Source organism: Vibrio sp. Isolate34 (assembly GCF_022397915.1).
Lineage (GTDB): Bacteria > Pseudomonadota > Gammaproteobacteria > Enterobacterales > Vibrionaceae > Vibrio.
This window is the reverse complement of record NZ_JAKEUO010000014.1, coordinates 57,672-152,808: the sequence shown is the minus strand read 5'-3', so window position 1 is coordinate 152,808 and position 95,137 is coordinate 57,672. Positions and strand designations below refer to the sequence as shown.

The window sequence follows — 95,137 nt, the reverse complement described above, 5'->3', positions numbered from 1 at the left end:
GAGCGCGCAATTAAACCGCTGGTCATTGGCAGGAAGAACTGGCTCTTCTCGACCAATCCTAACGGGGCTGAAGCGAGTGCGATGCTTTATAGTATCGTCGAAACTGCAAAAGCCAACGGCCTTATCCTCTACGACTACATGGTCAAGTGCATGAAAGAGCTGGCGAAAGCAGAGCCAGATATCGATGCGCTCCTACCTTGGAATTTCAAACATTAGTAATATCGCCCCGTGGGTTCATGGGGCGGATACGTTGTGTCTAATTGTATAGATATGTGGAAAAAAGATGACAAATAATTGCGTGTTTTAATCGTTTCCTATTCATTAATATTATTCTGTTTCGAAACCCAGTGAAAGGGAATGCATTGGTTGCTATAGGATATGGAAAAACAATAAATATTATTCTTAGATAGGCAGTTAAATACAATGTTAAGAAAAACAACAATCACAACAACTCTCCTGATGCTAGCTTCTGCAGTACACGCAAACCCATATATCGGAGCGTCTGTTGGTCAAGCCAATTTTGATAGTACGAACCTTTCTGTAGATTCAACACGCGGTTCTACCAAGATGCCATTAAAGTTAGATGATGATTCTAGTTTAGCGGGCAAAATCTACGGTGGGTATCAGTTCAACCGTTATATTGCTTTGGAAGGTTCAATTGGAGGTTATGATGCCCTAGACGGTGGTTCAGTGACTGTTGGTGACATGAAGTTTGCTGCGATTCAACCTAAAGTCATTTTACCAGTTAATGACCGCTTTAATCTTTTTGCTAAAGCAGGAGTAGCTTATTTTAATGCAGAATTTAAAGTAAGTAACTCCTTTTTGGGTGCAACCGGCCATTCAACATTCTCTGATACAACAGTGACGGGGATGTATGGTTTGGGGGCTGATTTTTCGTTGACAGAGAACCTTCGAATTGAAGCTACATGGGACTACATGAAACCTGATCTAGAAGTGGCTAAGCTGCTTGGATCTTCAGTTTCTGTTGACGCTGAGATTAGTGTTTTCTCTCTTGGGATGAATTACCACTTCTAACCTCTAACCTCTAACCTCTAGAATCTAGGGAGCTAGTAATATGTAGCTCCCTTTGCTATGTTTCAGCTGACAGAACTAGCAGTGGAATTGTTGTGAATGATGTAAACCTTAGACACTTAGATCAGTTACTTAAGCATTTTGATATTCGCTTATCCCATTCAATAGGCTTAGGTGAATTAGAGGTTGCGCTATGCACCTCTAAACGTAATGTATCAATTGTAATGAAAAAGCTGTCCGAACAAGGTTGGATAGAATGGCTCCCCGCAGTAGGTAGAAGTAATTCTAGCAAACTTACGATTAAAAAATCGTTGCAACAAGCAATTACCGAACTATTAATTAGCGAACTAAATAAAGGAAGTTTTAAACTAGTATCCCGTCTTGTCGACCTATACGGTTCGACAGCTGTCCGAGCTCTTACTTTAGCGACCGAACACCTTAATCAGACCAATGAATTAAGTAATGCTGTATTGATAGCTTCCTATCCGTGGGTAAACACTATTGATCCAATTAAGACATTTCGCCATGCAGAACTGCACATAGCAAAAAGCGTATATGATGTATTATTAGTTCAGAGTCCAGATGGTGATATAATGCCTTCCTTAGCTCATGATTGGGTTATGGAAGATACAAGGATGACTCTATGGCTACGTCCCGGCGTCTACCGGCATGATGGTGAGATTTTGCAAGTTGAAGATGTAGTTTGGAGTATTAGACGTTTAATTGAGGGCAATGGCCCTATAAAAGAGTTATGGCAATGCGTCGAACGCGTAGATGCAGTTGGCCCCAATTGTTTAGTTATTACTCTCAAGTACGCTAACAAGTTTTTTCCCTATATGTTAGCTATGTCTAACGCATCTATTGTTTGTCGAGATATACAAAACTTCGACGGTCAATACAGTTATCATATTGGTACTGGGCCGTTCAAGATTGAACGCTGGTGCCAAGACAGTATTCAACTTCGGGCACATAAAGATTACTTCTCTACTCGAGCTTTGCTAGAACGAATTACGTTGTCTCATGCTAACGAAGATATGCAAAACATGATCAGCTATAATTGCCCGTCGGACCAAGTTGAAATTCAGAGTATTAGTGCCCTATTTTACCTAACTTATCGAGAAAGATTAGGTTCGGGCATATCCCGTGAGACGTGGTGTGAGTTAGCCGGTTATATCCATCAGCAAAAACAGCTATATGACCCTATTAATGCGGTCGAAAGCTTGGCATTTGAGCCTTGTAAAGCTCAGCTAGAGATAATCGCTTGCCCAAGTTTGAGAGGGAAGATCGTCTTAGCTGAGCCCAGGTGGACCATTCCATACTTAATTCGTAATTCTCAATGGTTGCATGATGTTATCCGTTCAACAGGGCTCGAGTTGGAAGTTATGATCGTCGATAACATTAGTCATCCTCATTTAGTGTCTGAACTAGCGGATATTCTCCTTATTGAAGATGTAATAGAGGCTCCAATCGATTACGGAACTTACGAATGGTTAAGTGTGTCAACGGGATTACGGTTTAGTTTTGACCGTTTTAAAATGGATGAGCATCTATCTAAGGTAAAGCGAGCGATAAGTTTAGACTCACCGAAGAGTGAACTTATAAAAATAGAAAAGAATTTACGTTTAAGTTATACCTATTTGCCATTATTTTCTGGTTATGAGGAAATGTCCAGAACTCAACAAGTCCGAGGATTCCAAGTGAGAAATACAGGCTATAGCGATTTTTATCGACTTTGGATCGATCAGTGAGGTTAAAACTCTTTGCTTGAAGGTGCGCAACCTAAATGCTGCAGTAACACATAAATACTTTCTTGATCGAGTGCGACACGACGAAATAGATCCGCAAACGTTGGGTCGCCACCAAAGCACGTCTGGATGTAGTGATTAATTTCATTACTGTCGTAGCCTTCGACGTACAAGGTTCTAACCCATTGATACTCAACAGCCTTCAAATTGTTCAGTGTGGATTCGCTAAGAGTAGGGCGTGTGACGCTCAAGTGTGGCTCCGAAAACTTAAAATACATCTATTATTATTGATGGTATTTAATCAGAGCAAAATGACGACTTTATGACAGTCAAAGTAAATCAGTGAACCAGCGTCGAATCATTCCAGCCTTTGGCTGAGTATCACGCTCTAGAACCTGTAATGAGTGCTTCGCCGTTAATTGAGAACGTTAGATAAACAAATGCCAAGCGGCCGCTTGGCATTGAAATAGTGGGTATTGAAAGAACTTTGTTGCAAGGAAGGATTAGTGATTGACCTTATTTAAGGTACTTTACGTGCGCTTCCATCTCTTCGCCGATTTGTTTTCGCATGTTCATTAGGCGGATAGCGGAATCTCTCAATTCGATGTCTTCTGGTGTTTCTGGCACCCATTCAGGCACCTTAGTCGGGTTACCGTTTTCATCAACTGCCACCATAATCACGATACAGTGAGTGGTTAGACGGTTATTCAACTCTTTAGGGTCGCTCGCTTGTACATCGATCGCAATGTGCATAGAAGACGAACCGGTATAGATGACTTTCGCACTTACCTCTACTAGGTTGCCTACATGGATTGGGGCAACAAATCGAATACCACCAGCGTAAGCCGTAATGCAATATTTGCCACTCCACCCAGCAGAACAAGCATAGGCAGCTAAATCGATCCACTTCATTGCTGCGCCACCATGAACTTTACCACCAAAGTTCACATCCCCGGGTTCAGCTAAAAAACGCAGAGTAACGTCTCGTTTACCATCTTGTCGGCTATTGTTACTGCTCATCTATCTTCCTTCATTATTATTGTGCTGCATAACATGCTTGTTACTTGCTAATAACAATATACATAAGATGATAGAAATTAAAGCGGATAATCTCACGGTTAAGACTATTTTTTTCAAACGGATGACGAACCGATGAACATTGATGGTTATTGAGTTTCAAGGTGAGAGATAAACACGGAAAGACAATCGAGAGTACGCCAAAAGAAAGGGGTGATTGCAAAAAAAACACCTAGCGCAATGCTAGGTGTTTCTAAGCCTTTAGGTACTCATGTCGGTACCTTTTATTGTTTGCCAACTAACCGTTGCTTGTTTGGTTTAGTTAAAGTGACTTTATCGTAATTACCACTAAAGTGGTAGCTAAAACTATTTATTCTTCAGCTCACTTTTACTCTTTTATGAAGTATAGATCCTTCGCGTAGATATTTCCTTTCGGATTATTGTTAGGGAAGCCTTTGAGTGTATTTCGCACTAATCGAGTGTGATTATAGTGATATAAAGGCATAACTGCTGCTGATTCGTTAAGTAGTGACTCAGCCTGCTGGTATAAAGCAAAGCGATTAGCCTGATCTTCCGTTTTGCTCGCTTTCTGTAACAGCTCATCAAAATCAGTGTTACAGAAACCACTCTCGTTAGCTGTGTGGCCACATGTGAAGGCTTCTAGTAGCGCTGAGGGCTCTGGGTAGTCACCAAATGCCCATGAGCGAGCAAGCTGATAATCTCCTGCTCCTTTAGCTGCGACATACGCCTTCCACTCCATATTCTCTAGTTCTACCTTCACGCCAAGTGGTTTCCACATAGATGCAATTGCGATGGCAATTTTTTTGTGGTTTTCGCTGGTGTTATAGGTGAGTGTGAATGTAAGTGGGTTCTCTTTGTTGTATCCAGCTTCTTCGAGTAGCTGTTTGGCCTTTGCTTGGCGTTGTGAGCTATCAAGCGCTTCGAATAAAGACTTAGGCGCCGTGTAGTTGGGGATATTATTTGGTGTCACGCTGTAAGCTTGAGGTTCGCCTTGGCCTGTTACTTTATCGACCAATATGTCTCGGTCGACTGCCATACTCAGTGCTTGTCGAACTCTGACATCATCAAACGGAGCTTGGCGAGTATTGAACGAATAAACATACGATCCTAATAACGCTTGCGCTTTAATCTGTTCAGGGCTCTCTTTGACAAGCTTTTGGTAATACTCAAGCTGAACGCGGTTCGTCATATCAATCTCACCAGACTGATAACGAATCAGCTCTGCGTTTTGAGAGGATAAACCTAGGTAGGTCACCTTATTGATGACGGTTGAAGCGTTGTCCCAGTAATTTGAGTTTCTGGTGACTTCGACATATTCATTGGGTACCCACTTGCTGAGTGTGTAAGCGCCGTTGGTCGCGATATTTTCGGCGCGAGTCCATTGGTCTCCCTTCTCTTCAACCAACTTAGAAGGCAGAGGGAAGAAGGTCTTGATACTCATTAAACTCATGAAATAGGGCGTAGGCTTTGAAAGCGAGATCTCTACCGTGCGATCGTCTAGTGCTTGAATACCAAGCTCTGATGGATCTTTATCCCCTGCAAGAATCTCGCTGGCGTTCACGATATTTGCCGTCGAGAACACAAATCCGGTGTTGTTGCCCGTTTTCGGAGACACGGCACGCTGCCAACCAAACACAAAGTCTGATGCGGTGACTGGTTCACCATTCGACCACTTAAGACCGTTTTTCAAAACGAACGTTACCGTCTTACCGCCGTTGCTGAACGTCCAACTTTCAGCTTGTCCTGGAATAATCTGTCCATCACTGTTCTCGATCACGAAGCCTTCAAACATGTCATTGACGATGATGTCTCCTGGCATGCCTGAATTGACGAAACTTGGGTCGAGAGTATTGGGTTCTGCGCCATTACCACGAACAAAATGTTGCTCTTCAGCTAACAGAGCATCAGCTGTGATAGAGGCAGCGAAGCTTGATGCAGACGTTAGAGCCAGCAGTGACGATATGATCACAGGCAGAGTTGATTGGGTCATTGTAATTCCTTTTACAACTTAAACAGTACTCGATGCATTAAACATGAGTCGGTCGTTTAATGCAACAACAGTAAGTGCGTATTAAAGGAATTTGAAAGTGTTGTGAACAAAATAAAAATGCCTGCGATAAAGCAGGCACTGTGGTGAAAGGTTGATTAGCGAATTATTGGTCGTCTAATTAATTTACTCTAATCTAACCCAAGCTAAGTTTAGTTAGCTTGCTGAGGCAGGGGCGCTTCAAGCCTTGGTTTTCGTTTAATTTGAGCAAGAATAACGCCTGAAATCACCATCACACCACCAATGATATGGAACTGGTTAATCTCTTCACCTAGCCAGGTTGCAGCCAATACAATCGCAACAACAGGCAGCAAGTTCATGAACATCGCACTGGAATCGGCACCAATGGTATCAATCGCTTTTACCCACATCCAAGGCGCCAGAATAGAAGCCGCAACCGCTGCGTACGCAATCAAAGGAATTGCTTGTTGCGAAGGAATCAGTTGGTCGCTGGTCAGCCAAAGTGGTGCCAACATTGCGACTGCGAACATCCCCTGCACATAGATCACCACCCAGTTACTGATTGGCATTTTCCAACGTTTCAACAGCACACAGTAAGAGGCGTAAACAAATGCCGCGATTAGCATGTAACCATCGCCTTGAGTCAGTTCTTGATGAATAAAGAACAACGGGTCACCTTTACCAAGCATTAGGGCTAATCCAGACAGAGACAACACACCGCCGACAATACTTAGGCTAGAAATCGACTTGTTGAGCAGTGGAACGCTCAGGAATACGCTGATCAACGGCACTAATGAAGTGATCAATGCCATGTTAGAAGCTGTTGTAGTTAGGCCCGCGTAGTAACCCAATGATTGGTTTAGCACCATGCCCAAAAAGCCAAGGAATGCCAATTTCGACAAGTTAGGTTTAATGATTGGCCATTGTTTGATAACCGAGCGGATACAGAAAGGCGTTAGGATTAACATTGCAATGAACCAACGGTAAAAACTCATCGCGCTCGGTTCGATAGTGCTTGCGGCCAGCTTATTGACGATCGCATTAGCACCCCAGATACAGACTGTGAAAAATGGTAAAAGATAATGCATGTGGTTTCCGTCGCAAATGAGTTGATGCGGCTAGTTTGACAGGTCGTTATATTTACAGATATCTTTAAAAAGACATCAGGCGCGATAGGAAGACAAGATTGAAAAAACACTCAAGAAACCTTCACCCATCCTTATCAATCGACAAGGCACCATCCAACGTATTTATGAATTTCGAAGCGTTCTTATCGAATACCGAAACTCGTGTGCATAGCCACCCTTGGGGGCAGGTTCAATTGATCAGCGGTGGGATTCTTGAAATGGAGGCTGAAGGAACACGCTTTCTCGCACCGCCACATCTAGCGATTTGGGTACCCGCCGGGGTCATGCACTGCAGTTATAACCGTAAACCATTGGACTACTGTTCGCTGAATATTGCACGTGAGTTAACTCAACACCTGCCTGAGAAAACCAGCCTTATTAAAATCACTCCGATTGTTTCTTCGGTCATTGATGACTTTCGTCAGCGTGACATCAATGTTGCACAAAGCGAGCAAGATCAAAGGCTTGTACAGGTTCTGTTGGACCAATTGGCAGAACGTCAAGTCGAGCATCACTTCTTACCTTCAACCGATAACAAGTACCTTGCGCCTATTCTGGCTGCGATAGAAGAGAACCCAACTGACGATATCTCGCTAAAGGATTGGGCAGAGAAAGTGCACGCAACCGAGCGTACTTTGTCGCGTCATTGCCAAAGTGAATTAGGGATGAGCTTTACGGAGTGGCGACTGCGAGTGCGTTACTTGTACTCAATGGATCTGCTAAGAAACGGACAGTCGGTTAAAGAGGTCGCCCTCACACTCGGCTACAACCAAGCGAGTCCCTTCATTAGTATGTTCAAGAAATATTCCGGCCAAACACCAGAGCAATATAAGAACCGATTGTTATGATTTGATTGATCGTTTGTGTCGACTTGCTTTATTGCAATTGCACGATTAAGAGTGAATTCGAAAGAACTCGAGTTAGGTTGATTACTGCTATCTAACACAGGCATAAAGGACGGTGAGTCAGGTTAGACTCACCGTTGATTTTATCTATTTATTGGCATTATTTGTTTGTATTACTGAGTTGTTAGACTTGAATAGTTTACAGATCAAGACAAAAAATAGAGGCGCGAAGTAGATTACCAATAAAGTCGCTCCTACCATTCCCCCTAGTACAGACGTACCAATCGCGTTACGAGCATTAGCACCAGCTCCCGTACTAAGTACCAATGGCAACACGCCGAGTCCAAATGCCAGTGATGTCATGATTATCGGGCGTAGACGCATCTCACAGGCTTGTACTGTCGCATCAACAATGTTGACGCCTTTTTCATAAAGCTCTTTAGCAAATTCAACAATCAAAATTGCGTTCTTCGCGGTTAAACCTATGGTGGTTAATACACCTACTTGGAAATAAACATCGTTCTCCAACCCTCGCAACATGATCGCAGCTAATGCGCCGAGTATTCCTAGGGGAACGAAAAGGATAATTGCGATTGGGATGCTCCAGCTTTCATATAAAGCAGCTAAACAAAGGAAAACCATCAACAACGAAACTGCATACAGAATTGGCGCTTGGTTGCCTGCTTCGATCTCTTGGTAGGACATACCCGTCCAGCTCACCTGTACATCATTGGAAATCTCTGCAGCCAATCTATCGATTTCGGCCATCGCTTCACCGGTACTGTAACCAGAGGCTGCTTTACCGACGATTTCTACCGCCGAGTTACCGTTATAACGTGCTAGTTGTGGAGAACCTTTACACCAGTGGTACGTGCTGAAAGCTGAGATTGGCACCATTTCTCCTTGGTCATTACGTACAAACCATAAGTTGAGGTCTTCCGGTGTCATGCGATATTCAGCATCAGCTTGAATGTAAACCTTCTTAGCTCGACCACGGTCAATAAAGTCGTTTACGTATGAAGATGCCCAAGCAATTGACAGCGATTGGTTGATGTCATCAATTTCTAAACCGAGCACCTTGGCTTTTTCATAGTCGACATTAAGGAACAACTGAGCGGTGTCCTCAAGGCCATTTGGTCGTGTTTTTTGCAACAATGGGCTTTGAGCAGTGGCTGCCAGTAACTGGTTTCTGAACTCAATCAGTTTGTCATGGCCAACAGCCCCCACGTCTTCTAGGTAGAAGTTAAAACCCGTTGAAGTACCAAGTTCTCGAATTGCTGGGCTACTAAAAGCAAAGATCTGTGCATGTTTGTAATTTGAAAACTCACCTATTACACAGCTGATGATGGAATCAACATCGGTTCCGGGTTCAGTCCTTTCTGACCAGTCTTTCATGCCAATAAATGCCACAACAACAGATAACACGATTGCTGAAACAATCGTCAAAGAGAATTGTTGGTAGATAACGCCCGTTGACCCTGACATGAAAGCCATAGGAATAAATACAACCGACAACACCATCGTAATACCGATTAAGGCACTGGTAATTTGTCCCATTGATTTTTTGGTTGCCTCAAGAGGAGACAGGTTCTCTTCATGCATCAAACGCTCAACGTTTTCCACCACAACGATAGCATCATCAACTAACAGGCCAATAGCTAATACCAAACCAAACATGGTTAAAGTATTTATCGAGAATTCAAGCATTGCCATGACACCAAAAGTACCAAGAAGCACGACGGGCACGGCTATGGTTGGAATCAAGGTTGCTCGTAAGTTTTGCAAAAACAGCAACATGACGAGAAAGACAAGTCCAACCGCTTCGAAAAGGGTTTTGACCACTTCACTGATGGATAAACGGATAAACGGGTAAACGGATAAACGGATAAACAAGTTATTATCCGTGGATTTCACCAGTTCTAATCCACCCGGAAAGCCTTTAGAAAGCTGTGCAAGTTTTTCATCAACGGCATTTTGTGTGTCTAACGAGTTTGCACCTGTTGCAAGTGTGATTGCGATACCTGAAGCTTCGTTACCCATATAGGCGGGGATAACCGAAGAGTCTTCACTGGCTAACTCTACGCGCGCAACATCTTTGAGCGTAATTTGAGAGCCGTCACTGTCGACTTTGATTAAGATATTCTCAAACTCTTCAACGCTGGTTAATAGGCTTTGTGCTGTGATAGTGGCATTAATTAATTGAGAATCAACGGCTGGCGTTCCACCTAATTGCCCAACGGTAACTTGGCTATTTTGAACCGATATTGCATTAGAAACATCAACAGGTGTGAGGCTGTAGCTGTTTAATTTTGCAGGGTCTAACCAGATACGCATCGCATAAGATTGGCCGAAAATAGTCACTTCGCCCACACCGTTCACACGGCTTAGGATGTCCTTAATGTTTGAGTTAGCGTAATCTTGAATATCTCCCGCACTCATGCTGCCGTCAGGAGAATATAAGTTGGTTACCGACATAAAACCTGACGTACTCTTGGTGACAGAAGTACCTTGATTTTGTACCGCTGTCGGCAGGCGATTACTCACTTGCTGTAAGCTGTTCTGCACCTGTACCTGAGCGATATCGGGGTCGGTATCTGCACTAAGCGTCAAGGTAACACTCGCACTACCAGAAGAGTCACCGCTAGATAGCCCTTCTTTAACTACCCAACCGTTGCCAACTTCATTACTGAGAACCACGGATTTTTTATTCTTATCCAGTAACGCGCAACAACACGCTTCACTGCGTCCTTTAATTTCAACTTGGCTTGCCATTGCCTCTAACGCTATTTTGGGACTCAAAGACGATGAAGACCGCCGTATCTGGGTGATTATGGATGAGATGCCGAGTCTGCATAAACTGCCTGAGCTTGACACCATCCCCTCCCTTCGCGATTCGCGACTACGGAAGAGGTATCCATACCGAAAATTAAGATGATGAAAGGGAAAATACCAGAAACTACCTATGACAGACAATTACGAGGGGAAAAGAACGTACACGTTCTGAAGGGAGGCCTCTTGGTCTATTTCCTGATAAGACGCTTAACAGAGGCATTCAAAGGATGCTCTTGTGAAACAGCGAATAGATGCATGAAGCCTTAGCAACATGAGCCCGGCAGATGCTCGACCTGATGTATTCAAATAATATTGCCTATTGTTGGTATATTGATTTCTTCTTGTGCTGTAGAAAGCGCGTCCACCTGAAGGATGTCAACCCTGCTTTCTATTCTGCTATTATGATAGCAAATAACACAAAAAAAAGTTAAATTTGTCATTATAGTAGCAAATAAATGCAATTACTGCGATGGACTTCGTTGTCATTCGTGTTAATGAAGCAATAATTACAAGGAATTAATAATTGCTACAGTTATAGCAATAAAATCAAATTTTTTGGTATAATAGATATCATAGTAGCAACTTGCGAAAAATGTATGTTATCTCTTTATACCGCTTATGATTTGCAGATGGAACTCAAAGAGTTTATCAAGTCCGCTCGAAAAAAAGATAAGCTTAGTGTTCAGAAAATGGCCGATCTCTCTGGCGTGCCTTACGCGACGATCCGAAAGTTTGAGTCATCTGGCAACATCTCATTGCGTCAATTCCTCATGCTTTATGAGACAGTCGGTGACTTGAAAAAAGTGAAAGAGCTGACAAAGTCGTCTGAGCCTGAATTTAAATCAATAGAGGATGTGCTTCGACATGCTTAAGTCAGCCCTAACCGTAAAACGAACGCTTAGCACCGGTGAAAAGATACTTGTCGGCAAGCTCGTTGAAAATAGTAAGCAAAGCTTCTTTCAATGTCTGGATTATCTTCAAAGAAAGCGATTATGGGTATGGCTGAGGAAATATTTGAAACAACACGCTCGTTCAATCAGGACGCCAAACATCTAGGCTTATCACCTAATCTAATCAAGGAGATTGATAAGGGCATGGTAGAAAAATTTAAGGCGCTGAAAGTGTAGGATGAATAAAATTCGCCCTGGCTTTGCCGGAGATTTTAGGGTTTTACAGTGGCTAAGGTTACTCGAGTTCACTCTGTAATATAAAGTTCGTAACAAAGTTTTGCTCCATTTCCCCCCCTTACGCTATAACGAATAACTCAGTATGCTATAAATAATCTAATCTCATTTTGAATGGAAAGGCGTACTATGAGCAAAAAACGGTTGTCTGAAAAAGAACTGCTGGAGGGGATGACACCCCTTACTGCGCATCGTGATGATCTAGCCGAGGTAACATTGGATGAGTTGGGCCTTGAAATCTCTGAAAGTGATTACAAGGCCGCGTTAAAGTGAATTGAATCACTGTTTGATGTGGCCGAACCTAACACTCCTGAAGGTGAAGAGCTAGAAAGGCTAGCGGCAATGGTTGAAGAGTATGAGGAAAAGCACTTCCCCATTTAATAACTGCAACGCACTTCTGCCCCGAACCTTCACGGGGCGAACACCTTTAAACCAATCACACTTTAAACCAATCATCTGAAACACGTTTTTGCCCCAAAGTTTGTTTAGACCGAGGAACACACATTTAATCTAAACCTCATTTGACTTACTTGTTCTAATCATTGTCCTGCATTGTCTAGTGCGATCACCTATCCCAGTCGTCGGATTTATTTACGATAATATCGACAATTTCTGCAAGTTCTTCACCTTTTGCCGTCAAGCCATAATATACAGTTACAGGAACGGTTTCTTCTTGTCTCCTCCAAACAAAACCTTCTCCTGTTAGCAGTTTTAACCGTTCACTAAGTACTTTGCTAGACACCAGAGCAAGTTGCTTCTGTATTTGCCCAAAGCGCATTTCGTCATGTTGACCAAGTAACCAAACAATATGCGCAGTCCACTTTGTAGAGATCAACGTTAAGTATCGATCCGCACTACAATAACCTTCGGGTTGTTTACCTTGCTGGCTCATACTCACTCCCTTCATTCTTATCGAAAACTCAAAACCTAGTATATTTTAATGGTTACCAATAGGTATCTAGTTACCTTTGGGTACCTAGTATATTTTAGTAACCAACTTCGATAGTATCACACTATCACTGCAGAACATTCAAACTAAGGGCATATTATGAAAGCAGCATGGTTGGTTGCATTAAGCACTCTCTCTTTTTTCTCTTACGGATCGATAGACTACAAAAAGCCGCAAACGCCTAGCGAGTTACACCAGCTGTTTGCAGAGTATTTTTCAAATAAAGATACGACTGGGCTCGCTACATTATTCCACGAAGATGCCGTATTCGTGTTAGATGCTGAAGGTAACCTCGCAAGAGGCAAAGACGCCATCGCGCAAACCTTGAAGGGCTATATGCAAGGTGACGTAGAAATGGTCACACATGGTGTGTCCATTCACATCAATGGTGACACCGCACTTATTCGTTCTGACTGGGAAATCCCTAATGTGCAAACAGGAATGGCATTAGAGGTGATGAAATACTCGGATGGTGGTTGGCTTTATGTTATCGACAACCCCAATGGCTTTTAAAGATCAACTACCTGGTCAAAATACTAAAAATTATCTAAGGAAACAGAACATGAGAGCTCTACAAGTATCAGAATTTGGCAGCCCAGAAGTACTAACCGTCAACCAAGTTGAAAAACCGCAAATAAGTGATGGTCAGCTACTAATTAAAGTCGCTTATAGTGGCATAAACTTAGCCGATACGTACATTCGTAAAGGTGCCTTCCCTGGGTTACCCACCCCTCCTTTTACCTTAGGGATGGAAGGGTCAGGCATTATAGAAGAAATGGGGGCTAACGTCAGTGGTTATAAGAAGGGGCAGCTTGTGGCATTTTCAGCCAGTCAATCCTACGCTGAGTACGTTGTTGTCGACACTAACAGCTCTTTAGAGTGGGAAATAGCGGTCCCAGTATCACTCTCGCCTCTGGCAGCAAGCAGTATCAGTATGTCGGCAAGAACGGCAATTCTTTTGACTCAACGTTTGAACAACTCTGCGCAAAAAGTTCTCGTTCATGCAGGAGCAGGAAGCGTAGGAAGCGTTTTAGTTCAACTTCTTAAAGCTCAAAACCATGAAGTCATTGCTTTAGTTGGCTCTGATCAAAAGAAAGAGTATGTACGTTCATTGGGAGCAGATCGTGTTCTAAACTATAAACACGAAGATGTCCAAAGCATTATAGAAAGCGAATATCCAGATGGATTAGACGCTGTTTTCAATGCTACCGGCGGTAATTCTATTGCAAGAGATATCGACCTTCTAGCAATTAATGGGCATTTGATTTGGTTTGGCTTCGCTGAAAGCAACCAAGCTCCCGATATAGAGGCTGCATTACAAAATGCCTTTATGAAATCGATTAAGCTCGAATTATTCAATGGTGGAACACATAGCCAACAAGACAATATCTCCGCGATAAAATCAATCGAGAACTTGATCTTAGACGGTAAAATTGAAATATCATCTCACCATATCTATTCGCTCGAAGAAGGCGTAAATGCTCATCGAGATTTAGAAAGTGGTAATACGGTAGGAAAGTTAACTCTTCAAATTTAAGAAACTGTACTGAACTATGCATGACTTTAGTCGCTAAGGTAATTTGGTCAGCTACATATAGGCTGGCCACATGATAGCAATACGAGAAGTAATCAGAAAAATCAGAGGGCTTTATTGTTCGTAACTCGGAATTGTCCAAATCCGTACTGACGGGGTAGATTGCCGTAACGCAGATCTGCCCAAAACGTTTTAGTTACAATCACTAGTGATTATATCGAATCTTATTATTGAGCTAACTAATCTAATTGATTGATTGTAAAACGTTGGTGGTTGCTGAAAGCAAATATGTCGTCCTTGTTATTCATTGACAATACGAGATCCTATTTCAATCATCATATCTTTTATCCAGTTATAGAAAGGGTCGTCACTAAGCCCGATAGACCAGCACATAGAAATAGGGATGGGCTTTAACATTGGCAATGGGATGCTGTTGTAGTAATTTTTGTCATCGATGCTTTCAATAAACTTGCTAGGCCCAACCAGATAAGCATCCGTTGATTTGACGGTTTCCAGAGCTAACCAAAGTGTTGCTTCGTCAAGCAGTACAGGACTCTCACCGATCAGCTCATCATATATATTCTGATATCGATGCGATCCTCGAATTTTGACAATCGGGAAACTTGAAAGAGACAGCTCTAGTTGGTCGGCATTAGAAAAAATAGCATGCTCACGTCTCGCAATCAGTGAATTCGACACCTCCCCGATGTCATGGGTCTCAAACCCAGAAAGACCTTCTGGCAACGATCCTAACGCAAAGTTAATCTCGCCCAATGTCAACTTCTTTATATTCTCATAACTCCAACTCTTGCAGGTCACCGTCACATTGGGTGCATGCGTTGATACTTCTTTGATGACTTGATCCATCCAATGAGGGCTTGCGTAATCTGAAAGCATGATAGTGACATTCTGTGTCACCTTGCTTAAATCAAGCGCCTCTGAATCGACTAAATTTTTGAACTGATTACATAGCAGCTCGATTTTGGGATATAACTGAATCGCTTTTTGCGTTAGCACCAATTGATTCCCAACTCTCACCAAAAGAGGATCATCAAACATCTCTCGAAGCTTTGATAGCTGCTTACTAACAGCAGGTTGAGTAATAAACAACAGCTCTGAACTTTTAGAAATATGCTTTTGCTCTAATAGAACAAGCAGTGTTTTTAGTAAGTTGAGATCAAGCGCTCTAATCTTTGAAAACTCACTATTCCTCATGGTTATACCCTTCATAAATACCCATCACTTCAAATTCTAAGCCCAGATGCTATTCTTTTCAAAAGAAATCAATTAGAAATGGTCATTGGAGCAAAATATGATGAAAAAAAGCGTGTTAGCTACCGTTTTAGCCGGTGTACTGCCTTCTCTATCGGCAACAGCAACAGAACAACCCAATGTGGTCATTATGATGGTCGACAATTTAGGTTTTGGAGAGCTTCAGTCGTATGGCAGTACACGAGGTGTCGCGACCCCAAACTTAGATAAATTGGCAGAACAAGGCATCAGGCTTACAAATTTTAATGTTGAGCCTCAATGCACTCCTACCCGTTCGGCATTTATGACCGGTAGACGTCCCCTGAGAACAGCAACAACAGAGGTTGTTTGGGGTATGGATTACGGCATGGTGAATTGGGAGGTTACCATGGCCAATAAGTTTAAGGAGCAGGGTTACAACACCGCCATGTATGGCAAGTGGCACCTTGGTGATACTGAAGGGCGAACACCATTAGATCAAGGGTTCGATGATTTCTTTGGGGTGCTGAATACTTCAGACGAATCACTCTATTCATCACAACTCCACTTTGAAAACGAAGATGGGTACGTTCCAAAGATCCAAGACACAGTCAATGGAAAGACAAAAGATGTCATGGACTTTAATCTTGATACTCGCCGTACTATTGATGAACAAGTCACTCAACGAGCGATTACGCACATCAGTCAACAATTAGAAGAAGGCAGCCCTTTCTTTACGTTCGTGTCGTTTACTCAGCCGCACCTGCCTACGATTCCTCACCCAGATTTTGCTGGAGTGACAGGTAAAGGAGATTACGCCGATGTTTTACATGAGATTGATTATCGCGCAGGGCAAATTATCGACACCATTGATAAAGCCGATGCAAGAAAAGACACATTGATTATCTTTATGTCAGACAACGGACCAGAGTGGCACTACCCTCACCACGGGATCTCGGCACCATGGCGAGGAAGTTACTTCACTGCGCTCGAAGGTTCAATCCGTGTGCCATTTATCGCCTCTATGCCTGAGACAATCAAAGAAAACCGTGTCAGTAATGAAATTGTGCATGTGGTTGATGTGATGCCATCAATTGGTGAGCTTGTCGGCTATGAAATGCCATCAGATCGTCATATCGATGGGATTAACCAATGGGCTCATCTGAAAGGTGAGATGGAGCAATCTAATCGTGATGGTTTTTATATCAGTAATGGGCAAATAGTTCAGGCTTACAAATGGAACGATTGGAAACTGCATTTCTACGATCAAGATATTATGCCAGAATCACCTGTTAAACGTCAGATCCCAGCCGTCTATGATCTGTCTAGCGATCCTCAAGAAATGTATGACATGCGCGCTGATGGTGTTCGTATTTTCCCTACGGTAGTTAAACGAAACGTCGCGATTCAACGAAACCTTGCGGTAAGTTGTGACACCATTCCTTTCCCTGCACCTATAGGGTACAAACCGGACTGTGAAGGCGTTGATTTCACTCAGCATATACCGGACGGTTTCAGAAACGCTGAAAAGTAACAACCATTTGCACGACTGTCATTAACGTTAGGCAGGTAGGACATAAAATCCTACCTGCACAATCTGAGGAATAAATGTGGAAGTATCTAAGTCTGTTCATATTATGAGTAAACCAACGGGTTCTGTGTGTAACCTAGATTGTGACTATTGCTTTTATCTTGAGAAAGAAAAGCTATACCCCGAGCGTAATACTAACTGGAAAATGTCGGATGAAACGTTAGAAGTTTATATTGAGCAACACATATTAGCTCAACATACTGACCATGTGACTTTTGCTTGGCAAGGCGGCGAACCTTTGATGATGGGGATTGAGTTCTACAAAAAAGCAGTCCAATTGCAAAACAAATATGCGAAAGGGAAATCCATAGAGAATACGCTGCAAACTAACGGCCTATTACTCAATAATGAATGGTGTCAGTTTTTCAAAACAAACCACTTTTTGATTGGTATTTCAATTGATGGACCAGAGCATCTTCACAACAAATACCGCACGAGTCGCTCTGGCAAAGGTTCCTACCGTAAGGTAGTACAAGCCATCGACTTATTGCGTGCACATCACGTTCAGTTCAACACTTTAACGGTCATTGGCAGCCACAATGTTGACCATGCATTGGAGGTCTATCAACATTTAAAAGCTTTGGGTAGCGAAGTGCATCAATATATTCCCTTGGTCGAAAGAGTAGCAGCTAAGCCAACGTTTGAGGGTTTATATTTAGTTGACCCAGAGCATGATAGCGCGGCTAAGTTGACGGAATGGAGTGTACCGTCTTTAAAGTTTGGACAGTTCCTCGCGACCATCTTTGACTATTGGGTGAAGCATGATGTTGGTCGGATCTTCGTGCCATATTTCGATAACACACTCGCAGGTAGGGCGGGTGAACAAGGCAATATGTGCACAATGGCTCCACGATGTGGAAGTGCATTTGCCATGGAGGCAAATGGAGACATCTATAATTGCGACCACTATGTTTATCCTGAGTATAAATTAGGGAACATTCATTCAAAAACGATTAATGAAATGAACTTTAGTACCCAGAACTACGAGTTTGGTATCAAGAAGAAAGATCTCAGCGAAAAGTGTAAAAAGTGCCCGTATGTAAAACTTTGCAATGGAGGTTGCCCAAAGCAACGCTTTATTCCTAGAGCTGATGATTTCTCTGACAACTATCTTTGCGAAGGCTATGAACATTTTTTCCGCCGTAGTGAAGCAAAGATGAAAACAATGTGTGACTTATGGTTTGCTGGGCGATCTCCAGCAGAAGTAATGACGCATTAGATAGGCTTTGTTGCGTAATTCGATGGAACTAAATCTAGAAGCTACGATCTGATCGGCTACACCCATCAATCGTCGTAGCCTCATGCCTAAACCTCGTTACAAAACAACTAACTGGAAACAGTACAACAAAGCCGGACTGCGGTTAAAGTAGAAGATAACCTTCAGCCCAAATTGCCTAGCTCCTCAGAAAAGTGAAGTTCAAGATGCGGGTTAATCTGTACTAGTAAGGAACCTATATGTGGGAATTGATAAAAGCTATATTTTCAGCTGCCGTAAACACAAAGGTGGGCAGGATTCTTTGTTTGATCGTGTTGAGCATGAACTAAAACTAAAAAAGCAGGTGGAGGATAATTTAAATACACTTTTTCTTGAGCAACTCCAACAGTTGGAAAAGCAACTAAACCTAATATTTGGTACCAAAGGGAAGGTTGAAGCTATTGTAAAAGGACAAACACTTCGAGTAAATCCAATTTATGTCAGCGAATGGCTTGATAGCTTTGATCGATTCCATGAAGAAAATGAACTAATGTTCGGTGTTAATTTTCTGTTTGGGCATGAACAACTATTTGAAATAGTGGAGGCTAAACTTATTCATGGGCAAGTATTATTTAAATTAATAGATAAAAGTGATACTTATTGCCCTGCAATAAACACGGATGACGGTTATCATTCTGCATTAGACGCATCTGAGAATATAAAGTTATTTGTGATGAATAAAGTAGGACTAAGTTGCAAGGAATAAAGCATGATATCAATGTGGGTTCAGTTGCCCTGATTGAGCATAACACCCGTTGTGCGTAGGTGATCGATTTAACGTAACGGGCAACATAAACCAATCTTTTTGCTAGTACGATTTTACTCATCGTATTAGCTCTTCACAACTAGCTTTACCATACCTTTAGTTATCCATGAATTGCTAATTTAGGGAAGTCACTGGCAAACTTTTGTCCAAAAACGTTACACATCAATCTTTATCTGGCGACATTTTCGACACACAATCGCCTTTTTCTCCTAAACCGGAAGTAAGATGATCTTGCCATCTAACCTTGTGGTTTTAGACTCAATAAGATCAATCGCGGTTTGGACCTCATCTAGCGGAATACAACGGTCGACATCGAGTTGTATGTCATTCGCGATAAAATGCTCTAACATGGAATCGAACTTGTCGCGACGAATGTCTTTACCCTCTGCTTCTTCCCAATAGCGCAGGAAGAAGGTACTGAAATCGATAGCTTGTTTTTTTGCGTATTCGAAGAAGCGTGGCTCGTAAAAATCCAGAGAAAGCGTTCCATAGTTGATAAACCGGCCTTGGTTACCCAGAGTATGAACAAGCTCCGTTCCCGGAGAACCGCCAATCGCATCGAAGGCCACTGTTGGTTGAGGCAAACCGAGTCGCTGAATTTGTGCAACCAAATCACTGTTGGCATCCAGCACATAACATGAAGTCGTTTGAGTGCGCTCAGGTTGTGACGTCACGGCAATGATTTGAAACCCAAGTGATTCCGACAACTGAGAGAAAATCTTGCCAATGGCTGAACTGCCAGCATTGATGATCAACACATCTTCTTTGGTCAACTTCGCCACTTCTGTCGTCAGTACCCACGCGGTGAGCGCATTAATATATAACTGACAGGCGTAGCCATTATCTAGGTGCTGAGGAATGTGAAAGAGGTTGTCTGGTGACACATCGACATAGCTTTGCCATGTGCCGCTTGTTGCTACAAGCACTCGCTGGTTTAGAGGAAACTCAGAATGACCAGACTCCACAACCCTTCCGACCGCTTCAAACCCCGGAACTCTCGGCGGCTGGTGGCTGTGTTTGTATTGCCCAACACCGTAAATCGACAGTAGGTCACTAGGGTTGATATTGGTCGCTTCAACTTGTATTCGCACCTTATCTTTATCAAGCGCGCCTAAAGTGACATGTTCTAGTTTGAGAGACTCTTTCGGCTGCCCGAAACGGAACTGGCTAATTCGGGTATTTTGCTTAGTGTCGGTCATGGTTCGGGCACCTTTGTGGTTATGAGTACTGCATCGACTTTAAGTGTAGCGTGTTCATAAACAATCTTGGATCAGCAATATTGCTTAGCATTGCTGGCGTTGGTAAGCAGTCGTCATCAACGTAGTCGACATAGTCTGCCGCTGAGTCAAAGATCAAAATATCCAATGCTAAACGATCCAACCCGTATCGACCTCGGTGGATCATATCCGCAGAAAAGACTAACAAGTCGCCCGCTTCTAACGGTATCTGTTTACCGCCAGAGATGGCATCGCTGCTTACCTTTCCATTTACTTCTTGGCGAACGTTGTATTCTTCTTCGTTGTCCCAACGTTTGTGTGTTCCGGGGATAAGCTCCATTCCGGGCTCCTCAAATATTGGTACGCGGAGGTGTAATACTTGGGTTTCCATGATGACTTTCATCTGATCATCAATGTCATAGTCGTATTGACAGTCGCGATGCCAGAAATCTTTTTGTTGCGGGTTCACAGGGTTGAAGAACAGCTGTGTGTTCATGAATGCAGGCTTGTTAGGTATGACCGCATCGACCACTTCCATGACTTTTTTTGAGCTGATGAAGTCAAACAGTACGGTTCTATCGTTGGCGGGTAGATACTCGCTGCCTGTAATCAAAGATGAGTTAAATGCCTCTTCTTGATAGAACTCTTCGTTGTCTGCTTTCCATGACTCATGAAATTTCAGCACGACTTCTCTAAGCGATGCTATCTGAGCTTCATCGAAATAATTTCTGATAACAAAGTAACCATGCTCGTCGTATTGGCTACTTAATTGTTGGCTGTTTTCTACCACTGACTACCTTCGTTCATTCTGTACCGCGTAATAACCACGGATTTCTTGAGCGCATAATGCCAGACAGGTGCTATTCAACCAAGTAACTAATGAGAAGTGGTTAGGCGTAAGAGTGAAAAATAGAGAGTATCAACCTAGTTTTACATGCTCATCGAGTTTACATGTTTGCTTGATAAGCTTTTATGCCATATTAAACGGCGTTCGCTTGGCTTTGACTGGTAGGTGTGTATTTGCTTAAGTGCGATGTTGATCGAGCATAATGTGATGCAAATGGTGAATGTAAGGTATCTTTGTATTACTTAGGTAATTATCATTACTCTGTGGTTCATTTGAACATAGGAAATAGAGCTAGTCATGGATGGTTATTCGCTCGATATGAGAACACTTAATTTTATTATTATTTTGTTCTCTTTTATTTATTGTATTGGTTTACTGTTATTCCAGTTCACTCAGCAGTCTATTAAAGGGCTGTCAATGTTCTCAATTTCAATATTTGTTATTGGGACAGGCCCGCTACTGTTGAGCCTAAGAGGAGAGGCTCCAGACTGGATCAGTGTCATTGGTGCCAATATGGTCATCGTACTTGGCTTTCATTTGACCTTGTATAGTTTGTGCATGTTTCGAGAATATTCCCTAAAATGCACTTATCTCAGCGGTCTATTGATACTGGCTCTTTTGCCCAGCTTCATTTACTTTACTTACTATGTGCCATCTATCAAGGCTCGCATTATCATCATCAGTGTGTATTTGGCTTTTGTGACTCTGTGCACCGCGTTTGCAGTATTGAAGGGACAACGTGATGATTTGACTTTAGCCACTCGGATGATGGCCTTGTCATTTGCGGTTTATAGTGGCTTCATGGCTTTTCGAGTCAGCGTGGCGTTCTTCTCTGCTGAACTGAATGATTTTATGGCAGCCGGTCTGATTCATCAGGCCGTCTTCTTGTTCAGTATTGTTCTTATTGTGTCTATGAGTTTCACAATGCTGTGGATGATCAATGCTAGGCTACATAGTTCGATTCATGACCTTTCTTATAGAGATCATTTAACGACACTGGGGAATCGCAGAGCACTCGATGAAATGGTTCCTGTTATGATGAAGCAGGTTTCTACTAACCCAGTGAGTGCCATCATGATGGATATTGATAACTTTAAATCGATCAATGATCAACACGGACATATTGTAGGTGATCTTGTCATTAAGTCTTCGGCCGAAATGATTCAAAGTGTGATTAAAACTTCTCCTGCATCCAGTGCATTTCGTTTTGGTGGTGATGAAATTATGATCTTATTACCTAATGTTGATTTCCACCACGCACAATTAATTGCTAGCGATTTACGCCTATCGATTTCAAAGATCACAGCAGTACAAGGAAATGATTTATCCCTCACGTCTAGTTTTGGTGTCGCTCAGCTTCATCAACACGAGAGTTGGGATGAATTCATAGGTCGAACAGACAAGGCGTTGTACCAAGCGAAAAAGAATGGTCGAAACAGGATTTCAGTTTGTCCTAGTCATATTAACGAACCGTTAAGCGTTTGATGTCGTTTAATCAAGACAATTGAACCTTGCTTGGCTTGTGAGGTATTCAAACTACTGCCACATCACCAATACTGCTGCGTAGAAACAAGAGCAGCGCGATGGGATTTTTATAAACAGAGCCTCTTCATTAATCTTCTATTAGGTATTAGAGCGCTCTTCAGAAGATCGGCTGTTTCTTGTTTTTGAAATAGAACAGCGCGCTAATCAAAACGAACAATAAAGCGAAGTAATAGCAAAACGAAGATAGCGATGCTAGGAAAGCAAGGTTCTGTTCTATTTCTTGCTCGGTGTAATTATTTGAGACTAATTTGTAGTAGTAAGCATACAAAATACCGATCAGCCCGTATCCGAGATTAAACATCAAACCTTTGAAACTAAGAACCGTGGCTCGGTTGTGTGACTCGGTCTTTTTGTTCAGGTGATAACTGATGAAAATGTTCATCGTCATGATAATAAAAATAAGCACCAGCGCAGGAACTACCCCATAGATTGGCCAACCTAAACTGATCCAATGATAGATTGCGATACTTGCTAAGCCCATGACAATAATAAAGGTTTTTGGCTCGATACTTTCTGCCAACCTGCGGCTTTGCCCCGCTAAAATGATTTTTAGCAAACTGATTCCCGCGCCAATAAAACCAAAATAGATAATAGGAATATCGATCGCGAGATAGTATTGGCTGTTCATGGTTAAGAACATGCGTGAAGTGTGTTCGAACAGGCTGTAATAGAGCAAGATGAAGAGCACGTAAGGCGTGGCAAGTACCCACTTACCGGTATCAGCCGTTAACTTGAGGCTGGCGATAGTCGTTGCTAACTTGCTTTGATCGCTTGGCATCACCTTCTTCTCTTCACGCATATTTACTGCGGCATAAATAGCGAGCAAGGCGACCAATAGCGTGGCAAATACAGGAATACGCATCAGGTCTTTGGTGCTTTCTGGCTCTGCTAATCCAAGAGCATGAAAGATGTTCGCCATGAAATTCACATCGTACATCGCAGCACCGATCAAGGTGACAAAGATACCAACGCTTGAGGCGATACGGAGTTGTATTTGTAACACTCGCGGCCACAACTCTTCATTGCCTTGTTCTTTTAAGGTGTCGTAAGCCAGTGCCTCGTCAGCACCACTTGCCAATGCCATTGCTAGCCCGCTGAGTATCCGGTTGACCAAAAATACCATGAACACCAAGTTAGCGTCTCCGGTTGGCACGAGTGCGATCATCGCGATCTCAATGAACATGACAATCGAAGACAGTACAACAAGCTTTTTGCGACCTAAGGTATCGGCGAACGCCCCTGATGGAACTTCTGCAAGCACGATGGTCGCCGCCCAAACTACGTTGAGCATGGCAAACTGAGAAAGGGTTAAGCCGTAATCTAAATAGAGTAGGGTGAAGATAGGGTAGTAAAAACGCGCAAAGTAGCTGCTTCTGAACATCAAGAAGTAGCGGACATTGGGAATTTTCAGGATTTCTTTGAGCGTCATGATAATTTCAGTACTTTAAATAACACATTATTATGTATAAACCTTTTTGCCTTATAAACCATGGAATTGTTGTCATAATCCCAAATTATCTGATTTAGAGAATCTTCGAGCTATCTATTCCTCATCGGTTACAGATTCACTCCTCTTCATATCATTATCTCATCCATTCATTTTGTTGTACTCGTTTCAACTTGTAAGACGGATTTTGGTTCAAGATCGAACTTCTACAACCTCGCTCTCGCATTTACATCTTATTGTATGATTTAATTATTGATAATAACGATACGCAATGAATCCAATGTAATTGAGGAAGCGAGCATGATCTTAGAGTCATTCAGTCTGGAAGGGAAAGTAGCGATAGTGACGGGCTGTAATACAGGACTTGGGCAAGGTATTGCATTAGGCCTAGCAGAAGCAGGTTGTAAAGTTGTCGGTGTTAACCGTACAGAGCCTGAAGAGACGATTGAGAAAATGAATGCAGCAGGCCATACGTTCCTAAACGTTCGTGCTGACCTTCTCGACCAAGCGTGCATTCCAGGGATTATAGAGCGCACTTTGGCTGAGTTTGGCCAAGTCGACATCCTCGTGAACAATGCCGGAATTATTCGCCGCCAAGATGCTATTGAGTTCTCAGAGCAAGATTGGGATGACGTAATGAACGTGAACACCAAGACCGTGTTCTTTATGTCTCAGGCCGTTGCAAAGCAGTTTAAGGCTCAAGGTACTGGCGGAAAGATCATTAACATTGCATCGATGCTTTCATTCCAAGGTGGCATTCGAGTTCCTTCCTATACGGCTTCAAAAAGTGCTGTGATGGGAGTGACACGTGCGATGGCGAACGAATGGGCGCGAGACAATATCAATGTGAATGCGATAGCACCCGGTTATATGGAAACTAACAATACTCAAGCTCTGCGTGAAGATGCCGTGCGCAATCAAGCGATCCTTGAGCGTATTCCGGCTGAACGTTGGGGCAAACCGCAAGACATCGCAGGTCCTTGTGTGTTCTTAGCATCATCAGCATCGGACTACATTAACGGCTACACAATTGCTGTTGATGGTGGTTGGTTAGCGCGCTAATTGGTTTTTTATTCTAAATTTTGAGTTTGCAGCAATCTTGCAGGAGAAGATAAATGAAAATCGCTTTAATGATGGAAAACAGTCAGGCAGGTAAAAATGCCATGGTTGCAGCTGAGCTAGAGTCAGTGGCTGGTGGCATTGGTCACGATGTTTTCAACTTAGGTATGACAGACGAGAATGATCACCACTTAACGTATATCCATCTCGGTATCATGGCGAGCATTCTGATCAACTCAAAGGCTGTGGACTTTGTTGTGACAGGTTGCGGTACAGGTCAAGGGGCTTTGATGTCACTGAACCTGCATCCGGGTGTGGTTTGTGGTTACTGCCTAGAGCCATCAGATGCGTTCTTGTTTAACCAAATCAACAACGGCAATGCTATTGCTCTTGCTTTTGCTAAAGGCTTTGGCTGGGCTGGTGAGCTGAATATCCGTTACATATTCGAAAAGGCTTTCACTGGTGAGCGTGGCCAAGGTTACCCATTGGAGCGTGCCGAACCACAACAGCGTAACGCAGCGATTTTGAATGAAGTGAAAGCGGCGGTGGTAAAAGACAACTTTATTGATTCGCTAAGAGCAATCGACCAAGATCTCCTGAAAACAGCGGTTGGCAGTGAGCGTTTCCAACAATGCTTCTTTGATCATTGCCAAAACCCAGACATTGCAGACTATGTTCGTTCACTTTTAGACTAATTCTATTAAGAGCCTATTTGCCTGCTAGATGAAGGTAGAAGATAAAAAAGAGGAGCCCTGAGGCTCCTCTTTTGTTTTGCTCTGTGAGCCTGATTAGTTACTTTTGGCGTGAACAGGTCATATATGACTCGCTCTAGGCGATCTAGTTCACACGCTTAAAGTTAGGCAGCAATGTCTCTGGCTGCTGCGCGACAAATGCTTTACTTGGTGAGTATGCACGGAAGTAAACAAACCAGTTTTCGTCTTCTCGAGTTTGCACCCAGTTAGCTTCATTCACACCTGCTGGCTTAGTTGGTGAGAAGTGGAAGGTGTAATTGCCTTGTGCGTCTTTGACCGTACCTTCGATGTTTGAACCTACATCGGAACGCTCAATGTCGTTGTTAATGATGGCGCGGTTCTCAACGTTATAAACAGTGATTGTCCAGAACAAATCAGCGAAGTTTACATCACCATCCAGAGTCAGAGTGTAGTGGTTGCTGTTATTAAGCCCCTTAACACTATCATCACGGTAGTTGTCTAGATAGATCTGACCCCAACCGCCATTCTCAAAACCGTGCATCGCTACGTCATTAGTTACAGCTTCATAAAACCATGCTGCGCGGCCATCGAGATCCATACCCTAGTAACGGTCTTGGTTCGGTGTTGAAGCCGTTGCAACTTCCCAAAAGTTGCCTTCTTTACCGTAAGCTGCGTGTGGCAAGCGTTCTGTTTTGTTGAAGTCGATGTTTTTAACCATCGCTTCTCCCATCACGACAGCTTGCTCTAAAATCTCACGCTGTTGAGCAGATGGGGAAAATGCTATGTCTTTCTCAATACCCAGTGGGCGTAGCATGTCGTGCATCATACGATCACGCACTGCTACAGGTTCTGCTTGAATAGCTTCATTCAACGTATTCCAAAATGCCATGCCTCTTGGGTGTTTGGCGTCTTCACCACATTCAGGGAAGTTGACGCCTTTATCACTCAGTGGCTTACCGTTGAGGTCTGTAATTTTTAAAGCATCTAAGTCTTTCATACGTTGTTTGTCTGAATCTGCCATTAAACGAACGCCGAAGAAAACATAGTTGGTATCAGACTCAAAAACTTTAGCGCCTTTTGGCTGGTTAGTCGGTGTTTCTGCTCCTTTGGCTTTTACCACGTAGACGCCCGGTTCGGTCATCTGAGAAATTCCCACATAGTGTACACTGCACCGCGCAGTTCATCTGTGGGAATTTCTATAACAACAGGCTCTTTTTCTACGTTAAACCAAGTAATCGCGTAAGGCGTAGAGGTGTTGTAAGTTAGACCTCCTAGCTTAGATTCATGAGATTCAACATAAGTAATTTGACCGTCCTCTGCACCCATGTCGGCATAAGCTTGTTTCCATGCGTAGTTTGAAACCAAAGGCACCGACCAAATGTAAGCTTGTGACGCACGTTGATAGTCCATCAGTTCGAACAGCTTCGCTGAACTTTCTTATGTTGGAATACCATGAAGAAAGTCGGTTTCGAAGGTGAAGTCTCCCGCACGTGTTTGAAGGGTTTCTGTTGGGTTATCGTTTCCAGCTATCGCTGTTGCTGAAAACAAAGCCGTTACAGAAACGAGCATCGCTGTCGATCGAAGTGGTCAGGTGAAAGTACCGGCTATCGCTTTAGATAAAATGTTCATGTTGTGTCCTCAAAAATTCGAAACTTTTTTATTCGAAACTTGGTTTTTTAATTTGAAACTGTTCTTAGAAATTGAAACCGTTCGTTAGAAATGCTCAATTAAAACGGCTTTGCTAAAATTGATTGGTTAGAACTGATTTGTTAAAACTGATAGTTAAATTCGATGCGGTGATCACCGTCTTCAATACTGGTGTTTTCAGTCCAGTTTGCGAAATAACGAACGTTGGCTCTTGGAGTGATCTGATAGCTTGCTGCAAATTCATGCGCGAGTACTGAGTCACTGCCCTCAAAGCCAAAATCTTTGAACGTTGAAGACCCCGACATTGTGCCTAAATACATTGGGTTATAGTTCAGCCAAACCTTGTCAGTGAGTTGCATCTTGGCGTACATACCTGCGACGTAGAAAGTACCGTGCATGTTGTAGCGGTCGCGAAGTTGATCGGCATCGAGATCGCCACCAGTGCCTTCAACCAACTCTTCACCTGCTGCGATACCGACACCAGCGAGCGGGTAGAAATTAAACATGCCCATTTGTGGTAAAGCTTGAATAAAGCTGTAAGACGCGTTGCCTTGGTTGTTATCGAAATCCCAAGACATATCAACTTGCGAGCCTCTGCCATTAGTTAGGTCTACACCGAAGTTTCTAAAGCGGAAGGAATCAATACTGTCGTCTGCACCTCGACCGCTCCAACCAATCGCCTCACCAGCGATACCTTTGATTTCGAACACATTCATGCCCATGGTGGTATCACTGCCAGTGTCGTAGGTTTGTCCGACTTTTAGGTTTAAGCCCTTGTCGGTGTAGCCGAAGCCTACTTGTGTGTAGACCGCTAATGGGTCTGACATATCTTGAACTTCTGTTTCTTCAGCGATAGCACCGCTAGCTAACAAAAGAGGGGTTAGAGAAAGGATCGAACGTTGTAATAACATAGCTGCCTCATAGAGTTATCTCTCTACATCCGTGTACTTCGTGAAGGTGGGATAACTATACAAAGTGGACTTTGTTAAGTTAATTCATATAAACTTAACCATTCGTTAAGCAATGATTTATGGTGTCCCGTGAAACTGAACAATGTCGATCTGAACTTATTGAAAGTGTTTGTGGTGGTGTATCAGGAGAAGAGCTTGAGAAAAGCGGCTGAGAAGTTGTTTGTCTCGACACCAGCGGTTAGTCAAAGCATCAAGAAGCTTAAGGAATCCTTAGGTGAAGAATTGTTTGTGCTGTCTCATCAGCAGTTTTTACCGACGCCTTATTCGGACGATCTTTATCAGCGCGTTTTCCCGCTATTGGACGGATTGGTTACGGCGATAGAAGAAGGAAAACAGTTTAATCCCGCGGACCTCAGTGAAGATTTTAAGATTGAGGCGAATCCTCATGTTCTGCCTTGGTTGACTCCGGCTCTGTTTCATCAGCTATCAGTAGAAAGTCCACTTTCAAGATTGATCAGCCATACGAGTTCCCAAAACTCTTTAGAAAGGCTTAAGAGTGACGAGATTGATTTTGTCATTCATTTCGAAGCTAAGAATTTGCCTGCTGAGATCATTGCCGTCCCTATCGTGAACTTAAAGTTTGTATTGGCAGTAAGAGAAGATCATCCTTTCAAGGCATCCATCGCTACGATTGATGATTTGTTGTCGTTTCCATTTGCTCACGTTGACCTCGCTTATTTCGATCAAAACAAACATTCACGGTTGGAAGAGGAAGTGTTGAGCCAAGGTAAGACAATTAACATGGCACTGCGAACGACTTCTATTGTCGGGTTAATCGAAACGATCAAGCATTCCAATAATATCGCCCCTTGCATGCCTCCGGTGATTGAACAACACAAAGGGGTATTACGCTCAATCGTGATTGAGGGACTGGAAGAGGGAACCGAGGAGATGGAGGTATTCGCTTATCTTCATAAGAAAAACCAGCACTCAGCCAAATACAAATGGCTGTTGGATTTGATTGAAACGGCAATGGCAGAGGCTAATCATCAGTAAGGCTAGCTTTGTTTTACACTTTCAGAGCTGCAGTAACTAACCTCTGAATACCTCTTCGATACACGATTCTAAACAGCGCATTTTCGGTTGATTGCGATGTTTACGCCCTATAGTCATGCCAATATCGCCATTTGGCATGTTGGGCATGTGAGGAAACTGCACAAAGGAAAATTCATCTGAAAGCGAATTGGCCAGTAGTTTTGAGCATGGGAATAACACGTCGCTCTGCTTCACTATAGACAATAAACTGTGTAAGTACGTCGAACGTATTTTGACCTCAGTATTGATACCGACATCGGCTAACACGTTCGGTGCTAAGGCAATATTGTCGTTCCAATCACTGACGACCAAGCTCGCTATTTGCAAAGGTTCTTGCTGGTCACTTTTCAATAATGTGTTGGCGAGTGGGTGGCCTGTGCGGCATACCAATACAAAATCATCACTTGCGAGTCGCTACTCGCTTTCTGCTTGCTTAGAAGCGTTGGATGTTTTGCCTTGCTTCAACCAGTTATCGAGTACATGTTGAAGCGCATCCAATGACGTTGGCTTTTCTAGGCGACCATCCATTAACTGATTGATCATGTCTAACTCACGTTGCCCTGATTCACCAGAAAGCGCGATGATTGGCGTATTAGGTGAGCGTGCCTTGATGATCTGGCTTGCGTCAAAGCCGTTCATGACTGGCATTTGTACATCCATGAGAATCAAATCAACTTGATGAGTTCTAAACAGTTCAACCGCATTCTCACCGTTCTTGGCTTGTAAGCTGTTTACGCCGAGCCTGCTCAAATACATCTGAACAAGTGTGCGTTGTACCTCTTTGTCGTCCACGATCAGCACGGTTGGTGCAATGTGGTTTGATGCTGGTGGATTTGTTGGTTGCGTCTTTTCTGGCTCAGTTTTGGGTGCAGTTGTAGGTGCTGGTTCAGAAGCGTTATCAGCACTTGGTGTTGAGTTCTCTGGTTGCGACTCTGCTTCGGCTTGATCTTCCGTCGGTTGATTGTGTTTCCAATCGTTGAAGTAAGGCGTACGCAGGTCATCCGCTTTTGGCGCATTTGGCACAACAGGAAAGTACAGGTGGAATTCTGTAAACTCACCAAGCTTGGATTTGCACTCGACTCTGCCACCAAATGAACGCATCACACGTTGGCAATAACCTAAACCTAAGCCGCTACCGCCACTCTTTTGGTAAGAGAAAAAGTCATCGAAGATCTTATGGGCGATGGTCTCATCAATCCCTGGGCCCGTATCTCTGAAAACGAGCACGTTCTCGTAAGAGCCAGTTTTGGTGCTGATTTCGATTTGGCTGTCTGGATACGAATCAAAGTAATAGATGGCGTTACGAATCAGGTTAAAGATAACGAAGTTAAACAAGGTCTCGTTCAGCTTTGCCACAAAATCAGCGTGTTGTGGTAAGCGAATTCGTTCAATGATCTTTTCGTTCTCAAAACCATAATGACTGACCGCTTGATCCACGGCCTTATGGATTGAGGTCATAGTGACAGGCCCATGCTCAGGTGAGCTGTCACTGACCTCACGCAAAATGATATCAATCAACTGTCTACCACGTTGGATCGCAGCTTGTCCGTTCTCGATATCAAGTAGGATCTGTTTCGCTGGCGCTTGGTTATCGATGTGCTGCTTTAGTACTTCGAAATGCAGTTGCACTTGAGCAAGTGGGTTACGCATCTCATGGGCGATGGAGTTCGCCAGAGCACGACTTTGGCGTATGCGTCTATCCGCTTCGATGGTACTTTGCACGCGAGTTAACAGGGTTTGTAGTGCAGAGATCTCTTCGTTAGAGAACATCTGATCGTTACTCTTGTGTGATGACACCAACAAGTGCGTGACCGATTTTCCCTGACCAAACAGAGGCATCACTAAGGCGGTGTTGTTTGAACTCATCTTCTCATAGAGTGCCTTGATCGAACGTTTTGCTGGCGCAGTGTAATCGAGCTCTTCAGACAGTTCGTCGAACACTAAAACAGACTTGTTGGTCGACAGGTAGTCTTCGTAGAAAGTCTCGTTGTAGTTGCTGTTAACAAGGCGCAGTTTGTCTTCTGGGATTTGAAGTAGGCTACCCAAACGACGCATTGCATCATCAATTGATAGCTTGAAATCTTCTTCTAAAGCAAGGATTTGCTGTACTGGCGTTTTCTTGTTCCCGTAGACAAAGAAGGAGGCATAACGGCTCACTCGTTTGTAGAGTACATGCCAAGTAATGCCGATCAGCGCGCAGATTGGAATTGCGATTAGCCATTGATTATCTTCGGTCAGCGGGATGAATATCGCGCCAAACGGTATCACTAAAATCGCACACACCAACAGGGCGTTTAGGCTCATGTACGCGAGGTATTTCACGCTGTAGAAACGAGAAGTCAGCAGAGCATATCCAACGAACAACATCTCACTAATAGATAAGGCTGGTGGTAGCCAAGTCAGTGAGAAATCACGCAAGAAGTAAGTCATACCTAGGTGGATCGTGGCTGTAGACAGCATGAACACCAAGATACCTGCAATCATGTAGCTGGTTTTGGTCAGAGTGAGCTTGCTGCTGTTGGCGCGCATTGCCACTAGGTTGCCTAGTGTCAGTACTACAAAGCTGATCATGCCGATGAAGAAGTACGAAGTGTGCGGACCAAATTCAATTACAAACTGACTTGGACCAACAATGATAACGTCTTCAACGGTTAAGCCTGGGCTTAAATTAATAAACAAGGAGTAGACGGTTAGGGTGACGAAAATCGCTTGTTGCCATAGGTGCACCTTACCGTTGCGTTGTTCGGCGGCCAGCTGACACGAGAAGTAATACGCGAAAGCAAACGCAAAGAAAGAGGCGAGGTTGGCAAATTTGGCTGCAAACACAGCTGCTGACGGCCCTAGCTCTGGCAACAAGTCAGTATGGAAGTAAGCATTACTGCTTATCCACGCAACAATACAGACCGAATAGGCGATGTAGGGAACGTGGTGTGTACCTGCGATCGCTTCGCTCTTTAGTTTCAGACGGTAGCAATAGTAGAGTAACCACATCACGACCACAGCAACCGTCGCAAGAAGCGTTATCGCTTTGGCGTGGATGATGGCTTCTAAGCCGAAATCAAACATGTTCGTCCTTATTTACCGAGCTTGGCTGTTGCAGATAATCTGGTTGTTGAACAGAGTTTAATTTTTCTTCTGAGCTAAGCTTTCTGCTGTTACGCACGGCGCGTTTGTAGCCTTTAAAATCGGTGTCATTAAATACGTTGACCATCAATTCGAAATTCCAAAAGCCACGGTAAATCGTGGTGCCGTCATCGTTCAATTCGCAATATCCCGAATGGAAATACGCTTTTGGGTCAATAGCTTGATAAAACTGAAGCATGAAAGGTTGTTCAATGATGGTGAAGCCAATTTTGTAGCCAACTTGATGTAAGACGCTCATCAGCTCTTTTTGAGCGAGATAGAGGAAGTAGAGTTTTTGTTGGGTATTTCCACTGACGGTTAAGCGCAGAACTTCACATATGGCTCGAGTTTCGGATAGTTGTAACTGAAACTGATTATCGAATTTTGGCAGAGAATCACATTTTGACAATATCGGTGGCGTGAATAGCTGTAACCCTGAAAGTGAATCGTAACCATGATTTGGTAAGCAGTATTGCCAGTGATCATTGCTGAACGGCGGGGCGTAGCTCAGCCAGGTTTCGTTTTTTGACCAATCTTGAATCAATGCGGAAGAGACTAATGTCGGGAAGGCTTCATCGTCTGGGTGTTTGAGCAGAATAAAGTGCTTACCCGTCTGTGACAGGTGTAATAAAGGCAGCATCTCAAACCATTTTTCACCCTTGATGAAAACCTCAAGATTGCTTAAAGCGATGGCATCACTGATAGGCATGCCTTGTGGGTGACTGGGGGTTTGTACCACAAGTTGATCATCTTCTATCTGATCAATGATTGCGCTGTAGTAAGCGCTGTCTTTAATCGGCAGGTCGATACCAGAGGGTGAACTATTATCGAGCGGCGACTTTGCCTTAATAGCAGCAATTTCGCATTCGCACCAAAAGTCTAGCCAATGCATGTAACACTGACCTGCCGCTTCCTCTAGCAATGCCATCTCGGTCGATAAGCTACTTGGATAGCGTTGAATGAGATCGCGATAGTCCATCAATTCAAATAAAACGGAGAGGCTTTTGTGTTGATGTTCTGGGAAGAACGATTCCAATAGTCGTCTACGGTAGTCTGTGACGGTTTGGAAAAGCGCAGTGCGATCTTGTGGCTGATAAGTGTTGATCACGAGCTCGATCAGCGCGTGTTGTTTCTTTTCGATAGCCTGACTGCTAGCCAACAGTGAGACTAAAGACGACGTTAATTCCATGGTGTTAACCTAGCCTAGGTTTATATAATTATTTTTATTGGATTTGCACTCATTAACCAGACACGAATTGTTATTAAGTTATTTGATATAAAGTTACCTTGTTGAGATTGAGTAACTCTAATTGTGTCTATAGTTTTTAAAAACAAGTTGCATAATCGAACGCAAGTTTACTACTTGCGCACCCCCTTAACAACAGAACATTTACTAGTTTATAAGTTGCTAAATTAGAATATTCTCAATCACTTAGAGCCTAACCTTGCTCCGATTCTGACCTGTATCAATTGAGCATAATCCTTTGGATTTATAAATTAACGTAAAATATCTATTTTTTGAACCAAGCTCATAAATCATACGCAACTGAATTCACCTTGTTAGTCGTAAGGAATATAACGGCGAGCCAAAATATATAATTAACTAATGAGTTTTGTATGTCTCATAGCCGTTTATTTCCACGTCATCGTTTGGCTCTCGCTTGCATGCTAGCCAGTGTTTCCAGTTTCTCCTTTGCTCAAAGTCAGTGTGAGGTGCTTGATCTTCAGCAGGCGTCTGACCTTGCTCTCGCTGTCTCATCAGCAGACAACAGTTGCTATGGCGCTTGGTTCTCTGCTCAAGAGAGTTCGTTAAACAATATCTATAGCGAAGCGAGCCTAAGCCGTATTCAAATAGCACTTAACCTAGAAATTGCCCGTTACCGAGGTGATGCTGAACAAGCTCGTAAACTTGAAAACCTTGGTGAATTTGTCCGCGCCGCTTATTACGTTCGCTATAACGCGCGAGCGCAGGATTTCTCCGAGGCGTTAAGCCAGCGCTTCGCTCAATCTATTAATGCTTTTCTTGCGAACCCTAATGCACTCGATCAAGGGCGCGAGCAAGTTGGAGCAATGAAAAGCCTGACGTTGATGGTTGATAATGTTAAGCAACTTCCACTGACCATGGATGCGCAACTTGCGGCATTGAATCACTTTAACCGTGAAACAGCGCAGGATTCACAATGGGTCGATGGTCTTAATAATCTGTTCCGAGCAATGGCAGGGCATGCCGCTCGAGATGATTTCTACGATTACATGGCAAACCACACCCAACATATCGAAACGCTGGCGGCTTTTGCTCGTGATAACACGTGGGCGTTGGATACGGATGCAAGCTTTCTGGTTTATAACGCCGTGCGTGAAACAGGCCGTTTGTTAGCCAGCCCGGATAAAGCGATCAAGGACAAAGCGATACGGGTTATGCAGCAAGTGATGGCGCAAAACCCACTGGGCAGCGAGCACGATAAGCTATGGCTAGCGGCCGTTGAAATGATGAGTTACTTCGCACCAGAAGGTTTGAATGGGTTAGACCTAGAGCAAGCGAAACGCGACTTGGCAACGCGTGTACTTCCTCATCGTTATGAGTGCCAAGGACCTGCGATTATTCGCTCTCAAGACCTAACGGAGTCACAAGCGATGGAGGCTTGTGATGTGTTGGCTGCCAAAGAGGCCGACTTCCATCAAGTCGCGAATACGGGTCAAAAACCTGTCGCTGATGATAACAACGAGCGAGTTGAAGTCGCGGTGTTTGGTAGCAAAGGCAGTTACATAGATTATTCATCGTTCTTGTTTGGCAATACCACAGACAATGGCGGTCAGTATTTAGAGGGTAATCCTGCAGAAGTCGGTAACGTCGCTCGCTTTGTGGCTTATCGCTACGCCAATGGTGATGATCTTTCTATTCTCAATTTAGAGCATGAATACACTCACTATCTCGATGCTCGCTTTAACCAATATGGCTCATTCAACGACAACCTAGCACATGGCTATGTAGTGTGGTGGTTAGAGGGCTTTGCCGAATTTATGCATTACAAGCAAGGTTACGATGCAGCGATTGGTTTGATTAGCAGCGGGAAGATGAGTCTGTCGGATGTGCTTGCGACCACTTACTCCCATGACTCCAATCGTATATATCGTTGGGGGTACTTGGCGGTACGCTTCATGCTGGAAGAGCATCCTCAAGAGGTGCAAGGTTTACTGGCATTGTCTCGTACTGGTCAATTCTCCGAATGGGCACAACAAGTAAAAGTGCTAGGACAGCAATACAATGGTGAGTTTGAGCGTTGGTTAGACTCGGTTTCAAGTGAACCAATAGAGCCTATTGATCCCACAGAGCCGGCTGAACCCACTGAACCTACGCAACCAACAGACCAAGCCATAGTGCTTGCAGCGAACCAAAGTGTGTTGTTGAGTGGCGAGGCGTATAGCGAGCAGTTGTTCTATGTTGATATCCCGGAGAACACGACGCATTTTGAAGTGTCTATTGACGGGCAAACTCAAGGTGATGCTGACCTCTACATGAGCTACAACAAACCAGCGCATTACTACGACTTTGAATTCAGCCAATACGGTAATGGCAGCAATGAAGTGGTGACGTTTGAAAAAGAACCTTCGGGTTACATCAAGTCGGGTCGTTACTACATGAGTGTTGCGGGGCGTACCGATTTTAATGAGGTGTCGCTAACGGCATCGGTAGTCACAGAAACGCCAACGCCTCCGACTCAACAACAAGATGATTTAACTCCTGTGGTATTGGAATCCGGTCAGGCTCAAGTGCTTACCGTGCACCAACGACGTTATGCCGCTGTCTATGTACCAGAAGGCGTACAAGAGGTGCGAGTATGGCTCAACGATAAGAGCGACAATGCGGAAAACGAACAGTCGAATGCGGGTAACGTTGATCTGTTCGCCAGCCATTCATACTGGCCAACAGCAGGGCAGCATGACTACGCGTCTGATTACCGTGGAAGCAATGAGTACCTGCAAATTCCTGTAACAGAAGAAGGCTATATACACTTCTTACTGAGTGCAGAGCAGCAAGGGGGTGATGTCGAGATGTTGGTGTATTTTCACTAATAAAGGGCATTAATTCAATGGCGCTAAAATGCCACTAACAAAAAGGTCTCCTAGATTAGGAGTCCTTTTTTATTCTGAATAGTGCTTACGTAATGAACCTGATTAACTGGTCAGTTCCGGCTCTGTTAGCTCTTGTACACAAGCTCGGCTGATGTCTTCATCAATGTAAGCCATCCCCAGCTTGTTCAAGTAATCCATACGATCAGCAGTGCGAAGCTCAATGTCAGGGCCTGCGATGTTGTTCTCTTGATAAACCTTAGCCATGTGAGCCATGAATTGCTCGCCCACACTCATCATTAACAGGCTCATCGCACCCACATCAGGTCTTACTTTGGCACGCTGTTTTTCAGACAGGTTTACCTCTAACACGACAGGTTGTTCTTCCCCTTCGAAACGAACACTGCGCTCACGAACGGTTTGTTGCGCCCAGTAATACGCCAGCTCTTTACTCTGAGTCAGGAACACAGGTTCAACCGACTCGGTGTAGTTATTGCCAATCGTTGCCATGGTTTTTGAAGCGGCTTCGTTGAGTGCTTTGTCTCCAGAACGTTTCAGTCCTTGGCCTTTAATTGAAGCGAGTAAGGCTGAAGACGTACCGTGATACCAAGTATCACCCGTTGCGAAGCCATTTTCTGATAGCAGCGTTTTTGCATCTTGTAGGTGTTTAGGTATTGAAGTCATAGGCACTCTCAATCAAAAGAAATATCAACAAACAGGAATCTCAACAATATGAATACAGTTAGCTTAAACAGATGTTGCTTAGCTGACCGTGGTGTAGAACACAAATCTTAGACTTTGAGATAAAGCCGGCAGTACAAGCTTTATCTCAAAGCCTTCCCCCGGATCTTACCGAAGTAAGAGAGAAGGGCGGGGGAGGCTTTAGCGTTAGCGACTAATCAAAAGCGTTAGCGATTAATCAAATTGGTTAGACGTATTCGCTTCGCCCGCTGCTTTCAGTGCATTTTCACCAGCGAAGTACTCTTTGTGGTCATCACCGATGTCTGAACCAGACATGTTTTGGTGTTTAACACATGCGATGCCTTGGCGGATCTCTTTACGTTGAACATTTGCAACGTAACCCAACATGCCTTGGTCGCCGAAGTACTCTTTCGCAAGGTTGTCGGTAGACAGCGCTGCAGTGTGGTAAGTCGGTAGCGTAATCAAGTGGTGGAAGATACCCGCTTCACGAGATGCGTCCGCTTGGAATGTACGAATCTTCTCGTCAGCACTTGCAGACAGTTCAGTTTCGTCGTATTCCGCGCTCATTAGGTTTGCACGGTCGTAAGCTGATACATCCTTACCTTCAGCAACCAATGCATCGTAAGCTTGCTGACGGAAGTTTAGCGTCCAGTTGAATGATGGAGAGTTGTTGTAAACAAGTTTCGCATTAGGGTGTACTTCACGTACGCCATCCATCATCTCTTTGATTTGACCGATGTGTGGTTTCTCAGTCTCAATCCAAAGAAGGTCAGCACCCGCGTTGATTGCTTCAATACAGTCGAATACACAACGGTCTTCACCAGTACCTTGGCGGAATTGGTATAAACCTGAAGGTAGACGCTTAGGTCGAACTAGCTTGCCGTCACGGTTAAAGCAAACGTCGCCTTCTGCCATATCTACAACATCGATCTCTTCAACATCTAGGTATGAGTTGTAGATATCACCTTGGTCGCCCGGCTCTTTCACTACTGCGATTTCTTTTGTTAGGCCAGCACCTTGAGAATCGGTACGAGCAACAATAACGCCGTTGTCGATGCCTAGTTCAAGGAAAGCGTAACGAAGTGCACGAAGTTTTGCGTGGAAGTCAGCGTGTGGAACCGTTACTTTGCCGTCTTGGTGACCACATTGCTTCTCATCGGCAACTTGGTTTTCAATTTGTAGACAACATGCGCCCGCTTCAATCATCTGTTTAGCCATTAGGTAAGTCGCTTCCGCGTTACCGAAACCTGCATCGATATCTGCAATGATTGGCACCACGTGTGTTACGTGATTGTCGATTTTGTCTTGGATAAGGTCTTGTTGGTTAACGTCGCCCGCTTCACGTGCAGCGTCTAGTTCACGGAATAAACCACCCAGTTCACGTGCATCAGCTTGGCGCAGGAATGTGTATAGTTCTTCTACTAGGCCTGCAACCGATGTTTTCTCATGCATTGATTGGTCTGGAAGTGGACCAAAGTCTGAGCGAAGTGCAGCAACCATCCAACCTGAAAGGTATAGGTAGCGTCGGTCTGTTTTACCATCAAAGTGCTTCTTAATAGAAATCAGTTTTTGTTGACCGATAAAACCATGCCAGCAGCCTAAAGACTGAGTGTATTGAGAGCTGTCTTTATCGTAAGCCTCCATATCCGCACGCATGATATCTGCCGTGTATTGCGCGATATCTAGACCTGTTTTGAATTTGTTTTGAGCTCGCATACGAGCAGCAGATTCAGCATTGATTGCATCCCATGGAGCACCTGCAGCGCTTTTTGCAACTTCTATCATTTCGATATCTTGTGTAATTTGCGACATAACTATTCCTTAGTTTCACGTGGGGTATGGTTGCCAAATTGGCTTGGATTAAAACTTTGCTATGGACAAAGAATAACCACGCATGTGATAATTTTGTTAATTTATAGTTATTATATTCGGTATTTTTCTTATGAATATTGCTCGTGTAGACCTTAATTTACTTGTGTATTTAGACATGTTGCTACGTGAAAGAAACGTTACACGAGCGGCAAATCAATTAGGAATAACTCAACCAGCCATGAGTAATGGACTGCGCCGACTGCGTGATCTGTTTGAAGATCCACTATTGGTGAGAACCAGTGAAGGGATGGTGCCGACCGAGCGCGCGCAAAAGTTGCAACCACTGATCCGCAACATCTTGGCTAATGTCGAAAAGACACTACAACCGACCACAGAGTTCAATGCAGAAGACAGTGAACGCGTGTTTCGTATCATGGCGAGTGACTATGCTGAGTCGACTATTATTCAACCGCTATTGAAAAAACTGAGCGAGATAGCACCGAAAATACGACTGGATATAATGACGCCAAGTGATGTGAGCTATCAGGATGTAGAGCAAGGCACTGTGGACATTATCATCAACCGTTTTGATGACATTCCACAATCCTTTCACCAGATGAGCCTTTGGCATGACGGGTTCTCTTGCCTATTCAGCTGTGATAATCCAATAGCCGATAACTTTGATATTTTGTCTTATTTAAAGGCGCAACATATCTGGGTAAGTAAGACGGGGATGGGAACCGGAGTCGGGATCAACCCAAGTGAAGCGCAAAAGCTCGGTTGGATAGATGAAGCGTTAATGCGTATTGGTAAAACCCGAAATATCACGGTGTTTACCCGACATTACTTGTCTGCGATTCTCTTTGCTCAGCAGAAAAACCTTATCCTTACGATTCCAACCAAAGCCGCGCAATTGCAGCGCAACAACCCTAACTTGTTAATCAAACCGGCCCCATTTGCGATTGAACCCTTCGAGGTAAAGATGGCGTGGAGTCCATTGTTACAAACCAATCCAGACCACCAGTGGATGCGTCGCTTGATCAAAAGTGTCGCCAATGAAATCGAAAGTGGTGTGACGGGATAACACAGTTTTTGTGGTATTTCTTTTGTGAATATCCAATATAAACGGCATAAATTAGCTAAATTTTTGTCAGTTACGTAAATTTATTTAGTAGTCAGCGGTTAATTTGAGAGAGATTTTATGAGCAGTCGTATTCAACAGGGAAGCTTGAGCATTGATAGCACCCTCTACCAATTAATTAATGAGCAGGTCATTCCTGGAACAGGCATTGTCGCAGAGAACTTTTGGCAATCTTTCGCAGCCATCCTTAAAGATCTGGCACCAAAGAACCGTGCTTTGCTTATCAAGCGTGAAGATCTTCAACATCAAATCGATGTGTGGCACCAAGAGCGTGCTGGTCAAACGCTTGATCCGGTTGAGTACAAGCAATTCCTACAACAGATTGGTTACCTTGTACCAGAAGGTGACGATTTCGAAGTCACCACAGCAAGCGTAGAACCAGAGATCGCAACTCAAGCAGGGCCGCAACTTGTAGTGCCTATTATGAACGCGCGATTTGCACTTAACGCAGCAAACGCGCGCTGGGGCAGTTTATACGATGCGCTTTACGGTACCGATGTCATCAGTGAAAGTGATGGTGCAGAAAAGGGTGGCAGCTTTAACCCTGTACGTGGCGCTAAAGTAGTGAGCTACGCTCGAGGTTTCCTTGATGACGCAGCACCTCTCAACGGTGTTTCCCATAAAGATGTGACCAAATACAGCATCAGCAACGTCAGCATTGGCAATACACTAACAGCGACCTTAGACAACGGCGAAGAAGTCACTCTAATCGATCGCAACCAGTTTATTGGTTATCAAGGAGACGCAAGCGCACCTTCTTGTATCCTGCTTAAACACAATAATCTCCATATTGAAATTCAAATCGACCCGAGCGCGCCAATTGGCAGCGTTGATGTGGCTGGTATTAAAGATGTGCTGGTGGAGTCGGCTCTCACTACCATTATGGATTGCGAAGATTCGGTAGCAGCGGTTGATGGTGAAGACAAAGCACTGGCTTACCGTAACTGGTTAGGCTTGATGAAAGGTGACTTACAAGAGTCGCTAGAGAAAAATGGCAAGACCATCGTTCGTAACCTCAACCCAGACCGTCAATACACCAGCGTGACGGGAGGCGAGATCTCGCTGAAAGGCCGCAGCATGTTGTTTATCCGCAATGTGGGCCATCTAATGACCAACCCTGCGATTATTGATGCTGACGGTAATGAAGTGCCTGAAGGTATTATGGATGGCATGATCACTTCACTAATCGCGATGCACGATTTAAAGGGTAATAGCCCGTACCAAAACTCGACCGCGAACAGCATTAATATTGTTAAACCTAAGATGCATGGCCCTGAAGAAGTGGCTTTCACCAATGAGTTGTTCGGTCGCATTGAAGATGCATTAGGTTTAGACCGCTTCACCATCAAAGTCGGCATCATGGACGAAGAGCGTCGTACCTCTGTGAACTTGAAAGAGTGTATTCGCGCAGCCAAAGACCGTGTCGTGTTCATCAACACAGGTTTCCTAGACCGAACGGGTGATGAGATTCACACCAGTATGGAAGCGGGTCCTTTTGCGCCTAAAACACAGCTGAAAACCATGACTTGGATTGGCGCATATGAAGATCAAAACGTTGATCTTGGCTTAGCTTGTGGCCTGCAAGGTAAAGCCCAGATTGGTAAAGGTATGTGGCCAGAACCAGATAACATGGCCAAGATGATGGACGCGAAAATCGGACACCCACAAGCGGGTGCGAATACCGCTTGGGTTCCTTCTCCAACTGCGGCGACTCTGCATGCCTTGCACTATCACAAAGTGAGTGTTCCTAGCCGTCAGAAAGAGCTTCGTGAGCGTGTGAGAGCCAATGTTGACGATATTCTTACTATCCCGTTGCTAGGCAATCAAAAGCTGAATGCTCAAGATATCCAAAATGAATTGGACAACAATACGCAAGGTATTCTTGGGTACGTAGTTCGTTGGATTGACCAAGGTGTAGGTTGTTCGAAGGTGCCTGATATTAACGATGTAGGATTAATGGAAGACCGTGCAACGCTGCGCATATCAAGCCAACACATCGCTAACTGGTTACGTCACGGTATTTGCGAGGAAGCTCAGGTAATGAAAACCATGAAGCGTATGGCTGCAGTGGTTGATGAGCAAAATGCTGGGGATCCAAGCTACCAAAACATGGCGCCTGATTTTGAAAATAGCATTGCGTTTTCAGCAGCGTGTCAGTTGGTATTTGAAGGCTGTGCTCAGCCGAGTGGTTATACCGAGCCAGTGTTACACGCGATGCGTCTAAAGTTGAAAGCGCAGAGTGCTTAAGTCGGAAAGTGCTAAATCGCAGATAAGCGAAAGCACAAAAAGCCTAACTCACTGAAATAGCGAAGTGATCTAATAATAAAAACAGAGAAAGAAAAATACTAAAAAAAAGAAACCCCCTTTAACCGAGCCCAAGGTGCCGCGCTTTATAGCGCGGCTTTTTTTTAGCTTTTGGTTACATGTCAGATCTGAGAGCAGGATTGGAAAGCAGCTAGCTTATCTCCGACTAAAACCGAATTAGTACCAAGCTCAGTTATTTCCAAAGCTTACTTCCCATCAAAGCTTAGTTGCCACCGAAACATAGATACTTAATATCCATGTACTCATCGATACCTTCTTTAGCGCCTTCACGTCCAATACCTGACTGTTTCACGCCACCGAAAGGTGCAACCTCAGTTGAGATCATGCCGTCGTTAATACCAACCATACCGTACTCAAGTGCTTCTGCTACCTTCCACACTCGGTGGATATTCTGGCTGTAGAAGTAAGACGCTAAACCATAAATGGTGTCGTTCGCCATTTCGATCAGCTCTTCATCGCTGTCGAACTTCATAACAGGAGCGACAGGGCCAAAGATCTCTTGTTGAACGATGTCCATATCGTGCTTCACGTCTTTAAGAATGACAGGTTGAATGAACAAGCCCGCAAGCTCTTGAGTTGGAGTGGCAGGCTGCGCGCCTTGTTCAATGGCGCGGTCAATCAAACCTTGGATGTTCTGTTTTGCTCTTTCACTGATCACAGGGCCAATGTTGACGCCCGCGTCTAAGCCGTTGCCAATTTTAAGTTGCTGTACCGCTTGGTCGAATTTAGCCACAAACTCATCGTGCACCTTGCTGTGAATATAGAATCGGTTAGCACAAACACAGGTTTGGCCTGCATTGCGGAATTTCGAAGCCATTGCGCCTTGAACCGCAGCATCGATATCGGCATCGTCAAATACGATAAACGGAGCATTACCGCCAAGCTCCATCGAGGTACGTTTGATGCCTTTTGCCGCTTGAGCCATCAAGATACTGCCGACGCGAGTAGAACCAGTAAAAGAGATCTTCTTGATTAATGGATGTGATGTGAATAGCTCACCAATCTGTTCTGGGCTGTCACCCAGCACGACTTGAAGCAGGTCTTTAGGAACACCCGCTTGGTAAGCCAGTTCAACAACAGCAAACGCAGAAAGTGGCGTTTCGTCAGAAGGCTTCACAATAAAACTACACCCAGCCGCTAGAGCAGGCGCGGCCTTACGGGTGATCATCGCAATTGGGAAGTTCCACGGTGTGATGGCACATGCGACGCCAATGGGCTGCTTGATTGTCACTAAACGCTTATCCCCAGCGGTACTTGGAATCGAGTCACCATAAGTGCGCTTTGCTTCTTCGGCGAACCATTCAATAAAGCTTGCACCATAAACCACTTCGCCTGCAGCTTCTGCCAATGGCTTGCCTTGTTCTATCGTCATTAAGTGAGCAAGGTCATCCTTGTTTTCAAGGATCAGTTGATGCCAAGCCTTCAGTATCGCAGCGCGAGATTTAGCCGGAATTTTCGCCCACTCTTTTTGCGCAATATGAGCTCGCTCGATAGCACTGTCCAATTCCGCCTCAGATGAGATAGGTGCATGTCCAATAAGCTCACCCGTTGCTGGATTGGTCACGGCAACCGCGTTATTCGCTTCTGTCACCATAAAAGAGAGTAAGCGCTGGTTATTAATTTCTAGCATGTGATTCCTTCTTGATGATTACTTAACACGTGTTGGTGCTGTGCGGGTTGGTGAGTGTTCAAATTACTTCGACCAAGTCTTCATTGATCGAAGCTTAATAGTTATTTCTCAATAATACAGTGTTTATAGTGTTCAGACTGAAACGCTTACTCATTTTTATGGAATGACTACCACTGCGCTGCTCGTTGAATGTGATTGAGTAGGTTATTACACAAATTCAAACAAGACGTAAATGCGAGTATTTGATGATCGTAAGTCTTTTTAAATTAATAGCTTACGACTCATTTAACCCCTAAAAATAGGAGTGTGTAAAAAAGCAATTTAGTAAAATTCACACTGTGAAATTTTTGTTGTGAAATTGTGACAAAAATACAAGTAGTATGAAAAACATGGAAACCACACAGTAAAGAACAATTTTTAAAAGGGTCAATTGGGATGTTTGACCTTAATGAAATTCAAAGCCGTACGAGGGATAGACTATGAATATGCTGACACTAGACAAAACAGAACTTCACAGAAACCATTCAACTTTTATTGCTGAAGCTGTCTTTGCCGTCGAAATGGTGAAAGCAGACAAGCAACTCGAAAAGCAGAAAATGGCGAAACAGTTGCTTGATACTCTATTCCCTCTCGAGTCGGGTTCTCACGAAGATGTAGTGAGCTACGAGATTGACTACCGACACGTTCAGGTTTACTTCAAAAACGGTGAACACACAGGTCTGAAACGCGCTAAACACTTTGTGGCTTACACGGGTGATAAGTCTAAACCTGCTTCAATTCTGTTCCGTGATGAGAGCGGAACACACGTTGAAGTGACAATCGGCGCTCGTAAAGGCACGGGTCACTTGGAATTGGTTGATATTGAAGATATTCAACTAGAGACGTGTACCACGTTTGGTCAAACTGAGGCTAGCCGTTCTTCGGGAATCCGTCACTGGGTGAGCTTAGTAAAAGGCGATGAAAGCGGCCGCCCGAATGCATCGAGTGAAGACAAAGAGTTCACAGCGAAAAATGGCGAAGACTACAACTTAGGTTTTTGCTTCGCGATCTAATGCTCTCTATAGCGATTTAACATCTTAGCGCTGCGATACGTGGCGCTAAAATCGCACTATCGATTTCTCTTTTACCTTTGGTAATTTCCCCGCCCCTATAGCGGGGCTTTTTTGTTAGAGCTATAAGTAAATTAAGCGGTTCTTAAAATTATCTCACAAAAGTTTTTAAAAACTCACGCTAACAGTCTGGTAGGTTTAAGTATTTGTAATTTAATGTTTTTTATGTTGTATCAAGTTCGTTTTTTATAGGCTTAATGACCATAAATGACAGGGCGCTGAGTGACTATTGAGCAAAAACTCAGTCAAAATGCTTCGTGCTGTGCTATAATGCGCGTCCTGGGATTGAGCCAGTAAGTCCATTTATCACCTTGCTCGGTGGTTTTTATCACGTTTTATTTTTGTGAAATGGCGAGCCAATCAAGTAGTAGTTGGATATGGAGAGCGTCCTTATATTCGTTGAACCGGATATGCGAACATCATAATTTATGAGTTTTAAATCAAAAAAATACAGTATCGATTCTACTGACTATCAAGTTGGTCAAGACAACGTCAGTAAATGGGGCATGGATGTCCATAACACCGTCTTCGTAGCCTCAGTTGGCTTATCTCTTCTTTTCATCATCACTCTTCTTGCTCTTCCTCCTGCAGATGCTAAAGCTGCAATTGATTCTATTAAGGGTGCTGTTCTATCAAAGTTTGACTTCCTGTTTATGTGGGGAGCCAACATCATGTTAGTTTTTGCCGTTATTCTTGCATTCTCACCTCTAGGCAAAGTTCGCTTAGGTGGTGAAGACGCGACAGCGGACTATTCAATGGCATCTTGGATTGCGATGTTATTCGCAGCAGGTATGGGTATTGGACTTATCTTCTGGGGTGTTGCAGAGCCAACTGCGTTCTTCACTAACTGGTTCGGAACGCCTCTAGACGCTGAACCTTTTACAGCAGCGGGTCGTGAATTAGCACTGGGTGCAACCGTATTCCACTGGGGTTTTCATGCATGGGCTATCTATGGCATGACGGCACTTTGCCTAGCGTACTTTGTTTACAATAAAGGTCTGCCGCTATCTATGCGCTCTGTGTTCTACCCAATTTTGGGTGAGCGAGTATGGGGCAAAACCGGTGATGTTATCGACGTACTAACTGTATTAGTTACTCTGTTCGGTCTTGCGACTTCATTGGGCTTAGGTGGCACACAAGCAGCAAGTGGTATCAGCCACGTGTTCGGTTTGGACAACAACATCTTCCTACAGCAATCGATCATTGTTCTGATCATGGGCTTGGCGATCATCTCTGTTCTGCGTGGCATGGACGGCGGTGTTAAGTTCCTAAGTAACCTGAACATGGTTATTGCGTTCGTATTCCTTGGTCTTATCGCAGTATTGAACTTCACAACTGTGCTTGATTCGATGGCAACGGCTGTAACTGGCTATGTGAAAAATATCGTCGCGTTGAGCCAAAGTGCGGGTCGTGAAGACACAACATGGCTGCACGGTTGGACAGTGTTCTACTGGGCATGGTGGGTAGCGTATGCACCATTCTTCGGTATGTTCGTAGCGCGTATTTCTAAAGGCCGTACGGTTCGTGAGTTCCTACTTTGCGTACTGATCATTCCAACGTTAGTTACTTCAGCTTGGATGTCTATCTTCGGTGGCGTAGCTATCGAACAAGTGATTAATCAGGTGGGGCAACTTGGCCTTGACCAAGGCATCACAGATGTATCTCTAAGCTTGTTCTACATGTTAGATGCTTACGAGTTTGGTAGCATTCTGTCTGTTATCGCAGTCGCGCTGATCATCGTATTCTTCGTTACAACGCTAGACTCAGGTTCTATCGTTATCGATGGCATGACGGCGGGTGGTAAACTTGAAGTGCCAGTGAAACAGAAAGTGGTTTGGGCGGTTATTTCAGGTGCTATCGCAATGGTGATGCTATGGATTGGTGGTACTCAATCGATCCAAGCACTGCAATCTATTACGATTATTGCAGCACTGCCGTTTACGATTATTCTTCTGCTTGGCTGTGTAAGCTTGCTGAAAGGCCTACTGACTGAAGTCGGTAAAGGGCAAGAAACGGTTACTCCAGCAACTAAGTAAATTGCGAACTGAGTAAGTTTCTAGATAGGGACTTACTCTAATCATCAGATTCAAAGCTCCCTTGCACCGCGTGTAAGGGAGCTTTTTTATGCCGTAGAAGAAATAAGTGAAAGAGAAACAAAAAAGAGCCACAAGTGAGTAGTCACTTGTGGCTCTTTTAGTTCTTGCTATTAGATACTGATTATTAGCGGGTTTGCGCTTACGCGTTCAATTCGTGCTGAATAACGTAATCTAAAGCACCAACAACAGCAGCGACTTGAGCATCGTTACACTCTTCGTCTGTGACTTTATCGCTGTCTGGGTAAACCTCAGTGGTCGTGCCGTACTTACAATCCGTTACACCGCCACATAAGCCAAGCTTCTTCATTGGGTAGTTGATCACGCCGTGTTGAGTGACGTCTGAACCAATGATCTTGCCTTCGTCATCTGCTGGCGCAATGTGAGTTACTTTTTCAACTGAAGCGATGACCGCTGCTTGGAATTCAGGTTGAGGGTTTTCAGTGTCACCCACCGTGTAGAAACCGTCTGGGATCATGCCTTCGATGTACTCAATACCATCACGTGCGGCGAGGGCAGGGCGGAATTCAGTTTCATCAGAATCAGTTGTCTCATGAAGATCAACGTGAACCAATACTTCTGGCAGAGACGCAACTAATGCACGTAGGTTTGCTGACTCTTCAGCTGGCGTGCCCTCATAGAAAGAGCGGTTTGGATCAACAGCATTTGGGTTCCAGCGGTTGATCACTTCGTAGCCCCAAGGGCTCACACAAGGTGCAACAACAATGTTGAAGTGCGCTGTGTACTTCTCTGCTTGAGTTGCAGCGAATTTGATTGCACCATGTACACCACTGGTTTCGTAACCGTGAACACCACCTGTTACAAGAATCGTTGGCTTTGATGCGTCCCAGTTTTTGCTTTTGATAGCGAAGAGTGGGAAGCGAGCTTCGTCGTAGCTCAGTGCACCGTATTGCTCGATGTCAAAGCGGTCTTCCAGTGCTTTGATCTTTGGCACGACTTCTTGTTGATATTCACGCTTAACCGTTCTTTGAGCAAACCATGCTTGACGCTCTGCTTCTTGCCATTTTTTTCCGGGCTCACCAATAGGGTAGGTGTAGGTACTTTCCATTGTTTTATCTCTGTGGGGTACGTTGTGATGAAGTGAGAATAATCAGCAGAATGCCATCGTGCAACTCTTATTGAACCTGTGTATGGAATGGGGTGCCTGGTATTTATAACAAGCTAAGCTAAGGCGTCTTACGACGATTAATATAAGGTAAAGATCGGGATATACGCCAAATTAAGCTCATGAAAAAAGCCAGTAACTTGTGCTACTGGCAAAGCAATATCGTTAACTGATATCAAGATATATATGAGCGGCATTGAAACGAAAGGCTTTGTTGATCGAGCCCCCTTTATTTCACCGCCGAAGCGCCTATTTTACAGTCCAAGCAATCGTCTCGCCGCCACGGATTGGCACAACGATGTCTGAGCCAAATGGCATGGTTTCAGCAACGTTCCACTCTTCTTTAACAAGAGTGATGGTGTCCGTGTTACGTGGAATACCGTAGAAGTCAGGGCCGTTGTGGCTTGCAAACGCTTCTAGGTTCTCAATCTTACCTTCTAAGTCGAATACTTCTGCGTACAGTTCAACGGCAGCGTGCGCTGTATAAGAACCCGCACAGCCACATGCTGACTCTTTTGCACCTTTTGCGTGTGGTGCCGAGTCTGTACCCAAGAAGAACTTCTTGCTGCCGCTTGTAGCAGCTTCGATAAGTGCTAATTGGTGAGTGTTGCGCTTCAGGATAGGAAGGCAGTAGAAGTGTGGCTTAATGCCGCCAACCAACATGTGGTTGCGGTTGTAAAGCAGGTGGTGAGCGGTGATGGTTGCCGCTACGTTGTCGTTGGCGTTCTTCACGAAGTTTGCAGAATCAGCAGTTGTGATGTGCTCTAGAACAATCTTCAGATTAGGGAAGTCGTTCACAATCGGCGCTAGCACTGTGTCTAGGAATTGCTTCTCACGGTCAAAGATATCAACATCGTGAGTGGTTACTTCACCATGAACCAGTAGCAACATATCCACTTCTTGCATTGCTTCTAACACGTGGTAAATCTTTTGAGCCGAAGTTACACCTGAATCCGAGTTAGTCGTCGCACCTGCTGGGTAAAGCTTTGCAGCGACTACTGCACCAGACTCTTTCGCTTTGCGAATTTCGTCAGGTGTTGTGTTGTCTGTCAGGTAAAGTGCCATTAGAGGCTGGAACTGCTCGCTTGGCTGCTCTGCCATGATGCGTTCACGGTAAGCAAGAGCCATTTCGGTATCGGTTACCGGTGGGATGGTATTTGGCATGATTAACGCTCGACCATTGTAGCGGCTGATATCGCGCACTGTATCTTTTAATACTTCGCCATCGCGTAGATGAACGTGCCAGTCGTCAGGACGAGTAATCGTAAGTTGTGTCATTGAAGGCTCCCACCATTTGAAGTGTTATGTAGTTGGAGCCTAAACTCGGCGAAATCTGTGAAAGCAATCGCTTACGTTTAGGCGACAGGATGATAGTGGAAAAGCACTTTCATTTCATCCTATTTTTAACTCTTCAGGGTTAGGAGCTTGTTTTTCTTCGTATTTTATTCGGTATTTAATTTTGAGGACGAGCTATCGAGTCGCCACCCAAAGCCCGTGGATCATTCCTGGCACCCAGAAGAAGAAGGTCAGGATGATGTTAATCAGCAGATCTTTACCTGCACCACGAGCGAAGAACACACCAACAGGCGGAAGCAGTACACATAAAATGATAATGACGAGTTTGTTCATGATAAATCCTTCTTATTCAATGAAAGTTCAATGCAGTAATTGTGTTCAAAGTATAGAGCGTATGGAGAGTGTTACTGCATTGCTGCCTTAATGTATCAAGGTAGAAAGCAAAACATCTCAAGATATTAGCTTAGTATCAAGTGTTTAATGCCTGCCAGTTTATCTATTTATAACCATTTGTTAGCATTGGGACAAACAATAAAACATTGGAATCGTTATGTCGCAGTCACCTTTAGATCAAGCTCCTTCGTTATCTCAAATCAATGTGTTTCCGGTTAAATCAGTGGGCGGGATTGCACTCTCTTCTGCTTGGGTCGAAAAACAAGGCCTTACCTTCGACAGACGTTTTATGTTGGCATTGGCTGACGGTTCAATGGTTACGGCACGTAAGTACCCGAAGATGGTCAAGGTATCTTCAAGCTTGCAACCAGACGGTTTGATTTTCACTTATGAAGGCAAAGAGCCGCTGCGACTAAAATACGCGAACTTCAAGATGCAAGAAGCGCCAGCAACGGTTTGGAAAGACAGCTTCACCGCTTATACCACCAATGATGAAGCCGATGATTGGTTCAGCGATGTGTTGGGTGTTCGCGTTGAGTTGCTGTTCACTGGTGAACAATCGAATCGTGTTCGTGAAAAGCTCGGGCAGAATGTAAGTTTCGCTGATGGCTATCCAATGTTAGTGATCAGCCAAGCATCACTTGATGAGCTGAATCGTCGTAGTCCTGAAGTCCATTCGATGGATCAGTTCCGCACCAATTTTGTTGTTTCTAATACAGAAGCCTTTGCTGAAGATGGTTGGAAGCGCATCCGAATCGGCGAGGTTGAATTCGAAGCGGTGAAACCTTGTGAGCGCTGTATTTTGACGACAGTTGATGTTGATCGTGGCGAATTTAGAGCAACAAAAGAGCCGCTTAATACCTTCTCGACTTTCAGAGCCAATGAGCGCGGTGGCGTGTTCTTTGGTCAAAACCTAGTGGCAAAAAATGAAGGTTTAATCAAAGCTGGTGATGTGGTTGAGGTACTCGAAACCAAAGAGAAAGAGCACTACGAAGACACATGGGTGGAGTCGCTGCACTTAACTTGTGTTGAACGTGAAGAGATCGCTCGCGACTTTACAACGTTTTGGCTAGAGCCTGCGAAAGAGAACCACTCACTACCAAGTTATCAACCGGGGCAACATCTACCGATTGAAATGGTGATTGATGGTGAGAAGGTTTCTCGTCGTTATACCTTATCTTCAAGCCCTTCTCGCGCGGGTCGTTTAGCGATATCAGTGAAGCGTGTCGATGATGGCCAAATCTCTAATTGGTTAAATGATCACTTTCAAGTGGGTGATACCTTAGTCGCTCAAAATCCAGATGGGGCATTCTATTTGGAAGATAACCCAACACATCCATTACTGCTGTTGTCAGCGGGAAGCGGCATCACACCAATGTTGTCGATGCTTCGTTACTTAGCCGACCACGGTCAAATTGATGATGTGGTGTTCTATCATCAATGCAGCAGCGAAGAAGATATCCCTTATCAAGCTGAGATTGATAAGATCGCTAGCGAACATGCTGGTCTAAGTGTGATTTATTCACTAAGCCAACCGACCAAAGAGTGGGATGGTCTGTCTGGACGTTTAAGCGTGTCTCATATCGCTAAAATTGATGAGTTACACAAGCGTCAAGCGTTCGTGTGCGGCCCTGACGGCTTTATGGATAATGCCAAGAAATTGCTGATTCAAATGGGGCTGAATCCTCAGCATTACCATCAAGAAGCATTTGGTGTTGTTCAGTCTACTGAAGAGGCGGTGAAACAACTGCAGTTGAGCGTCAACGGCTACCTGTTCGAAGGTAACAACCAATCCACCTTGTTAGAGCAAGCTGAATCGGCGGGCGTGTCTATTTCATCTAGTTGTCGTGCAGGCTTCTGCGGTGCTTGTAAAGTGACCCTTGAGTCTGGGCAAGTTCACCAACCGGATGTACCAGCGCTGCAAGAGCATGAACGCAACATGGGACAGATACTGGCGTGTTGCAGTGTGCCTCAAACCGATATCGAAGTCGTAGACTAACTCGTTAGGCTGGAAAGAAAAGCGCACTTAATAGAAAAGGCCGGAAGTTCACTGAAATGAACTTCCGGCCTTTTTGATTCCAAGACTAATTCAAATAATTAATCGTAGATCGTTGGGATCGGTTGACGCTTGTGTTGTGTGGCTTTGTAGATACCCACTAAGCGGTCAGACACGTCTTGAGGGACTTCTTTACCTTCAAGGAAATCATCGATTTGGTCGTAAGAAAGGTTCAATGCTGCTTCGTCGGCTTTCTGTGGATCAAGCTCTTCTAGGTCGGCAGTAGGCACTTTCTTAACCAATAGCTCTGGCGCACCTAGCGTTGCTGCAAGTTCACGAACTTGACGCTTGTTCAGGCCAAACAAAGGCGCTAAATCACAGGCACCGTCACCGTGTTTGGTGTAGAAGCCAGTGATGTTTTCTGCTGAGTGGTCAGTACCAATCACAAGACCGCCAACGTAACCCGCAATTTCGTATTGTGCGATCATGCGAGCACGAGCTTTCACATTACCTTTCACAAAGTCGATTTTTGCTGAGTCTGTTGGTAGTAAACCTGTACCTTCAAGTGCAACGTGAGATGCAGCATGAAGCCCATCAACACCCGCTTTGATGTTTACAGAAACAGATTGAGAAGGCTGGATGAAAGAGAGAGCAAGTTGTGCTTCATCTTCATCTTTTTGCTCACCGTAAGGTAGGCGAACCGCAATGAACTGGTAGTCGTTGCTGCCAGAGTTTTCATTCAGGCTATCAACGGCCATCTGTGCCAAGCGGCCACAGGTCGTTGAGTCTACACCGCCACTGATGCCTAGGATCAGAGACTTGCAGCCTGACTGCTGAAGTTTCGTTTTAATAAAGTCCACACGACGAGTCACTTCGAAGTGAGGGTCAATTGAAGGTAGTACGCGCATTTCGTCACGAATTAACTGTTCCATTCGTATTCCTTTCCTGCAAGCAAATTAAAAATCTAGTGTTATCATACCTAAATCATCCGATTTAAAAACCTCTTTGCACAAGCTTAGAAAGAGAAGGCAGTAATAAATAATGGAAAAAATAGCCATTTTCGGTAGTGCGTTTAATCCACCGAGCCTAGGGCATAAAAGTGTGATTGATTCGTTGGCTCACTTTGACAAAATTCTACTCGTCCCAAGTATTGCCCATTCTTGGGGAAAAGAGATGCTAGACTTTGATACGAGATGTCAGTTAGTTAACGCATTTATCAGTGATCTTTCATTGGATCAAGTTGAGCTTTCTTTGATCGAAAAGAGCTTATTTACACCCGGCGAAAGCGTGACGACTTATGCTGTACTTAGTGAACTGCAAAAGTTACATCGTGACGCTGAACTGACGTTTGTGATTGGGCCGGACAACTTCTTCAAGTTCTCGTCTTTTTATAAGTCCGATGAGATTACTGAACGATGGTCTGTAATGGCTTGCCCAGAAAAAGTGAAAATCCGCAGCACTGACATACGTAATGCACTGATAAGTGGAAGCGATGTTGCAAAATTGAGTACTAAGTCAGTTACAAAGATGTTGCAAGATAGTGGACTGTATCAGATAATGTGAGTTCACTAATCAAGAGGTCAGAGGACTATGCTAAAGAGCGCGATACCAGCGACGTTGATCATGGCAGCATGCAGTATGCCTGCTTATGCTGAATGTGATTTTTTTAGCTTAGATTCGATCATGCTGACTTCTGATGACGACAACTGTTTGGATTTTTCTTCGAGCATTGAATCTTTCGGCCAACGTATGATGGAAATCAGTGGGCTGAGCGATGAAGAAGCGCAGAGTACACCTGATTATTGGTCTGACTGGGTACTTCAAAGTAAAGACGCACCGCTACTGACACAAAGCATAGAATCAAACTATGTAGGTTTGGGGGTGTGGTTTCCTGAAGATCTGGAAGATGAACAGTATGATATGTCTACAGAGGAGTGGCTGCTAAACCATGGCTTACAACTCAGCATTGGTTTTGGTGAGAAGGTCGAAGGGCAACCTCGTATGCGATTTGACTACCGTTGGCACGACTCGCGTGATGCTGACCTAATGATGCAAGTTGAATTGCCTTTCTAAGCGAAGAAGCTGAAGATTTGCTCTGAACCTTGAACAGACGTGAAGAATTAAAAAAGCCGCAAAATGAAGTTTTTGCGGCTTTTTAGTATCTGGACTGTGTTTTGAGAGTTCTCAGTCTCTTGGCGCTTATAGGTCGTCACCAAAAACAAGCATGCACAGTTGTTCAAACTCTTCTTCTTTTCCTGAGAACAAATCATCGATTACAGCAGCTCGCTTCTGACCTGACTGCATTCGCTTTTTCGCTTCACGCATGACCATCACCAAGGTGTGCTCTTGTGGTAGGTTAGAATCATCAATATTCCATTGATTGAATCGCTGAGACAGGGCACTTTCACAAAGCAGTGGCTTAAACGACAGCACTTCTTGCTTCAATACAGACAGCATATCTTTACAGGCTTGCTCGGTATTGTTGGCACTTGAAGTACGAGACTTAGTCAGTTCTAGCTTTTCGAGTAGTGCCAAAGATAGGTTAGTTTGCGTGATGTAACCCGCTTGTCTCGGGAATGAATCCGTCAAACGCACAGAAAAATCGACACGGTTAATCTGAGTGTTTGGAAAGTAGGTCAGTGATGTTAAGCAGTCGTATGGGATCCAGACGCTTTGCCCTGGTTCAACGGCGTACTCTTGTTTACCCAGCTTTATCAAAACCAAGCCACTTTGAACCGATACAAGGCTATGTTTAAGTACTTTCTTGCGTGGTGTGATCACCAAGTGTGAAAAGTAAGCCGATGTATATTCAATAGCGAAGTTCATAGATAGTACCTTAATTTTGGGGCGTCAAGATTACCGTTAATCTCAAAGAATGCCAACAATAACAGGGGATTTTCAATGTTTCTGGTCTGACCTTGTCAAAAGTATGGGCTCTGTAGCTGCGAGAAGTCAAAACAACGCGTAGAATGAGCCAGCTTTTTATTATATGAATTAAAAAATGACCTCTCCAACCGATCCATATGTTGATATTCGTCCTTACGGCGATGATGAAATTCCAGCGGCACTAAACCGCCTTATTAATGATGAAGAATTTATCAGTGCGATACTGCACTACCGTTTTTCAAACCATGCGTCTTGGTTCAAAGCATTAATGAGTCCAATTTTACGTGTGTACTTAAAAATGAAGTGGAGCAAGCTGACTAGCGTTGAATCCATTCAGATTGAAGTGAAAAAGTACTTACGTGACACGCTTGCTAAGACCACAAACGGTGTGACTTACACAGGTGTAGAGTCACTGGATGTAAATCAAGCTTACCTGTTTGTATCAAACCATCGTGACATTGCTATGGATCCGGCGTTAGTCAATTACGCTCTGCATCAAAATAATCATCAGACTTGTCGCATCGCGATTGGTGATAACCTGTTGAAGAAGCCATGTGCGACTGAATTGATGCGTTTGAACAAGAGTTTCATCGTTAAGCGTTCTTTAAAAGGTCCGCGTGAAATGATGAAAGCGCTGGGCCAACTCTCTTCTTACATTAAGCACTCTCTAGAGACAGGTAACTCTATCTGGATCGCTCAAAAAGAAGGCCGTGCTAAAGACGGTAACGATTTTACAGAGCCAGCTATCTTGAAGATGTTCCACGTTGAAGGGCGTAAGCAGAAGATCGCTTTCCCTGAGTATGTGAAATCATTGAAGATCGTACCGGTCGCTATTTCTTATGAAAACGATCCGTGTGATACGGCTAAAGCCATCGAGCTTTTTGAAAAAGACGTTAACGGCAGCTACGAAAAAGGTGAGTTTGAAGATATCGAAAGTATCATTCAGGGCATCATTGGTAATAAAGGTCGCGTGCACGTTGGTTTTGGTCAGGTTATCGACCAAGATTTTGATACGCCAGAAGCATTGGCCGAAGAGATCGATCGTCAGATCCACGAAAACTACAAACTGTTCCCAGTGAACCTACTGGCAGCAGACAAAGAAGACGAGTCGATTACCGCTGCGGTTAAGCAAGAGTTTGAAGAGAAGCTATCGAGCTTACCTAAAGGTGCGCGTCAGTATCTGATTGATAGCTATGCGAACCCAGTGAAGAACATTGGTTAGCGAACACCTTTCTTAATAAGCACCAGTTGGTTTATTGATTGAATTGAAAAGGAGCCTCGGGCTCCTTTTTTGTTTTTGCTGCTTTATCTCTGCTTTATCTTTGCGTTAAAGAGCCAGAACTGTCGGATGAGTTAGCGAGCGACTGCGCCACCCAACTCTAAATTGGTTGGCCATGTGGTCACGGTGTTTCCACCAAGGTAAATATTACCTCTGACTGTCATGGTGTCTGGAAATGCAGTAATTGCTGAGCCGCCAATATATAAGTCACCGTCAATCACGATTCCGTTGGGTAGCTCTGTTAAAGGTGTGCGGATCACGCTTAAGTCACCTTTCACTCGAAAGCCGTTTGGTAGCCTTTGCAGGGGGGTGTCGGTGAGGTTGATAAATCCGCCCACTCGCACACCTCTTGGCCAGCTAGTGATTTGGCTTCCAATCAAATCGGCATAGCCTTTTATCTTAACCCCAGTCGGAACTCTTGCGAGTTGGCTGTTAGAGGCTTTTAGGCTGCCGTTAATTTCTAAGCCTTTAGGTAGACGTTTGATCGCCGTATTTTCGATATTGAGATTGCCATCGACCACTAAGCCCGTTGGAAGCGAAGTATAAGGCTTATTACGTAGATATAAGTTTCCGTAATTATCGAGATGGTTCAATATTTGATAGTGATCGAGTGGTTCAGCACTGACATTTGTTATGGTTAAGGAACCAATAATAAGTGAAATTATTCTGAGCATAACGGGCTTCTTATTACGATAGACGTTAACACTATAATGGAAAAATTATTCTCGCATAGTGTTTTACCCATTTGGCAGTAGGTGAAAGAGGAATTAAGCGATAATGGCAGGTAAATCAATGATTAGACTAAACACCCAAATAATTGGGGTCTTTCTGGTTGCAGCTTCAATGTTTGGCTCTATACCTGTAAGTGCGAACAAAGTAATTTCAACACCCGCTAAGGCAGCAGTGTTGGTGACTCAAGGCGGGCCACAGCAACGAGTTTGTTATTACGATGATAAGGCTTATAGCATTGGTGCAGTGTTGGAGGTTGGTGGTGTCGTGATTCGGTGCGCTGCAGAAAACGATTTTGAGCAAAATGGTTCATTGGCTTGGATTGAAATAAAAAAAGACGAGTAAATCTACTCGTCTTTTAATAAGAATATAAATGCTTATATTAACGCGCTAGAGAGCGAGTCTTAAGTTCAAAAATAATCTTTTCAGCGCTGACTTCAAATTTAAAGCGAGCATGCAATTCCGTGCTTTCCTCTGTCATCTCTGACGCTTCAAATTCAACGTTGCTAGACACTTGTTTAGCAAGCTCAACGTACTTAGCAAACTCAGTTTCAATGACTGCTTTAGAGTTACCGTAAACCGTTACTTCAGCAACATCGTCGCCTTCTTTGATGATGAACCCGATTTCGCCTGCACAGCCGCAAGCCTCACATACATCGTTGTTACCCATATCTTGGCTCATAAATAATCCTCTTACAAAGTCTGAGGTTATTCTAACGAGCAATTTGAACTGTATCTACAAAAATTAAAATCTTTGAACTAATTTATACTGGTATGCTATGTTGTTTGTTGAAGGGGTTAAATGAATTTGTACATTTGCGTCGCCAAATATGTATGTGATCTATCTCATGTTTTGTTGATAAGCAGTGTCATTAATTTGTTAGAATATCATTCAGTTAGTTGCGTCATAACAGATTTTATAAGACTATCTATTGCTTGATAGGTATTTATACAATGAATTTATTGTTGGGTGTTTGATATTCTAAGTTGTTATTTTCGATTAACCACTTAGAGAGGTAAGGTGACTTTCGAAGAATAATTAGACAAAGTGCCCAAAGAGGCAGCACTGTAAACTTGTTCGTACAAAGTATTTGTTGGTATTTAATGGAAATACTTGCGAAAAAATACCTTGCTCAGATAATGCTGATAACGATTTTCATTCTGACTTCATTCTGACTTCATTTGATTGAGTTAGATGGATTTACAAAGAGAAGAGCCTGAATATGCCAAAGCGTAGTAAAGAAGATACAGAAATCACAATCCAGAAAATCATGGATGCCGTTGTAGACCAGTTACTAAGATTGGGTTACGACAAGATGTCATACACGACATTGAGTCAGCAAACGGGTGTTTCTCGTACAGGTATAAGTCATCACTTTCCAAAGAAAACGGATTTTACTGCTGCTCTAGACGGTCGTATTTTCAAGATGTTTATGGAACACATTGACTTCGAAAATGGCCTTGATGCATTTTCAGCTAGCTGGGTTGCTGCACTTGAAGACGCTGAGTTCCTAGCAATCTTACGTTTACTTTTCCATCATATCGTTACTGCTGAAAGCGCACATGAGTTCGCGGCAAACGGTATTGATCGTCTATACAAACTGACTGAAACTCAGTTTGGTGATACTAGCGGTAAAGAACTAGAGTGGTTGATTGGTAAATCATTGATTCGTATGAGCCAATAATCAACACACAATGAAAGAAGCTCCTGAGGGGGCTTTTTTTGTGTCTGTCGTTTCCTTCTCCTGCTCTTTTTATCTCGTTCTCAAGCCTTTTTCCTGCACTATTTATGATCACTTACTTACTGTGATTGGTATTACTTTCGTGTTGAAGGTACTTATTTCCTTTCTTTTTAGATGCTTACGTTCACGTCTCACATTTCCATCCCATTGCTAAAAGTTAAGTAACACTAACTATGTTTATTTCTAGAGCCTCAAACGCTCGGAGTGAGACGTTTTGGGGTTCACTGTCATGGTTGCTAGTAAAATTAAGTTTAAGGCGTGAGAGGGGCTATGAGCCATAAAAAAGCCTCGAGAAAATCGAGGCTTATAATGACTTAATTGTTATTAGGAACGAATGCTCAAAACGAGCAGGTTTTAAATCGAGACTATTGGGCTGGGTGTACTTGAGGGAAGCTCATGGTTGGGTGCTTTTCTACAATACTTTTATAGCCGTACACATCCTCGATCATAGAAGGTTCAAGTGCTTCCCAAGGGCTGCCATCGCAAACCAAATTACCGTCTTTTAATACTACCAGTCGGTCAGAATACTGAGCGGCTAGGTTTAGGTCGTGCAAAACCACGATAACGGCAGCATTGTGGTTGTCGGCTAGTTCTCTCGCAATTTTTAAAGTGTTGTGCTGGTGGGCGAGATCCAGTGCAGATGTCGGTTCATCGAGCATTAATATGCATTGATCACCAGAGTGGTGAAGCTGAGTTAACACTCGAGCCAAGTGAACACGCTGTTTTTCACCGCCAGATAGGGAAGGGTAGAGCCTTTCACTCAGGTGAGTGACATCAGCAACATCCATTTTTTGACTAGCGATGCTCGTGAGCTGTTTGTTTGATTCTTGCAGAGGAATACCACCAAGCTCAACAACTTCATGTGCCAGAAAAGGGAAGGTCAACGTACTGTGTTGAGGAAGCATCGCCAAGTGTTTCGCCAACTTCTGCGAAGGCCACTTGTCTTTGGTGTGTCCAAAGTATTGGATATCACCCGTGCTCGATATCTCCTGACATAAGGCTTTAAGTAACGTGCTTTTTCCTGCGCCGTTTGGCCCAAGCAGTGTAGTTACCTTTCCTGCTTCTATCTCAATAGAAACGCCATCTAAAATCACTTTGCTGCCGAACTTCACTTCGATGTCGGTTGCTTTTAACGCTGCAGGAAACATTAAAGGATTCTCCCTTTCTGTTGGAATAATAGATACAAGAAGAATGGAGCGCCGATGATTGCGGTGACAATACCGACTGGCAACTCAGCTGGCGCCAGTGCCACGCGAGAGAACATGTCTGCAGCCGTTAATAGTAATGCGCCTAGAACCGCTGACAGGGGAAGCAGCACTCGATGATCTGGGCCCGCTAACATGCGACCTAAATGAGGGATCACAAGCCCGATAAAGCCAATCATGCCGGACAGGCTCACAGTGATACCAACGCCCGCAGCTGTTAGTAGAATCAGCTTTCGTTTTAGCTTTTGTACAGGTATGCCAAGGTGTTGCGCCTCTGATTCACCCAGTAATAGAGCATTCAAAGACATCGCTTGGCGGTAAAACACGACAAACAGACCAACGAGCGTAACTGCAGCAAGCAAAATACCCGACCACTTCGCTCCTGCCAGTGAACCCATCGACCACAGTGAAAGGTCACGCAGCATTTGGTCATCAGCTATGAAGTTTAAGAAGCCAATACCTGCGCCTGATAGCGCACTGATCGCCACACCTGCCAGCAACATGATGGTTACTGATGTGCCGAATTTGCCAGTACCCAGTTTGTAAACCAGCAGCGTGGTTAAGGCGCCGCCCAAAAAGGCAAACACAGGTACCGCTGCAAAGTTCATGAAGGCAGGATATTGAAGTGAAAGCTCAGAGAAAAGAACGATAGCCAGTGCAGCACCTAATGCTGCGCCCGCAGACACACCGATGATGCCAGGTTCGGCAAGTGGGTTTCGAAACAAACCCTGCATCACAGCGCCACAAAGCGCGAGGATTGCACCAATCAGCATGCACAAGATGGTTCTAGGTAAACGAATTTCTTGGATGACTAAGTTGATGTGAGGTGCTAAGTCATTGTTTGGTTGAATTAAGCTCGTAGCGCTGTCCGCTAAGCTAATGTTCATTGGCCCAACAGTGATTGAGTACAGCGCGACAAAGGTTAGGGTTGCACCTAGACCTAACATCGACGTTTTCAGTGGGACGGATCGTAACAACATAAAGGGCCTCAATATCTATCGCTAACTTCGACCTTCTTCACCAACAGCGTGAGTCAGTTGGTGAAGGGAAGCGAACTAGCGATAGCAGAAATAGGATGGTCGAGTTATAGCGGGTAGATTAGTTATAGCGGATAGATAAGTGCGTTTAGACGCTTTGCTTCAGAGAGGCTTTCTAGGCCAAGCCCGCCAACCAAAGCACTACCATTTACGGTAATGATTTGCTTGTTTATACCTGCAGGTGTTGCCGCTAACATAGGTAGTGATTTAAGGATGGCATCCGCGCCGCCCATTTTTTGATAGCTACGACCGCTTACTAAAATGACATCAGGTTGCATCTCAACGAGTGATTCCATTGAAAGTGGCTTGTAAGACGTTAGGCTCTGAGCTGCAGGGTTGATACCGCCAGCTAACTCGATGATTGCGTTTGGTGATGTTTCACCGCCAGCAACGTTCGCAGGGCGACCTTCATGCAGCAACAGGAACAGAACTTTCTTCGCTTCGTTGCTTGGTACTTGGTTCGCTTTCAGTGCGGCAATCTTTTGATTCACTTCAGCTTTTACTTGCTGTGAGTGGTTTTCGGTATGGGTGATCTTTGCGATTTGGTCGATACGCTTCAATAACCCTTCAACGTTTGCTTCAGTGTTCACAATCTCGACATCGACGCCTGCCGACTTTAATTGAGAGATCGCGTTGTCTGGTCCCATTTCATCAGAGCCAATCAATGTGGTTGGTTCTAGGGCAAGCAAACCTTCAGCAGACAGGTTTCTATGGTAGCCAATCTTTGGCAGGTTTTCAGATTGAGGGAAGCGACTGGTTACATCAATACCCACCAATTGTTCTTCTGCGCCAAGCGCCAAAACTAATTCTGTAACGGCACTACCTGCACTGATGATGCGGGGTTGTTCAACGTCGTTTGCCATCGCGGCTGGTGCTGTCAACGCCAAGCTCATAGCGGCAATTGAAAGGAGATGTGTGTTGGTCTTTAATTTATTGAGCACGTTTAAGTTGTTCATAATAAGTTCTTTTTATTTTCTTTTTGTATCGCGAAGATACTCAGTGAGCAGTCCGTTCGCATTGTGAGTTCGAATCGATAGAGAGGTTTAGTTCTGGCTTTTTAGTCTCACCAATCAATAGCTAAACCTTCTGAAAATTGAGTGTTGTTCTAGCCATCGTCAGTGAGCAATTGAGTCGCTGGTATTCCGTTCTCTTGAAGGAATGAAAGCAACTTCACTAGGTTCTCCACGTTGGCAGCTTTATCTGCGCCAATGATGATCGGCTTTTTATCCGCAGAACCTGTCTCTTCTAACAAGGCTATCTTGAAATTTTCCCAGTCGATGTACTCTTGGCCGTTAATCGCCCAGTAGGGTTCGTGGTCTAAAATATTGACGCTAATCGAATCTTTGTGGACTTCAGAAACGTTTTTGACATCCGAGCTTGGCAGCTCAACTTCTAGCGATTCCAGCTTTACCGATGCAGTAAGCAATAGGAAAACCATCACGATAAAAATGATGTCGAGCAGCGGCGTTAAATCTGGCGCTAAACTTTGTGTTTGAGATGAGTGAGGCGTTTTAATCATGCTTGACTCACATCACCAACAGCGACTTTGTTGACTGATGAGCCTTTAGTCTCGTCAGAGTGATTGGTTTGAATCGACATACCTTCTAGCCACACATTCACATAGTTCAGAGTATGTTCTAACTGAGCCAGTACTCGGTCGGCCCATAGCCCAAGTAGTTGAGCGCCTGAGATCGCAGGAAGCGCAATCATCAAGCCAGCTGCTGTGGTTCTCATTGCCAAGCCTAATCCGTCGGCTAGATCGTTCGGTGTAATACTGCCGGTTGTAGCCGCAACCCCTTTGAACATCTCAATAAGTCCAAGTACCGTACCAAGTAGGCCAATGAGCGGGCTAATTACGCCGATTAAACCAAGCAGTCTCAATCCTGCATGAAGCTGGTGGCGTTTTTCTTGTAGCCAGATCCCAGCTGCATCTTCACGTAGTCCTTTCGAAAAAGAGTGATGAGCCAGCAACATCGACACGGCCTTGTACAGTAGCGGTCGTTTACCTGAAATAGATTGTGCTAATGCTTCGATCTCTTTGCTGTTGGTTGGTGAGATTTGGTTGAGCTCACGACGAATGGCGCGTTTGCCTACACCAATGCTTAACATCACTTGGAAAACACGTTCAGCAATGATCATTGCTGTTAATGCAGAACAGATGAGAAGAGGCCAAGTCATTAAGCCAAGTTGATCTTGTAAGTAACTGATTTGTTGCATGATTAATCCAACCTAAAACGAACAGGTATTTGTACTCGGTGAGCAATCGCTCGACCATTGACAGTATGAGGTGAGAATTTCCATTGTTTAATGGCGTCTAAAGCGGCGTTGTCGAGCATTAGTGCGCCTGATGAATTTACTAATGCTTGTTTAATTTGTTTGCCCTCAGCGTCTAACCAGACTTCATAAGTTGCGACACCTTCAACGCCACGACGTCTAGCTTGGCGTGGGTAATTTGGTGGTGTGGGGCGTGAAGAAAAAGAGGGCTTAGTAACCAATACGGGCTCTTGGTTTGATACGCCTTGGTTTACTGCCTGAGGTTGATTGGCTGACTCGTCCATATTCTTATCGACTTTCTTGTCGGCCAGCTTTTCTGGTTTAGTGACTGGTTGCGGTGCTAGTTCAGGGCGTTCTTTCTTCACGACCTTTTTCTCAGTTACCGGTTTCTTTTGAACCGGCTTCTTCTCGACTTTCTTTTCAACAACCTTTTTCTCTACTTTCTTAGGTTGAGGCTTATTGGTGATCGCTTTTTTCTTTGGTGTCGGTTTGGCTTGTTTTGGCTCAACGGCCTTCGGCTCGACAGGTTTAGGCTCGGCTTGTGAAACCGCCTCATCAATTGGTTTTGGTTCAACGGGTTCTGTAACCGTTTTTTGCTGAGCTTGAGAAGGCGTGCTCTTAGGTGTGAAGTTGATCGATACCGTGTTCGATTGGCTACCTGCAGGCATCGCGAATACTTTGGATTCTTGAGCGACAAACAATAGCGCTGCATGAATCACTAACGATGCACCGCCTGCAATAACATATCTAGGAACGTTCACTTTCAATCCTTTACCAAATCTAAAATCTGTACCGGATTATTGCTCATAATCTAAATAAGATCAATTATCAATTGCATTATCATTTGCGTCTATTTATGATTCTTTCAGTTTTAGCGAATAGTCTTCCAGACTTTGCTATGTAAGTGTTTAGAGAGATTATATGAGTCTTGATATTTATAAATTTGACGAATCAATTCTGGGTGTTTCTAGCCCAGATCCGCTTCGTTTTGCGTTTGCGAAAAAGCATTCTGCACATGCCGGAGGAAGTTCAATTCCGGTCGACCCGAGCAAGAAGTTGGAGCTCTTTGATGAACTGATGCTAAGCGAAGGGAAGAAACAGGATAAGCGTTGCTTATATATCCATATTCCTTTCTGTCGTGTGCGTTGTACGTTCTGTAACTTTTTCCAAAACGCCGCGAGCCGTAAATTAGTCGATGAGTATTTCGATGCATTGATGGTTGAGTTAAAGCAAAAAGCCAAAACCCCTTGGGCTCAGTCTGGATTATTTCATGCCGTCTACATTGGTGGTGGAACACCTACTGATTTGTCTCTTCAACAAGTCGAGCAGTTAGGCAAGGCTATTCGCCAATATTTCCCACTGGCAAATGATGTGGAAATGACCTTAGAAGGGCGTATTAATCGCTTTGGCGACCAAATGTTTGATAGCGCGCTTGAGGGTGGTTTCAATCGCTTCTCATTTGGCATTCAAAGTTTCAACACTCAAGTTCGACGCAGCGCCAAGCGCTTAGATGACCGAGAAGTTGTGTTGGAACGTATCAGTGCTCTGAGCCGCACCGAGCAAGCGCCCATCGTTCTGGATTTGCTTTATGGATTGCCATACCAGTCTATGGAAGTGTTCCAACAAGATTTAGAAGACTACATGTCTACTGGTGCACACGGTATTGACCTCTACCAACTGATTGTTGGGGGGAATGCACCTATGCTTAATCTCGTTGAGAAAGGAAAAATTCCACCACCAGCGAATACGCCAGATAAAGCGAGCATGTATTTGGCGGGTGTCGAGTTCATGGCAAAAAATAAGGTCAAGCAACTGAGCGTGAATCACTGGACTCGAGATAACAGAGAACGCAGCATTTACAACAACTTAGCGAAAACCTATGCCGAAGTTCTGCCGATTGGTTGTGGTGCTGGTGGCAACATTGGTGGTCATGGTGTGATGCAACATCGAACTTTAGACAGCTACATGGAGTCTATAAAGCAAGGTCAATTGCCAATAGCTATGATGACGAAGCAAAGCTCACTCGAGCCAACCTTCTCTTCATTGAAGGCGGGTTTTGATTCTGGTGTTGTTAGAAGAAGTACGTTACCGACCTTTATGGGACAAGACACGTTCGATTATCTGAAGCCTCTGTTTTCGCATTGGGAAAATAATGGTCTAGTTGAGCTTTCGGAAGATTATCTGACCCTCACTATTGCCGGCAGCTTCTGGGCTGTAAGCCTGGCTCAGAGTGTGATTCAAGTGCTTAACGCTGAATATCAGGCTATGTACCCAGCACCGAAAGCATCAGGTTCAGGCGTTCACCCGCATGCAAGTTTGAAGCACGCTTAATATCGAATTTTTAGTTTATAACTTACGTAAATTACTCGTTTATACGGACACATATTCAATGACAGATACAACATTAGAAATGACAGAAACTCTAGAACAACGTGTCGCACGCATTCTAGAAGAAGAACCTAAACTGCTTCCTACTGCGATTGCTGAGAAGCTAGGCGTTTCAGAAGTTGAAGTAGTCGCTGCTTTTCCAAACGACATGGCGGTGATGTTAGATGGCAGCCGTGCCCAAGAGATCCTAGAAGGCTTAGTTGGTTGGGGCCCAGTGACCACAATTATGCATTCATTCGGCTCAATCTTCGAAGTAAAAGCGCCGTTCCCTAAAGGTAAAGTCGCTCGTGGTTACTACAACCTAATGGGCAAAGAGGGCGAGCTTCATGGCCATCTGAAACTAGACAACATCAAACACGTTGGTTTGGTGAGCAAGGCTTTCATGGGTCGTGAAAGTCATTACTTCGGCTTCTTCAGTGAAACGGGCGAGAACATTTTCAAGATCTACCTAGGCCGCAACGAAAAGCGTGAGCTTATTGCCGACCAAGTAGAACGCTTCAAAGCGCTAAAAGCACAAGCTTAAACAGAATCAGCAGTAATAGTTAATAAGACATCAATGCTCGAGGATCGTTTAGTTCGCTAATGATCGCTCAACCTCGAGCAAAAATAATAAATCAGAGAAAGTGAATAAAGGAATTACCCATGGAACAGCAAGTAAAACAAGAACGTCTACAAGGTCGCCTAGGTCCAGAAATTAAAGAATTTCGCCAAGAGCGCCGTACCCTTCAACTTGCAACGGTTGATGAAGAAGGTCGCCCAAACGTAAGTTACGCACCTTTCGTTCAGAACCAAGAAGGTTACTTTGTTCTAATTTCTGATATTGCTCGTCATGCTCGTAACTTGAAAGCAAACCCTCAAGTGTCTTTGATGATGATTGAAGACGAAGAGAGCTCGAAGCAGCTTTACGCACGTAAGCGTCTAACATTTGATGCGCAAGCGAGCGTTGTAGAACGTGAAACGGAGCTTTGGACTCAAGTGATCGGCCAGATGCAAGAGCGCTTCGGCGAGATCATCGATGGTTTGAGCCAGCTTCAAGATTTCTCTCTGTTCAACCTTAAAGCAGAGAACGGCCTGTTCGTTAAAGGCTTTGGTCAGGCATACCAAGTATCGGGTGACGACCTAGTAGATTTCGTTCACCTGCAAGAAGGCCACAAAAAAGTATCTAACGAGTAATCTCGTTTAACTGGTTATTTAAGAAGCCCTCCAATGTGAGGGTTTTTTTAGTTCCCGCTAATCCGCGATGAACCTTTTTTTACGTCTAAAAGTCGTTGTAAACACACTAACGTTGATGTGAGAAAAATCAGACTAAATCAAAGAGTTTGGTATATTGGCGTCTGATTAATATTTATGTGTAAGGATCGCTACGTGAAACCAGTAAGTCGAGATTGGGACGAGTTCTGTTACCCGTTTATTTATGAAGACAGTCCTATCTGTGATTTTGAGATTCTGTCGGACGAGCTTTGCTGCCGAGTTGGATTGGTGCTGTCATTGGAATTGGAACCACAAGTTCGCGAGATCCTACAACGCCTGCAGCCGAACATCTACCATTTGAATGGTTCCGTGCGTGGGAAGTTAGCGATCACTGAATCGGAACTGGTCGAGCTTAAGCAAGATTACCACCGTATCCGTGAGCAGCTAGAAGGTGGCTTCAAAGGGTTTGTATTACCTGGTGGAAATCGAGTATCGAGCGAGCTTCACTTGTGTCGTTGTCAGGCTAAGAAAGTGGTGCGAGCTTTGGTAAGCATTGAGCACTATGAAAGTAAAAAATCACCCGACCCGATTCTTTTCAAATACGCTAACTTAGTCGCGAACACACTGTATGCCTTGGCGTCTTTCACTAATCATGTCAATGAGGTCGAGGAAGTGGAATTCGTGAGTAAGAGCTATTCGATGCCCAAAAAGAAAGGCTAGCTATGAGCTCTATTTTGGTTAAGAGATGAAAAACTAAGAATTGAAGAAGCTAAACCCTTGAACTTGATGTTGGTTTAGCTTCGTGAATAGCCCTAAGCAGCTGTAGAGGCGTTGTTTAAGACTTTTGCGCCGCGCAGCATGGCTTCGATTAACTCACCCGCATTGAACTTCTCAAGCGCTTCATGGGCACCTACCTGATTCGCACGATCAACACAGATCTCACTCGATAGTGAGGTATGCAAAATACAGTAAGCATGACTCAATGCACTGTCGTTTTGTACTTCAAACGCAAGTTCGTAGCCATCCAGTCCCGGCATTTCAATGTCACTTACAAGAAGGTCAATCGCTTTGCCTGCGCTAGCTTGGCGTCGCATTAGGTCGATTGCATCCAAACCGTTATTACAGATGCTATAAGGAATGTTGATGCTGTCTAGGGCATCAGATAACTGCTTACGCGCAATCAGAGAGTCATCCACCAATAGGATGTTCAGCGCTTTGAGTCGCTCCCTTTCTACATCGGTCAGCATTGGAATATGCGCATTCTCATAATCTGGGTAGATCTTAGAGAGCAGTAGTTCGACATCGAGCATTTGGACGATACGATCTTCAAAGCGAGTAATGCCTGTCACAAATACATTGCGACCGACACTCGCTGGTGGCGATTCAATACTCTTCCAATCACATTCAATGATTTTGTCGATTGAGCGAACCAAGAATGCCACGACCGTTCTTAAACAATCGGTCACGATGAGTACACAATCATTGTATTCAGCGGGAGTGATCGGGCGAAAGCCAATCGCGGCAGACATATCAATCACAGGAACCGTAAGATCGCGAATGGTCACGGTGCCAATCACATGGTGGTGAGAGTAGGGGATTTGGGTCATCGGTTGAAAAGGAACGATTTCCCTGACTTTAAGCGTGCCAATCGCAAAACTTTGAGTGAGGGACAATTTGAACATCAACATTCCCTGTGACTGACTCGCTTTACTGATCGGTTTGGCCATAATTGGCTCCTATTTACTACACGCTTAATTTATAAAGAATAATTTAAAGGGAAATAGCAGTCGCGGCAAGTAACTCTACTGTTTTTAGGGGCTTTAAGACGGTTGTTTTCGGTTATAGAGTGAAGAATGGTGTTTCTTGGGTTAAAATCACGCTAAATACTCGCTGTCGATGGTTAGTCGACAAGCAGACAGCAACAAACTGAGAATTATCATGGCAAGAACAGCAGCAGCGCTTCATATTCTGGTGAAGCATAAAGAACTAGCAGAAGACATCATGACGCAGCTTAAAAAGGGCGCTAAATTTCAAACGCTAGCGAAGAAACATTCAACCTGTCCATCTGGTAAAAAGGGCGGCGACCTAGGCGAGTTCAAGAAAGGTCAAATGGTGCCTCAGTTTGATAAGGTTTGTTTCTCTGGCGAGACGCTTGTACCACATCTTGTAAAAACTAAATTCGGTTGGCACGTAGTTAAGGTTCTTTACAGAACCTAGTGTAAGATATGTGTTAGATGGAATAAAAGGAGCGTATATACGCTCCTTTTTTGTGACTTTTGGGTGCATTTAAAAGCACAATGGCTGAGTGTTCATCCCAGACGTTATGCGATAATTAGTGCTACGCCCTCAACTATCCACCGTGAGTAATTGGTAGGAGGAGGAGGGTTTTTAATGAGTAACTCATATAATAAATGCCATTCTTGAGGAAATTTATGCAGCTTTGCCTTTTAGCCTTTGCCTTTTCTAAAAAGCTGTAAACGAGTTTGGTAGGAGAACAACATGGAGAGTTCAGCTATTTTAAGCAACCCAGCGACAGATGTCATATTGCATGCCTTTGACTGGTGCTACGCTGACGTAATGAAGAACGCCCCACTGATTCAAGAGTTGGGTTATAAATCTGTTTTAGTTTCACCGGCAATGAAATCGTTACGTGGCCCCAAAGGCTGCGACCGAGATTCTGGTACTCAATGGTGGCAACGCTATCAGCCACAAGACTATCGCGTGATCGATAATCAGTTGGGTGACACGCAAGATTTTAAAGCGATGGTCGACACGTTAAAGCAACATGGGCTTCGTACCTATGTGGATGTGGTGTTCAACCACATGGCAAACGAGTCTGGCATTCGCAGTGACTTAACGTATCCGAACCTCCAAGATATGGCGTCTTACCAAAAAGAGGCTGACTATTACGAATCGATCCGCTTGTTTGGTGATCTTTCTAAGCCTCTATTTAATGAAAACGACTTTGTAGAAGCGTTTGGTATCAAAAACTGGAAAGACACTTGGGAAGTGCAGAACGGACGTATTACTGGCGGAGCCAGCGACCCTGGTTTGCCAACATTGTTAGACAACGACAATGTGGTTGCGCAGCAGCGAGCGTACCTAAAAGCTCTGAAAGCGATTGGTGTGAAAGGTTTCCGCATTGATGCTGCAAAACACATGACACTGTCACACCTGCGTAAGGTGTGGACTGATGATATCTGTGAAGAAATGCACATCTTTGGCGAGATCATTACCGATGGCGGCGCGACGGAAGAAGAGTATGAGCTGTTCCTTGAGCCGTATCTGAAACACACGCGTTTAGGTGCGTACGATTTCCCTCTGTTCAATACCATCTTCAAAGCCTTTGAAGAGCAGGGCAGTTTTAAGTCTCTGATCAACCCTTACTGTTTTGGTCAGGCTCTATCGAACATGAGAGCTATCACTTTTGCCGTGACCCATGATATTCCAAACAACGAGGTGTTTTTGGAGCATGTGATGGATGAAGTGGACGAGCGATTGGCTCATGCCTTCATCCTTGGTCGAGATGGCGGTGTACCACTGGTTTACAGTGAATTAAGCACGAGCGGCATTTTGGATCAGAATGGCCAACCTCGCTGGCTTAACGACTGGCAAGCGCCTTACATGAAAAGCATGATTCAATTCCATAATCATGTTCATGGCGAAGCGATGCGTGTGGTTGAAGCTAATGATGATTTACTGGTATTTGTCCGCGGTGACAAAGGCATTGTGGTGATTAACAAGTCGAAACGCAGCAAAACCGCCTCATTAAATTGGACAGGTGCGGTAACCGATTTATTGTCGGGTGATGTGTTTGAATGTGTGGGCAAGGATTTAACCATCAAGGTGGAATCGAACCAATGCATGATGTTGACAACGAACGAATTGAAGCCTGTCACGAGTTAACTCGAATAGACTAGATAGAGAAGCCCCGCTTACTGGTAATCAGTAAGCGGGGCTTTTTATTTTAAGCTATTGCTCGGTAGATAAAACGAGCGGCGACTCAACCAAACGGTGATTAAACTAAACCGTGGTTAAACCGTAAACTTATTCAATAGCTCGTCTTGTTGGCGAACATTGTCAGTTTGCTGCTGCATTGCGGTATTCGCTTCTTGAGCTGCTGTTGATACTTGTGTTGAAAGGTCTTTGATCTTAACTGTGTTGTTGTTGATCTCTTCCGCTACTAAGCTCTGCTCTTCTGCTGCCGAAGCAATCTGAATATTCATATCAGAGATACGTTGAATCGCGTCACGGATACGATCAAGTGAAGAGTTTGCTTGCTGAGCACGTTCAACGGCGTCAGTTGCGGTGTCTTTACTTTGGTTCATCGCATTCGATACTGAGCTTGCGCCTGCTTGAAGCTGCTCAATCATGTTACGAATTTCAGTGGTCGATTCTTGAGTACGTTGCGCCAGAGTACGAACTTCATCGGCTACGACTGCGAAACCACGACCCGACTCACCTGCACGTGCCGCTTCAATCGCTGCGTTCAGTGCTAGTAGGTTGGTTTGGTCAGCAATGTCGTTGATTACCTTAAGAATCGTTTCGATGTTTGCGGTTGCTGATTCTAGTACTTGTACTTCTGCAACGGCTTGGTCGATACGCTCAGATAAGTTATCAATCGCTTGAGTGGTTTCACTTACTACAGAGGTACCGTCTAGCGTTGCTTCGTCAGCTTCACGAGCCGCTGCTGCTGCGCCTTGAGCGTTGTTAGCTACTTCTGTTGCGGTAACCGCCATCTCGTTCATTGCGGTCGCTAGCTGCTCAAGCTCTTGCAGTTGCGTGTTCATCGCATTTGCAGACTCGCCAGCACCTTTCACTGTGAATTCCGTACCACGTTTAATCTCAACACCGATCGCTTTCGATTGGATGATTTGATTTTGCAGGTTTTCGGTAAAGGTGTTGAAGCCTTTCGCTAGGTCAGAGAACTCTTGGTCTGTGTTGGTATCCAGACGCTTAGTTAAGTCACCTTGTCCACTCGCTACATCTTGAATCGCTTGGTTAAGTGCATCCAATGGACGCATCAACACGCGGATCAGAACCGTTAGTGCAATGATGCTGAGAATAACCGCAATCAATGAGTAGATCATCGAGCTGTTTTTCAGGTCTTCAACGGTTTGGAACGCGATCTCTTCGTCTAGGATTGCGCCGATGTACCAATCTTCACTTGGGATGTGTGTGAAGTTAATAAGGAACATTTTGCCGTCTACTTCGATCTCTTGAGATCCTTCACGAATAGTCGCTTGTGGCATGTAGCTGGAAAGCGTTTCACCGTTGTTTTTAGCATTTGGGTGAGCAATCGTTGTGCCGTCGGCTGTCACTAGGAATAGGTAGCCCGCATCGAACAAGTTCACTTGGTTGACTAAGGTAGCAAGGTTGGTCAGTTCTAGGTCGTAGAACATACCTGCAGTAAAGCGGCCGTTGTCTTTAACGGGCGTACCCACTGAGATAATGACTTTCTTACTTGATGCATCCACATAAGGCGCGGTAACAACTAAACTGTTTTTGGATTTAGCATCAATGTACCAAGGGCGAATTCGTGGGTCGTAATCTGGACCCGCTTCCCAACCGTCATCATTCTCAATGACGAAACCGTTTGCTTCATAACCAAAACCAACCGCAAGGAAGCTGTTTTTAAGCTTTGGCTTTTCTAAAATTTCTTTTACGTAAGTACGATCTTGAGGATTGATCTCGATGACTTCAGTCGTCGATTGCGCCAAAGCTTTCTTGGCATTCATCTCGGATACGACTGTATTTTTTACGCCCGAGACCATCTCATTAAGACTCGCATTGACGTGATTCTCTACAGCACTTCTAACGGTGTAAAGTTGTTGTATTGAAAGCAATGATACTGTCACTAGCAGCAAGGCTGATGATGCAGCAACCACCTTATGGCTAAATTTCATTGAGTTTTCCCCTTCTCACAGACTTTGCGAAGACTAAAGTTAATCGTGTTTTTCTAATTATATATCGACGAGATTGAAATTTACTTGAATGTAATTTCACAAAATAGACAACAAAAATACAACAACCCAAACAATACAAAATTCACTAAATCACATATTTGTTACTTTTATTATTGGGTTCAATGAGTTGGGGAATGGCGCTAGACGGGGCTTAAGGGGGGAATTTAGAATATATTAATTTGCTGACTATGCGTTCAGTTTTCTATTAATAAGAGGTGATGTGAATAAATTATATGCAATTGAATGATATGCAGGGCTTATATTTTAATAGAGCTCCAAATCACTCTATGTATATATTTTGTGCAAATAAAAAGCCCCACAAAAGTGAGGCTTATAATTCTGTCTGCTTATTTACTTATATAAGTAGCATCTAATTTAGAATATTAGATGAGCTACACCAGCGATCACTGGAAGCGTAATTAGAGTACGCAGAATAAAGATAATAAATAGTTCCATGATGTTCACTGGGATCTTACTACCTAGAAGCAGAGCGCCTACTTCAGACATGTAAATCAGTTGAGTTACCGACATTGCTGCAATAATAAAGCGAGTCATCTCGTTGTCGATAGAAGCTGCAAGGATTGCTGGGATAAACATATCCGCAAAACCAACAACGATCGTTTCAGATGCTGCAACGGCTTCAGGTACACCAAGTAGCTCTAGGAATGGGATGAAAGGCTGACCTAGGAATGAGAATACAGAGGTGTATTCCGCAATCACCAACGCCATGGTACCAAGGCCCATAACCACAGGCAGTACACCAAATACCATATCTACTGCGTTACGAACGCCTTCGCCAAACACAGACTTAACCGACTTCACTTGTGACGCTTTGTTTACTGCTAGCTCAAGACCCCAAGAGAATGTTGAGTGACCTGCAGGAATCGCGTCAGCGTCTTTATGCGGCTTGCTACCATCAATGAAGGTGTCTTTCTTCATACTTAGTGGTGGAAGGCGAGGGATGATTACCGCTGCCACAATACCCGCTAGACAGATTGCTGCGTAGAAAGGTAGGAACAAGTGCTCTAACTCTACTTGTGCAATGACCACAAGGCTGAATGTAATCGATACTGCCGAGAAAGTCGTACCAACAACAGCAGCTTCACGCTGAGTGTAGAACTTTTTCTCGTACTGCTTGCTGGTAAGTAGGATACCAACGCTGCCATCACCTAACCAAGAAGCCATACAGTCAATAGCACTACGACCTGGTAGGTTGAAGATTGGGCGCATGATTTTACTTAACAGGGTGCCGAACAATTCTAATAAACCGAAGTTAAGTAGAAGAGGCAGTAGCAAACCCGCAAAGATAAATACTGAGAACAGTGTAGGAAGCAGGCCTTCTAACACTAAACCACCGGTGTTTTCTTCCCAAATAAACTCTGGGCCCACTTGGAAGAACGCCATGAATGCTGCAGCACCACCAATCAAACGAACCAACAACCACAATGGAGATGGGTTGAAAAGGCCGTTTAAAAATGAATTCGATGTAATGAATGCAGGCTTGAAAATGGTGCTTAAAACGGAAGCTACAGACATGAAAGCGACGATCGCAGTGATAATAGAAACTAGGTACTCACCGAAAACCGCTTGAATTGACTTGGCTAAGATCGCTACAGGGATGGTGAGATCGCCTTGGTAGCTGATTGGTGCCATGAAAAGGAATAAACCAATCAATGATGGGATTAAGAAAACCCAGAAACTGCCTTTAGATTTCTCTGTTTGAGCAGTATTCGTGTTGTTAGACATGTTATTATTCTCGAATTTCTACACGTAAAAAAGCCACATCCTTGGCATTTTTATTCACTAAACGTCCGTATTTTCTCATTGGGTGCAAGGTTACCCAGTATTAATATCGCTTGCAATACTATTCATCAAATATCGCTAAGTATTCACACTGGTTATTCTACAACTCCTTAAGAGTTTAGAATAAAGTGTTGCGGATGTTACGTAGTTTGAGGATATATTGCCAGATATTTATAAATTTACTGGCGTTTCAGTTCGATAGGTTAAGTATAGCCAATAGCTAAACGCAATGATGAAGGCGAAAGAGGCAGGGAACGCCAGAGCTAATATTTCGAAGCGTTGGAACAAGCAAGCGCCCGTTAAGCCACCAAATAGAAAACCGACAACGATGAACATCAGCAGTTTGGCTTTGCGGCGGTCAAAGGGCATGCCTTTGAGGCGAGCACCAATCATGATCCCAAGATCCGTGATGATCCCACTCATATGTGTGGTACGAATTATCGCACCGCTATAAGTCGTGATCATTGCGTTCTGCAACCCACATGCGGCTGAAGCGAAGTACTGGCCTGACATATAGCCCTGTAATAGTGCCCAAAGTGCCAAGAACAACAACCCACCTTCAATACACAGCGCGACACCGTAGCGGCGCCCGAGCTTCAGTGCTTGGTTTTCAATAAAGAATCCACTGAAGGCTGCGCCTAACATAAAGCTCGTGATCACCAATAGAAGGTGCACGGAAGCCGAAGTTGGGGTGAGCAGGCTGCTGCCGAGTAAAGACATGGTGCCAGAGATGTGCGAGATGGCTTGATGTTGGAAACCAAGTAAACCAATAGCATTTACGCTGCCAGCAAGGCCTGCTAACAGTAGCGCGCCGTATTCAACCCAGCGAGGTAGCTTAGAAATCATGTGGTTCACCCTGGATTAAAAAGAGGAGCAGATTATAACGCTAGCGAAAAGATACGCTAGCGTTGCGGGGCTTTCATATTTGATCTTGGGCAACAGTATTGCAGTTTGTTTCTTTACAGGTGCTATCGCAATACTAGAGGGTTGTAGCCACTAATTATAGTGACTCATTTGATGGTCAAATTTGACCCAACCATGTTTGCGCTCTTCATAAACTGAAAAACTTGGCAGTGGAAAATCTTGTTCTTTAAATAGCCCGAGAGGGACGATATAAAAATCGGCAGCGGCAACAGATTGTAAAAGCATAGTGGTGCCACATTGAGGACAAAACTGATAGGTGACTTCATTGCCTGTATCGCTGATGCGTGAGAAAGAGGTGACCTCTCCGCTGAGTGTGACTTGTTCAATTGGGAACCGAGCTTGAACGCCGAACACGCTTCCTGTGCGTTTTTGGCATTCATAGCAATGACACACAGAGGTGCGTTGAGGCTCACCGCGGCATACGAGATTGACGGCTCCACAGCGACATTCGCAACTTCTGATATTTCTGTCTTTAATATGATTGATATCCATCCATGCTCCACTTCTGGTTAACCCTGTATTGATAATTATACTAAAGCCCTTTATGGTCTGCACAACTGGATGACAACAAAAGAATATAATTGCTCATGAAAAAGAAAATCTTGCCTATACCTCTGATTTTACTGATTCCAATCGTCATGCTGGTCGTGGTGATATTGGCGGGTGTTTATCGTTTTAGCTTAAGTGATGAAGAAATCTTAGCTAAGTTTCCTTCTTCTCAAGTCAGTTATGACCCAGTCGTAGAAACCGTTTTTGATTTGAAGACAACCAACCCATGGACAATCAAAGTACCTGAAACCAACGCATACGCCTTTATTAATGAAATCGATGTACCAAAAGCAATCGCGTTTGGTCGTTATGATTCTGGAGTAGAGCGCGGTGTGGTGTCCGTCGATACGAAAAGTCTTTCTGCGGTGACCTTGGGTAACGCGAACTTTTTCGTTGCGCCAATGTGGATATCGAACCAAGGAAGCGGCGTATTCTATTACCTTGGTCTGTTTAAACATGATCAGCAGCGAAGCCGTGTGGTGCTAGTTGACCAGCTTTTCTTGGGCGACCGCGTGCAAATTCAGACTTTGGATGTCGCCGAGCAGCCAGATTCGCAATCACAGAAAAAACTCACTGGGGAAGGTTTTATCGGCTTTACTCAGCATTCTGCGGAACAATCATTTGCAGAACCCCCTTCTGAAAAGGTGTTGATGAGCTTTTCTTTTGATACGCAATCAATTGGTAAGCAATAGCGTTTTCGTTAGTGCAAGGATTTGTTGTTTATGTGAGCCAAATTACATATTATCTTAATAAGATGAATGAAATTTAGACACTTTTTTATGCTTGTGTCTGCTTACTTTTACAAATGGAGCTTGCGAATGATTAATAAACGTTTTTTTAAGACGAAAGATGAAGTGGAAGTGACCTTCGAGCTAGAAGCTCAAGAAGCGAACTCTGTATCCATTGTTGCTGATTTCCTTGATTGGAAAGCCACGCCAATGAAAAAACTGGCGAAAGGAAAAGTCTACAAATTCAAAACTCGCTTACCTAAAGATGGCGAGTTTCAATTTCGCTACTTAGTTGATGATCAGCAATGGGTAAACGATTCGAATGCCGACCGTTACATTCCCAATGAATTTGGCGAAGACAACTGCCTAGTGTCGACGGTTAACGCTTAATCGCGACCGTTTGTTTTAGGTAAAAAGTCGCGTTTTTCGAACTAAGCCGTTTTGCTTCAACCGTGATAATGGGTTGAGTCGTTTAAGCGCTTCATTTTCTAAATACAGCGACCAATTCGCTTCGTTTATTAATTATTCGAAACGGAATAACGTAAATCAATAGAAAGCAGAAACTAGCCGTTTCTGCTTTTTTATTTTCAAATTTAGCGGTTAATTTTATTTGGAGAGAAGTGAACGTTCACTTACGGCAACTCAATGACTTAGCTCTACGTAGACAGATTCACGTCATATTATGACAATGCATTGATGATTTATGCGTTTGAAAAGCATATCCTATGCCTTTATATCGTAGAAAGACCTGTTTACCGTGTATTCAAAAATATTTCCCTCTCCGTTTGCTGAGCTTTCACCTGTAAAAAAAGTAGCTATTTTGGGACTGCCACTTATTGCTGCGATTGGTGTTGCTTTGCAATCGTCACAATCGGATCTGACGAAAACGATCGATCTTGATTTACCCGACTCAACCGTGATTGAGTCTATTCTGTCACCCTCTTCTGTTACTGTTATCGAGCCGCCAACGTTTGAGTACCAAATTCAAACAGGCGATAACTTAAGTAGCATCTTCACTCAGCTTGGATTTTCTTATAAATCGATGATGAGCGTGATGGAAACCGATTTAAACTTCCTTGCGTTAGACACGCTTCGCCCAGGTAACACATTGCGTTTTTGGCGTGACGAGGCGACGGGCGACCTTTCCAAAATGGAACTTCAATTTAGTGTTGCGGATAAAGTGGTTTACCGACTGCTTGAAGACGGCACATACGAGTTTGAAGATATCTCTATTCCAGGTGAATGGAAGCAGCGACCTCTTGTGGGTGATATTCATGGCAGCTTCTCAATGTCGGCGAATAAAGCTGGCCTGAACAGCCTTGAGATCGACCATATTGTGACTCTTCTTAAAGACAAGCTGAACTTCAGCCGCGACTTACGTGCTGGCGATCAGTTTGAGGTGCTTCAGAAAGCGCAATTCGTTGATGGTGTTGCTACAGGCAAACGCGAAATTGAAGCGATTAAGATCATTAACCGCAATCGTGTTGTTTCTGCCTACCTTCATACTGATGGTCAATATTACGATGCAGACGGCGATAGCCTTCAACGTGCTTTCCAACGTTATCCTGTAAGCAGCAGCTGGCGTCAAAGCTCGCAATTTAACCCTAAACGTCTACACCCTGTTACTGGCCGAATCTCACCGCACAACGGTACCGATTTCGCGACACCAGTTGGCACGCCAGTTCAAGCAACGGGTGATGGAAAAGTGATCATGACGCGTAAACACCCTTATGCGGGTAACTATGTGGTGATCCAACACGGTAGCACTTATAAAACGCGTTACTTGCACTTAAGCAAGATCCTTGTTCGCAAAGGGCAAACGGTATCTCGTGGTCAACGTATTGGTTTGTCGGGTAAAACGGGTCGAGTGACAGGTGCTCACTTACACTATGAACTGATCGAACGTGGTCGCCCTGTTGACGCAATGAAAGCGAATATCCCAATGGCCGATTCTGTGCCTAAAAAGGAAAAAGCGACATTCACAGCGGCGAGAGATGAAGCCGACAAGCTATTGAAGGCAGCGTTAGAAACTCGCAATCTAGCAATGGTTAATAATGCTAGTAAGTAGCTAGCCATTAAACTGTTTTAAAGCCGCAAGAGCATCACAAAGCACAGTCAGTGTTGAGTGATGCTCTTGCGGCTTTTTAGTTCTCAATAGAAGGTTCGGTAAGGGTTTAAACTAAAGGCTCTGAGTGCGCGACATAGCTAACGATAGCTTCAGGTCGCATTGGAGGTGAGTAGAGGTAACCTTGGATCTTGTCACATCCCATCGCGTGCAGTTTTTCTAATTGCTCACGCTTCTCAACACCTTCCGCAACCAAAGATACATCGAGTCTATGGGCCAGTTGAACAATCAGCCATACTACGCTCTCTGAGGTCGAACTAGTTAACAAGTCTCGAATAAAGGTCGCATCAATTTTAATGCAATCGATAGGGTAGCTGTGGATGTAGTTCAAACTGGAGTAGCCTGTACCAAAGTCGTCGAGTGCAATCGTGAAGCCTTGTACTCTCAGAAAGTTAAGCGCGGATTTAGTCTCTTGCGTCGGAGAGAGTAGTACCGTTTCGGTTAACTCGATAACAAACTCATTGGCTTTAAAGTGGTGCTGTTCAATGGTTCGAGTCAGGTAGGAGATATAACGCTTTGAGTCGGTAAGCTCATGCGCGGAGCAGTTGATTCCAAGCTTAATCTTATAGCCCAAACCTTGCTCTAGGGTCGTTTTAGCGCGGCACACCAATTCAATAATGCGTTCGCCTAATTCGACAATCAGCCCTGACTCTTCAGCCACTTGAATAAACTCTACGGGTGAGATATCTCCATGTCTGGCTGTTTTCCAGCGAGTCAGTACCTCGAAGTATTCCCATTGAGTCTCACCTTGCCCCACAATTGGCTGTACCACCACGTACATTCCATTGCTGTCGAGGACATAGCTTTGTGAAATTGGGTTTTCCAGTTCACTTCGTAACGCAGCGACTAGCTCTGTTTTTCTTTGGTAACGAACTCTTAAGTGAGTGTCATAACATTGAATATGGGTATCTTGGCTGTGTTTACACTCTTTAAGCGCCAAGCTTGTGTTGAAAATGATTTGCTCAACGTCTTTGTTGTCTCCATCCGAACTGGCAATACCGATGCTGACATCGAAATCTATCTTGATATCAACGCTACTGTAGCCCTGCTTAATTTTGGCGAGTATTTGTTCGCACACAGCTATCGGGTCGGAATGGTAGGTGATGAAGGCGAACTCATTACCTGCAGTTCGAAAAGTCAGGTTGCTTTCAGGTAAGGTGCGGCGCAATGTTTCTGCGACAAACTGCAGCACTTTGTCACCAATATAATTACCGTGCATATCATTAATGGCTTTGAAGCTATTGATGTCGAGCAAGGCCAATGTAAATGGCGTAACACTCTGTTGAGTGATTGATTCTAAGGTATCGGATAAGCAGCTACGGTTTAACAGACCAGTTAAGCTGTCGTGTGATACCTCGTAACTCAGCTGATTTACCAGTTGTTCAGAACGATCGTTGAACCACATCTCTCTTAGCGTGTGGATGATGATGTCAGCAAATAGCTGATGATGCTTTATCACGTCATGCTGTTGGTCTGGGCTAAGCGGAGAGGTGAACGTTGAGAACAGCACTCCCATGACTTCGCCACTTTGGGTACGAGTAGGAATCGCGATCGAGTTCTGTGAAGTGATTTCCTGCCTAAACGCCGACGTAGGCAGCGACTGAATGACATATTGAGCAAACGAACAATCTGGGTGACGTTGATTCACCGCCTGTTGGTAGATGTGACCATGACGCGCGTTGATTTTGTCATGCAGTACATGGTCGGAATGGGCAATCACCAAGGGAACGGTTTGGTCTGGAAAATACTTCTTCTCGATGATACTGGTGTATTGAGTACCAAATGTTTGGTGCAACGTGAGCACAGCCGACTCTAAAAGGTCGATACCTTCCAACTTAAGTAAACGCCCAATGCGCTCTGTATCTATCATGCTGTTGTGAGTATGTTGAGTCATAGTCACCATCCATAGCTAACCAGAATCATTGTGTAAGCTGTTTATGTAAGGTCTTGTCTATCTGTGTACATAAAATAATATGCGTCTAGTTTATTATTGGTCGTGTTGTATAACTTTTCAAATTTAAATGTGATTTATTTCACAGAATCTGAATGCTTCGCTCTCGGTCCAATCTCTCTTTGAGGTGATCCAAAAACAGCTTGGTTCGAGTGTGTGAGTAATCAAGCTTAGGGTAGTACGCGTAAACCATCACTTCGTCTGCCGTTATATTTGGCAATACTGGAACTAATGTCCCTTGTTTGAGATCTTCTTTGATCATCGCTTTGATGGTTAACAATACGCCCATTCCGCGCTTCGCCGCATGAAATAACGCCTCTGGATTGGTGGTGGCAAAGTTACCGTTTAGCGTGATTCGCTGCCCTTTGGTGAGTGCTACTTCACGGGTTGGACGCTCTCCCCAAATTAACGAGTTGTGTTGCTCCAAATCTTGCTCGCAAGTGGGGTAGCCGTGTTTGGCGAGATAGCTTGGTGCTGCATAGAAGCTGGCTCTATGCTCGAACAGAGGTGTTTTCTTGAAGCTTAATGAGTTGAGTTGTTCTAGTTCACGACTGATTACCAAGTCCAAACCAAGCTCGGGTAATTGACCGGGCGTAGTGGTGATGAGTTGTACCTTAATATCAGGGTACTTTTCTAAGAAGTCGTCCATGTATTGCACAAGAAACTTAGAACCAACCGCAATGGTCGCGCCTATTTTGAGCAAGCCCGCTGGGGTTTGGTTGACCGAACGAGTCTCATCAATGATCGACTGCCAATTGTCGAGCTGATCTTTTGCTCTTTGATAGAAGAGTGCGCCTGCTTCGGTTTGGCTAATTGAGCGAGTGGTGCGCTTTAAAAGTTGAGTGCCGATGCGTTCTTCTAGCCAGTTGACTCTTTTGCTGATCGCTGAGCTGGTGGTATTGAGTTTGCGCGCAGCGCCATTGAAACTGCCTTCTTCAACCACTCTAACGTAGCTTTTTACGTTAAGAATCCAATCCATATTATTTCCTGTTGGGACTTAATTAAATTCCAATTTGGTTAATTATCAATTACTGGTTTTGAATATAAACTTATATCATGAACAAATATCAAACGAATAGGGAATTTTTTGAGCCAATCGACCTTTAAAAAAACGCCATTACTGTTAGCGATGATGATCATTGCGACGGGACAAGTGGGTGTCAGCATCTACTTGCCAGCACTACCGCTGATTGCTTCTGACTTAAGTGTTACCCAAGTGGATGTGCAACTGCTCGTCACACTGTTTCTTGTGGGTTTCGGCTTGTCGCAGCTGTTTTATGGGCCGATGTCCGATGCGGTGGGAAGACGACCTATTTTCTTGTTAGGTCAGGGTGTTTATTTGATTGGTACTGTTGTTTGTTTTGCCTTTTCTGACAACATGACAGCGTTGGAAGTCGGTCGATTACTGCAAGGCTTAGGGGCAGGCAGTGCCTCCGTGCTGGGACGTAGCGTACTTCGTGACAGTTATGATGGTCCTCAGCTAACTAAAGCCTTGTCTTACATTTCCTTGACGGCTTCGATTATGCCGATCATCGCGCCTGTATTTGGTGGCTGGATTTCATTTCACCTTGGGTGGCAGGCTGTGTTCCTGTTTGTCCTATTGTATTTATTGGCGATTTTCACACTGGGTTACTTCGTGCTGCATGAAACTCTGCCATATGGGAAGAGCCGTTTTGATGTCAGTCAAGTAGTAAAGAACTACGGACGTTTGTTGACGAATCGCCAAGTGATAAGCAGCGCCAGCTATAACTGGATGAGTTATATGGCGAGTTTGGTATCGTTATCTTTATTCCCATTCTTAATGCAAGAGCAGCTGGGCCTGACAGCAGCTGAGTATGGATCTTTGATGATTGTACCTTCGGCAGGATTGTTGATTGGCAGTGTCGCGTTGAACATACTCAACCGTAAATTCAGTACGCCTCAGTTAATGAGCCTCGCGATTTTGATCGTATTGGCGTCTGGCACTTGGTTGTTAACACATGAACTCTCCATCTTTAACTTAGTGTGGGCATTTACTTGGCTGGCGATCGCACAGGGTATTTCTTTCCCTCTTTCTATCAGCATGTTGTTGGAGCCTCACAAGAAGCAAGCGGGTGCGGTGTCTGCTCTATCTGGTTCGATTCAAATGTGTTTGGCGGGTTTGCTCGGTGGATACTTGGTTGAAAGTTGGGTTACGACTCATCTACAGCTTGGTGTGTTCTATCTTATCATCGGCGCTGGTATGGGCAGTGTGCTTTGCTCTTCAGCGAAAATGAACAAGAAAGCGGACAACGCGGAAGTAGAATTCAGCTAAACAACTGGCTCGCTATAGTTCAACGTACCTTCGTTAAGACGTTGTATTTGTCTGACTGGTTTTCTACAATACTGGCGTCCATTTAATAGGTAAAACAAAATGCAGCAAAATGAATTTGAAGTACTGGTAAAAGCTATCTGCGCACTAGATGGCCTACCTCAAGCACTTGAGCTATTGAAATCCAATGAGGATACTGAAGTTGCTGAGGCTGCCGCTTCACTGACTGGTCAATTTGCGCTAGCGGAAGTGGAAGGCGAAAAGCGCATTTACCACGTGACGCTTCAAGAGAATGAACAAGGCGAAGAGCAAGAGTACATCGAACATGTAATGAATGAAGGCGATGACTTAATCAAATTTGCAGCTTGGTTCTTCGAAACTATGTTCGAATTAAAGCAAAAAGATACTTACCAAATTGCGGGTAAAACTTACCGTCAGCCAAAGCGTAGCTAAGGCTTTAGTTATCGTTAACGACTTCAGCATTAAAGCATGAAGTTTAAGCGAAGCATTTAAAAAAGCAGCTCACATGGGCTGCTTTTTTATGGGTGTTTCATCTAGATCCTAAGCGGCATCACACGTATTGCATCAAAGCCCAAACGAGTCACAGCTTAAGTTATTGATATATAGATATACTTTTGATTGTGATTACAATGGAAATACTCACGTTGTAATAAAATCAATCAACTTGCATTAAAGTGTGATTTAGATCTTGTTTTTGGGTGTTTTAGGTGTAGAATCCGCGCATAAGAAAGTTGATTATGTGCGGAGATAAGCATGAACTACGAACTAGGCCACGCATACCTTGGTCAAATGGCAGCAAAAAACATGATGCACGAAGCATTGTACGGCAAGTCAAAGCCAAAAAAAGTATCATTCTTTAAGCGAATGATGAAGAAAATGGCTAAGTAAGCATTTTCCAAAACGGAATTTTAAAAGGCCTTAAACTCACAGAAGTTTAAGGCCTTTTTCGTTTTAGCGATTGATGACTTTTATCGCTCTGTTTTGTTGTGGATGGACACAAGAAAACACTGATTAGTTAATGATCGGAAGTCTAACTCTACCTAAGTGAGATCAGCTTGCCGATTGATTGGATAAGTCGACCACATTGTTTGGAATGGAATCTAGACCATTTTCTTTCATCCATGCTTCCAAGTTGTCTGCTCCGCCGATGTACTTACCATCAAGCCAGATCTGAGGAACCGTCACCGGTGTTTTTTCACCAATGTGTGCTTTCACTTCTGGAATCATTCGATATAGGGCAGCACTGTCTTTAACGACATCGTGATAGGTATATTCGACACCCGCTTCATCAAGCATTTTCTTAGCTTTGACACAGAATGGGCAGGTCGCTTTTCCATAAACGATATTGCCCTTTAGGCTGTCACGTTTGGTCCACTCTTTGATTACTGATTGAACCAATACACCACGATTGAGTGCTTCACCTTGGCTAACAACCTTGCCTTCAACAACAAGGATAGGCGCATGCCAAGAACCGAGTTTTAGCGGTTCCCACCAGTGAGATAACCAATCTTTCACTTCTAGTTCGACATCAACGTCAGCTAATTCATTCTCAAAAGTATCCTTAAGAATGTCTTTGGTAAGGGTACATTCTCCACATGGGATGTTTACTTTAAATGGACCCCAGCTGCCTGCCCAACGGTATAGTGTAATCTTGACTGGTTTCTTCATGGTTACGACCTCGCTTAAAATTCTCTTATCAATATAGAACGGACAGTAGAACTATTTATTTCATCGACTTTAAACTTTCTTAACTTTCGCCGGTTTTTTCGTTTCCCAATGGGTAATGAATGCAACAGATGCAATGATAATCGCGGCCCCTAGCCATAAACGACCTGGTGGAACCCAACTGAAGACCAGCCAACCAGCCAAGACATTAAGTGGTAATTTCGCGTGATCAAACGGTTGAACGAAAGAGGCATCAGCCACCGAGTATGCTTTTACAATAGCCCACTGAGCCAACGCTGTCATAACACCGATAACGATTAAGATAGCCCAAATAGTGCCGCCACTTGGCATTTGCCAATCAGGGACGGCCAGCAAGATGTTAAATGGCGTAATCAATAGCAGAAGGTAAACCACCATGGTAGAAGGGCTGTCTTGTGATGAGAGCTTTTTCACCATCAGTGAGTAGCATGCCCAAAAGAAAGCCGCACCAACGGGGAGTAATGTTGCCCAACTAAAGTCTTCGGCCCACGGTTCGAGAATGACCATAGCACCTGCAAAGCCTGCTAAGGTCGCACCCCAACGAGCTGCGCCCACTTTCTCTTTTAGGAAAAGCCCAGAACCTATGGTTGCAAACAGTGGTGAAGTCATAAGAAGGGCTATGCCTTGCCAAATCGGCACAGGGTAAGCCAGCGCCCAAATCCAAAGTTGGATACCAATAACGGATAGGAAGACACGGAATACGTGTAGCTTGAGATTATCAGTTTTTAGTGCGCGTCGAATTCCTAACGTTTTCAGGTAAGGAAGGATGGCGAACAATGCGATTGAATACTGAATGACGGCAACGGTAGTAGAAGTCAGTCCGAAATGAATGCTAGCGATTTGAGTTAGGCTGTTGATCAAAGCAAAGGCTAAACCTGCGGTTAGCATCCAGCTAGCGCCTTGGATCGGATGGTGTTGTGACATGATGCTTCTAATTATTTGATGTGGTTCACCTATGATACGGATTTAACACCACTTAACCAGAAAAAGCATTGATGAAGTTAGTCAGAATATTCGAATATGAAAAAGGTTGAGCCATTGCCCAACCTTTTTAGTGTCTACCTAAAGTAAATTTAGATTAGAAGTCGTAGCGAACACCTAGGCGAAGAGAGTCTTCACTTTGAGTTTCTAAACCTGCAACTTTTACGTCGTCTAGGTTGTTTAATTGGTAAGCAATGTATGTACGGATAGATTTGTTGAACTTGTAAGTACCAGTCAACTCAAAGAAGTCTGCTGTGTCTACAGTTAAGTTCTGTGTCGCATCTTTTTCTTGTTTTTGGTACAAACCAGCCAGTTCAAATTGGTCTGTTAGCTTGTACTTAGCAGCAACTTCCACACCAGAGAACTCAGTTTTTGCTTTGTCGTCTAGGTCGCCCATTGTGTAGGTTGCACCTAGGTATAAAGCATCCATTTTGTAGTTAATACCAGCAATCAATGCTGTAGCTGAACCATTACCAGTACCGTTGTCGTTACCTGAGTAACCAAGACCGAAACCTAAGCCCATAGGTAGTGTGTAAATGCCAGAGATACCATAACCGTCAGTATCTTTGTCTTCACCAGCAATCAAACTTGCTTTAAGAGAAAGTGCGTCTGCGTCGTAAGCGTATACAAACGTGTTATTGATTTGCTCGTCACCTGCATTGATGAATGCTTTTTGGTCACCAGAGTAGATAGTAACATCCGACATTTCTGAGATTTGAGCTGCAGCTGTATCTTGACGACCTACTGATACTGCGCCGAAGTTACCTTCAAAACCTGCATACATGTAACGTTGCTTAAAGTTTTCAGTCTTACTGTTATCAGCAGAAGATTTTACGCTTTGCTCTGCTTCGTAGAAACCAAAACCAGATAGGTCGCTAGTGATGTCTGTAGTACCACCAACATTCAAACGAAAACGGCTTTTGTTTTCCATTGTACCTTCGATTTCGGCACCACCTGAACCAATGAAGTCACCACGGAATTCAGCACGACCGCCAATCTTAAGCTCAGTACCGTCAGAGCTGTAAACTGTTGCTGCTAGAGATGAACCTGAAACTAGTGCTGCTACCACTGCAGAAGCTAGAACTGCCTTTTTCATAATCACTTACCTTGTATTTTAAAATCCGTGAGCAATGCGCTCTCCGTTTCGATATGAAGCTAATTTAGAGCAGATAAATTAAGCTTTCATTTCTATAAAATTACATTTTCGTGAATAGGGAACTTTTTTAAGTGTTGATTTTATTGCACTTTTATTTCATTTGGCTGAGTGGTTTGTGAATAATTATCCAAATTGGAAGTTTTAGAACAGCCATTTGTGCAAGTTTCACTTTGAAAGAGGTGAGGATGTTATGAGTGAGTTTTACGGGCTGAACTGTACTTGTTAAATCGATTAACTGCTTGTACTGGTTAAGATATCCTCTATGATGCAAAAACTGACAAGAGAATAGATTTTGCTCAACAAGATGGAGTAGTTGGATGAAAACAGAGTACTTAGGCGATGTTTTACAAGGTAGACAGGTTATTGGCTCCTTGAATGTTGAAGACTTACAGGTTGGAGAGCATCAGTTTTGGTTTCAAGTGACTAGTGATGGACTCGGCCAACCTAAAAACATGCCGGTTTCTGTTTTTAAAGGCAGCCAAGATGGCCCTAAGTTGATGATCACAGCCGGTATTCACGGCGATGAACTGAACGGTGTATTGGCTGCTCAGCAAATTATCAGAGACTTGGTGGGTAAAACACTGAAAGGTACGGTGACAATTGTACCTACGGTGAACTTATCCGGTTTGCTAAATCACAGTCGTGACTTCATCTCTTCCGATCCGGGTTCATGCCCTGCAAATCTCAACCGCCTCTTTCCCGGTGATGCTCACGGACTAGCCGCAGAGCGCTTTGTTGCGTCACTTTGGGAGCGCTTACTCAAACACAATGCCACCTTCGCCGTTGACCTTCATACCCAAACTCGTGGTGCAGTTTACCCACTTTATGTGTTTGCAGATTATCGCATAGAGCAATGTTTAGACATGGCGAGGCTGATGCAACCCGATTGTGTACTTAATGATCCTGGCGATCCTGGGATTCTTGAAACGGTTTGGAATCGCAGTGGTATTCCAAGCATTACTGTCGAAGTAGGGATGGGTAAGTTCACTCAACCTGACATGATTCAAAGAGCGGTAGACGGCGTTTTGAATATGCTCTCCTATTACGAGATGCTTGAGGTCGATGGACAAGATCCGTTAGAAGCAAAGCAGTTGCCGAGTATGGATTGGGTTGAAGGCAACAATGTTGTGTCCATTCGTGCTGATATTGGTGGTTTTGTACTGCCTCAGGTCGAGCTTTTGCAAAGCGTTGAGCAAGATGATCTGTTAGCCATCCAATATGATGCGTTCGGTAATGAATGTCGTCGTTATCATGCGCCATCTTCTGGTCGTGTACTCAGTTATAACGTGGATGCATTAAGAGAACCGGGTGCTTTGGTGTGCCGCTTATTGAGCTAGTAATTAGTTATACAGCGACTAGGTTTGCTATTTGCGACACCCAAAAAAAGACCGAGCTAGGCTCGGTCAAAGGACAGTTGTCTAGAGTTAACACGTCTTGGACTCGTCGACAGAACTGCTTTTAGAGTAAGCAGGATAAATTAAGAACCCATTGCGAGATGATGACACTTCGACTGCTTTTTTGTTTCAAAACGATTATTTCAAAGCCTGACCTGAAATCGTTGTATCTTAAAATCGATTATTCAAAGCCATAAAAAGCCTACTGCGGGTTAACGCAAGTAGGCTCTATCAATTTAGTCTTCAATTTTAGCTAAGGCTCACAACCTTACTAAAACCTTTCTAGACTCCATTAGAAAGCGTCATCCACTATGTCTTTTAGTTGGTCGTAAGGCACATACCCCGGTAAGACCTGACCATTCATCATTAGCGTTGGTGTACCTGTTAAGCCGAGTGCGCTAAAGGTTTGGTGGTTAGTCATTAACGTATTGCTTTGTTCTGTCGTTGTCTCTAACTGCGCTTCAGTGCCTGTTTTTTTCGCTACCGCTTGCAGTGACGATTTTGTGTGACTGCCGCTTTTCGCCATCAGTAATCGATCGACTTCAGGGAAGGCTTCCGGGTTGTCTTTCCATACCTTCATCGCGTATAGCGCCGCATTGGTATTAAGACCGCTCACTTGTTGCTGCTTAAACGACAGGTAGACATTGATGATCTTGATGTCATTGTTTTCAGAGGCTAGTTTAACCAAGCCTTTCTCCAAGCGTTTACAGAAAGGACAGTTGTAGTCGGTGAAGTTGATGATTACCGATTTGCCGTCAGGGTTGCCCGTTATTGGGTGAGCGTCATTGTTGTACAACCAATCATAGCTTTCTGCTTGTGCTTTCTTCGCTTGTTCTTGGCCGGCCACATACTGCTCTAAGCTGGTATGCAAACCCGAAATAGTCGAAGGGTTTTCCTTCAGAAACTGATTAATTTCTTCTAGTTGTTGGGTTTGTTCTTTGCTTAATTCAGCGAAGGCATTGGTGCTCATTAGTGAGCCTAAAATCAGTGCGCTAATCAGATGTTTTTTCATGTTATGTATTCTCTAATTCTTGATAACCGTGAGCGCTCATTAGGTTACGCACACGGTATTATTGTTTGTTAAATTGGCTTAAGTCGGTTCATTTGCTTGGCTTTTTCTTGGTAAGCGAGTTATGCAAAATAGGTTCTTAACCACAGGCCGATAGGGGAAGTAACACCAGTTGCGATACTGCTGATCTTTCCGTCTTTGATGATGACGATGCTTGGAGTGACATTGACGCCCCAACTTCTGCTGATTGACCCAGAAAGATCATTGATCACAGGGAAGTCATACTCTTTGGCGTCCAAGTAGCGTTGCACTCGTTCATCGGGTCCTGACGAAAGGGCGACCGTAACGACTTGGTGAGAGTCATTGAAGCTATTGACGGTTGGGCTCACGAATTTGCACGCACCACACCAAGTTGCCCAAAAATAGACAATGACGGGCTTACCGTTCTTACTGAGCTCGATAACATCAATATCCTCACCTTGGAGTGATTGACCTACGATTGCAATCGCGTCTCCTTGAGGCATGCTTCTGCTGTGAAAAAAATCCATAGCAAACGAAACCACACCAACGATCAGTATCATTGAGACCAGTTCCGTTCCCCACTTCTTAAGACGACTTGGCTTTTTAGCCTCACCCTTTACAGGCTGGTTTTTGGTCGTGTTGGGCTTCTCTTCATTGTTGGGAGTCTTCATCACTTATCTCGCAGCATCGATGGCTTGAACGACAGTGTCACTGTCCAGAATCACGGGCAGTGGAATACCGTTTTTATAGCTTGGGCCATACACGATATTAAATGGCACACCAAATCGTCCGTTACTTTGTAAGTATTGAGTGACGCTTTCACTTGGTGTTGTCCAATCGCCTTTCATCAAAACAATGTCTTCTTGTTGTAGGTGACTGTAAACCGGATCTTGAAGAATCACGCCGATCTTGTTCGCCTTACAGGTGATGCACCAGTCAGCTGTCACATCGACAAATACGGTTTTGCCTTCATCGACCAATTGTGGAATTTGTTTCGCATCCAGCTTTTGCCAACCAAGGTCATCAACGATAGGTGTCGCCCAGTTATCTGCAGTAACACTGCCAACAATAAGAGCGGCACCAAACATCAAGGTAGTGGTTGCCATGATAGGTATGAGTACTTTACGACCCAATTTCATGCCAATCCAAACCAGTACTGAAATCACGATAAACAGTGACAACAAGATGGTTGGGAACTTGCCAATGAATGGGCTAAGTAGGCTTGTTAACCACAGGCTGGTGATGAACATCATTAAGCCAAATACCAGCTTAACCTTGAACATCCACGCGCCCGGCTTTGGTAGCAGTCTGGTTAGGCTAGGGAACAGTGCGAAAATAAGCCAAGGTGCACTCATACCGATACCGAGCGCGATGAAGATCGCCCAAAGCTCTTGGTAGCTTGCGCCAAGCGCGTAAGCCACGGCGGTACCAAGGAACGGCGCACTACAAGGCGTTGCTAACAGCGTGGCAAACATACCTTGAACAAAGTGACCGGAATGTGAGTCATCGCCTTTGGTTGCCATCCATGTGTTTAAACCCGATGGCAGTCTGAGCTCGAATAAACCAAGCAGGTTAATCGAGAACAGCAAAGTGATGATCAGCATGAATCCGATGAACCAAACATTTTGGAACTGGATTCCCCAACCAATCGCATTGCCGCCCATTTTTAGAATGGTCATACCAAGGGCTAACAGAGCAAATGACGTAACGACACCAGAAGCAGACGCTAAGAATGAGAGTCGGATATGACGATTAGATGCCCCTTGGTTTTGAATGATGCTGTTTAACTTCATTCCCAATACTGGCAACACACATGGCATGATGTTGAGGATCAAACCACCAATTAAGGCAAAACCGATCATCGCAGTAAAACCGTTACTGTTTTCTTGATAAGCGATTGGTTTTGACCCAACTTGAGCTGTCATCTCTTCGGCAAAGTTTGTGTCCGATACTGTAACACTCACCATGCGATCGGTTAGATCGACCTCGCCAAGCCAGTTACTGACATCGAATACAGCAGTCATTGTATTGTCTGTTATGTGGACGCTTGGTTGAGAGAAGAAGTCATCAATCACTTCTTGCCCGTCAATCAACACCATTGGCTTATCCCAACCATCTTTGCTTGTCAGCTGAGTAACCAATTGCTGCTTGCTCTTATCCCAAAACAAACCGTTCACCGAAGTGCGGTTAGCTTCTCGTGGCGACTGGCTCATGCCTTGGTTGAACAAGAACATCGCTTCTTCATCAAGCGCTAAAGTTTTTGGGTCAATCGGCAGTTCGATGTCGTAATCGGTTAACACGCAGATATTCGTGCACGACGAAAAGGTGAACGAAGCCTTAAAGATGGCAGGCTTAGTGTTGTCTTTCAGTGTGAGTGTGACCGGAAAGCTGACGTGCTTTTTGTAGCCCAACGTCATTACGTCTAGCTGCTCGTAGTACTTAGGGATTGGCCAATGCCACTCTACCGACTCAATGTTTGTTGAACCAGACCAGTCCCAGCTTGGAGGTATGCCACCTTCGCCAGGGCTGCGCCAATAGGTCTTCCAGTCGCCGTCGAGCACGACATCGAGCACGGTTTGAATCTTAGAACCGTCATCCGACTGTTCGCCTGTCGACATCATTCGCATTTTGACTGGCGGGTGTTCAGGCACGCTGAGCCAACCTGTAGTCTGTGCTAAAGCATTAAATGATGTCATGACCAAAATGGCAGTGACTAAAGTTTTCGCGCATGTACGCATGCAGAATGCCAATGAATCGACAAACTTTGTTAGTAGTGTGTTGTACACAAATGTATCTCCAAAAAATAAATAAAAGGGTGGAATAGCCCGGTTATTTACTCTCTAAATATACAGTGCTTTAGGTGTAGGCGGTGTTTTGTTGGTCGAGTAGAGGGATGGTTGTCTCTAGATAATCTCGATATATGAGGTGAAAGGCTGAATGCGACAGCGATAAATAGAATGAAAGGGATTAGCCAACCGGTTTTCGGCGTGGCGAAGGTGAGCATTTTTGAGCTCAGGTCACAGGCGCTAGAATTCGGTGCCGTCAGTGACTTAGACGCATCTGAACCAAAAACGCTGGCATAAAGCTCAGACATTTTTTCAAATGAAGCGATAGTGGCTTGGGGATCGCTGGTTTCAGATCCCATGTGTGCTGATTGGCTAACAGAAGCCTTAGAAAACGTCACTTTATTTGCAGATAGCGTACTTGCCAGACAAGTTACGATAACCAGGCCGGTAAGAAGAAGCGCCCAAAGCGATTGCTTTTGTTGGCGGTTCTGTTGGGATAAAAAGAGTAGCGTTGTATTCAGCAAATCAGTCAGTAATCGAATCAGTTAGTATTTAACACGGGTTAGAAGCAGGCTAGCTTAGATAACTTTGCTGCGTGCCACAAGTCATAAAATTGTAAAAGTCACAGGGGCACATAAACGCCAAACTCAGTAGCTAAGGCATCCTATTTTTACTTAAGTTCATAATAATCTGTTCTTTTTTGCTATTCGCTGTTTTGTTGACCAAAGTCGTGACTTCCATTGAGCAGTATATAATTAGCAAAGGTGTTCGATTGAATAAAAAAGAGCGATAAAACAGATACAAAAAAGCCCAACCGTTCGTTAGGAACTCGATTGGGCTTCTTCCACTAGCGTTGAAGTTCAGAACTCCAAGCCTTCTTATAGGTAACCTTAGTGATTACGGCGTGGGCCGTTACGCACTAGGTCTTTACCATTTTCAAAGACTTCTTGAGTGATCCAACGAGCAAGTAGAACTTTGTGGCTGCTGTTGAATACAGCAACGAAGTGACGACCATCTGAATTATTGGTTGCCATGCCTACGCCTTCAACCCCTTCAAGTCCCAAACCGCCAGCTTCCACTGAAATTAGGAATTTTTCTAGCTCTTCTAGAGACTCAATAACATCAAGTTCGTTGTTCATTTTTCTGCTCTCTTGCTGTGAGCCAACATCGGATTCAAGGCATTTTAATGCATGTGCCTAGGTGAAGATATTGGCCGTTGTTCTTTGTTGGTTGCGTACTCTACAGGTCATAAGAGGGGATTGGAACTCTCAAATATTAGATGCGGACTGATATTTTGCGAAATTTTAACACAACATACCTTAAATGCTTGTTATCCATATTCTTTTTACTACTATTTATAGGGTCAATTTAGACAATAATAGGAATTAATATGATGAAGGTTTGGCGTTGTCTATTGTTAATGTTGGCGTTTGTCGCATTTGGAAGTTATGCGCAAAGCGTCGAGAAAATAGCACAAGTACAAGATCAGTTGATGCTCGATTTGGCAACACTAGAAACGGCGCACGATGCTGAGAAACCCTTTCTTGAAGATATATTAAGGCGTAAGAATCAAGGCTTGCGCGAAGATATATTCACCCAGTTATCATCAGACAAGAAAGAAGGGCTCGATATTATTCTTGCTCAGCAGGTTGAACTACTACAAAAATTGCTGTCATTGAATGAAACTAAAATCGTTTTAATGAGTAAAGAAAACCGTTCAGCTGAAGGGGACGCTAAAAAACGCCTTGAATTGCGTATTCAAAAACGAATTAGAATGATGGATATCTATTATCAGCAGCTTGCTAAGACCTTAAATTGGTCAAAAGAGCGTGGTATTGATGTTGCCGTCCCTGAAACTGATCTCAAAAGAACGCTGGTGGCTCGTTCTAAATATCTGACCAACGCCATTCTTTACACCGATACACAGCGACAAGATCTCGAAGCACGCCTGTCTTTCGTGAATGAAGAAGAAAAAGCGGTTATTAAAAAGGAGCTGGAACGCTTCAGTGAGCGTACCAGCGTTATGGTGGCGAGCTTAGAAGAAACCATCACCTTGATGGAACCGTTTGGCGTCGATGTAACCTCATACAAGCGCGTGCTATTAGCAACGACGGGCGACATTAACGCCGATGTATTGGATGTCGATGTCGCGCTAGAGCTACTAGACGGTTGGCTACGTTCGTTCAGTTCATGGGCTTTTGAAAATACCCCTTCTTTTATCGTTAAACTGGCTCTGTTTCTCGGTATTTTGTACGTCACTCGCCTAATTGCTAACGTTGCTCGTAAGACGGTTCGCAAGAGTGTTTCGCACTCTAAGATGGACTTTAGTGTATTGATGCAAGACTTCTTTGTATCAATCGCATCCAAAGCGGTCGTGTTTGTCGGTTTGCTTATCGCCTTGTCTCAAATAGGGATCGAGCTAGCACCGCTATTAACCGGTTTCGGTGTCGCGGGTGTCATCATTGGTTTTGCATTGCAAGATACGCTGTCTAATTTCGCGTCTGGTTTGATGATCTTGATTTACCGTCCTTACGATGTTGGTGACATGGTTAAAGTCGCGGGCG

84 protein-coding genes and 4 pseudogenes (1 of these 88 running past the window's edge) are annotated in these 95,137 nt (G+C 44.1%); 42 read left to right on the top strand and 46 right to left on the bottom strand.

The genetic code is table 11. The features are described 5' to 3' along the window. The 3 genes from L1D22_RS15740 to L1D22_RS15730 all read left to right on the top strand — a co-directional run. Nucleotides 1-216: transposase domain-containing protein (locus tag L1D22_RS15740; RefSeq protein WP_239830503.1), on the top strand; the 216-nt coding region annotated here is incomplete at its 5' end. Nucleotides 217-423: 207 nt separating this feature from the next. Continuing rightward, the gene (locus L1D22_RS15735; RefSeq protein ID WP_239830502.1) at nucleotides 424-1,035 is read left to right on the top strand and encodes an outer membrane beta-barrel protein; all 612 of its coding nucleotides are present in this window, start codon (nucleotides 424-426) and stop codon (nucleotides 1,033-1,035) included. Nucleotides 1,036-1,127: 92 nt separating this feature from the next. Next, nucleotides 1,128-2,780, top strand: a complete 1,653-nt coding sequence (locus L1D22_RS15730) for an ABC transporter substrate-binding protein (RefSeq protein ID WP_239830501.1) — start codon at nucleotides 1,128-1,130, stop codon at nucleotides 2,778-2,780. A 2-nt stretch (nucleotides 2,781-2,782) separates the two neighbouring features. Here the strand turns inward: L1D22_RS15730 and L1D22_RS15725 are convergent, their stop codons facing one another. From L1D22_RS15725 to L1D22_RS15710, 4 genes are all read right to left on the bottom strand, one after another. Next, a complete protein-coding gene (locus tag L1D22_RS15725; protein WP_026084480.1) occupies nucleotides 2,783-3,028 on the bottom strand; it encodes a hypothetical protein in 246 nt (81 codons plus the stop codon). A 265-nt stretch (nucleotides 3,029-3,293) separates the two neighbouring features. Next, the gene (locus tag L1D22_RS15720; RefSeq protein WP_008215795.1) at nucleotides 3,294-3,797 is read right to left on the bottom strand and encodes an acyl-CoA thioesterase; all 504 of its coding nucleotides are present in this window, start codon (nucleotides 3,795-3,797) and stop codon (nucleotides 3,294-3,296) included. Between the two features lie 385 nt (nucleotides 3,798-4,182). Beyond that, on the bottom strand, nucleotides 4,183-5,805 hold the full coding sequence (locus tag L1D22_RS15715; RefSeq protein WP_239830500.1) for a peptide ABC transporter substrate-binding protein: 1,623 nt from the start codon (nucleotides 5,803-5,805) through the stop codon (nucleotides 4,183-4,185). 209 nt (nucleotides 5,806-6,014) lie between these two features. Beyond that, nucleotides 6,015-6,911, bottom strand: a complete 897-nt coding sequence (locus L1D22_RS15710) for a DMT family transporter (RefSeq protein ID WP_239830499.1) — start codon at nucleotides 6,909-6,911, stop codon at nucleotides 6,015-6,017. 98 nt (nucleotides 6,912-7,009) lie between these two features. Here L1D22_RS15710 and L1D22_RS15705 point away from each other — a divergent pair, with 98 nt between their 5' ends. Next, nucleotides 7,010-7,798, top strand: coding sequence for a helix-turn-helix transcriptional regulator (locus L1D22_RS15705; RefSeq protein WP_239830498.1), 789 nt, complete (start codon nucleotides 7,010-7,012; stop codon nucleotides 7,796-7,798). A 144-nt stretch (nucleotides 7,799-7,942) separates the two neighbouring features. Here the strand turns inward: L1D22_RS15705 and L1D22_RS15700 are convergent. Next, nucleotides 7,943-10,432 (bottom strand): annotated as a pseudogene (locus tag L1D22_RS15700) (efflux RND transporter permease subunit); the annotation flags it as partial. Between the two features lie 64 nt (nucleotides 10,433-10,496). Between L1D22_RS15700 and L1D22_RS15695 the strand changes: the two are divergent. The 4 genes and pseudogenes from L1D22_RS15695 to L1D22_RS22400 all read left to right on the top strand — a co-directional run. Continuing rightward, a pseudogene (locus tag L1D22_RS15695) lies at nucleotides 10,497-10,673 on the top strand (type IV secretion system DNA-binding domain-containing protein); the annotation flags it as partial. Between the two features lie 550 nt (nucleotides 10,674-11,223). Next, nucleotides 11,224-11,499, top strand: a complete 276-nt coding sequence (locus tag L1D22_RS15690; RefSeq protein WP_102282377.1) for a helix-turn-helix transcriptional regulator — start codon at nucleotides 11,224-11,226, stop codon at nucleotides 11,497-11,499. A gap of 90 nt (nucleotides 11,500-11,589) precedes the next feature. Continuing rightward, nucleotides 11,590-11,754: a hypothetical protein gene (locus L1D22_RS15685; RefSeq protein WP_239830497.1), complete on the top strand. Its 165-nt coding sequence runs from the start codon at nucleotides 11,590-11,592 to the stop codon at nucleotides 11,752-11,754. Between the two features lie 186 nt (nucleotides 11,755-11,940). Then, a pseudogene (locus L1D22_RS22400) lies at nucleotides 11,941-12,192 on the top strand (hypothetical protein). Nucleotides 12,193-12,376: 184 nt separating this feature from the next. On the opposite strand, the gene L1D22_RS15675 reads toward L1D22_RS22400, so the two are convergent. After that, nucleotides 12,377-12,703, bottom strand: coding sequence for a helix-turn-helix domain-containing protein (locus L1D22_RS15675; protein ID WP_239830495.1), 327 nt, complete (start codon nucleotides 12,701-12,703; stop codon nucleotides 12,377-12,379). Between the two features lie 156 nt (nucleotides 12,704-12,859). Between L1D22_RS15675 and L1D22_RS15670 the strand changes: the two genes are divergently transcribed. Both L1D22_RS15670 and L1D22_RS15665 read left to right on the top strand, forming a co-directional pair. Beyond that, a complete protein-coding gene (locus tag L1D22_RS15670) occupies nucleotides 12,860-13,273 on the top strand; it encodes a nuclear transport factor 2 family protein (RefSeq protein ID WP_239830494.1) in 414 nt (137 codons plus the stop codon). After that, a complete protein-coding gene (locus tag L1D22_RS15665; protein ID WP_239830493.1) occupies nucleotides 13,245-14,297 on the top strand; it encodes a zinc-binding alcohol dehydrogenase family protein in 1,053 nt (350 codons plus the stop codon). Before L1D22_RS15670 ends, L1D22_RS15665 begins: the two co-directional genes overlap by 29 nt. 297 nt (nucleotides 14,298-14,594) lie before the next feature. Here the strand turns inward: L1D22_RS15665 and L1D22_RS15660 are convergent, their stop codons facing one another. Next, nucleotides 14,595-15,509 (bottom strand): LysR family transcriptional regulator, encoded by a 915-nt coding sequence (locus L1D22_RS15660; protein ID WP_239830492.1) that lies wholly within the window; start codon nucleotides 15,507-15,509, stop codon nucleotides 14,595-14,597. Nucleotides 15,510-15,606: 97 nt separating this feature from the next. On the opposite strand from L1D22_RS15660, the gene L1D22_RS15655 reads away from it, so the two are divergent. The 3 genes from L1D22_RS15655 (at nucleotide 15,607) to L1D22_RS15645 (ending at nucleotide 19,076) form a co-directional block, all read left to right on the top strand. Then, entirely contained in the window at nucleotides 15,607-17,058 is a 1,452-nt protein-coding gene (locus tag L1D22_RS15655; RefSeq protein ID WP_239830491.1) for a sulfatase-like hydrolase/transferase, read from the top strand. Between the two features lie 76 nt (nucleotides 17,059-17,134). Further along, nucleotides 17,135-18,334 (top strand): anaerobic sulfatase maturase, encoded by a 1,200-nt coding sequence (locus tag L1D22_RS15650; protein ID WP_239830490.1) that lies wholly within the window; start codon nucleotides 17,135-17,137, stop codon nucleotides 18,332-18,334. A gap of 238 nt (nucleotides 18,335-18,572) precedes the next feature. Next, complete coding sequence (locus L1D22_RS15645) at nucleotides 18,573-19,076, top strand: hypothetical protein (RefSeq protein WP_239830489.1); 504 nt, start codon at nucleotides 18,573-18,575, stop codon at nucleotides 19,074-19,076. 269 nt (nucleotides 19,077-19,345) lie between these two features. Here L1D22_RS15645 and L1D22_RS15640 read toward each other — a convergent pair whose 3' ends face one another. Next, nucleotides 19,346-20,335, bottom strand: coding sequence for a zinc-dependent alcohol dehydrogenase family protein (locus tag L1D22_RS15640; protein ID WP_239830488.1), 990 nt, complete (start codon nucleotides 20,333-20,335; stop codon nucleotides 19,346-19,348). A gap of 19 nt (nucleotides 20,336-20,354) precedes the next feature. Then, on the bottom strand, nucleotides 20,355-21,143 hold the full coding sequence (locus L1D22_RS15635) for a phytanoyl-CoA dioxygenase family protein (RefSeq protein WP_239830487.1): 789 nt from the start codon (nucleotides 21,141-21,143) through the stop codon (nucleotides 20,355-20,357). Between the two features lie 354 nt (nucleotides 21,144-21,497). Here L1D22_RS15635 and L1D22_RS15630 point away from each other — a divergent pair, with 354 nt between their 5' ends. After that, a complete protein-coding gene (locus L1D22_RS15630; protein WP_239830486.1) occupies nucleotides 21,498-22,685 on the top strand; it encodes a GGDEF domain-containing protein in 1,188 nt (395 codons plus the stop codon). A 157-nt stretch (nucleotides 22,686-22,842) separates the two neighbouring features. Here L1D22_RS15630 and L1D22_RS15625 read toward each other — a convergent pair whose 3' ends face one another. After that, nucleotides 22,843-24,174: an MFS transporter gene (locus L1D22_RS15625; protein ID WP_239830485.1), complete on the bottom strand. Its 1,332-nt coding sequence runs from the start codon at nucleotides 24,172-24,174 to the stop codon at nucleotides 22,843-22,845. 318 nt (nucleotides 24,175-24,492) lie between these two features. Between L1D22_RS15625 and kduD the strand changes: the two genes are divergently transcribed. Continuing rightward, entirely contained in the window at nucleotides 24,493-25,254 is a 762-nt protein-coding gene (kduD, locus tag L1D22_RS15620) for a 2-dehydro-3-deoxy-D-gluconate 5-dehydrogenase KduD (protein WP_239830484.1), read from the top strand. A 53-nt stretch (nucleotides 25,255-25,307) separates the two neighbouring features. Next, complete coding sequence (locus L1D22_RS15615) at nucleotides 25,308-25,946, top strand: RpiB/LacA/LacB family sugar-phosphate isomerase (RefSeq protein WP_239830483.1); 639 nt, start codon at nucleotides 25,308-25,310, stop codon at nucleotides 25,944-25,946. A 142-nt stretch (nucleotides 25,947-26,088) separates the two neighbouring features. Here L1D22_RS15615 and L1D22_RS15610 read toward each other — a convergent pair. Both L1D22_RS15610 and L1D22_RS15605 read right to left on the bottom strand, forming a co-directional pair. Beyond that, nucleotides 26,089-27,533, bottom strand: a pseudogene (locus L1D22_RS15610) (DUF1214 domain-containing protein). A gap of 200 nt (nucleotides 27,534-27,733) precedes the next feature. Beyond that, on the bottom strand, nucleotides 27,734-28,522 hold the full coding sequence (locus L1D22_RS15605) for a hypothetical protein (protein WP_239830482.1): 789 nt from the start codon (nucleotides 28,520-28,522) through the stop codon (nucleotides 27,734-27,736). Between the two features lie 129 nt (nucleotides 28,523-28,651). Here L1D22_RS15605 and L1D22_RS15600 point away from each other — a divergent pair, with 129 nt between their 5' ends. Next, nucleotides 28,652-29,578, top strand: a complete 927-nt coding sequence (locus L1D22_RS15600; RefSeq protein ID WP_239830481.1) for a LysR family transcriptional regulator — start codon at nucleotides 28,652-28,654, stop codon at nucleotides 29,576-29,578. A gap of 36 nt (nucleotides 29,579-29,614) precedes the next feature. Here the strand turns inward: L1D22_RS15600 and L1D22_RS15595 are convergent, their stop codons facing one another. The 3 genes from L1D22_RS15595 to L1D22_RS15585 are packed head-to-tail and all read right to left on the bottom strand — an operon-like array spanning nucleotide 29,615 to nucleotide 33,929. After that, nucleotides 29,615-30,007, bottom strand: a complete 393-nt coding sequence (locus L1D22_RS15595; protein ID WP_239830480.1) for a hypothetical protein — start codon at nucleotides 30,005-30,007, stop codon at nucleotides 29,615-29,617. A gap of 24 nt (nucleotides 30,008-30,031) precedes the next feature. Next, on the bottom strand, nucleotides 30,032-32,683 hold the full coding sequence (locus L1D22_RS15590) for a hybrid sensor histidine kinase/response regulator (protein WP_239830479.1): 2,652 nt from the start codon (nucleotides 32,681-32,683) through the stop codon (nucleotides 30,032-30,034). Next, nucleotides 32,676-33,929, bottom strand: coding sequence for an acyl-homoserine-lactone synthase (locus L1D22_RS15585; protein WP_239830478.1), 1,254 nt, complete (start codon nucleotides 33,927-33,929; stop codon nucleotides 32,676-32,678). The genes L1D22_RS15590 and L1D22_RS15585 overlap by 8 nt, the downstream gene beginning before the upstream one ends. A 428-nt stretch (nucleotides 33,930-34,357) precedes the next feature. On the opposite strand from L1D22_RS15585, the gene L1D22_RS15580 reads away from it, so the two are divergent. Beyond that, nucleotides 34,358-36,814 carry a M9 family metallopeptidase gene (locus L1D22_RS15580; protein ID WP_239830477.1) on the top strand — a complete coding sequence of 819 codons (2,457 nt, stop codon included), beginning with the start codon at nucleotides 34,358-34,360 and terminating at the stop codon, nucleotides 36,812-36,814. A gap of 102 nt (nucleotides 36,815-36,916) precedes the next feature. Here L1D22_RS15580 and L1D22_RS15575 read toward each other — a convergent pair whose 3' ends face one another. Further along, nucleotides 36,917-37,495 carry a hypothetical protein gene (locus tag L1D22_RS15575; RefSeq protein ID WP_239830476.1) on the bottom strand — a complete coding sequence of 193 codons (579 nt, stop codon included), beginning with the start codon at nucleotides 37,493-37,495 and terminating at the stop codon, nucleotides 36,917-36,919. Nucleotides 37,496-37,726: 231 nt separating this feature from the next. Further along, the gene (locus tag L1D22_RS15570; RefSeq protein WP_239830475.1) at nucleotides 37,727-39,325 is read right to left on the bottom strand and encodes an isocitrate lyase; all 1,599 of its coding nucleotides are present in this window, start codon (nucleotides 39,323-39,325) and stop codon (nucleotides 37,727-37,729) included. 130 nt (nucleotides 39,326-39,455) lie between these two features. Here L1D22_RS15570 and L1D22_RS15565 point away from each other — a divergent pair, with 130 nt between their 5' ends. Next, a complete protein-coding gene (locus tag L1D22_RS15565) occupies nucleotides 39,456-40,409 on the top strand; it encodes a LysR family transcriptional regulator (protein ID WP_239830474.1) in 954 nt (317 codons plus the stop codon). 117 nt (nucleotides 40,410-40,526) lie between these two features. Then, nucleotides 40,527-42,713, top strand: a complete 2,187-nt coding sequence (locus L1D22_RS15560) for a malate synthase G (RefSeq protein WP_239830473.1) — start codon at nucleotides 40,527-40,529, stop codon at nucleotides 42,711-42,713. 280 nt (nucleotides 42,714-42,993) lie between these two features. Here the strand turns inward: L1D22_RS15560 and L1D22_RS15555 are convergent, their stop codons facing one another. Beyond that, nucleotides 42,994-44,421, bottom strand: coding sequence for an NAD-dependent succinate-semialdehyde dehydrogenase (locus tag L1D22_RS15555; RefSeq protein WP_239830472.1), 1,428 nt, complete (start codon nucleotides 44,419-44,421; stop codon nucleotides 42,994-42,996). Nucleotides 44,422-44,900: 479 nt separating this feature from the next. Between L1D22_RS15555 and L1D22_RS15550 the strand changes: the two genes are divergently transcribed. Together L1D22_RS15550 and L1D22_RS15545 are read left to right on the top strand one after the other, a co-directional pair. Continuing rightward, nucleotides 44,901-45,473, top strand: a complete 573-nt coding sequence (locus L1D22_RS15550; RefSeq protein WP_123284843.1) for a hypothetical protein — start codon at nucleotides 44,901-44,903, stop codon at nucleotides 45,471-45,473. Nucleotides 45,474-45,958: 485 nt separating this feature from the next. Continuing rightward, nucleotides 45,959-47,566: a BCCT family transporter gene (locus L1D22_RS15545; protein WP_239830471.1), complete on the top strand. Its 1,608-nt coding sequence runs from the start codon at nucleotides 45,959-45,961 to the stop codon at nucleotides 47,564-47,566. A 199-nt stretch (nucleotides 47,567-47,765) separates the two neighbouring features. On the opposite strand, the gene L1D22_RS15540 is transcribed toward L1D22_RS15545, so the two are convergent. The 3 genes from L1D22_RS15540 to L1D22_RS15530 form a co-directional block, all read right to left on the bottom strand. Next, a complete protein-coding gene (locus tag L1D22_RS15540; RefSeq protein ID WP_239830470.1) occupies nucleotides 47,766-48,692 on the bottom strand; it encodes a M14 family metallocarboxypeptidase in 927 nt (308 codons plus the stop codon). 306 nt (nucleotides 48,693-48,998) lie between these two features. After that, on the bottom strand, nucleotides 48,999-50,027 hold the full coding sequence (gene pyrC, locus L1D22_RS15535) for a dihydroorotase (RefSeq protein ID WP_239830469.1): 1,029 nt from the start codon (nucleotides 50,025-50,027) through the stop codon (nucleotides 48,999-49,001). Nucleotides 50,028-50,219: 192 nt separating this feature from the next. Next, nucleotides 50,220-50,378: a YqaE/Pmp3 family membrane protein gene (locus tag L1D22_RS15530; RefSeq protein WP_004731890.1), complete on the bottom strand. Its 159-nt coding sequence runs from the start codon at nucleotides 50,376-50,378 to the stop codon at nucleotides 50,220-50,222. 217 nt (nucleotides 50,379-50,595) lie between these two features. Between L1D22_RS15530 and L1D22_RS15525 the strand changes: the two genes are divergently transcribed. Next, complete coding sequence (locus L1D22_RS15525; protein WP_239830468.1) at nucleotides 50,596-52,437, top strand: hybrid-cluster NAD(P)-dependent oxidoreductase; 1,842 nt, start codon at nucleotides 50,596-50,598, stop codon at nucleotides 52,435-52,437. 98 nt (nucleotides 52,438-52,535) lie between these two features. On the opposite strand, the gene nadE is transcribed toward L1D22_RS15525, so the two are convergent. Beyond that, nucleotides 52,536-53,366 (bottom strand): ammonia-dependent NAD(+) synthetase, encoded by an 831-nt coding sequence (gene nadE / locus L1D22_RS15520; protein WP_017062768.1) that lies wholly within the window; start codon nucleotides 53,364-53,366, stop codon nucleotides 52,536-52,538. Between the two features lie 109 nt (nucleotides 53,367-53,475). On the opposite strand from nadE, the gene L1D22_RS15515 reads away from it, so the two are divergent. After that, nucleotides 53,476-53,997, top strand: coding sequence for a nicotinate-nicotinamide nucleotide adenylyltransferase (locus L1D22_RS15515; protein WP_239830467.1), 522 nt, complete (start codon nucleotides 53,476-53,478; stop codon nucleotides 53,995-53,997). A 27-nt stretch (nucleotides 53,998-54,024) separates the two neighbouring features. After that, entirely contained in the window at nucleotides 54,025-54,507 is a 483-nt protein-coding gene (locus tag L1D22_RS15510) for a hypothetical protein (protein WP_239830466.1), read from the top strand. A gap of 126 nt (nucleotides 54,508-54,633) precedes the next feature. On the opposite strand, the gene L1D22_RS15505 is transcribed toward L1D22_RS15510, so the two are convergent. Beyond that, a complete protein-coding gene (locus tag L1D22_RS15505; protein WP_017629457.1) occupies nucleotides 54,634-55,260 on the bottom strand; it encodes a hypothetical protein in 627 nt (208 codons plus the stop codon). Between the two features lie 175 nt (nucleotides 55,261-55,435). Between L1D22_RS15505 and L1D22_RS15500 the strand changes: the two genes are divergently transcribed. After that, on the top strand, nucleotides 55,436-56,542 hold the full coding sequence (locus L1D22_RS15500) for a 1-acyl-sn-glycerol-3-phosphate acyltransferase (protein WP_239830465.1): 1,107 nt from the start codon (nucleotides 55,436-55,438) through the stop codon (nucleotides 56,540-56,542). A gap of 131 nt (nucleotides 56,543-56,673) precedes the next feature. Here L1D22_RS15500 and L1D22_RS15495 read toward each other — a convergent pair whose 3' ends face one another. Beyond that, on the bottom strand, nucleotides 56,674-57,273 hold the full coding sequence (locus L1D22_RS15495; RefSeq protein ID WP_239830464.1) for a hypothetical protein: 600 nt from the start codon (nucleotides 57,271-57,273) through the stop codon (nucleotides 56,674-56,676). A 103-nt stretch (nucleotides 57,274-57,376) separates the two neighbouring features. On the opposite strand from L1D22_RS15495, the gene L1D22_RS15490 reads away from it, so the two are divergent. Next, nucleotides 57,377-57,673, top strand: coding sequence for a YnjH family protein (locus L1D22_RS15490; RefSeq protein ID WP_239830463.1), 297 nt, complete (start codon nucleotides 57,377-57,379; stop codon nucleotides 57,671-57,673). 37 nt (nucleotides 57,674-57,710) lie between these two features. Here the strand turns inward: L1D22_RS15490 and L1D22_RS15485 are convergent, their stop codons facing one another. After that, nucleotides 57,711-58,010 (bottom strand): YfcZ/YiiS family protein, encoded by a 300-nt coding sequence (locus L1D22_RS15485; protein ID WP_239830462.1) that lies wholly within the window; start codon nucleotides 58,008-58,010, stop codon nucleotides 57,711-57,713. A 541-nt stretch (nucleotides 58,011-58,551) separates the two neighbouring features. Here L1D22_RS15485 and L1D22_RS15480 point away from each other — a divergent pair. Continuing rightward, nucleotides 58,552-59,013 carry a TetR/AcrR family transcriptional regulator gene (locus tag L1D22_RS15480; RefSeq protein WP_004731875.1) on the top strand — a complete coding sequence of 154 codons (462 nt, stop codon included), beginning with the start codon at nucleotides 58,552-58,554 and terminating at the stop codon, nucleotides 59,011-59,013. A 422-nt stretch (nucleotides 59,014-59,435) separates the two neighbouring features. Here L1D22_RS15480 and L1D22_RS15475 read toward each other — a convergent pair whose 3' ends face one another. The 6 genes from L1D22_RS15475 to L1D22_RS15450 form a co-directional block, all read right to left on the bottom strand. Beyond that, a complete protein-coding gene (locus L1D22_RS15475; protein WP_239830461.1) occupies nucleotides 59,436-60,218 on the bottom strand; it encodes a heme ABC transporter ATP-binding protein in 783 nt (260 codons plus the stop codon). Beyond that, a complete protein-coding gene (locus tag L1D22_RS15470; protein ID WP_239830460.1) occupies nucleotides 60,218-61,255 on the bottom strand; it encodes an iron ABC transporter permease in 1,038 nt (345 codons plus the stop codon). The genes L1D22_RS15475 and L1D22_RS15470 overlap by 1 nt, the downstream gene beginning before the upstream one ends. 122 nt (nucleotides 61,256-61,377) lie before the next feature. Further along, entirely contained in the window at nucleotides 61,378-62,268 is an 891-nt protein-coding gene (locus tag L1D22_RS15465) for an ABC transporter substrate-binding protein (protein WP_239830459.1), read from the bottom strand. A 149-nt stretch (nucleotides 62,269-62,417) separates the two neighbouring features. Then, nucleotides 62,418-62,831: a biopolymer transporter ExbD gene (locus L1D22_RS15460; protein WP_239830458.1), complete on the bottom strand. Its 414-nt coding sequence runs from the start codon at nucleotides 62,829-62,831 to the stop codon at nucleotides 62,418-62,420. Then, entirely contained in the window at nucleotides 62,828-63,529 is a 702-nt protein-coding gene (locus L1D22_RS15455) for a MotA/TolQ/ExbB proton channel family protein (protein WP_239830457.1), read from the bottom strand. Before L1D22_RS15455 ends, L1D22_RS15460 begins: the two co-directional genes overlap by 4 nt. Before the next feature lie 2 nt (nucleotides 63,530-63,531). Then, entirely contained in the window at nucleotides 63,532-64,347 is an 816-nt protein-coding gene (locus tag L1D22_RS15450; RefSeq protein WP_239830456.1) for an energy transducer TonB, read from the bottom strand. 160 nt (nucleotides 64,348-64,507) lie between these two features. Between L1D22_RS15450 and hutW the strand changes: the two genes are divergently transcribed. The 4 genes from hutW (at nucleotide 64,508) to L1D22_RS15430 (ending at nucleotide 67,885) form a co-directional block, all read left to right on the top strand. Further along, complete coding sequence (gene hutW, locus L1D22_RS15445; RefSeq protein ID WP_239830455.1) at nucleotides 64,508-65,917, top strand: heme anaerobic degradation radical SAM methyltransferase ChuW/HutW; 1,410 nt, start codon at nucleotides 64,508-64,510, stop codon at nucleotides 65,915-65,917. A 58-nt stretch (nucleotides 65,918-65,975) separates the two neighbouring features. Beyond that, nucleotides 65,976-66,497 (top strand): heme utilization cystosolic carrier protein HutX, encoded by a 522-nt coding sequence (gene hutX, locus L1D22_RS15440; RefSeq protein WP_239830454.1) that lies wholly within the window; start codon nucleotides 65,976-65,978, stop codon nucleotides 66,495-66,497. Nucleotides 66,498-66,616: 119 nt separating this feature from the next. Beyond that, nucleotides 66,617-67,147, top strand: a complete 531-nt coding sequence (gene hutZ, locus L1D22_RS15435) for a heme utilization protein HutZ (RefSeq protein ID WP_004731858.1) — start codon at nucleotides 66,617-66,619, stop codon at nucleotides 67,145-67,147. Between the two features lie 192 nt (nucleotides 67,148-67,339). Beyond that, nucleotides 67,340-67,885: an ATP:cob(I)alamin adenosyltransferase gene (locus tag L1D22_RS15430; protein WP_239830453.1), complete on the top strand. Its 546-nt coding sequence runs from the start codon at nucleotides 67,340-67,342 to the stop codon at nucleotides 67,883-67,885. Nucleotides 67,886-67,977: 92 nt separating this feature from the next. On the opposite strand, the gene L1D22_RS15425 is transcribed toward L1D22_RS15430, so the two are convergent. Next, the gene (locus L1D22_RS15425; protein ID WP_239830452.1) at nucleotides 67,978-68,892 is read right to left on the bottom strand and encodes a chemotaxis protein; all 915 of its coding nucleotides are present in this window, start codon (nucleotides 68,890-68,892) and stop codon (nucleotides 67,978-67,980) included. Between the two features lie 169 nt (nucleotides 68,893-69,061). Here L1D22_RS15425 and ppiC point away from each other — a divergent pair, with 169 nt between their 5' ends. Both ppiC and L1D22_RS15415 read left to right on the top strand, forming a co-directional pair. Beyond that, nucleotides 69,062-69,382, top strand: a complete 321-nt coding sequence (gene ppiC / locus L1D22_RS15420) for a peptidylprolyl isomerase PpiC (protein ID WP_017630085.1) — start codon at nucleotides 69,062-69,064, stop codon at nucleotides 69,380-69,382. Between the two features lie 282 nt (nucleotides 69,383-69,664). Next, nucleotides 69,665-71,071 (top strand): alpha-amylase family glycosyl hydrolase, encoded by a 1,407-nt coding sequence (locus L1D22_RS15415; RefSeq protein ID WP_239830451.1) that lies wholly within the window; start codon nucleotides 69,665-69,667, stop codon nucleotides 71,069-71,071. A 128-nt stretch (nucleotides 71,072-71,199) separates the two neighbouring features. Here L1D22_RS15415 and L1D22_RS15410 read toward each other — a convergent pair whose 3' ends face one another. From L1D22_RS15410 to L1D22_RS15395, 4 genes are all read right to left on the bottom strand, one after another. Further along, nucleotides 71,200-73,071: a methyl-accepting chemotaxis protein gene (locus tag L1D22_RS15410; protein ID WP_239830450.1), complete on the bottom strand. Its 1,872-nt coding sequence runs from the start codon at nucleotides 73,069-73,071 to the stop codon at nucleotides 71,200-71,202. A 435-nt stretch (nucleotides 73,072-73,506) separates the two neighbouring features. Then, nucleotides 73,507-74,877, bottom strand: coding sequence for a YjiH family protein (locus tag L1D22_RS15405; protein ID WP_239830449.1), 1,371 nt, complete (start codon nucleotides 74,875-74,877; stop codon nucleotides 73,507-73,509). Between the two features lie 228 nt (nucleotides 74,878-75,105). After that, nucleotides 75,106-75,780 carry a YoaK family protein gene (locus tag L1D22_RS15400; protein ID WP_239830448.1) on the bottom strand — a complete coding sequence of 225 codons (675 nt, stop codon included), beginning with the start codon at nucleotides 75,778-75,780 and terminating at the stop codon, nucleotides 75,106-75,108. A 150-nt stretch (nucleotides 75,781-75,930) separates the two neighbouring features. Then, nucleotides 75,931-76,413: a GFA family protein gene (locus L1D22_RS15395; protein WP_176679365.1), complete on the bottom strand. Its 483-nt coding sequence runs from the start codon at nucleotides 76,411-76,413 to the stop codon at nucleotides 75,931-75,933. Between the two features lie 32 nt (nucleotides 76,414-76,445). On the opposite strand from L1D22_RS15395, the gene L1D22_RS15390 reads away from it, so the two are divergent. The 3 genes from L1D22_RS15390 to L1D22_RS15380 all read left to right on the top strand — a co-directional run bounded on the left by L1D22_RS15390 (nucleotide 76,446) and on the right by L1D22_RS15380 (nucleotide 79,203). Continuing rightward, a complete protein-coding gene (locus tag L1D22_RS15390) occupies nucleotides 76,446-77,099 on the top strand; it encodes a hypothetical protein (RefSeq protein ID WP_239830447.1) in 654 nt (217 codons plus the stop codon). Nucleotides 77,100-77,225: 126 nt separating this feature from the next. Then, nucleotides 77,226-77,525, top strand: a complete 300-nt coding sequence (locus tag L1D22_RS15385; protein ID WP_017630092.1) for an isoamylase early set domain-containing protein — start codon at nucleotides 77,226-77,228, stop codon at nucleotides 77,523-77,525. Between the two features lie 367 nt (nucleotides 77,526-77,892). Further along, the gene (locus tag L1D22_RS15380; protein ID WP_239830446.1) at nucleotides 77,893-79,203 is read left to right on the top strand and encodes a peptidoglycan DD-metalloendopeptidase family protein; all 1,311 of its coding nucleotides are present in this window, start codon (nucleotides 77,893-77,895) and stop codon (nucleotides 79,201-79,203) included. Between the two features lie 106 nt (nucleotides 79,204-79,309). On the opposite strand, the gene L1D22_RS15375 is transcribed toward L1D22_RS15380, so the two are convergent. Continuing rightward, a complete protein-coding gene (locus L1D22_RS15375) occupies nucleotides 79,310-81,154 on the bottom strand; it encodes a GGDEF domain-containing phosphodiesterase (RefSeq protein WP_239830445.1) in 1,845 nt (614 codons plus the stop codon). A 139-nt stretch (nucleotides 81,155-81,293) separates the two neighbouring features. After that, nucleotides 81,294-82,190, bottom strand: a complete 897-nt coding sequence (locus L1D22_RS15370) for a LysR family transcriptional regulator (RefSeq protein ID WP_239830444.1) — start codon at nucleotides 82,188-82,190, stop codon at nucleotides 81,294-81,296. A 108-nt stretch (nucleotides 82,191-82,298) separates the two neighbouring features. On the opposite strand from L1D22_RS15370, the gene L1D22_RS15365 reads away from it, so the two are divergent. The 3 genes from L1D22_RS15365 to L1D22_RS22340 all read left to right on the top strand — a co-directional run bounded on the left by L1D22_RS15365 (nucleotide 82,299) and on the right by L1D22_RS22340 (nucleotide 84,410). Beyond that, entirely contained in the window at nucleotides 82,299-83,504 is a 1,206-nt protein-coding gene (locus L1D22_RS15365) for a multidrug effflux MFS transporter (protein ID WP_239830443.1), read from the top strand. 99 nt (nucleotides 83,505-83,603) lie between these two features. Continuing rightward, on the top strand, nucleotides 83,604-83,954 hold the full coding sequence (locus L1D22_RS15360) for a hypothetical protein (RefSeq protein WP_017057980.1): 351 nt from the start codon (nucleotides 83,604-83,606) through the stop codon (nucleotides 83,952-83,954). Nucleotides 83,955-84,275: 321 nt separating this feature from the next. Then, entirely contained in the window at nucleotides 84,276-84,410 is a 135-nt protein-coding gene (locus L1D22_RS22340; protein WP_256099315.1) for a hypothetical protein, read from the top strand. A 162-nt stretch (nucleotides 84,411-84,572) separates the two neighbouring features. Here the strand turns inward: L1D22_RS22340 and L1D22_RS15355 are convergent, their stop codons facing one another. From L1D22_RS15355 to L1D22_RS15345, 3 genes are all read right to left on the bottom strand, one after another. Then, entirely contained in the window at nucleotides 84,573-85,190 is a 618-nt protein-coding gene (locus L1D22_RS15355; protein ID WP_017630100.1) for a glutaredoxin, read from the bottom strand. 69 nt (nucleotides 85,191-85,259) lie between these two features. After that, the gene (locus L1D22_RS15350; protein ID WP_239830442.1) at nucleotides 85,260-86,150 is read right to left on the bottom strand and encodes a DMT family transporter; all 891 of its coding nucleotides are present in this window, start codon (nucleotides 86,148-86,150) and stop codon (nucleotides 85,260-85,262) included. A 154-nt stretch (nucleotides 86,151-86,304) separates the two neighbouring features. After that, entirely contained in the window at nucleotides 86,305-87,303 is a 999-nt protein-coding gene (locus L1D22_RS15345) for a porin (protein ID WP_239830441.1), read from the bottom strand. A gap of 377 nt (nucleotides 87,304-87,680) precedes the next feature. On the opposite strand from L1D22_RS15345, the gene L1D22_RS15340 reads away from it, so the two are divergent. Continuing rightward, on the top strand, nucleotides 87,681-88,700 hold the full coding sequence (locus tag L1D22_RS15340; RefSeq protein ID WP_239830440.1) for a succinylglutamate desuccinylase/aspartoacylase family protein: 1,020 nt from the start codon (nucleotides 87,681-87,683) through the stop codon (nucleotides 88,698-88,700). 349 nt (nucleotides 88,701-89,049) lie between these two features. Here L1D22_RS15340 and L1D22_RS15335 read toward each other — a convergent pair whose 3' ends face one another. The 5 genes from L1D22_RS15335 to L1D22_RS15315 all read right to left on the bottom strand — a co-directional run bounded on the left by L1D22_RS15335 (nucleotide 89,050) and on the right by L1D22_RS15315 (nucleotide 93,712). Then, a complete protein-coding gene (locus L1D22_RS15335) occupies nucleotides 89,050-89,769 on the bottom strand; it encodes a DsbA family protein (protein WP_239830439.1) in 720 nt (239 codons plus the stop codon). Between the two features lie 119 nt (nucleotides 89,770-89,888). Further along, a complete protein-coding gene (locus L1D22_RS15330) occupies nucleotides 89,889-90,458 on the bottom strand; it encodes a protein disulfide oxidoreductase (RefSeq protein WP_239830438.1) in 570 nt (189 codons plus the stop codon). A gap of 3 nt (nucleotides 90,459-90,461) precedes the next feature. After that, the gene (locus L1D22_RS15325) at nucleotides 90,462-92,525 is read right to left on the bottom strand and encodes a protein-disulfide reductase DsbD domain-containing protein (protein ID WP_239830505.1); all 2,064 of its coding nucleotides are present in this window, start codon (nucleotides 92,523-92,525) and stop codon (nucleotides 90,462-90,464) included. Nucleotides 92,526-92,620: 95 nt separating this feature from the next. Next, nucleotides 92,621-93,097, bottom strand: a complete 477-nt coding sequence (locus L1D22_RS15320; RefSeq protein WP_239830437.1) for a hypothetical protein — start codon at nucleotides 93,095-93,097, stop codon at nucleotides 92,621-92,623. A 366-nt stretch (nucleotides 93,098-93,463) separates the two neighbouring features. Continuing rightward, nucleotides 93,464-93,712 carry a hypothetical protein gene (locus L1D22_RS15315; RefSeq protein WP_210442077.1) on the bottom strand — a complete coding sequence of 83 codons (249 nt, stop codon included), beginning with the start codon at nucleotides 93,710-93,712 and terminating at the stop codon, nucleotides 93,464-93,466. Between the two features lie 251 nt (nucleotides 93,713-93,963). On the opposite strand from L1D22_RS15315, the gene L1D22_RS15310 reads away from it, so the two are divergent. Beyond that, nucleotides 93,964-95,137, top strand: partial view of a mechanosensitive ion channel family protein gene (locus L1D22_RS15310; RefSeq protein WP_239830436.1) — the 5' portion only. The gene runs 431 nt beyond the window's last position; only the first 1,174 of its 1,605 coding nucleotides appear in the window; the start codon lies at nucleotides 93,964-93,966; its stop codon lies beyond the right edge, outside the window.

Coding starts and splice junctions, on each gene's coding strand:
- L1D22_RS15480 (WP_004731875.1), top strand. CDS start 58,552: ATGCCAAAGCGTAGTAAAGAAGATACAGAAATCACAATCCAGAAAATC.
- L1D22_RS15470 (WP_239830460.1), bottom strand. CDS start 61,255: ATGTTGTTACGATCCGTCCCACTGAAAACGTCGATGTTAGGTCTAGGT.
- L1D22_RS15500 (WP_239830465.1), top strand. CDS start 55,436: ATGACCTCTCCAACCGATCCATATGTTGATATTCGTCCTTACGGCGAT.
- L1D22_RS15710 (WP_239830499.1), bottom strand. CDS start 6,911: ATGCATTATCTTTTACCATTTTTCACAGTCTGTATCTGGGGTGCTAAT.
- L1D22_RS15575 (WP_239830476.1), bottom strand. CDS start 37,495: ATGACTTCAATACCTAAACACCTACAAGATGCAAAAACGCTGCTATCA.
- L1D22_RS15585 (WP_239830478.1), bottom strand. CDS start 33,929: ATGGAATTAACGTCGTCTTTAGTCTCACTGTTGGCTAGCAGTCAGGCT.
- L1D22_RS15550 (WP_123284843.1), top strand. CDS start 44,901: ATGAATATGCTGACACTAGACAAAACAGAACTTCACAGAAACCATTCA.
- L1D22_RS22340 (WP_256099315.1), top strand. CDS start 84,276: ATGAACTACGAACTAGGCCACGCATACCTTGGTCAAATGGCAGCAAAA.
- L1D22_RS15530 (WP_004731890.1), bottom strand. CDS start 50,378: ATGAACAAACTCGTCATTATCATTTTATGTGTACTGCTTCCGCCTGTT.
- L1D22_RS15375 (WP_239830445.1), bottom strand. CDS start 81,154: ATGACTCAACATACTCACAACAGCATGATAGATACAGAGCGCATTGGG.
- L1D22_RS15515 (WP_239830467.1), top strand. CDS start 53,476: ATGGAAAAAATAGCCATTTTCGGTAGTGCGTTTAATCCACCGAGCCTA.
- L1D22_RS15540 (WP_239830470.1), bottom strand. CDS start 48,692: ATGGAAAGTACCTACACCTACCCTATTGGTGAGCCCGGAAAAAAATGG.
- L1D22_RS15615 (WP_239830483.1), top strand. CDS start 25,308: ATGAAAATCGCTTTAATGATGGAAAACAGTCAGGCAGGTAAAAATGCC.
- L1D22_RS15545 (WP_239830471.1), top strand. CDS start 45,959: ATGAGTTTTAAATCAAAAAAATACAGTATCGATTCTACTGACTATCAA.
- L1D22_RS15570 (WP_239830475.1), bottom strand. CDS start 39,325: ATGTCGCAAATTACACAAGATATCGAAATGATAGAAGTTGCAAAAAGC.
- L1D22_RS15630 (WP_239830486.1), top strand. CDS start 21,498: ATGGATGGTTATTCGCTCGATATGAGAACACTTAATTTTATTATTATT.
- L1D22_RS15410 (WP_239830450.1), bottom strand. CDS start 73,071: ATGAAATTTAGCCATAAGGTGGTTGCTGCATCATCAGCCTTGCTGCTA.
- L1D22_RS15325 (WP_239830505.1), bottom strand. CDS start 92,525: ATGCGTACATGCGCGAAAACTTTAGTCACTGCCATTTTGGTCATGACA.
- ppiC (WP_017630085.1), top strand. CDS start 69,062: ATGGTTAGTCGACAAGCAGACAGCAACAAACTGAGAATTATCATGGCA.
- L1D22_RS15455 (WP_239830457.1), bottom strand. CDS start 63,529: ATGCAACAAATCAGTTACTTACAAGATCAACTTGGCTTAATGACTTGG.
- L1D22_RS15465 (WP_239830459.1), bottom strand. CDS start 62,268: ATGAACAACTTAAACGTGCTCAATAAATTAAAGACCAACACACATCTC.
- L1D22_RS15390 (WP_239830447.1), top strand. CDS start 76,446: ATGAAAAAGAAAATCTTGCCTATACCTCTGATTTTACTGATTCCAATC.
- L1D22_RS15495 (WP_239830464.1), bottom strand. CDS start 57,273: ATGCTCAGAATAATTTCACTTATTATTGGTTCCTTAACCATAACAAAT.
- L1D22_RS15510 (WP_239830466.1), top strand. CDS start 54,025: ATGCTAAAGAGCGCGATACCAGCGACGTTGATCATGGCAGCATGCAGT.
- L1D22_RS15350 (WP_239830442.1), bottom strand. CDS start 86,150: ATGTCACAACACCATCCGATCCAAGGCGCTAGCTGGATGCTAACCGCA.
- L1D22_RS15565 (WP_239830474.1), top strand. CDS start 39,456: ATGAATATTGCTCGTGTAGACCTTAATTTACTTGTGTATTTAGACATG.
- hutZ (WP_004731858.1), top strand. CDS start 66,617: ATGGAACAGCAAGTAAAACAAGAACGTCTACAAGGTCGCCTAGGTCCA.
- L1D22_RS15355 (WP_017630100.1), bottom strand. CDS start 85,190: ATGAAGAAACCAGTCAAGATTACACTATACCGTTGGGCAGGCAGCTGG.
- L1D22_RS15345 (WP_239830441.1), bottom strand. CDS start 87,303: ATGAAAAAGGCAGTTCTAGCTTCTGCAGTGGTAGCAGCACTAGTTTCA.
- L1D22_RS15720 (WP_008215795.1), bottom strand. CDS start 3,797: ATGAGCAGTAACAATAGCCGACAAGATGGTAAACGAGACGTTACTCTG.
- L1D22_RS15525 (WP_239830468.1), top strand. CDS start 50,596: ATGTCGCAGTCACCTTTAGATCAAGCTCCTTCGTTATCTCAAATCAAT.
- L1D22_RS15485 (WP_239830462.1), bottom strand. CDS start 58,010: ATGAGCCAAGATATGGGTAACAACGATGTATGTGAGGCTTGCGGCTGT.
- L1D22_RS15670 (WP_239830494.1), top strand. CDS start 12,860: ATGAAAGCAGCATGGTTGGTTGCATTAAGCACTCTCTCTTTTTTCTCT.
- L1D22_RS15330 (WP_239830438.1), bottom strand. CDS start 90,458: ATGAAGACTCCCAACAATGAAGAGAAGCCCAACACGACCAAAAACCAG.
- L1D22_RS15340 (WP_239830440.1), top strand. CDS start 87,681: ATGAAAACAGAGTACTTAGGCGATGTTTTACAAGGTAGACAGGTTATT.
- L1D22_RS15460 (WP_239830458.1), bottom strand. CDS start 62,831: ATGATTAAAACGCCTCACTCATCTCAAACACAAAGTTTAGCGCCAGAT.
- L1D22_RS15675 (WP_239830495.1), bottom strand. CDS start 12,703: ATGAGCCAGCAAGGTAAACAACCCGAAGGTTATTGTAGTGCGGATCGA.
- L1D22_RS15665 (WP_239830493.1), top strand. CDS start 13,245: ATGTTATCGACAACCCCAATGGCTTTTAAAGATCAACTACCTGGTCAA.
- L1D22_RS15590 (WP_239830479.1), bottom strand. CDS start 32,683: ATGTTTGATTTCGGCTTAGAAGCCATCATCCACGCCAAAGCGATAACG.
- L1D22_RS15415 (WP_239830451.1), top strand. CDS start 69,665: ATGGAGAGTTCAGCTATTTTAAGCAACCCAGCGACAGATGTCATATTG.
- kduD (WP_239830484.1), top strand. CDS start 24,493: ATGATCTTAGAGTCATTCAGTCTGGAAGGGAAAGTAGCGATAGTGACG.
- L1D22_RS15555 (WP_239830472.1), bottom strand. CDS start 44,421: ATGCTAGAAATTAATAACCAGCGCTTACTCTCTTTTATGGTGACAGAA.
- L1D22_RS15735 (WP_239830502.1), top strand. CDS start 424: ATGTTAAGAAAAACAACAATCACAACAACTCTCCTGATGCTAGCTTCT.
- pyrC (WP_239830469.1), bottom strand. CDS start 50,027: ATGACACAACTTACGATTACTCGTCCTGACGACTGGCACGTTCATCTA.
- L1D22_RS15335 (WP_239830439.1), bottom strand. CDS start 89,769: ATGAAAAAACATCTGATTAGCGCACTGATTTTAGGCTCACTAATGAGC.
- L1D22_RS15660 (WP_239830492.1), bottom strand. CDS start 15,509: ATGAGGAATAGTGAGTTTTCAAAGATTAGAGCGCTTGATCTCAACTTA.
- L1D22_RS15385 (WP_017630092.1), top strand. CDS start 77,226: ATGATTAATAAACGTTTTTTTAAGACGAAAGATGAAGTGGAAGTGACC.
- L1D22_RS15400 (WP_239830448.1), bottom strand. CDS start 75,780: ATGATTTCTAAGCTACCTCGCTGGGTTGAATACGGCGCGCTACTGTTA.
- L1D22_RS15715 (WP_239830500.1), bottom strand. CDS start 5,805: ATGACCCAATCAACTCTGCCTGTGATCATATCGTCACTGCTGGCTCTA.
- hutW (WP_239830455.1), top strand. CDS start 64,508: ATGAGTCTTGATATTTATAAATTTGACGAATCAATTCTGGGTGTTTCT.
- L1D22_RS15425 (WP_239830452.1), bottom strand. CDS start 68,892: ATGGCCAAACCGATCAGTAAAGCGAGTCAGTCACAGGGAATGTTGATG.
- L1D22_RS15690 (WP_102282377.1), top strand. CDS start 11,224: ATGTTATCTCTTTATACCGCTTATGATTTGCAGATGGAACTCAAAGAG.
- L1D22_RS15490 (WP_239830463.1), top strand. CDS start 57,377: ATGGCAGGTAAATCAATGATTAGACTAAACACCCAAATAATTGGGGTC.
- L1D22_RS15405 (WP_239830449.1), bottom strand. CDS start 74,877: ATGTCTAACAACACGAATACTGCTCAAACAGAGAAATCTAAAGGCAGT.
- L1D22_RS15315 (WP_210442077.1), bottom strand. CDS start 93,712: ATGAACAACGAACTTGATGTTATTGAGTCTCTAGAAGAGCTAGAAAAA.
- L1D22_RS15685 (WP_239830497.1), top strand. CDS start 11,590: ATGTCTGGATTATCTTCAAAGAAAGCGATTATGGGTATGGCTGAGGAA.
- nadE (WP_017062768.1), bottom strand. CDS start 53,366: ATGGAACAGTTAATTCGTGACGAAATGCGCGTACTACCTTCAATTGAC.
- L1D22_RS15580 (WP_239830477.1), top strand. CDS start 34,358: ATGTCTCATAGCCGTTTATTTCCACGTCATCGTTTGGCTCTCGCTTGC.
- L1D22_RS15505 (WP_017629457.1), bottom strand. CDS start 55,260: ATGAACTTCGCTATTGAATATACATCGGCTTACTTTTCACACTTGGTG.
- L1D22_RS15640 (WP_239830488.1), bottom strand. CDS start 20,335: ATGACCGACACTAAGCAAAATACCCGAATTAGCCAGTTCCGTTTCGGG.
- L1D22_RS15475 (WP_239830461.1), bottom strand. CDS start 60,218: ATGTTTCCTGCAGCGTTAAAAGCAACCGACATCGAAGTGAAGTTCGGC.
- L1D22_RS15655 (WP_239830491.1), top strand. CDS start 15,607: ATGATGAAAAAAAGCGTGTTAGCTACCGTTTTAGCCGGTGTACTGCCT.
- L1D22_RS15560 (WP_239830473.1), top strand. CDS start 40,527: ATGAGCAGTCGTATTCAACAGGGAAGCTTGAGCATTGATAGCACCCTC.
- L1D22_RS15360 (WP_017057980.1), top strand. CDS start 83,604: ATGCAGCAAAATGAATTTGAAGTACTGGTAAAAGCTATCTGCGCACTA.
- L1D22_RS15605 (WP_239830482.1), bottom strand. CDS start 28,522: ATGTTATTACAACGTTCGATCCTTTCTCTAACCCCTCTTTTGTTAGCT.
- L1D22_RS15625 (WP_239830485.1), bottom strand. CDS start 24,174: ATGACGCTCAAAGAAATCCTGAAAATTCCCAATGTCCGCTACTTCTTG.
- L1D22_RS15370 (WP_239830444.1), bottom strand. CDS start 82,190: ATGGATTGGATTCTTAACGTAAAAAGCTACGTTAGAGTGGTTGAAGAA.
- hutX (WP_239830454.1), top strand. CDS start 65,976: ATGACAGATACAACATTAGAAATGACAGAAACTCTAGAACAACGTGTC.